The sequence below is a fragment of the Streptomyces sp. NBC_01077 genome (assembly GCF_045162855.1).
Taxonomy (GTDB): Bacteria; Actinomycetota; Actinomycetes; order Streptomycetales; family Streptomycetaceae; genus Streptomyces.
The window spans coordinates 979,405-1,094,747 of record NZ_CP108669.1; the positions used below are offsets into that span (position 1 = coordinate 979,405).

The following is a 115,343-nucleotide window of genomic DNA, read 5'->3' on the forward strand; positions in this document are numbered from 1 at the left end:
GGCGGCTCCGGACGTGAAGGCGGGCTTGAACATGCGCATCATTTCCTCGATGGATGTCGGGGCGGCAGCGAAAGCGACGGAGACGCCGAAGAATTGAACGGAGAAGACGGGGGAAATATTCGGGGCGCCGCAGCGGGCAAGTCAATACCAGCGGGCACCGATTTTTGACGGTACAGCGTGGGCGTTTTCGGGAATGCCGAATAGCCTCGCGACGCATACCTGCCAATTCACGACAGGACGAGGCGAGGCAGGAGCGAGCCGAAAAATGAAAATGAAAGAGCCTTACCGACGACCATCCGGCGGGGCACAGCGACTTTTCTATTCAAACGGATAATTCAGCGATCGCCCGCAGGAATTCACCACGGCGCATTGCCGATATCGTGGTTCCGGAAGCACTCAGGGTACGGGCGAGCACTCAGGCCAACCGGGCACGGACGCTCTCCCGGATGACAAGACACGCGGAACCCCGCGCCCACAAGGTCTCGCTGGCTTCGTCGACCTTGATCACACAGTCTTCCGCGGCAGTGGAGACGGCGTGGCGCTTCAGCGCCACGGCCATCGCGGGACCGAAGAACTCGTAGGCCACCACCCCCTCCCCCGCGATCACGACCAGTCCCGGATTGAGCAGATTGCACAGACACGCGAGGCCGCGCCCGAGCGCATCGCCCGCCACGGCGAAGGCGTCAAGAGCGGCACGCCGTTCGGCACCCTCCCCCGATCGGGCGAGCTCTACAACGGCGTCATAGTCGGCGTCGAACCGGCCTCCCGCCTCGCGGAACGTCCGCAGCACCCCGTCGGAGGAAGCAAGCGCCTCCACACAGCCGCGGTTGCCGCAGGCGCATTCCGGGCCGTTGACCTCGATCGGCAGATGCCCGAACTCGACGGCCAGCCCACTGGCCCCGGAGTGGAGAATCCCATGGAGCATCAAGGCGCCACCCACACCGCGGCCTACCGTGATCACGGCGAACGACTCGACATCCCTGCCCTCACCGAACCAGCGCTCCGCGATGACCAGGGCATTGACGTCGTTGTTCACCACCACCGGAAGCCCGGTGGCCGCGCTCAGCGGAGCAGCGACGGGGACATCGGTCCAGCCCAGCCGCACTGCCGAACGGCACACCCCACTCGCTTCGTCGATGTGGCCACCCACCCCCACCCCGATGCCCAGCACTTTCGCGTCGGCATTCGGCGCCTGGCCGATGAGTTGAGCGGTCAGGTCCGCTGCCACCGCCAGCACGTGCGCGGGCTCCAGCGAGTCGAGCGCCTTCTTCAGACGAAGCAGAGGCCGTGCACCGAGGTCGGTGAGCACGGCCGCGACGTGGGTGCGCGCGATCTGGACTCCGACCACCAGGTGCTGCTCGGTGTTGACCCGCAGAAGCCGCTGGGGGCGCCCCAGGCCGTTCGCGGTCTGCTTCCCGGTCTCACTCAGATAGCCGTCCTCGATCAGCGGTGAGAGCAAGCGGGTCACGGTCGAGGGCGACAGTCCGAGCCGCTGCGCGATCACCGTCCGGGAGATCGGACCGCCGGCGGTGAGCACCTGAGCGAAGATCTCGGCTCCCGTCTGATCGGGAACCAGAGCTGTCATCGCGGTCACGCCGTGTCTCCTCGTCGCCTGGCCGACTCTCCGCCACCAAGGGCGCGTTGGAGTTATTTTTGCGCATCAAGAAAAGAAAGACAAGGGCCCGTCGAGCCCCCGACGTACCGACTGGGACGGCTCGCGGTCGAGATCCTGCTCCAGCCTCTGGCCGGCGACGGTGCCGGACCGGTGCACGCCGCCAATGACGACGGTGCCGAAGTCCCTCGCGTCGGGAGGCGGAAGGACAACGAGGCCGTCAAGGCATGACCGAACGGACGGAGGCGCCACCGACCAAGTGGCGACCCCGAAGAGGCGCGTACGGACGGGATCGGACGAGCCGTAGGGAGGCTCCGGTCGAGCTGCGGAAGAAGCAGGTGTGGCCGCCGGTAGGAGCCTGGCGGGGGCGATCGGCCTGGCTGGTGTTCGAGGACGAGTCCGGCGTGATACGGCCTGTCGGCACAATGCGGGGTGTGTTGCGGCGGCGAGGTGCACCACTTTCGAGCGGGGGACGGGGACGCGAGCGTTGTCGTGCCTCCCCGCACGGATGGTACTGAGACAACGCGGTCCCGCCAGGTTTGCCGACCCGCCTCGTTCGGGCTCAACTCCCTATACAGGAAGTCCGGCATGATTCCCCACATGCATGTGGGAGCGACGAGAAACGGCTGGCGATCGGTTGCAGTCATCTGCACGCTCGCGGGAGCGGTCTGCCTGGTCTGGACGGTGAAGGCCGCGCGTTCGGACGGGCTCGATGCTGGTGACATGGCGGGAGTGCTCAGCTTCGGTGCCGGTGTACTGAGTCTGCTGGTAGGGCTGGCGGGAATGTTGATCACATGGATCTCCTACCGGGCGGACAACCGCACAACTTGCCGGGGCGGAAGCCGAGATCACGGATGTGTTCACCCACAGAGTCCCTACCAGGCGCCTTCTTGTCCTCGGCGATCCAGGCGCAGGCAAGACGATAGTTCTCGTCCGCCTCCTTCTCGGCCTTCTAGAGGAACGCACGTCCTCCAACACCAGACCGGTGCCTGTCCTGTTCTCCCTAGCCTCCTGGAACCCGCGCCGGCGCGAGCTGTACGACTGGATCGCCGATGAGCTGGCAGTCCACTACGCGGGGCTGGCCGAGTACCTCCCCGGCGCAGATGGCCCGGTGACCCGCGCTCGAGCCCTGTTGGACGACCAGCGGATCCTGCCCATCCTGGACGGGTTCGACGAACTCCCGGCGGCTCTACGCCCCTCAGCCTTGGACGGGATAAACCAAGCCCTGCCGCTCGGGCAAGGGGTCGTCGTGTCCAGCCGCACGGCCGAATTTCGCGAGGCTGCACATCCCTCATCGGGGATCCCGATCAAGCTGGCCGGAGCCGCTGGGATCCACCTGACCGGCGTGGATCCCGCTCATTCCGCCGACTATCTCCGCCGTGATGCCGGCGGGCCTGCCACGGCATCGGCAGCGCGCTGGGACTCCGTCGTCTCCCGTCTGGGAACGACGGACCCGTTCTCTCACGTTCTCGCCTCTCCGCTCATGCTGTTCCTGGCCAGGACGGTCTACAACCCACGCCCGGGTGAGAATCTCTCCGCGCTTCCTGACCCCGCAGAATTGTGTGACACAACTCGCCTGCCGGACGCGCCTGCTATCTCGGCCCACCTCTTCGACGCTTTCGTTCCCGCCGCCTACAGACCGCGCCCCGGACACCGTCCGCGCTGGGCGTCTGAACAGGCCGAGCGTGCCTTGGTGTTCCTGGCCCAGCACCTGCAGCACCGTTTACACGGAAGCGCAGATATGGCCTGGTGGCAGCTCTACCATTCACTCCCCTCCCAGACTCTCCGCTACCTTCCGTCGGCCACTCTTGCGGTCGTGGCGTGCGCCGTGATCACCGCACTCGCGGAATTCGGCCAGGTACACGGAGGTCTGCTCCTGGGAGTCTCGGCAGGGCTGCTGAGCATCCTCGCTGTCGGCCGGCCGGGCTGGACGTGGTCGGCGTCGCAGATCCCCACAGGAGCCACACACACGCTACGCACAGTCCTTCGAAAGCTCCGTTAGCGTGGCTCGCCACTCCATCCCGTTTGCGAACGTGACCGGATCGCGACCCCGGTGGGTCGGCGGCGTGCCAACTCATGGAGACCGGACATGGACTGCTGTTCCTCGTGCCGACGGCATCTCAATGGCGCCTGCGCTGTATCGGAGGCGTGGCCCTGCTCGCCAGGGGGCTGGGGCTGAAGCGCTGGGTGACCCTGCCGTCTCGGAGGCGGGGGCGTGGCTCCGCCGCGAGGGTGGAGCCACGGGGGAGGAGCCACGGGGGAGGAGAACCGTGAGCCAGGCTTCGGAGCTTTCCTCGTGGTCGGGTTCACAGTCGTTACGGGGGTGGAGGCGGGTGGCGCCGAGTTCGGCGAGGCGAGCGTCGACAGCATGACGCCGCCCCGGTACTTGTGCCACATCGGGAACAGGGCCTCCTCGCTGGGGAGGACGCCGTTGTAGGCGAGGGTCCCGCCGGCGAGCAGCCGGGCGTGGCGGCCGGGGCGGTAGGGAAGGTCCCAGCGGTGGACGGGCGCCCGCGCAGGTCGACGAGGCTCACCTGGCCGGCGCCGGTGAGCGGGGCGTAGAGCGTGTAGCCGGGGTACGCGCCCGCCTCGTCGAGGGCGATCAGGCCGGTGGGGCGTCGGTGCCGGGAGTTCTGGTCGACCACGGGCATGTCGAGGCTCTGGGCACCTGACGGGTGGGGCGATGTGACGGTGACTCATTTCCGTACGCCCTCTTGTGGGTTGATGTAGAGCTTCCAAGAATGCACATGACAACCGGAGGATCTTCGGTTGCACGTCATCAGAGGGGAACCCCCACATGAAGAAGCCTCTCGTCGGCGCCCTGCTCGCGCTGCTCCTGACCGGAGCGGCCGCGGCCCCGGCCATGGCGGCCGCGCCGCCGCAGGCTCCCGCGGCCAAGGACCGGGCCACGGCGGCCGTCGCCGTCGACTTCGCCGGCACGGTCGCGCTCAGCAACTGCTCCGGCTCGCTCGTCCGCATGCCGAACTCCCAGCCGAACGACCCCGCGCTCGTCCTCTCCAACGGGCACTGTCTGGAGACCGGCATGCCGGGGGCCGGCGAGGTCGTCAAGGACGTGCGCTCCACCCGCTCGTTCTCGCTGCTTAACTCGGCCGGCACCAAGGTCGCGACGCTGCGCGCCAGCAAGATCGCGTACGGCACGATGACCGACACGGACATCTCGATCTACCAGGTGACCAAGACCTACGCGCAGATCCAGAGCCTGTACGGCATAGGCGCCCTCACCCTCAACGACGTCCGTCCGACGCAGGGTTCGTCGATCACGGTGGTGTCCGGGTACTGGAAGCGGATCTACAGCTGCAATGTCGACGGCTTCGTGTACCGCATGAAGGAGGGCGACTGGACCTGGAAGGACTCGGTCCGCTACACCTCCTCCTGCAACACCATCGGCGGCACCTCCGGCTCGCCGGTCATCGACACGACCACCGGCAAGGTCGTCGCCGTCAACAACACGGGCAACGAGAACGGTGAGAGCTGCACCGTGAACAACCCGTGCGAGATCGACGAGAACGGCACCGTGACCGTCCGCCAGGGCATCAACTACGCCCAGGAGACGTACACGATCGTCCCGTGCGTCGGCGCGGGCAACGTGATCGACCTGAACCGACCGGGCTGCACCCTGCCGAAGCCGTAACGCGGTAACGCCGTACCGCGCGTCACGGCACCGCCCGCCCGGTCACTCGGAGACCGGGCGGGCGGACGCGTCACCGCTGCCCTTCCTCAACCGAACATCCACATGCGGGTGATCGTGCCCTGCAGCGACACTGGATCCCAACGACGCACACAGTCACAGCGTGCCGATCACGGACCAGGACCTCGAACTCGCGCCGGTGGTCCATCAGCCACGCCATGCAGAACATCCTGCGGGCCGCCTTGTACAGCCACCACGTCCGCTGCGCCGCCCGCTTCCGGGTGGGCCGGGTCTTCCTGGCCGGCGACGCCGCACACGCGATGCCCCCGTGGATCGGCCAGGGCACGGCCGCCGGAGTGCGGGACGTGGCCAACCTGTGCTGGAAGCTGGACGCCGTGCTGCGGGGACAGCTGCCCGAGACGATCCTGGACAGTTACGAGGCCGAGCGCAAGCCGCACGTCAAGGCAGCCGCGGGTGACCGCACCCGAAAGGTAGTCGCTGAGCCGGGAGTGGTAGCCCGGGTTCGCGGATTGGTCGGCCCCGGACACTCCAGCGGTCAGGAGCAGCCGCCAGATGCTGGAGGGCAGCACCACCAGCGGGACCGCGTGCGCGGCGAGCTGGGCCCAACGGGGGGTGCCAGGGACGTACTTAGGCTTCGCAGAGCCCCGCATCGTGCGCTCGGACGTGGGGGCGGTGGTCGGTCGGGCCGACTGGGACGCTGTCATGTCTCAAGCGTGGTCGGGCCACCACCCGTGCGGACATGTGCCGTTGGGCACCGAGATCGCGGACAGGCCGGTCGCGGACAGGCCGAAAGACACAGGCGCGCACGGTGCCCGCACGCGTACCGTCGGGGTTGTGTTGATCATCACGGTCCCGGCTGTCCTGTCCGGCACGGCGGCGCTGCTCGTCTTCGCGGGCCGGTCGCGGTCGCGTCCGTTGATCGCCTGGGCGACCGGAGCCGCCGCCGCGATGTCGCTCGTCGTGACGGTCGCCCATCCGTCCGGAGCGGCCGGGCCCGGGCCGGGCACGGTGGGCACGCTGGAAGCCGTCGCCCTGCTCGCCGTGCTGGTGCCGACCGCACGCCACGCCCCGCCGCCCCAGGCGATCGCGGCCGGAACGCTGGCCCACGTCGCGGTGACCCTGTGGGTGCTGCGCGCCTGGAGCACCGACTCGGTCCGTGGCATCGTCGGCGCCTGCATCTTCTGGTCGCTGCTGGCGACCGGCGCGGTGGCGGGCGGGGTGTACTTGCGGGTGCTGGACGCCCGGCGGGTCAGCTCGGTGGCCGAGGCCCGGCGACGGCAGCGCCAGGACCTGGCCCTGGACCTGCACGACTTCGTCGCCCACGACGTCAGCGAAATGGTCGCGCAAGCGCAGACCGGGCGGTTTTTCGGGGCGGACGATCCGGGTGTCGCGCTCGATGCGCTGCGGCGGGTCGAAGAGGCCGGGCTTCGGGCTCTGGCCGCGATGGACCGCACCGTGCACATGCTCCACGAACAGCGGGACGGCGATCCCCGACACTCGGTCAAGGGCCTGGACGAGGTGCCGGAACTGGTCCGGCGCTTCCGCGAGTCGAGCGCGGGCCGGATCGAACTCTCCATCGCCCCGGGCCTGCTCGACCAGGTCGCCCGCGAGGTCTCCGGCACGGGGTACCGGATCGTGGTGGAGGCGCTGACCAATGTGCGCCGCCACGCGCCCGACGCCGACGTGACCGTGACGCTGGAACGGTCGGCGTCCGGACTCACCGTCGCCGTCGGCAACGGCGCCCCGGTCGGCCGGTCGCGGCAGCAGGGCGACCGGGCCGGTGGCTGGGGCTGCCCGGCCTGGCCGAGCGGGTGACCTCGCTCGGCGGATCGCTGACCGCCGGGCCCCGCCCCGGCGGCGGCTGGCACCTGGCGGCCGAGCTGCCGCTCGCGGGCGGCCGAGGCACCCGCCGTCCCTCCCTCCCCGCCCCCTTCCGCCCCGGAAAGGCCCAGCCCCGATGAGCAACACCTCGACGACGACGGCACCGACCAGCACCGGTCCGATCCGCGTCCTGCTCGCCGACGACCAGGAGAGCATCCGCAGTGCCTTCCGGATGATCCTCGACGCCCAACCGGACATCCAGGTCGTCGGCGAGGCCGCGGACGGCGGCGCCGCGATCGAGCTGGCCCGGCAGTTGCGGCCGGACGTGGTCCTCGCCGACATCCGCATGCCGCGCGTCGACGGGCTCGAACTCACCCGCCTGCTGGCCCGCCCCGACGTGGCCGCCCCGCTCCGGGTGGTCGTGGTGACCACGTTCGACCTGGACGAGTACGTGCACGCCGCGCTCCGAAACGGCGCCGCGGGTTTCCTTCTCAAACGATCGGGTCCGACCCTGCTGATCGAGGCGGTCCGCGCGGCGGCGGTAGGGGACACCCTGATCAGTCCGCAGGTCACGGTCCGGCTGCTGCGCGAACTCACCGCCGGTCCGACCGCGACGGACCTGGACGAAGGAGCGGAGCCGCTGACCGACCGTGAGCGGGAGATCGTGACACTGCTGGCCGGCGGCGGCACCAACGCAGAGATCGCGGCGCAGCTCTTCATCGCCACGGGGACAGTGAAGAACCACGTCGCGAGCGTCCAGCGCAAGCTGGGAGTGCGCAACCGGGTCGGCATCGCCGCCTGGGCCCGGGAGCACGGGGTCTGCCGGCCCTGACCCGGCTTCACCTGTGATCGAGCCGCCCCGGCCATGATCACTCCGGGCGGCAGTGGGCCGAACGCGGAGACAAGAACAAGGACCCCGACCGTGAACCACGCCGGCGGCGCCGGGCGACCTACAATCGCTACGGCGGAGTGCGGCACCTGTTCGCCGCCCTGGACCTGGCCAAGGACAAGCTCTACGGCCACATCAAGCCGATCGAGCGGCGCACCCGGTTCCTGGCGTTCTGCCGCTACCTGCGCACGCCTCACTCGGCAGAGGTGCGGATCGCCATCATCTGTGACAACTTCTCCCCGCACCTGACCACGAACAAGTGCCAGCGATCGGCACCTGGGCCACGGCGAACAACGTCGAGATCGCCTGCACGCCGACCACAAGGGGCAGGGCAGCATGATCCGCCGCTACATCATCTGGCCATACCACCACGCCGACGACCGGCGCCTACGCGCCGTCGTCGACAGGGCCAACGCTGCCTGATCCGCGCTACACGCCGGTGGCGCCGTCGATGCGTTCCCGCACCAGATCGGCGTGACCGTTGCCTGATGCGACACTAGAACCCTAAGCAGGGCTCCTGCAGGGGGCATCGAGAGCGGCCGGCAGGTCCGGGCCGGCAAGGCCGACGAATAGGGCCGTGTAGTGGGCGGTGGCGCGGATTCCACCGCGCGCCGTCCGCCGAGAGCCATGCTCCTGGGAGGGGACGGACGGGCGCGGCAGGGAGTTGGTCCCCGGTTTCGCGCAGCAGTTCGCAGGCGTTGCCGTAGGTGCGGGTCCAGCCGACGGGGCCCGCTGACCCCAGGGCGCGCCGAGGGTGGGTCGCGGCAGTGCCGTGACCCACCCTCGGATCGCTCAGGAGGTCGGGCCGAGCTTCTTCCAGGGCCGCCCACCGTTGGCCTCGGCCGTTCCGGGCACGGCGGTCGTGTACCACTGCGCGTACCAGCGGAAACCCTGGTACGTCACGAACGCCGCCGTGGAAGCGGTCAAGTCCCCGCTGAGCAGCCGCGTGCCGCGGTCGGTGGAACCTCCCGAGACCTCGAGGTCGTGGCCGCCGGTGCGCGAGCGGAGCTTGAACAGCCCATTGTGCCGGGGGCTGCTGGGCGCCGCTTCGGAGCCGTCGTCGTTGACCGGGACGAGCTGCCATGTCTGCTCGGCGCGCCCGTCGCACCCTTGGGAGGCGACATCCTGACGCCCACTCGTGGCGGTCAGACACAGTTCGCCGCTGCTCACCCTGTACAGGCTCTCGCCCACCGAAGTGAAGCTCCAGTACTGGTTCGGGTTGTCCTCCATCAACTCGACGAGGTGGGCGCGGTTCTCCGCAGGGTAATGGTCGACCATCATGGGGCGGCCGGCGGGGCTGTCGCCGTATTCGAGCATCCAGCCCTTGCCTCCCTTGTCGTACATCCGCCACAGGCGGCCGCCGTCCGGGCGGTAGACCTGTCCCTGCTTCCATTCGGGTGCCTGGCAAGCGGACCCGGCGGTCGGGGCCGACGGGCTGACCGCGTCGATCTCCCGGCGCCGGTCACCGGTGGAGCCGTACTGCCTGCCCCCGATGGTGAACGTGACATTGGCGGGGCCGGTGATCGGCAGGTAGTAGGCGAGGTCGATGTCCTGGGATCTGCCGGATGGCAGGTCCTCGCAGTAGCCGAGCGTGAAGGTGAGTCGGTGGAAGTCGCCTTTCAGACCACCCTCGTTGGGGCCGGTGTGGCCGGGGGTGAGGGTGGTGATCGCCTTGTAGTTGCCGTCCTTGATGTTGGGCGGGGTGGATGTGGGCAGGTCGAGGGCGATCTCGGTGCCCTGGGCGAGGGTGACGCCGGAGTTGTTGGTGATGCGCAGCTTCGGGCGGACGGGGTAGAAGTCGTTCTCCCCTGTGGGGAAGTCCACGAGTTCGGCCGTCACGTCGATCACCTCCCGCGGCTGGGCCCTACCGCCGGCCTTCGCGTTCCCATAGGCCGCGGATCCTCTCAGAGCCTGGTCGAGACGGGCGGTCAGGTCGTACCCCATGCCCCACTCACCGCCCGCACGGAGCGTGTAGTCGCCCGCGAGTTCCCAGATCATGGCTCCACCGATGCCCCGGTCGGCGATGTAACTGGCCTTCGCGTCGACGGATCGCTCGTTCTCGGTGGACAGGAACACCTTCTTCGAACTGTTCCACAGCCATGATGCCTGCAGCGCGTCCCCGTACTGCTCGGCGTAGGTGCCGGTCAGCCGGCCCGTGGCGCTGCCGGGGTCCACTCCATAGGACCGCAGATATCCGGGCGAGACACCCGCCTGGAGGTTCTTCGTGTGCCACAGGGGGTTCGACCCGGACGCGACCTCGCGGCCGTCCTCCGTGTCGTGCCAGATGTTGTCGATGCCCACGGCGCCGCGCCCGCACGCCTGCGCGTTGGCGGGGCCTCTGCCTCCCGTGCCGCGCGGGCAGTTGGCCTGGTCGGGCATGGCGGCGGTGCCCCACAGCCCGTCCGTGCCGCCCTGGACGTCGCGCCAGCCCCGGGAATAGTACGGGATGCCGAGGTTGATACGGCCCGGGGGCAACGCCCCGCGGTAGTAGTGGTAGGCCCAGTCGACGTTGAAGTATCCGTGCTTCTGGAAGTCCTTCGTGTTCGCCCCTTGGTCGTCGTAGATCCCGGCGGCGGCGAGTTCGTTGTCCCGCCCGTCGTCGTACAGCGGCGCCTGCGGGCCGACATAGCTGTTCCACGCGCCGTGCAGGTCGTACGTCATGACGTTGACGAAGTCCTGGTACTGCAGGGCCTGTCCGGCGTCCAGGCCGCGGAGCAGGTAGCCGGAGCCCGAGCCCGCCGAGGTGAGGAGGTAGTACCGGCCCTTCTCCGCTCCTGCCCGGTCCAGCTTCTCCCGCAGTGTCTTCATCAGCGAGTTGTACCCCGCGGTGAGGCCCTTGCGGCGCGGGTCGGAGACGTCCCAGTCGGCGGGGTTGCCGGTGTTGGGCAGGGCAGTGGGGTACTCGTAGTCGATGTCGACGCCGTTGAATCCGTACCGGTCGAGGAAAGCGGTCACCGAGTCGGCAAACGTGTCGATCCCCGCGCGGTTCACGCTGCCGTCGGCGTTCGTGGCCATGGCGTAGAAGTTCCGCGTGTCCGCCCAGCCGCCGACCGAGATCAGTGTCTTCACGGCGGGATGCTTCTTCTTGTAGCCGTTCAGCAGATTGAAGTGCCCCTGGTAGGGCAGTGCAGGATCCATCCTGTTCTTCTCACCCGGCCAGGTCATGCCGGTGGCGGGGTTCTTGGGATCGGCCGGGTCCCCGATGCTGATCCGGTCGTCCTCGACCCGGGCGAACGCGTAGTTGATGTGGCTCACCTTCGACCACGGGATGTTCGACACCAGGTACTTCGGGTCGCCGCCGGCGCCCGTGCGCCACCCGGTGAAGTAGCCGACCACGCGCCGGGTCCGCCCGTTGCCCACCCATTCACGGCCGTCGGTGTCGTACACGTCGCAGTAACGGGTCGCCACGCCCTCGGTGGCCGCCATGCCCTCGGGCCGGCAGTCGCCCGAGACCGGCGGCTTGGTGCCCCGGTCTTCGGGAGACGCGTCGAAGGGGTCGCCCGCGTCCCCGTCCGGCCTGGGGTCCGCCCCTGTGGGAGGAGTCACGGTCCACTGCTGGGCGGGCGAGGCGTTGCAGCCCCACAGCTGGAGCTGCCGCCCGTCGCCCGACACGGAGTCCGGCACATCGAGGCAGAGACCGGCGTTGACGTTCCGCAGCCCCCGGTCGGCAGTGCGGACCCACTTCTGGGCCGGGCTGTCGTTACACACCCACAGCTGCACCTTCGTGCGGTACCCCGTGCCGGAGTGGTCGGCGTCCAGGCACTTGCCGAGCGCCTCGACCGTGCCCGACTCCGTGAGCTGCCAGGTCCTGGCGGCGCCCGCGGCGCAGCCGCCGAGCCGGACCGGGGTGCCGTCGGTGTCGGCGTCGCCCGCGACCTCCAGACACCGGTCGTCGAGCCCCTTCAGCCACCCGGTCGCCGGTTCCGGCGTCGACTCCGGGTCCGCCTGAAGACCCGGAGCGCGCCACTGCTGCGCGGCGCTGTCCGCCTCGCACGCGTCGAGACGCAAAGTGACATCGGCGCCCGCCGCGGTCAGGCACCGCCCGTCGCCGCGCACCGTCGCCCAGCCGTCCCCGGCGTCCTCGATCTGCCACCGCTGGTCGGGATCGGCGTCCGTGGCCTCGGCGAGCACCGCCTCGTGCCCCTCCGTCTCGTGCGCGAGCACCGGACCGCCGTCCAGTGCGCTCCGGATCCGCCAGCCGTGCGGGCTCGACTCCAGCGTCCAGGTCTGCGCCGGATGGTCCTTCCCCTCCTTCGCCTTGACCCGGGTGCCGGGCGTCGGGTCCGCCTGGTCGACGTCGGCGACCAGGCCGTCCACGGCGGACTCCAGATGTCCGCTCACCTCGCCGTCCCCGCCGGATTCGGGATCCCGCGGCGGAACGGTCGCCAGGGTGACGTACCAACGCTGTTTCGGGTCGGCGCCGTCGCACCGGTCGAAACTGACCCAGTGCTTCGCGCTGGTGCTGGACTGCGCCATGCAGAGGACGGCGTCACCGTCGCGTGCCTCGAACACCGCCGACCCGTCGGGCTCGCCGGAGTCGCGGACGCGCCACTCCCAACCCTCTTTGCCGTTGTCGATGGTGGCCCACTGCCAGTTCGTGCCGCCGTCCCCGTGCAGGACCTTGCGGTGAAAGGCGTTGATCAGCCGCGCCGGGGTGGTCGAGGTGTCCCACAGCCAGCGCTCCAGGCCGAGCCCGGACTCCTGCCGCCAGGTGTGCGCCCAGGCCGAGCCCCTGTTGACCGGCCGCAGCTTCTCGCCGTTCGCCACGTTCGTGATGAACAGCGGACGGCCCTCGGACTGCTGGAAGACGTCCGCGGAGCCGGGCGCCTGCAGGCTGACGCCCGGCGGCAGCGGATCCTCGTCGTCGCACCGCAGGGGGACGTACTCCCACAGAGCGCCCGGAGCATGGTCCTTCTTCTCCCAGACGCAGTGGCGCCAGGGAGAAGCGACCGGCTGGTCGCTGTCGTTGGCCGGCTCCGTCCCCGGCGGGCCCAGGTGCAGGGGACCCGTATGGTCCGTCACCACGGCCCGGTCGCTGATGTTGAAGAGGTTGCCGTTCACGTCGAAGCGCCACAGCTGCGCGTCGGACGGGGTACCGCTGTCGCAGCCCGTCACCGCGATCTCAGGGGAGTCCGCGGCCGATCCGGCCGCCTCGGTCGCACGTCCGCTGCCCAGGGCCGTCAGGCACCGCCGTCCGCCCGCTCCGCCTGCCTGCAACTGGCGGTAGAGCCGACCACTACGCCGTACCGTGGAATTTCCCGCCTGCCAGAAGGCGCCGAGGCGATCCAGCTGGCCCTCGTCGACGGTGCCGTCACGATCGCCCATGTACTGCCCGTCCCTGCGGTGCATGAGCGTGCTGACCGTCTGGGTGGCGTCGTCCTGCGTGGCCACCGGAACGATGTTGAAGGCCACAGGGCGATGGTCCAGGCGGTTCGGGTCGCCGATGACGCGGGCCCCTGGCTCGGTGGCGTCGGCGTCGATCCGACCGGCCACACCGAAGTCGTACTCCTGGTTCGCCCCGCCGTTGCGGGGGAAGTAGGTGGGCTGCCCCGCCGTGACGAGCCTCTCGTCGGCACCCAAATCGGTGTTGCCCAGGAACTGCTGGGGCGTGATGTTGAAGTCTCCGGCGACGAAGACTGGCTGGGTCGGGACCGCCGCGGTGATCGCCTGGATGAGTACGCTGGCGTCGTTTCGGCGCCTCCCGGCAGCGTCGGGGGACGTTGCGTTGTCCGCGTGGATGGTGTAGTACCAGACACCCTCCACCTGGATGCCGAATGCAGGACGGGGGGAGTTGGCGCTGCGCCAGAGGAGTTGCCCGTCCGGGTCGGTCGGGCCGCCGGGCGGGATCACGGCCGGGAGCACATCCACGGCCGTCGCCTCGGTGTCGGTGATGATGACACGTGCCCGGTGATCGTTCGCGGCATCGATCATGTACACGTAGTAAGTCGGCCCGCCACCTTGTGGCTGCCAGCGAAAGTTCACCTGCGCGACGGTCGTGGCCGTCGTGATGTCCCTGAACCGAGTGCCGTCCGGGACCATGCTGAGGGTGATCCCGTCCGCCGATCCCCGGCGGTTGCCCGCGGCGAAGAACTGCCGGACGTCGGCGACGGTGCTGCCCATGCCGTTGGGAACGCCGAGGTCGGTGTGCTCCTGCAGCATCAGGATGTTGGCTGGCCGGGGCTCTCCCCCGACCGGCTGACCTGTTTGCGTGCCGGCCAGCAGTCGGGGTATCTCGTCCCGCCACTTGTCCGACGCGCCCATGTTCATGTTCCACGAGACGACGCGCTTACCGCCGCCGTCGGCGGCCCGCGCGGGGCCGGCCGCAGGAACGAGGGCAAGCAGGCCCGCGAGAACAGACAGCGCGGCCAGCAGGGCGAGTTGGCGTAACCCGTGCAGGTCGGGGCGCGACGAGGCGCCCGGGATTCTTCTTCTCACAGCTCTCTCACTTCGGGTGACGTCGGACGCCGAACCGTTTCACCTGGTGCTCCACAACGAATAAACGTCCGTTCAACGCGTAGGAATGCGTCACGCCCCGCAGTCCACCGAGGCACTCGGGTCCCGGATACTCGAAGATCGAACTGCGTGCGCTGGCGGGGGGCCTGGACTCGCTGCCCCGCGGGATCGCGATGCACCCATGCGTCGGGATCCTCTCCCCCAGCCCCACTCCACGGACGAGGCCGAGTTGCCTGCCTGGCACCCTGGCTGCCCCATCGACGTGACGCTGCCTTCCGGCCGCACGCGCCCGTATTCGCTGTGCGGCGACCCCGCCGACGGCGTTCCGTATCGCGGTACGCCGCCCGATCGGCCAAAGCTGCACGGCCGCGAGCGCCGGACACCCGCCCCCGCTCGCCGTCGCATCCGACGGCGATCCGAACGCCTTCGACGTGCCGGTCGGCCCGGTGCTCGGCGCTGGCACCGGCTCGTACGCCGCCCGCTTCTGCCAACTGGGCGACGACGCCGTCTGCACACCCCCACCTACGTCACGCAGAGCCTCCGACGAGCCGAGACCAAGCCGCTTCCAGGAATGCCCCCGCGTCACATCGTCGGCTGTGGAGCCTCGTGGGTGGCGGCCCACGACGCGAGCAGTCGTAGGCCGTCGTGGCTGGGGGGTCCGGCTTCGGCGGCCCGCACCACGAACGGTGGGGCCTGTAGGTGCCGGAGCCGCGGCGTTCACGGTCGGGGTGGGACGCCGAATCGATGGAAGGAGACCGAAGGTACGTGATCGGCAGGCCGCGGCGCTCCGCTGCCTGACGCTGGGCGACAGCACTCCCGAAGCGGTCGGTGTCACGTCGGCTGCAACGCTGCCGGCAGACCGTTCAACCGCAGGCGGGTGGCGCCGCGCAGGTGGGGGAGGTCGTGCTCCGGCCGTGCGGAGGGGGTCAGAAAGGCCGCTTGCTCGGTCCAACGCAGGTGGGTGCCGCCGTCCACCGGTTGCAGTTCGACGGTCACCAGCGAGGCCCACCGCACGACGTCGTCCACGCGGGACGTGTACGTGTAGACGATTCTCGAGGCCGGCACGATGTCGAGGTACCGGGAAGCGTATGCGAGTCGTTCCGGCTCAGAGCCCGCGATCGTGAAGACACTCGACGCGGTCTCACCGCCGTTCACTGTGAAGTCGTGGTCGTAGGAGACCTGGCGGCCTGGCAACGCGAACCATCGGTGCCGCGCCGGAGTGTCGGCGAAAGCCCCGAAAACCGTACCGGGGGCTGCGGCCAGGTGCCGCTCCACGGTGAAGGTGTCGTGCCGTACCTTCGGGATCGCGCCATCGACGGTCCCGTCAACGGTCGAAGCCGGTGCAACGGGTTCAAGAGGCATGTTTCCCTCACAGACTTGGAGGCGGGACAGGGGAACGTCCTTGGTTACTATCCGTATGTAACGGGGGCGCGGACACTGCGATCAAGACCTCGCCCTCACGCACTTCGAAGTCAGCTACGCACTCGAAGGGAACCGACCCATGGGATCCACGCCAGGTGCGCAAGCGGAGGCCGCGGGCCTGAGCCCCGAGTGCGTGTCGACCATCGAGCTCGTACGTGATGTCCTTGCCCGTGTCGGGGACAAGTGGACCGTCCTGGTCATCACCAACCTCGCCGACGGGCCGCTGCGCTTCACGACGCTCCACGGTCGGATCGCCGGGGTGTCCCAGCGCATGCTGAGCCAGACGCTGCGACTGCTGACCCGTGACGGCCTGGTGCTGCGGACGGCCTACGTCGAAGTACCGCCTCGGGTCGAGTACGAGCTCACGCCCTTGGGCCGGTCACTGAGCGACGCCATCACACACGTCGTGCACTGGGTGCAGGACCACCAGGCCGAGATCGTCCGGAACCGCGACGTGTTCGACCCGGGCGATTCCGCGGCACGGTGAAGCGGCGGGCCGGAGGGCGCCCCGTTGCTCAGCCACCCACCAAGGCCCGGACCGCACAGGCCTCCGTCGAGATGAGGGGGTAAGGGGCCCTTCAGGATCCGGCGGCCGGCTTGCTCGTCACCACGCCAGGACCATGCTCCCCCCGTCGAGTGGTGCCCGCCCCACAGCAGAAGCGGCAAGCGTTCTACGGGGGCGGTCGGTACGGCTACGGGAACGCCGGGGTCGTAGGTCCGCCAAGCGCCCGCATCGGTGGCCTCCAGACGAAAGGCGGCCCGAGGCGGCCGTGCTCGGCCGCGAGCGATCTGCCTCGTAGCCATCGTGCCGAAGACTTCCGCGACCGCCTCGCCCGCGAGCACGGCGTCGAGCGACAGGGGGACGGCCGAGGCATGTCCGGCGTCGTCTCGTGGACGATGAGCGCTCGCTGAAGGGCCGCCGGAATCGCCGTCGGTATCTGAGGCCGCCGGGCGCGGCGACATGCCGACCGGAGGCGGCACCGGTCAGGCCCTTCGCGGAAGTCGGTGCGAGCTCCGGGCCGGGATGAGCGTGAGCGGCAGCCCAACGCGGCAGGACATGCGGCTTCCGTCAGGGCCGGCACTCCCTGCGCGACTGCATCAACTTCCTTTTCCCGTAGGGGCCTTGCGCCCGACGCGACGACAGTCCTACTGTCGCACCAGCCGGTCTGTTAGGAACCTTTCCTAATAGCTCAGCCAAGGAGCCGCCCGTGTACGGCATCACGCTGGGGCCCCGCCGCACCATTGCCCCCTCTGCACCCACCGCCAGGCCTGCTCCCTGAACAGAAAGGGCACAGTCATGCGAAGAAATACCTTGCTCTGGCAGGCGATCGCCGCGACCACCCTCGCCGGCGGTCTGGCTGCCGGCTTCATCGGGCTCACACCCGCGTCCGCCGCCGATACGAACCTCGCCCTCGGCAAGACCGTCACGGCCTCCTCCGTGGAGGGCACCGGTCTCGAGCCCGCCAAGGCCGTCGACGGCTCCACCTCCACGCGTTGGGCGAGCGTCGAGGGCGTCGACAACCAGTGGATCCGGATCGACCTGGGTTCGGTGACCGACGTCGGCCGAGTCACGCTCAAGTGGGAGGCGGCGTACGCGAAGTCCTACCGTGTCGAGCTGTCCGACGACGGCTCCACCTGGCGGCAGGTCTACAGCACCACCACCGGCGACGGCGCCACCGACGACTTCGCCGTCAGCGGCTCCGGACGCTACCTGCGCGTCTACGGCACACACCGCGGCACCGCGTACGGCTACTCCCTCTACGAGATCGGGGTCTATGGCGGTTCGACCACGAGCCCCAGCCCCACCACGCCCCCTCCGTCCACCACCGTGCCCCTGGACGACCCGTACAAGAAGGAGATCGCCATGAAACTGGTGTCCTCCTTCGAGAACTCCTCCCTGGACTGGCGTGCGCAGTTCGCTTATATCGAGGACATCGATGACGGCCGTGGCTACACCGCGGGCATCATCGGCTTCTGCTCCGGCACCGGCGACATGCTCGACCTCGTCGAGCGCTACACCCAGAAGAAGCCCAGCAACCCGCTGGCCCCCTATCTGCCGGCGCTGCGCAAGGTCAACGGCACTGATTCGCACAACGGGTTGGGCACGTCCTTCGAGAACGCATGGCGCACCGCTGCCCAGGACGCCGTCTTCCGCCAGACCCAGGAGGAGGAGCGCGACCGTGTCTACTTCAAGCCGGCCGTCGGCCAGGCCAAGACGGACGGCCTGAAGACACTCGGCCAGTTCGCCTACTACGACGCCGCTGTCATGCACGGCGAGGACGGCTTCCGCGCCATCCGCTCGCGAGCCGTCTCCCGGGCAAAGCTGCCGTCCCAGGGCGGCAACGAGGTCACGTTCCTGAACGCCTTCCTCGACGAGCGCGAGGCGGAGATGCGCAAGGAGGAGGCGCACAGCGACACCACACGGGTCAGCACCGCGCAGCGCAGGTTCCTCAACGAGGGCAACCTCTACCTCAACACCCCGCTGTACTGGAGCGTCTACGGGGAGTCCTTCTCCATCACCGCATGACGGCGACGCGCCACCTCTTGTCCGCCCGGGGCGCCCTCCGCCGCCCCGGGCGCTCACGGCCGCCCGGCGGCCCGGCCCGCACAACCCGGCACACCGGGGACCTGCGGCAGGCACGCCGCTGCGGCGGCCGCCGGGCGGCGCACCGCGCTCCAGGTACGGAACTTCCTTGCCCCTCAAGGGACGTTGCGCGCCACCGGCCGAACCCGCACCCTGCTCCGTCCCTCATCCCCGGAGCCGAGGTGACGAGACCGCCCCTGCCCGAGGAGGACAAGTGCGTCTCACGCCGCACCGCGTGGCCCCTTACCAGACGATCTCGCTGAAGGACGACACATGACACGCCGGCGTTCGATGGCCGCTCTTCTGGCCGCACTGGCCCTGGGGCTGCTCGGTCCGGGCCTCCCCTCCACCTCCACCGGCCGGCAGCGCCACGAGGCCACCGGAAACCGGATCTCGTCCTCCTCCCTCCAGTGGAAGCTCGGGGAGACCTGGCGGGTGACCTACTCGATGTACATCCCCGGTTCGCTGATGGCGACGACCAGCTTCACGCACCTCATCCAGACCAAACAGCCGGGCACGGGCTCCTCCCCGATCACCGTGACCTCGCTGCGCAGGGTCGACGGCGTGCAGACCATCGAGCACAAGGTCATCGCCGGGGACGTCCTGGTCGGCCGTACCAACCTCGAACCGCGATCCGCCTGAGCTTGACGAAGTTCCCTGTTGGAGTGGCGTGTTCCGCGCCAGAGATCTTCTCCAGGTGTCTGCTCCACTGTCACCATGTGCCGTATGACGCACATGATCAAGGGTGCGAACGCGCCCGTCCCCGCCGTCCCTCTGCGGGTTGCCGTGGGCCGACAGTCGGCGCCAGGTGCGCCGACCGTGTCAGCCGCGGCCCTTCTGCTCGACGCGGCCGGAGCGGTGCGCGGCGAGGCCGACATCGTCTTCCACGACCGGCCCGTCCACCCCTCGGGCGCCGTTCGGCACGTCGGCACGGGACAGGGCGCCGGTCAGCTCGCCGAATGGCTGGAGTTGGACCTGCTACGCGTCGAACCCGACCTCCAGCGGGTACTGATAGTCGGATCCTGCGCCGACGGGACCTTCGGACAGGTCCGCGGTCTCTACGCCCAGTTGAGCACGTTCGACGGAACCATCGTCGCGCAGTACGCGGTCACGGACGCCACCACCGAGACCGCCTTCGTGCTAGGTGAGCTGTACCGGCGCGATGGGGCATGGCGGTTCCGCGCGGTGGGGCAGGGCTACGAGGACGGGCTCGCGGGCCTGACGCAGGACGTAGGGGGCGCGGGGGCGGTGACGGCGGTGTCACCGCCGGCGCTGGTGGTCCCCTCGGCGTCGCCGGCTGTGCCCTCCGTGTCCGGCCCGGTGCCGCTCGCCGGGGTGGGCAAGACGGGCTCCGGCGTGGTGGCTCCCGGGGCGCCGTCGGTGCCCGGGCCTGATGTGTACGCGGCGGACCAGGTGTCGTCGGGGCCCGGCTCGGCGAGCGATTCCGCGACGTACCCCACCTCACCCATGTCGCCTGTTTCTGCGCCTGCCGGGTTCGTGCCCGCGTACGCCGCCGGGACGCCCGCCGCCGGCACATCCTTCGAGCCCCCGTCCTGGGCGGCCGGCTTCTTCGCGTTCGAGCCGCGCGTCTATCGCGGCAAGGGTGCCAAGACGGTCATTGTGGACCTTCCGTTTCCGCCCAACGGGGAGCCGGTGATCCTGGAGGCACGGACGGAGGAGTACGACTTCATCTCCGTCAAGATTCCCGGCCGCGAGGACGATGTCTTCCTGTCGGACCTGCCTGATCACTACGGCCGAACCCTGATGGTGCCCAACCGCAAGGGCGGGCCGCTCACTCTGAAGGTGCGCAACTCTGGGGCGTGGCAGCTCACGGTCCTGCCCCTGTCGGCGGCCCTGCCGCTGGACTTCGGCACCATCGCGGGCAGCGGCCGGGAAGTCTTCGTCCGCACCGGCCCCGCGGCCGAGTTGAAGGTGCGGGCGGAGGACCCGCACAAGGGCTGGTTCCAGATGCATTACCACTGGGGTGACTCCCCCAGTGACCTGAGGCGCCCTGCCAAGCGGCTCGTGTACGAGTGGAACGGTCGCCGGGTCCGGGAGAAGGTCGCCCTGCCCAGCGGGCCCATCGTGGTCACCATCGACAAGAGCAGGCACCAGTGGGAACTCACCCTCGATCCGGCTGACCCGAGCGAGCCGTCCCGAGGGGCGCGAAGGGCATGGCGTCGCTAGGTCTTGTCCGACAGAGGATCTTGGAGGGGTTCGCGGAGCCGGAGGGTGAGTGCGGCAAGGTGGGCTCCAGCCCTGTAGCGGGCGGCGAGTTCGTCGAAGCGGGTGGCGATCGCGCGGAACTGACCAGGACTCCGCGACCTCCCTCGTCGCGGTGACCGCCGGGCCGAAGAGATCGAAGGCCCACCAGAACCCGCGGGAATGGATGCCACCACTCCCCGACGTGCACTGCCGATACGTCTCCGGGCCGGCCGCGGGGAGCGATGTCGGTACTCATGTGATGCGGGATTTCCGGGGCAGGCGGCCGTGGGCCGGACGATGCGGAGTGGGAGCGGTCGGTCGCCCGGGACCCTTTGGTCGACAGTCGGCCCGGCCTCGCGCCCGACCCTGGTGCGGCGGCGCGGCCTCGCACCACCCTAACCAGCGGGTTCTCGGCTGGTCGGCCGGAGGCGTAGCCGGGCCTGCGGCGTAAAATGGGCCGAATGAGCCCACTCCGATACGAGCTGGTCTTCTCCGACGACACGGGTTCGGCCCAGGACGTCGTGAACGTCGAACGCACCTCTTCCAAGGGGCCCGGCGGCCATCCGGTCTACACCGCCCCCTCCGGCATCATCCGGGCGGAGATCAGCGACCGGGACGAGGTACGCATCCTCGCCTCAGGCGGACACCAGGCTCCAACCCAGCACGTCCTGGCCCGCCGCCTCACCGACGCCGATCCGAAAGATCCCGCCGGCCCCTCCACCTCCGCGGCCTGACCGGTACCCGACCCGACCGATCTACCCGGCGAGCGCGCTCACGTACGGATAGGGGCGCCTCACGATCCCCGCTGTCCAGCCTCCGCGCGAAGAGGGATGCCCAGCGTGGTCAGCCCGGATTCGCCGCCCTCGTGGGACGGGACCGTGTCTACTTGCGCTGGCCGGAGTTCGAGGAGGGAGAGGTCTTCACTTGGTCGCCTCAGCCTTGTCCGAAGGCTGGCATCCGAGGCGCAACGACCGTTCGGCGGTAGCCAGCGATACCTCAGTCTCATCGCTCCAAGAGCAGACCTCCAACCACGAGAGGTAGCCGCCCTGTGTGAAGACCAGGACTTCGCCGGGGCACTCTCCGTCTTCCATGAAGATCGGGACCTCGGCCGCCACCACAGTGCCTGGGCCAGATGGCGCCGGCTCCACCGCGTGTCTGTCGAGATCGAAGTACGCGGTGTCACAGCCACACGTGCAGCGGCCTCGCACGCGGATGTGCGGCACCTGCCGGCGAGGTGCGAGGTGGACCGGATCGTCCTCGCCGAGAACTGCGTCCAACACAAGGGCCACATCAGCGGGCAGCGTCTCCGCCACCTCGTCACCGTAATCCCTGCCCGGATACGTCCATGGGCGGCCCAAGTGACTGGTAGCGCCGGGTCGACCGGGGTTCGACAAGATGAACTGGCGGTCGACCGCGATCCAGTGAAAGTCTGGCAGCTCGGAGACGAGACCGAGTGAGAATCCGCCGGCTGCACTGCGACAGGACAGCGCGGACCCCGCAGCGGCCATCGCTCCTGGCCGCAGTGGCTACAGATGTCCTGCCCAGGTGACAGTTGTCGCTCTCCGACACATCCCGGCGTGTGACCGAGCGCGATGGATGGCCTCCTCACCAAGGCAGCCTCGGCCCCTGACCCGGTCTCACGGTCGCCGGGAGGTCACGGGTGCAGTCGCATGGCCGCTCGTAGGCGAACTACGCACTGCACGGCCGATGTCCGAGGCGCGTCGTACTCTTCCCCGAGTTTCGACTGCCTTGGGAGATTCGCGTGTCCGCTCGTGCTTGGCTCCGTGCCACCGTCCCCGCTCTCGTGCCCTCGTCACAGGCCGGTCCGCCGGAGATCACGGGGCTGCCCGGGCGCAGGATGCTCGTCCAGCGGAGTGACGACGAGATCGTGGCCCAGCCCCTGGACGACGCCTTCGTCGCACGCGCTGGGGCGGGCGTCCGCTTCCCCGCGCCTTGGCCCCGTCGTCACGGAACGTGGGAAGTGGCGCCGGACGCGAGTCTGGCCGTCTTCGCCGGGGTCCATGCCGTGCGCGCGGTGGAGCCGTCGGGTGCGACGCGCTGGGAGGTCCGCCACGGATGCTGGTACGGCGCATGCCGGGAGATGCACGAGTCGTACGACGAGTACGCGGACCGGCAGGACCACCGGTACCCCGAGAGCGGCTCAGTCGGATTCTCGGCAGACGGCAGGCTCGTCTGGGCGCACGTACGCGGCCCGTTGTCCGAGGGCGAGTTGAACCCGGACACGGCCGACGAGTGGCTGGTCATCGACGCCGAGGACGGTCGCGTGCTCGCGCGGGCCGACGCCGAAGCCGCAGCGGCCGGCAGCTTTCACCTTCCCCACCCGACCGATCCTGATCAGATGGGGCTGAGCATCGGCGAAGGACAGGACGGCGCACCCCTGCGATGGGGCCGGTGGGACGGGAAAGAACTGACCGTGGACTGCCTGGACGGCGACCTGTGCCTACTGGGCCTCAGCCCCTCGGGCGACCGGCTCATGACCGTCTCCCACGACCAGGACTCCCTCGCCGTACGAGACTCTCGCGGCACCGTCGTCGAGGCGCTGGACTGGAACGCCGAAGCAGCAATTCCCCGGCACCCTGGCGCTCCCACCGATCCCGACACCGATGAGGACAACCTGTACGTCTGTTGGGACTGGGCCGGCGGCTTTCTCGACGAGACGACCCTTGTCGCCTCGACTGCCGAGAGCGACGAGGAATGGGGGCAGGGCCGGCACTGGCTGGTCGACACCACGGGAACGCACGGTTTCACGCCGATCGACTACCCCTCGCCGGTCTCCTGCGAGCCGACCGCGCTGGGAAGCGGTGTCTGGTCGACACTCTCCGAGACCCATGACGTCCTCCACGTCTGGGGTCTCCACGGGCTGGAAGGCTGATCTCGGCAGGACTCTCACGTGACGGCTGCGGGCCGGCGATGCTGATCACCGATACCTCGGCACCGTCATTCGTGGCGGGCGAGCTTCACCGCCGAGACCGGCAGGATCAAAGCGGGAAACGTACGACATCGACGACGCCTGCGAGCACGAGCACGCCGCTGCGCGATAGTGCCCGTGCAGCCGAGGCGGCTGTGACCAGCGACAGCCGGTGCAAACCTTGTCCAGCACCCCGTCCAACGCCCGTCGCGGGTTGTGCCCCGCGAACCGCACGGGGATCAGCGGTGACACCGCACCATTAGCCTTGGCTCCAGCGGCAGTGAGCCGTCCCGGACCTGGTCGTCGCACCGGTCACGCAGGCCGGCGCCCGGGAACGCCCGGTCCACCTGCCCGGTGGCACCGCCTGGATCGACGCAGCCACCGGGAGCCTGCACGCCGGGGGACAGGAGCTGCCGGCCCCCGCCCCCCCTGTCCCGAATCCCCGTCTACGTGCGCCTCACTCCGGAGCCGGACCCGTGTCACATCGTCAGCGCTGCAGTGTCAGCAGGCCCGGCCGGTAGGGCCACTGGCCGTAGTCGCCACCGGAGTCGGGGTCGCGTCCCTGGTAGAGGAACTGCAGGCTGCAGGGATCGACGGTGAAGGTCTGATCGGCACTGGCGCGGATCAGTTCGCCATGGCTGATGTCGTTGGTCCAGGTGGCGCCGCTGTTGGCCTTGCCGGCGAACGGGTTGCTCTCGGTCGCGGCCTGGGGCGTCCATGATCCGTTCAGACTCGTGGCCGTGAACGAGCGGAAGTAACGGCCCTGCGAGCCGATCGCCTCGACGAGCATGAGGTAGCGGTTCTGGCCCTGGAGCTTGTAGACCTGCGGGGCTTCGAACAGGTTGTTCGTCGTGTCGCTCATGATCGTTGTGTAGGTCGAGCCGAAACTGCCCGGGAAGTTCCCGATCGGCATGCTGGCCCGGTAGATCTTGCCGTTGTCACCGGCGAAGAACAGGTACATGTTCGTGCCGTCGGCGATGAGCGTCTGGTCGATGGGTCCCGTCCCGGAGTCGGTGATGCTTCCGGAGAAGAGCTCCTGCTCCGCCGACCAGCCGTTCGGGTTGCTGGGGTCGCTCGACGTCCGGTAGGAGAAGGCGGTCCTGCCCCACTGGTAGGCGAGCACCCAGATGTTCTTCGGCGCGAAGTAGAAGAGCGTGGGCGCGACGACCGAACTCGACATCGTGTTCTGGCCGGCCGATGCCATCTCCGACCAGTTTCCGAACAGGCCGAAGTTCATCGAACCCCAGCCCGCTCCCGTTCCCGCGGCGCCGTGCGTCGTCGCATAGACGAGATGCCGGCCGTTGTAGGGGGCGACGGTGAAGTCCTTCAGCGAGGCCCAGCCCGACTTGGGCTGCGCCAGCGCGCCCGTCGACGACCATCGGTACGTCGACGGAAGAGCGCACTGGCCCGGGGTGCCGGCACCGAGCATGACGAGCTGCCACTGCTGGTTGCTGCCGCCCCAGTCGTCGTACTGGACGATGTTCGCGTTGTCGGCGGTGGAGGCGCCCTGCACTTCGAGGGCCTTGTTGCTGTGGCGCGCGATGAACCTCACGTGGCCGTCCGAGCTCTCGGCCAGCCGCCACTGCTGGTTGGTGCCGTTCGCGTCGGCCCACTGGACGATCGCGGCACCGTTGGCGGCGGACCCGCCCTGGACGTCCAGCACCTTGCCGGAGTGGCGGGACTTGATGCGGTAGTAGCCGCCGCCGGAGTCGACGAACTGCCACTGCTGCTGGCTCTGATCGTTCCTGGTCCACTGGGTGATGCGGGCGCCGTCGCTGGTCTCCAGGTTGTAGACGTCCAGGGCCTTGCCGCTGTTGCGGTTGACCAGCACGTACGAGGCGTTGGTGTCGATGGTCGTCGCCGCGCCGGCGGGCTGGGCACTGAAGAAGGTGGCCAGGAGCAGCAGGGGCGCGAGGACGGCGAGCAGGCGTTTCGGGTGGTACGGGGACGGATGGCGGGACCGCATCAGAAGAGCTCCTTCGGGGGGTGGGGGTGAGGTGACTCCGACGAACCGCACAGCGGCCGCGTCAGGTGCTCGGGGACGGGATAGGTGTGAAGGCGGCCGCACATGCCGAAGAGTCGGCCCTCCGGGCGCGCGAGTCGCGACACTGCGCCGTGGTCGAGGTGAGAGAGATCTCCGGCCTTCAGCCGTTCCAGCTGACGGCCGGTCTCGACGGCCGCGGCCAGTGGGCCGTCACGCCAGCGGATCCGCCAGTCGTCAAGGAGCTCACTTTTCAGGCGGTGGGCCGCGCTGTGGAACTCCGTGAGCCCGCCTTCGCGCAGGGCCAGGAAACCCTCGATTGCCAGGTCGCGGCGGTGGCGCGCCGCCGCGGCCCGGTCGCCGGTCAGGGCGGCCGCCGCCCGGTAGGCGTGGGGATCGGCCAGCACGGGAGCGGGGAAGGTGAAGACGGCGTCACCCGCCTCGGGGAGTCCGCTGTTCTGCATGAGCACCACGAGGCGCAGACCGCCGGCGTTGACGAGGCGGTGGATCGTGCCGGGAGTGAACCAGACGACGTCGCCGGGGTGCAGCGGGGTATCGGCGAAGCCTGAGGTGGTGAGGGTCTGGACGCTGCCCGCGCCGCCGATGACGACGTAGGCCTCGGAGCAGACGAGGTGCATGTGGGGTGTGCCGCCGCACAGTCCGTCGGCGGCCTCCCAGTCGTACACGGTCACCCCGGAGATCCCCACGCCGCCGGGGAGCGGGCTCACCACGGGTGTTCCGCGAGGTGGCGGGACAGGTGCCCGAAGGTCCACGCACCGTCGGCCACGACGATCCGGTAGCGGCGCGACAGGGTTTCGCCCGGGGCCAGCGGCAGTTCCTTGTCGAACGCCAGGGACGGGTTGACGGCGGGGATGGGCTCACTGCGGACGAACCAGTGGCAGGGGGCGTCCGGATCGTCCAGGAACAGGAGCGTGGAGGAGCGGTCGACTTCGTCGTGCGTGCCGACGAAGGCCAGCCAGTCGCCCTGTTCGCCCATCGCGGGGCCGATCACGTCGCCGCCGGTGAAGTCGCGCGGACCCCGCCAGAACAGCCCGGAGTATCCGGCGAGCTCCCTGCCCTGAGTGCCGGGGCTTCCGAACGTCAGCTCGGTGTCGTGGACGTTGGTCAGCGCGGTGGTGACCTCCAGGGTCCAGGAATCAGTCTCGACGTCACGGGCGGTCAGCGTGCGGCGCTCGTCGATCCAGTGCTCCCCCGCCATCGTGTGCCAGGCCAGGTCCTCGGTGATGACGGCCCGGCCGTGGCCCGTTTCGGCTGATACGGCGAGGCTGCGCATCGTGCCGAGGTTCGGCAGGTCCACATAGCCCCGGCCGCGCAGGTAGGTGCCGCCGCCCCAGAAGTTCTGCCCCGACACCCACGACGCCGTGATCTGGAGGCCCTTGTGCCAGCGGTGGTCGTGCGGCCGGTATCCGGTGACGACGTCCCCGGCGAGCGTGCGCACCGGATGCAGGTAGGGCTTCGGCGCCTCGAAGGGGTCCATGACCGGCCGGTGCACGTACCGGAAGAGGTCGACGCCGCGCGTTCGGACGCTCAACGAGTCCTTGTTCTCGAGGAGTTCGAAGTTCTCGAGCGGTTCGAAGGTCATCGGAACACCTCCGGGAGCCCTCCGTTGAGCGAGCCGTAGAACGGGTCGGCCGCGGTGATCTCCCCGCGCCGGACCGGCAGGCCGGTGATCGCGGCCTTGTACAAGGCGGTGACCAGTTCCATGGTGGGCCTGCCGAGGTCGGGCCGGGTCCCCGCCTCGTAGCCGTCCAGGAAGTCCGCGAGCTGAGCGGTGTGCGAGCTGGGCAGGTCGTCCGGCGGCTCCCACTTCGCGCTGGACGACCTGGCGGTGAACGTCCAGTCCGCGTTGGAGTAGCCGTACAGATGGCGCAGCTCGACCGTGGCCTCGGTGAGATCGAACCGCAGGTAGCTCTCCTCGCGTGGGGAGAGGACGCTGTTGACGACCGTCGCGATGGCTCCGCTCTCGAACCGGACCAGGGCCGTGGACACGTCCTCGGTCTGCACGTCGCGCTCCAGGCGGCCGGCCATCGCGCGTACCTCGGCCCATTCGCCGAGCACCGCGAGCATCAGGTCCATCTGGTGGATGCCGTGGCCCAGCGTCGGGCCACCGCCCTCGCTCTGCCAGGTGCCGCGCCACGGCACGTCGTAGTAGGCGTCGTCGCGGTACCACGCCGTGACGCACTGCGCGACCAGCGGACGGCCCAGCGTCCCGGCCGCGATCCGGTCGCGCAGATACCGGGCCCCCGTGCCGTACCTGTGCTGGAACACCGCGCCCGCGACGGCGGGCCCCTCGGCGGCATGGATCCGGTCGAGCTCGGCAAGCGACAGGGCCACCGGCTTCTCACACCACACCCACGACCCCGACTCCAGGCAGGCCACGGCCTGTTCGGCGTGCAGGAACGGCGGCGTGCACAGGTGCACGAGGTCCGGCCTTTGCTCGTCGAGCATGGTGTGCAGGTCGGTGTAGACCGCGGGAATGCCGTGTTCGGCCGCGAACGCCTCGGCGCGCGCGGCGTCCACGTCTACGGCGGCCACGATCACGGCCCGGTGTGCCTGGGCCCGGAGGGCGGGAACGTGGCAGATGCCCGCGATCCCGCCGGTTCCGACGATCGCCGTTCTGATCATCCGCCCAGCACCTCCTTGATCGAGTGGTAGGCGGGCTTGGGCCGCAGGTTCTCGTCGTAGGGCAGCGCGGCGCCCTCACCGGGGAAGACGGAGGGGATCCACGAGTACTTGTCCGTGTAGTCCCAGATGGTGATGCCGACGCACTTCTCCACCGTCAGGCAGGCCTTGACGTAGTCCGCGTACCAGGTGGCCTGGGTGGTGAGCTGCTCCGGGGTCGCGGGGAGGTTCATCCGGATGTCGAGCTCGGTGACCGCGACCTCGACCCCGAGGTCGGCGAAGCGCTGCATGTTCTGCTGGACGTCGGTGGGGAAGCCGTACTGGAGCGCCAGATGGCCCTGGATGCCGAAGCCCTCCACCGGGACGCCATCGGCCTTCAACTGCTTGATCAGGGTGTAATAGGCGTCGCTCTTGGGGCCGATCCCGTCGACGTTGTAGTCGTTGAGGTACAGCTTGGCGTGCCGGTCGGCCTCGTGGGCCCAGCGCAGGGCGTCGGCGATGTAGCCGGGGCCCAGCACCTTGTAGAAGAGCGACTCGCGGTAGGTGCCGTCCTCGTTGAAGGCCTCGTTGACGACGTCCCAGTGGATCACCTGGCCCTTGAAGTGCCGGACTTCCGTCTGGATGTGGTTCTTGAGGATGGCCCGCAGCTCGGCGGCGCTCCAGGTGCCCTCTGTGAGCCAGGCGGGGAGCTGGTTGTGCCAGACGAGGGTGTGGCCGCGGACCTTCTGGTGGTGGGCCTTGGCGAAGGCCACGACCTCGTCGGCGGCGGTGAAGTCGAAGACGCCGCGCTCGGGTTCGGTGGCGTACCACTTCATGGCGTTGCCGGGGGTGGTCTGCCCGAATTCGCTGCCGAGGAGCTTCAGATAGGCGGCGTCGGTGAACTCGGGGTTGTCGGTGGCGGAGCCGAAGTACTTGTGGTGCTTCTTGGCCAGTTCGCCGAGCGTCCTGGGGCGGGGCTCGGCCGCCGCCGGCGCGGCGGCGAGGCCGGCCGCGAGGCAGACGGCGGCGGACAGGGCGATGAGATTCCGGGACATGAACATGACGGACTCCTCGGTTCCTTGGCGGTTCAGTCGAGGACGATCGTGGTGAGCGCGCGCGGGGCGAGCTTCGCCGTGAGGGTCGTGCCGCGCATGGAGACGATGTCGGCCGGGGTGATCGAGCGGGTCTCGTCGGTGACGTAGCCGTCGGGGTGCCGGTCATGACCGCCGCGAAGGGAGAACTCGGCGGACTTTTCGGTGGTCGCGGTGTTGAGGATCTCGATCGCGCGGCTGCCGTCGGTGTTGCGGAAGGCCGTGACCTGCAATGCCGGGTCGGCGTTCGTGACCGGCACGCGGACGGCATCGGGGCGGATGAACCGGCTGAAGGCGGCCAGTGCCCAGTACCGCTTGGACACCCGGTAGTCGTCACCGGGGTTGGCGAGCTGAATGAGCCCTCGGGTCGCGCCGAGGGACGCGCCGGTCCAGTAGACATAGGCGTTGGCGTTGCCGACGGTCAGGGTGTTCTGGATGTCGGCCGCGACGGTGAGACCGTCGTAGCCGCTGCCGTCGTCCCAGCTCTCGTTCCAGGTGGTGCCGTCCGGCGACCATTCCGACATCCACACGTGCTTGTCGGTCGGCTGCGGGACCGTGGTCGGACCGCTGTAGCGGTGGCCGGTGATGGTCCCCGCGGCCTTGTCGGCCGCGGGGTCCGCCTCGATGGCCTCGGTGAAGGCGACCTGTCGGTCCCAGCCCGCGGCGTCGCAGCAGACCACCCCGGTCTTCAATCCGGACGCGTGTACGGTCGGCCCGAGCACCTTGAGGAAGTCGACGGCCTGCTGCGGGGTGAAGCGCATCGAGGCGTAAGTCGCCGTCCAGTCGGGTTCGTTGGTGAACCCCAGGTCGGTGATCCCGATGCCTTCCTGTTGGTAGAACTTCGCGTACTGGACGAGGTAGTTCGCGTAGGCCTGACGCCATTCGGGCAGGAGCTCGCCGCCGTCGTTCTCGCTGCCGTTGGTCTTCATGAAGGCCGGCGCGCTCCAGGCGTCGGCGAAGAACCGTTCGACGCCGTACGCCTTGGCCTCCTTGGCGAGCCAGACCTGGCCGCCGTCCCAGCCGTCCCAGACGTACTTCGGGAGGGCGTCCGGGCCGCCGGGATCGGCCGGCAGGATCGTCGGCATGTGGTCGTAGACCCTGTCGGTCGACGACCCGATGCCCAGGCGCAGGATCGACAGGCCCGCGCCCTTGTCCCTGCTGAGCAGCAGGTCGAGCACCTCGCGCTGCTTGGCAGGGCTGAGGCCGCGCGCGCCGTGCAGCAGGTCGGCCCGCTGGAAGGCCATCGAGAAGCCGAATCCGTCGATGGGCTGGAGTTCGGCATGGAAGTCGATGGCAGGTCGCGCGGGGTCGGCGGCGGGTCGCGCGGGATCGGCCGCGGCCTGCGATGTGAGCGCTAACAACAGAACGGCTGTCAGTGTGGTCAGGCGTTTCACGAGGTCTCCTCAGGGGGGAGGTCACGCGGGACGGGTCAGCCCTTGGTGGCGCCCGCGGTGAGGCCGCTGATCAGCTGGCGCTCGGCGACGGCGTAGAAGGCGAGGGCGGGGATCATGGCGAGCACGATGTAGGCGAGGACGAGCGCGTAGTCGGTCGAGTACTGGCCCTGGAACTGCTGGACGCCGACCGGGATCGTCTGCCATTTCGGGTCGTTGAACACCAGCAGCGGCAGGAAGAAGTTGTTCCAGCTCGCGACGATCGCCAGCACCGAGACCGTGCCGAGCGCCGGACGCGCCATCGGAAGCAGGATCTTCCAGAAGAAGCGGAACTTGCCGCAGCCGTCCATGATGGCCGCCTCCTCCACCTCCGCCGGGATGGTCCGGAAGAAGCCGCGCAGAATGATGATCGTCATGGGGAGCCCGAAGGCGGCCTGCGGGAGGATCACTCCGAGCGGGTTGTCGAGCAGGTCAAAGCTGCGCAGGAGCAGGAACAGCGGCAGGACGGCCACCGCGAACGGGAACATCAGCCCGATCGTGAAGAGCATGTAGAAAAGCTCCCTGCCCCGAAAGGCGTAGCGGGCCAGCGCGAACGCCGCCATGGCGGAGGCCGCCACCGTGCAGAATGTCGTGCCGATCGCGATGCCGGCGCTGTTGGCGATCTGCCGCCAGAACATTCCGTCGCCGAGAATGCCGGTGTAGTTGCCGGTCTTCCAGTGGTCCGGCAGCCCGAACGGATTGGTCGTCAGCTCGCCGGTGCTCTTGAACCCGGAGACCACCGCGTAGATCAGCGGTACGACGACGAACGCGCCGATCAGCCAGACCACGGCGTGCAGCGACAGGCCGCGTGCCGCCCTGCGGGCGTTCATCGGCCACCTCCCGTGGTGACGGCCCCGCTCAGGTCACGGCGGAGCACGTAACGCTGGTAGAAGAGGGAGAAGACCAGACTGATCATGAACAGCACCACGCTGATCGCGCTGGCGTAGCCGACCTGGTAGCGCTTGAACCCGAACTGGAACATCGAGATCGCCATCGTCTCGGAGGAGTGGTTGGGACCGCCCGCGGTCATGACCCAGACGAGGTCGAAGAGCTGGATGGCCCCGATGACCGAGAGGAAGACGCTGATCCGGATCGTCGGGCCGAGCAGCGGCAGCGTCACGTACCGGAAGCGCTGCCAGGCGCCGGCGCCGTCGATGGAGGCGGCGTCGAGGATCTCGCGCGGGATGCTCTGCAGCCCGGCGAGGAAGAGCATCATGTGGAAGCCGAAGTACTTCCAGGTCATGACCACGAACAGGGTCGGCATGACGGTCGAGGGATCGGCTAGCCACTTCCCCTGCAGCCCCTCCAGGCCGAGGGCCCCGGCGAGATGGTCGGCCATGCCGTCGCCGGGAAGGAAGATCATGGTGAAGAGGACCGCCGTGACCACCTCGGACAGGATGTACGGCGCGAAGAACAGCATGCGGTAGACGGCCCGGCCGCGCAGCTTCTGGTTGAGCAGGACCGCAGTGAACAGAGCGAACGGCAACTGCACCGTGATCGACAGGACGATCAGGCACAGCCCGCGCCCCATGTCTCCGAGGAAGACCTCATCGGCGAAGAGCCTGGTGTAGTTCTCGAAGCCGACGAAGTCGTCCATGGGGCCGATCCCGCCCCACTTGAAGAAGCTGGTGTGGACGGCGACGACGATCGGGGCGAGGACGAAGACGAGGAAGAGGACCATAGCCGGGACGAGGAACCAGGCGATCGACGCCCAACTGCCCAGCCCGCGCAGGAGCGACCGGGCCGGGGCGGACGGACGCACCGGTACGGCGTCCTCCGTCCGCTGATCGGCCGGGTCTCGGGTCGGGCCCTCGGCCGATCCCTCGGCCAGATCCTTGGCCGGGCCCTTGGCCGGGCCCTTGGCCGGGCCCTTGGCCGGGCCCTTGGTCGGGGTAGCCACGGAGTCAGGCACCCTTCGCAGCCTCGGTGATCGACCGGGTGACCTGCTCGGGCGTCTTCTTGCCCGCGATGAGGTCGGCGACGCTGTCGTTGACCTCCTGGCCGACCGCCGGCGGGTAGGCCTGGTCGAGGAAGAGCTGGAAGCCCGTCGCCTTGACCAGGCTTTCGGCCACCACCTTCTTGTTGGCGTCGGTGAGCTGGCGCTCCGCGCCCTTGACCACCGGCAGGTAGCCGTTGGAGGCCAGCAGCTTGGACTCGTTCTCCAGAACGAGGAACTTCAGGAAGTCCAGCGCCTCCTTCGGGGCGCCCTTGCGCAGCGCGAAGCCGCCGCCGCCGCCGAACACCTCGGTGGCCTTGCCGACTCCGCCGTCGACCGTCGGGAAGGGGAAGAAGCCCAGGTCCGCTCCGAGATCGGCGCCCGCGTCCTGCTGCACCGACGGTGCCCACTGCCCCATCAGCTCCATGGCGGCCTTGCCGTTGCCCATGGTTGCGGCCTGGCCGCCCGGGGTGGCGTACCCGGCGCCGAGGAAGGCCTCCTGGAACGGCTGGAGGTCGACCAGCTCCTTGAGGTGGGTACCGGCCTGGACGAAGCCGGCGCCGGTGAAGTCCTTGGTGCTCGCAGCCTGTTGCAGCGCGGGAAGGCCCGCGACGCGCATCGCGAGGTAGGCCCAGTAGTAGTGGCCCGGCCACTTCTCCTTGCCCGCGAGGGCGATCGGAGTGACGCCCGCCGTCTTGAGCTTCTTGACGACGTCGAGGAACTCGGCCCAGGTGGCCGGCGGCGCGGTGATCCCGGCCTTGGCGAAGAGCTTCTTGTTGTACCAGAAGCCGACCATGCCGATGTCGTAGGGCACCCCGTAGGTCCGGCCCCCGGTCCGATAGGCCTGCAGCGACACCGGGGTGAGGTCGGACGACCAGCCGAACGCGTCGGTGAGGTCCTCGACAAGACCCGCGTCGACCTGCTGCTGCAGCACGCCGCCGCCCCAGGTCTGGAAGACGTCGGGGAGCTTGCCGGACGAGGTGGTGGCGGTCAGCTTGGACTTGAACGCCTCGTTCTCCAACGAGGTCGTCTCGATCCTGATCTTCGGGTGAGCGGCCATGAACGCCGAGGCGATCTGCGGGAAGAGGGACTTGCCCGGTTCCGTCGTGGCGATGTTCCACCACGCGAAGGTCACCTTGCCGTCAGCCGCCGGCTTGCCGCCGGAGTCGTCACCGCCGCAGGCCGCGGTCAGCGAGACGGACAGTGCGGTCAGGCCCGAGAGCGCCAGGAAACTTCGTCGGCTCGGGGGGATGCTGGCCATGGGACCTCCGGGGTGGGAATGCTCGATTCGAGCCCGAAAACTTTTCGTAATACTCTCGAATTCTGTGCTGCCACAAACTAGGAACGCGAGGCTTCCCGGTCAAGGCCTCTCACCGATTTACCTAGAAACAGCGGTACTTCTGCTTGACAGGCAGGTCACGACGACCGGAAACTCTTCGAAAAGTTTGCGGTACTTGTCGCCGACCCCAGGCGCCCGCGCAGAGGAGAGAAGTTGAGCGAGCAGCGTCCGACCCTGGCCGTCATCGCCGCGGAGGCAGGGGTCTCCCAGGCCACCGTGTCCAAGGTGATCAACGGCCGATCCGATGTCGCACCGTCGACGCGCGAACGGATCGAGACCCTGCTGCGATCCCACAACTACCTCCAGCCCGGCCGGCAGGGCAGGGCCCGCAGATCGGGCCTGGTCGACTTGATCATCGGCGGTCTGGACAGCGCGTGGGCGGTGGAGATACTGCGCGGCGTCGAGGCCGAATGCGCCCAGCGGAGCGTCGGCACCGTCGTGTCGCTCGTCCCGCCGGGCGAGGCCACGCCGTCGAGCTGGGCCGCACTGCCGGTCCTGCACCACAGCGACGGCGTCATCCTCGTCACCTCCTCGGTCACCCAGGCCCAGCGCGCCCAGGTCGAACGGGCCGGGGTGGCGCTGGTCGTCATCGACCCGATCGACCTGCCGGGCAACGGTGTGCCGAGCATCGGCGCGACCAACTGGGCGGGCGGCCTCGCCGCCACCGAGCACCTGCTGGAGATGGGGCACCGCCGGATCGCCGCGATCGGCGGGCGCAAGGAGATGCTCTGCAGCCAGGCCCGCATCGACGGGTACCGGGCCGCGCTTGAGCGGGCCGGGATCGAGGTGGACCGCAACCTGATCCGGTTCGGCGACTTTCAGCACGAGGGCGGGTTCCGACGTGCCCGCGAACTGCTGGCCCTCCCCGAACCGCCGACCGCCATTTTCGCCGGTAGCGACCAGCAGGCGATGGGCGTCTACGAAGCCGCCCGGCAGGCCGGGCTGAGCATCCCGCAGGACCTCAGCGTGGTCGGCTTCGACGACCTGCCGATGTGCGAATGGCTGTCACCTCCGCTGACGACGGTGCGTCAGCCGCTGGAGGAGATGGGCCGACTCGCCGCCCGCACACTGTTCCAGCTTCTGGAGAACCAGCCCCTGGTCAGCCCGCGGATGGAGCTCTCGACCGAGCTCAAGGTCCGTGTCTCCACCGCCCCGCCTCGCCACTAGGAGAACCCCTTGACCGAGCCCTGGCGTGACCCCCTCCTGCCCGCGGCCGTGCGAGTCGCCGATCTGCTGGGACGGATGACGCTGGAGGAGAAGGCGGGGCAACTCGCCGGCTTCTGGGCGCTGCCCTCGAATCCGGGAGCGCCTGTCGCGCCGATGGAGGACGATTCCGGCGAGTCCGCGCCCGGCCTCGACGACATCGTCGCCCACGGGCTCGGCCAGCTCACCCGGGTGTACGGCACCGCGCCGATCACCACGGAAGCCGGGATGGAGCGACTCGCCTCGCTCCAGCGGCAGGTGACCGGATCCGGCCGGTTCGGAATCCCGGCGGTCGCTCACGAGGAGTGCCTGACCGGGTTCATGACGTTCGGGGCGACGGTCTTCCCCGGGCCGCTCGCCTGGGGTGCGTCCTTCGATCCCGGGCTCGTACGGCAGATGGCCGCCGCCATCGGCGCGGGGATGCGGCGGGTCGGCGTCCACCAAGGACTGGCTCCGGTGCTCGACGTGGTCCGCGACTACCGGTGGGGCAGGACCGAGGAGTGCATCGGCGAGGATCCCTATCTCGTCGGAGCGATCGGCACCGCCTATGTCCAGGGCTTGGAAGGCGCCGGGATCGTGGCGACGCTGAAGCACTTCGCCGGGTACTCGGCCTCGCGCGGCGGCCGGAACATGGCCCCCGTGGCCTCGGGGCCGCGCGAATTCGCCGACGTGCTGGTCGAGCCGTTCGTACGGGCACTGCGCGAGGGGGGCGCCCGGTCGGTGATGAACAGTTACACCGACGTGGACGGCGTCCCCGTGGCCGCCGACCCACGGCTGCTGACCGAACTGCTCAGAGGTGAGCTCGGTTTCACCGGTGTGGTCGTCGCCGACTACTACGCCGTCTCCTTCCTGGAGACCCGGCACGGCGTCACCGGATCGCGCGGCGCGGCCGGCGCACTGGCGCTGACCGCCGGAATCGACGTCGAGCTGCCCACGGCCCGCTGCTACGGCGAGCCGCTGACCGAGCTCGTACGGGCAGGAGCCGTACCGGAGGAGCTCGTCGACCGGGCCGCGGAGCGGGTCCTGCTGCAGAAGGCCGAGCTCGGCCTGCTCGACCCCGACTGGGAACCCGTCAAGCCCGAGCCGGTCGAACTCGACCCGCCGGAGAACCGGGCACTGGCCAGGCTCCTGGCCGAACGGTCCACCGTGCTGCTCGCCAACGACGGCACCCTGCCGCTGCGGCCGTGCCGGGTCGCGATCAGCGGGCCGTACGCCGACGACCCGCAGTCCTTCCTCGGCTGCTACTCCTTCCCCAACCACGTCGCGCTCCCCGGCGACCTCGGGCTTGAGATCCCGACGCTCGGCGAGGCGCTCACCGCCGCCGGGTTCACGGTCACCGCGGAGGATCCGGACGTGAACGTGCTGGTGCTCGGAGACCGGGCCGGCATGTTCGGCCGGGGCACCTCCGGAGAGGGCTGCGACGCCGAGACCCTCGACCTGCCCGGCGACCAGGCCGCGCTCGCCTCCGCCGTCCTGGACTCCGGGGTGCCGACCGTCCTGGTCCTCGTCTCCGGACGGCCGTACGCGCTCGGCACGTTGGCCGAGCGCGCGTCGGCCGTGGTGCAGGCCTTCTTCCCCGGCGAGGAGGGCGGGACGGCGCTCGCCCGGATCATCAGCGGGGCCGCGGAACCGTCCGGGCGGCTGCCCGTCTCCATCCCCCGCCGGGTCGGCGGCCAGCCCGGCACCTACCTGCACTCCCGGCTCGGCGGGCACACCGACTGGAGCTCGGTGGACCCGACTCCGCTGTTCCCCTTCGGACACGGGCTGAGCTGGACCAGCTTCACCTGCTCGGAGCTCTCGGTGGATCCCGTCGCCGCGACGGACGGAGCCGTCTCGGTCGCGGTCACCGTACGCAATGTCGGCGAGGCGGCCGGGACCGAGGTGGTCCAGCTGTATCTCTCGGACCCCGAGGCATCCGTCGTACGGCCGCAGCGGTGGCTCGCCGGATTCGGCAGGGTCGAGCTGCAGCCGGGCGCGGCCGCCCGGATCACCTTCTCCGTCCATGCCGACCGGACTTCTTTCACCGGGATCGATCTGCGGAGAAGAGTGGAGCCGGGGGAGATCGGCGTGGCGGTCGGACGGTCCAGCGGCGATCTTCCGCTCCAGGGCTCCTTCACTCTGACCGGCCCTGTACGTCACCCGGGGGCCGACCGGGTGCTGTCCGTGCCGGTCGAGATCGTCCCCGTTCCATGACCGCGTCGTTCGGCGATCCCGTGCTGCCGGGGTTCCGGCCCGACCCGTCCGTCTGCCGGGTCGGAGCGGACTACTACCTGGGACGACGGCCGGCCGGTCTTCACCCCCGTCGTCCACACCGGCCTTCGCCGCCCCCTCCACGACCGCTTCGCCACCCTCTCCCCCGACTGGAGCACCCTGCGGACCCCACCCGCGCGGTTCTGGACCACTGGCGACGGGCTACGCCTCCGGCTCCGCCCCGAACGCCTCGGTGAACGCACCACTCCGTCCCTCCTGGCCCGCCCCCAGGAACAGCCCGACTGCGACGTCTCCACCGAACTGCGCTTCACCCCCGCCGCACCGGGCGAACAGGCAGGCTTCGCCGTTGTCCTCGACGACGACACCCACCTCCTCCTCCTTCGCACCACGGAAGGACTCAGCCTCTGCCACGGGCCCGAGGTCCTGGCCCGCGTTCCCGTCCCCCCAGGCCCCATTCGCCTAGGGGGTCGGCATCCGCGGCTTCAGCCACACGTTCGCCCACGCGGCACCTGACGGTGCCTGGCAGGACCTGGCCACCGTGGAAGCCACCTTCCTCACGCCGCTGTTCACCGGCGTCCAGCTCGGCCTCTACGCCACCTCCAACGGCCGCCCCTCCACCAACCAGGCCCACTTCACGAGGTTCGACATCACGTACCCGGCTTCAACGGGGTGACCGCTCCGGGGCGACGGAATTCGACGTCCCGGAGATGCGAGCTGAATTAGGTACTCGTTTATGGCGGGTTCTCTCATCGGGAGCCGCCGTTCAAATCCAGCACCCCTTTGCCGACTCCGGCATCCCCGCCCGGCCCAGGCCCCCGCGATCACCCATCGAAAGACTTTCGGTGACCCCTTGTGCAGCCTCAAGCTGCCACCAGGCCACCCCTGAGGGGAAGATTCCTGAAAGGCTTTCGAAACTGTTGACATGTTTCTGTCGAGTTTCCACACTGAGTCCCGAGGCGGCGTCGCCCCTCTTTCCCGGTGCCATGTGCCGCTGACGCGGATTCATCCCGCCGCGCTCTCATCCTTCCCTGAATTCCTTCCTGGAGGCTCAGTCATGCGCTTAAATGCCATTCCTCCCACCACCGTCCGCCGGAAGATCGGCGGCCTGTGTACGGCCCTGGTCGTCGGCGCCCTCGGTTCGGCCGCCGTGCTGGCGGCGCCGCTGACCTCACACGCCGCCGAGAGCACGCTCGGCGGCGCGGCGGCGCAGAGCGGCCGATACTTCGGGACCGCCATCGCCTCGGGCCGGCTCAACGACTCGACGTACACCACGATCGCGGGCCGCGAGTTCAACTCGGTGACGGCCGAGAACGAGATGAAGATCGACGCCACCGAACCCCAGCAGGGTCGGTTCGACTTCACCGCCGGTGACCGCGTCTACAACTGGGCGGTGCAGAACGGCAAGCAGGTGCGCGGCCACACCCTGGCCTGGCACTCCCAGCAGCCCGGCTGGATGCAGAACCTCAGCGGCAGCGCGCTGCGCCAGGCGATGACCAACCACATCAACGGCGTGATGGGCCACTACAAGGGCAAGATCGCCCAGTGGGACGTCGTGAACGAGGCCTTCGCCGACGGCACCTCGGGAGCCCGGCGCGACTCCAACCTGCAGCGCTCCGGCAACGACTGGATCGAGGTCGCCTTCCGTGCCGCGCGCGCCGCCGACCCGGCCGCCAAGCTCTGCTACAACGACTACAACGTCGAGAACTGGACCTGGGCCAAGACCCAGGCCATGTACGCCATGGTCCGGGACTTCAAGCAGCGCGGCGTGCCGATCGACTGCGTCGGCTTCCAGTCGCACTTCAACAGCGACAGCCCCTACAACAGCAACTTCCGCACCACCCTGCAGAGTTTCGCAGCCCTCGGCGTCGACGTGGCCATCACCGAACTCGACATCCAGGGCGCCTCGGGCACGACCTACGCCAACGTGACCAACGACTGCCTGGCCGTCCCGCGCTGCCTCGGCATCACCGTCTGGGGTGTGCGCGACACCGACTCCTGGCGAGCAGAGCACACGCCACTGCTGTTCAACGGCGACGGGAGCAAGAAGCCCGCCTACACCTCCGTCCTCAACGCGCTCAACGCCGTCTCCCCCACCCCCACTCCGACCCCCTCGCCCGGTTCCGGACAGATCAAGGGCGTCGCTTCGGGCCGCTGCCTGGACGTGCCCGGTTCCAGCACCACCGACGGCACCCAGGTCAACCTGTGGGACTGCAACAACCGCACCAACCAACAGTGGACCTACACCGCCGGAGGTGAGCTCAGGGTCTACGGCGACAAGTGCCTGGACGCCGGCGGCACCGCCAACGGCACCAAGGTCCAGATCTACGGCTGCTGGGGTGGCGACAACCAGAAGTGGCGCCTCAACTCCGACGGATCCATCGTCGGCGTCCAGTCCGGCCTCTGCCTCGACGCCGCCGCCAACGGCACTGCCAACGGCACCCTGATCCAGCTCTACTCCTGCTCGAACGGCAGCAACCAGCGCTGGACCCGCACCTGACGACCTGCCACGGCGAAAGGGTGAACCGATGAAGACCTACGGTGCGGCTTCCCCCGCCCCACCACGAAGGCATCACTGGTGGTCCCGGTTGGCCGCCGTGGTGGCGGCGACGCTCGCGATCGGCATGCTCTCCGCGGTGAAGCCGGCGCCCGCCGAGGCGGCGACGGTGGACAGCAATGCCTGGTACGTCCTGGTCAATCGCCACAGCGGCAAGGCGCTGGACGTCCATGGCGCGTCCACCGCCGACGGCGCGCGGGTCGGTCAGTGGACGCGCAACGACGGAGCCAACCAGCAGTGGCAGTTCGTGGACTCCGGCAGCGGCTTCTACCGGCTCAAGGCCCGGCATTCGGGCAAGGTTCTCGACGTGGCCGGCGCCTCGGCCGCCGACGGTGCCGCGATCGCGCAGTGGGGCGACGGCAACGGGGCCAACCAACAGTTCCGCCTCGCCGACTCCGAGGCAGGCCACGTCCGTCTGATCAACCGCAACAGCGGCAAGGCCGTCGAGCTGCAGGGCGGCTCCACCGCCGACGGCGGCAACGTCGTCCAGTACACCGACTGGGGCGGCGCCAACCAGCAATGGCAGATGATCAAGCTGCCGTCCGGTGGCGGCGGATGCGGCAGCGCCCCGACCCTGGCGAGCGGTACGCACACGATTCAGAGCAGCGGTAAGAGCCGCAGCTTCACCCTCAGGGTTCCCGTCAACTACAACAACGGCCACCCCTACCGGCTGATCTTCGCGTTCCACTGGCGGGGTGGAACCGCCGGCGACGTCGCCTCGGGCGGAACGAGCGGGAACGCCTGGTCCTACTACGGCCAACAGGAGCAGTCGAACGACAGCGCAATCCTCGTCGCCCCCCAGGGCCTCGGCAACGGCTGGGCCAATTCGGGCGGTGAGGACGTCACCTTCGTCGACGACATGATCCGGCGAATCGAAGGCGGCCTCTGCGTCGACCCGGCACAGCGTTTCGCCACGGGTTTCAGCTGGGGCGGCGGTATGAGCTACGCACTCGCATGTGACCGGGCGAACGTGTTCAGGGCTGTCGCGGTCATATCCGGCGGCCAGATCAGCGGGTGCAGCGGCGGCACCCAGCCCATCGCCTACTTCGGAATCCACGGCATCAGCGACTCCGTCCTCACCATCGCGCAAGGACGGTCCCTGCGCGACAGATTCGTCAGCAACAACGGCTGCGCTCCCCAGAGCCCGCGCGAGCCCGCTCCGGGCAGCCGGACGCACATCACCACCACCTACTCGGGCTGCCGCGCCGGGTACCCGGTCCAATGGGCCGCATTCGACGGAGGCCACATACCCGGTCCGGTCGACGGCTCCCCCGACGAGAGCGGCGTCGAGACCTGGACCAAGAAAGAGATCTGGAGGTTCTTCGCACAGTTCCAGTGACACCCCCGCACCATGGAGTGGAGTCAGGATGATCCTGGCTCCACTCCGTCGTCGTCCAGGGCTCTGGCCCCCGCCTCCGCGCTGCCCTCTGCCGAGGCCACCACGGAGCCCGAGCGGAGCAGGAGCGGTGCCAAAGCCCATCCGCGCAGCACAGCCCGTCCCCCGAACAGCCCCGCGTGATCGCGGCGCTTCCCGCAACACACCGCGTTCGCCGTGCTACTCGCCTGCCGCCCGGGTGATGCCGTACGAGCAGCGGCTGCGAGGCACACCGGCCGTTGGAGGTGCGCCTGATTCTGCGGTGATCGAGGCATGTCCAGACCGTGAAACTCCCTGTGTGGGGAGACTGTTGACACCTTCGCGCCGCGCTTCGTACTGTCGCGGGCAGAATTTCGAACGGTATTCGATATATCGAACAACAAAGGCCCGATCACGTGCGTACCACTCGGATTGCCCCCTGCGGGGAACAGACATCATGGCGAAACCTGACGTGTGTCCCGGCCCCCACCGAGGCTGGGCCGGCCGTGGTCGGCAAGATTCGGATGACGAGCCTCCGGTCCGAAGGCCGGAAGCCTCGCACCCCTGGAGGTGTGCACCTGTGAGCCCTCGAAAGCAGGCCGTCGTCCTTCAGGCCCCTGGGGCCTTTCGCCTCGTCGACCACACCCCCAGACCGCCGGGTCCCGGCGAGGCCCAAATACAGGTTCACGCCGTGGGGCTCTGCGGCCGTGACCGTGCCGTCCACTTGGGCGATCACCCCCCGGAGAACGTTCGCTTTCCGATCACCCCGGGCCATGAGTGGTCGGGCACCGTCACCGCCGTAGGAGCGGGGACATCCGCGTCTCTGATCGGCCGCAAGGTGGTGGGCGAGGGACTGCGCAACTGTGAGACATGCGACCGCTGCCGCGAGGGCGAAACCCACCTGTGCAGGGGTGGCTACGAAGAAACGGGGTTCACCCATCCCGGCGCCATGGCCACCACGGTGACACTTCCCGCCCGCCTGTTGCACACCCTCCCGCCGGACGCCGACCTCACGGCCGCCGCACTCCTCGAGCCCGCCGCCTGCGCGGCCGCAGCGGTCCTGAAGGCGCGTCCGCTGCCGGGTTCACGAGTGGCCGTCATCGGAACCGGCGCCGTCGCCCTCCTCGCCGTCCAGCTCCTGGGCACCTCCTCCCCCAGGGAACTTCTGGTACTCGGTTCGAGCCCCGACCATGCGGGACTGTCCCACCGTTTTGGGGCCACCGCCTATGGGACATGGGACCGCGATGCCGGCCCTTCCGACTTCGACGTAGTGATCGATGCCGTGAGCGCGGTCTCGACCGCACGCACCGCCATGTCCCTGTTGCGGCCAGGAGGACGCCTGGTCCTCACCGGCATCCCGGCCCGCGGCGCGGAGAGTCTGGATCCCGTCCACATCATCCAGCGACAGCTGTCGATCGGAACCGTGCTCGGAGCCTCCGCCTCTGCCTGGACCTACGCCGTACGTGCCTTTTCCACCGGGCAACTGACTCCACTGGCGCTCCTCACACACGAGCTGGGCCTCGACGAATTCGCCCGCGCCATGGAAGTCATCGGCAGCAGCGGTCCCGGGGTCGGGAAAGTCCTCCTGCGACCCTAGGTCGTGTCCGGAAGGCCCCGCCTGGCCCGCAGGACAGGACCCACACCCTCTGATCCTCCGAGCGCCAGATGCCTCCATGCGCGCGGACGGAGATTGCCGTGTCGCCACGGCGACATGGGCTTTCCCGGAACCCTCGGCGTACGGTCGGTGTACACGCTCACCGAAGAAGGCGACTGGCGCATCGACTACCAAGCCGTCACGGACCGCCCCACCGTCGTCAACCTGACCAGCCACGTCTGCTGGAACCTTGCCGGCGAGTCCGCCGGATCCATCCACGGCCACGAACTGTCCCTTGCCGGCTCTTGGATGACCCCCGTCGACGCGGACCTGATTCCGACCGGCCGCCTGGCCCCGGTCACCGGCACACCGTTCGACTTCCGGACGGCCCGGCCGATCGGGTCGTACCCGCTGACCGCTGATCCCCAGATCCGACACGCGGGGGGCTACGACCACAACTGGGTGCTCGACAAAGGGGCCACCACGACACCGGAACCCGTCGCCTCGTTGCGCGAACCCGTCTCGGGCCGCGTTCTGCGCATCGCGACCACCGAACCCGGCATCCAGTTCTACTCCGGCAACTCCCTCGGCGGCACCGCCACGGGAAGCGGCGGCCATCCTTACCGCCCCGGGGACGGGCTGTGCCTGGAGACACAACATTTTCCCGATTCCCCCAACCACCCGGAATTCCCCAGTACGGTCCTGCGACCCGGCGAGACCTACCGGTCCTCGACCGTTCACTCCTTCACCACAGACTGCCTCGATCGAGGGGAGTGTTAACGCTCACAAGTTTGAGTCAGACCTGGCCAAACTGCCGCCACACGGGGGCCAGGGGAGGGCGGGAAAATCGACCGGCCGCAGCATGCAGGCGCGCTGCGAGGGGCGAATCCGTCACCGGTAACCACTCGCCCTGACCGGCTTCTGGGCCGTTTCGCCGCACGACTACCGGGCTCGCCCCCGTCTATCAAGAACGGGTAACGGTCGTATGAGCCCTTGAGTTACGTCTCTGTTAGCGCTCACAATGTGTCGCGTTCGCCCGCTCGCCCGTTGTCGGGGCCGACGCTCCATCCGCCTCGCCCGCCACATCCGTCCTGCGCGCAGCCACGCCTCCACCGGCCCGTCGCCTTCAGGACCTCGCCCGGTGTTACGCACGTCTCGAGAGGAAACACGACATGGCCCACAGAGCCCTCCGCGTCATCGCCGCCGCCGTTCTGGCCGGCGGGGTGCTGACCGCCTGCACCACCGAACCCGTGAACACCGGCAACACCGGCAAGGGCTCCTCCGACGGAAAGCTGGTGCTCGGCTTCGCACAGGTGGGAGCCGAGAGCGGCTGGCGTACGGCCAACACCAAGTCCGTCCGCGAGGCGGCCGAGAAGGCCGGTCTCACGCTGAAGTTCTCCGACGCGCAGCAGAAGCAGGAGAACCAGATCAAGGCGATCCGCACCTTCATCCAGCAGAAGGTGGACGTCATCGCCTTCTCCCCGGTGGTGGAGTCCGGCTGGGACACCGTCCTGAAGGAGGCCAGGAGTGCCGGCATCCCGGTGATCCTCACCGACCGCGCGGTCGACTCCGAGGACACCTCCCTCTACCAGACGTTCCTCGGCTCCGACTTCGTCAAAGAGGGGCAGGAGGCCGGCAAGTGGCTCGTGAAGGAGTACGAGGGAACCTCCGAGCCGGTCAACGTCGTGGAGCTCCAGGGCACCACCGGCTCCGCGCCCGCCAACGACCGCAAGGCCGGCTTCGCCGAGGTCATCAAGGGCGACCCCAAGTTCAAGGTCGTCGCCTCCCAGACCGGCGACTTCACCCGCGCCAAGGGCAAGGAGGTCATGCAGGCCTTCCTCAAGTCCCACCAGGACATCGACGTCCTGTACGCCCACAACGACGACATGGCCCTGGGCGCCATCCAGGCCATCGAGGAGGCGGGCAAGAAGCCGGGCGTCGACATCAAGGTGATCTCCGTCGACGGCATCAAGGACGCCTTCGTCGCCATGCAGGAGAAGAAGATCAACGTGGTGGTCGAGTGCAACCCGCTCCTCGGCGACCAGCTCATGGCACTCGTGAAGAAGGTGGCGGCGGGGGAGAGCGTGCCGCGGCGGGTCGAGGTCGAGGAGGGCGTCTTCACCCAGGCCCAGGCCGCGGCCGCCCTGCCCGGCCGGCAGTACTGACCTTTCCCGCCCGTACCGGACCTGGGGCGGCCCTCGTGCCGCCCCCGCCCCGCTCAGGAGAGGAGGGCGGATGGCAGCCCCACCCACCCCCCGCACGCACACCCGCACCGACCGGCCGGTCCTGGAAGCCCACGGCATCCGCAAGTCCTTCCCCGGAGTGCTCGCCCTCGACGGCGTGGACCTGCGCCTGTTCCCGGGTGAGGTCCACGCACTGATGGGCGAGAACGGAGCCGGCAAGTCGACCCTCATCAAGGTGCTCACCGGCGTCCACCCGCCCGACGCGGGAACCATCTCCGTCGACGACGGCCTCCAGCGGTTCGCCGAACCGCTGGAGGCCCAGCACGCCGGAATCAGCACGGTGTACCAGGAGGTGAACCTGTGTCCCAACCTCTCGGTGGCCGAGAACATCCTCATCGGCCGTGAGCCCCGGCGGCTCGGGCTGGTCCACTGGTCGGCCCTCCACGAACGCGCGGCACGGCTCATCACCGAACTGGAGCTCGACCTCGACGTCCGTCTGCCGCTGAGCGCGCACTCCATCGCCGTCCAGCAACTCGTCGCGATCGTACGGGCCGTGGACATCAAGGCGAAGGTCCTCATCCTCGACGAACCCACCTCCAGCCTCGACCGGGACGAAGTCGCCCAACTGTTCGCCCTGGTGCGCCGGCTGCGCGACCGAGGCGTCGCGATCCTCTTCGTCACCCACTTCCTGGACCAGGTCTTCGACCTGTGCGACCGGGTGACCGTCCTGCGGAACGGCCACCTCGAAGGCGAGTACCGGATCGACGAGCTGACACCCGTCACCCTGGTGCACCGCATGGTCGGCAGCGAACTGCGCACCCTCGACGAACTCGCGGAGACGTCCCACACGGGCACCGCCACCACCCCCGGCTCCGAGGGCGTCCCCTTCCTGAGCGCCCGAGGGCTCGCCCGTACCGGTTCCATCCAGCCCTACGACCTGGACATCCACCGCGGCGAGGTCATCGGTCTGGCCGGACTCCTCGGCTCCGGACGCACCGAGGCGGCCCGGCTGCTCTTCGGAGCCGACCACGCCGACGAAGGCGAACTCCGGATCGACGGCGAACGCACCGCACTGCGATCCCCGCGCGCCGCGATCGCCCGCAAGATCGCCTTCTGCTCGGAGAACCGCAAGACGGAGGGACTGATCGGCGAGCTCACGGTCCGCGAGAACATCGTGCTGGCCCTCCAGGCCGCACGCGGCTGGACCAAACCCCTCTCCCGCACCCGACAGGACGAGATCGCCGCCCGGTGGATCGAGGTGCTGGACATCCGCCCGGCCGACCCAGAGGCACAGGTCCGCAACCTCAGCGGAGGCAACCAGCAGAAGGTGCTGCTCGCCCGGTGGCTGCTCACCGACCCCAAGCTACTGATTCTGGACGAACCCACCCGCGGTATCGACATCGGTGCCAAGACGGAGATCCAGAAACTGGTCACCCGCCTGGCCGCGGAAGGCACCGCGGTCCTCTTCATCTCCGCCGAACTCGAGGAAGTGCTGCGGCTGAGCCACCGCGTGGGCGTGCTGCGTGACCACCGGCTCGTCGCCACCCTCGCCAACGACCCGTCCCTGACGCCCGACCGGATCCTGGGCGCCATCGCCACCGGAGCCACTTCATGACCCCACCTGACGACACGGGCGCCGGGACGCGTCCGGACCCGGCGCCCCGTGCCCGGCGGCTCACCCAGCACCGGCTGTTCTGGCCCGCCGCCGTCCTTGCCGCCCTGTTGCTGGGAAACGTCGCCCTCACCCACGACTTCTTCGCCGTCCGCGTCCAGAACGGACACCTGTACGGCAGCCTCATCGACATCCTCCAGTTCGGCGCCCCCCTGATCCTGGTGTCGCTCGGCATGACGCTGGTCATCGCCACTCGGGGCATCGACCTCTCGGTCGGCTCGACGGTGGCCATCGCCGGCGCACTCGCGTGCGAGCACATCGCCACGGCGAAGGACCCCGGAAGCCTGGGCACCGTCATGTCGGCGATCGTGACGGCGATCGCCGTCGCTGCCGCGATCGGACTGGTGAACGGCTTCCTCGTCGCCCGGCTGGGCGTCCAGCCCATCGTCGCCACGCTGGTCCTCATGGTCGCCGGGCGCGGCGTGGCCCAGCTGATCACCGACGGCCAGATCATCAGCGTGTCCAGCAGCGCCTACAAGATGATCGGCGGCGGTTACTGGCTCACACTCCCCTTCGCCGTCCTGCTGGCCGCCGCCCTCGTCGCCGTCGCCTCCCTCGTCACCCGGCGGACCGCGCTCGGCATGCTGATCGAATCGGTGGGCGGCAATCCCGTCGCGAGCCGGCTCGTCGGCATCAGGGCGGGCGGACTCCTGGTCATGGTCTACGTCGTCAGCGCCGTGTGCGCGGCAGTGGCCGGCCTGATGATCAGTTCCAACGTCTCCAGCGCCGACGGCAACAACGCCGGCCTGTGGATCGAGCTGGACGCGATCCTCGCCGTGGTCATCGGCGGCACCGCGCTGACCGGGGGCCGTTTCTCCCTCGGCGGTACGGTCCTGGGCGCGCTGATCATCCAGACTCTCTCGACCACGATCTACACCCTCGGCGTACCGCCGGAGACCACCCTCGTCTTCAAGGCCCTGGTCGTCATCGTCGTGTGTCTCGTCCAGTCGCCCGCGTTCCGCGCGCGACTCTCACGCCGTCGCCGACCGGCCGCCCCGGACCCGCCCCCCGCGGCCGGCGACATGGCGGCCCGCCGCCAGGAGGTCCACCCGTGAGCACCACCCTCAGCTCCCTCACCAAGCCGCTCCACCGGTTCTCGGTGCGGCATGCCTCCCGCCTACCGCTCATGGTGACGGCCACTCTGCTGATCGCGATGTTCTCGATCGGCTCCGTCCAGTACGAAGGCTTCTTCTCCGCGCAGGTCCTGCTCAACGTCCTGATCGACAACGGCTTCCTGCTCGTCGTGGCGACCGGCATGACGTTCGTCATCCTCACCGGCGGGATCGACCTGTCCGTCGGCTCCATGGTGGCCTTGTCGACCATGCTGACGGCCTGGCTCGTAGAACAGAACGGCGTGCCGCTCGCCCTGGCGGTGCCGGTGGTCCTGCTGGTGGGAGCAGGAGGCGGCGCCCTCATGGGCTGGGTGATCCACGCCTTCGAGATCCAGCCCTTCATCGTCACCCTCGCGGGCATGTTCCTCGCCCGCGGCCTCTGCTACATGATCAGCACCGAGTCCATCTCCCTCACCGACCCGACGACCACGCGGATCGCCCAGACCCGGGCACTCCTGCCCGGGGGCCTGTTCGTCTCACCCGCCGTGGTCATCGCCCTGGTCGTGCTGGCACTCGCCTTCGTCGTCCTGCACCACACCCGCTTCGGCCGTACCGTCTACGCCCTGGGCGGCAACGAGTCCTCGGCCCGTCTCATGGGCCTGCCCGTGGGACGCACCAAGGTCGCGGTGTACGCCGTGAGCGGCCTGTGCTCCGCCCTCGGCGGTCTGCTGCTGACGTTCTACATGCTGTCCGGCTACGCCCTGCACGCCGTCGGCATGGAACTCGACGCCATAGCGGCCGCCGTCATCGGAGGAACACTGCTGACCGGGGGCTCCGGTTTCGTCCTGGGGACCGCACTGGGCGTGATGGTCCTCGGTCTGATCCAGACCGTCGTCAACTTCCAGGGCACGCTCAGCTCGTGGTGGACGCGCATCGTCATCGGCGGCCTGTTGTTCGTCTTCATCCTCCTCCAACGGCTCTTCGGCGGATCCCGCCCGGCGCGCTAGGTCGTGTCCGGATTCCGAGCAGACCACTGACCCTCACGACCGCGGCCGGGAAAGCGGGGCCTTCAGCCCCCCCCTTTTTTTTCCGGCTGTGCCGCACTCCGAACAAGGAACTCCCATGACCCCGTCCTCCCGCCCTCATCTCACCGGAGGCCCACCGGTCTGCCACCCCGGCACGGACACCGGGCAACGATGGACCTTCGGCTTTCCCGACGGCCTCACGGCGGAGGTACACACCCGCGGCGCCCGCCTCCACGCGCTGTGGGTGCCGGACCGATACGGCACCCCGGCCGACGTCGTCCTCGCTCCTCACGATCCGGCCCAGACGGCCACCGCCGCCCGGTACTTCGGCGCCACGGTCGGTCGCTACGCCAACCGCATCGCACAAGGCCGGTTCTCCCTGGACGGGAAGCCGTACCAGCTGACCACGCAGGAGAACGGCCACTGCCTGCACGGCGGAACCGACGGTTTCGACACCCGGCTCTGGGAAGCCGAGAGTGTGCACACCCCGGAGTGGACCGGTGTGCTCCTGCACCTCCGCAGCCCCGACGGCGACCAGGGGTTCCCGGGGAACCTGGACGTCACCGTCAGCTGTCTCATCGGCCGCGGCAACGAACTCTCCTTCTCCTACGCGGCGGTCACCGACGTGACCACCCTGGTCAGCCTGACCAACCACGCCTACTTCAACCTGGAGGGCGAGGGTGCCGTCGACATCCTCGACCACGAGCTCGCCGTCGACGCCACCCACTACACGCCGGTCGACGGGGATCTCATCCCCTACGGGGACCACCGCTCCGTCTCCGGCACCGCGTTCGACCTCCGCAGGCCGCTCAGGATCGCCGAGGCCCTGGCCCGCCCCGAGGCGGGCGGCGGGTACGACCACAACTTCGTCCTGCGCCCGCACGGCGACGGGACCCTGCGCCGGGCCGCCGTCCTCCATGCGCCGGCCACGGGCCGCCGCATGGAGGTGCTGACCACGGAGCCCGGACTCCAGGTCTACACCGCGGGGCAGTTCGACGGAACGGTCCTCGGCAAGAGCGGTACGCCCTACCAGAGGTGCGCCGGTATCGCGCTGGAGACCCAGCACTTCCCCGACTCCCCGAACCGCCCCGGTGACCCGTCCCCCGTGCTGCGACCCGGCGACGAGCACCGGTCGAGGACGGTCCTGCGGTTCAGTACCAGCGACTGACCGCGTACGAGCACGCCGACATGGCTGCGCCCGCCGGTGGAGGAGCCGGCGGGCACAGCCATATCCGCAGTGGCGTCAGGCGCCTGCCCTGCGTTTGTTCCACACGTCGAAGCCGACCGCCGCGAGCAGCACGAGGCCCTTGATGACCTGCTGCCAGTCGGTGCCCACCCCGACCAGGTTCATGCCGTTGTTGAGCACGCCGAGGACCAGGCCGCCGATGATGGCTCCCAGTACGGTCCCGACGCCGCCGCTCATGGACGCCCCGCCGATGAACGCGGCAGCGATGGCCTCGAGTTCGAAGTTCACGCCCGCCTTCGGCGAGGCCGCGTTGAAGCGCGCAGCGAAGACGAGCCCGGCGAGCGCCGCGAGCATTCCCATGTTGAGGAACACCGCGAAGGTCACCTTCCTGTCCTTGACCCCGGACAGCTTCGCGGCGGGCAGGTTCCCCCCGATCGCATACACGTGGCGGCCGATCACCGCGTTGCGCATCACGTAGCCGAAGCCCACCAGCAGCGCGGCCAGGATCAGGAGGACCACGGGGGCGCCCTTGTAGCTGGCGAGCAGCAGGGTCGTGACCAGGACCGCGGCGACCAGCGCCGTCACCTTCAGCGCGAACAGGCCCGTGGGGAGCGCCTCCAGGGCGAACTCCCGCTGGCGGCGGCGGTCCCGAACTTCCTGGAAGACCACGTAGGCGATGAGTCCCACGCCGAGGAGCAGGGTCAGGTTGTGGTAGTTGGTCTGCGGCCCCGCCTCCGGCAGGAAGCCGTTGGCGATCTTCTGCAGTCCGTCCGGGAACGGGCCGAGCGTCTGCCCCTTGAGGAAGATCTCCGTGAGTCCGCGGAACAGCAGCATGCCGGCGAGGGTCACGATGAACGACGGTATGCCGACGTACGCGATGAAGAACCCCTGCAGCGCGCCGGCGACGGCCCCGAGGAGCAGGGTGAGGACCACCGCGACGGGCCAGGACACATGGTGCTCGACCATGAGCACCGCCCCGATCCCACCGACCAGGGCCATCAGGGAGCCCACCGACAGATCGATGTGCCCGGAGATGATGACGATCATCATGCCGATGGCCAGGATGAGGATGTAGCTGTTCTGCAGCACCAGGTTGGAGACGTTGCGCGGCAGCAGGAGGTCGCCGCCCGTCCAGATCTGGAAGAGGAGCACGATCAGGCCGAGTGCGAAGAGCATCCCGTACTGGCGCATGTTCCGCCGGACGCCGTCCAGGAGCACCCGGGCCAGCGGTGCCCCGGTGGACGGAGCCCCGCGGCCCGGGGGCGCCGGTGTGGTCGTTTTCGTACTGACGTCGGTGCTCATGCCTGGTGTCCTTCACTGGAGGCGGCGCCTGCGGTGACCGCCGGTGGTGCGGGGGTGTCCTGCGTCATGTGCCGCATCAGCACTTCCTGGGTGGCGTCCTCGCGGGCGACTTCGCCGGTCAGCCGTCCTGCGGTCATGGTGTAGATGCGGTCGCACATGCCGAGCAGTTCGGGCAGTTCGGAGGAGATGAAGAGGACCGCCTTGCCCTCGGCGGCGAGCCGGTCGATCACGGTGTAGATCTCGAACTTGGCTCCCACGTCGACCCCCCGCGTGGGCTCGTCGAGGATGAGGACGTCCGGTCCGGCGAGGATCCACTTGCTGAGGACGACCTTCTGCTGGTTGCCGCCGGAAAGGCGGCCGACCGGTTCGAGGACGTTCGGAGCCTTGATGTTCATGGTCCGCCGGTACCGTTCGGCCACCTTGCGCTCCTCATGCCCGTCGACGACGCCGCGGCGGGCGAGGGCGCCGAGGGACGCGAGCGAGATGTTCCGGCTCACGGAGTCCGCGAGGTTGAGACCGTAGTGCTTGCGGTCCTCTGTGACGTACGCGATGCCATGGGCGACCGCCTCGGGAACCGTACGTGTCCGCACCTCGCGGCCGTCCTTGAACACGACGCCCTGCGCGTAGTGGCCGTAGGAACGGCCGAAGACACTCATGGCGAGTTCGGTCCGGCCGGCCCCCATGAGCCCTGCGACGCCGACGATCTCCCCGCGGCGGACCTGGAGCGAGACCCCGTCGACGACCTTGCGGCCGCGGTCGAGCGGGTGACGCACGGTCCAGTCCCGGATCTCCAGGACAGGGCCGGCGTCGGCCGGGCCCTCGTACGGCGTGCGGTCGGGGAAACGGCTGTCGAGGTCCCGCCCCACCATGCCGCGGATGATGCGCTCTTCGGTGGTGGCCGGGTCCTTGACGTCCAGGGTCTCGATGGACCGCCCGTCGCGCAGGATGGTGACGGAGTCGGCGATCTGGGCGATCTCGTTCAGCTTGTGCGAGATGATGATCGAAGTGATGCCCTGGCTCTTCAGCTCTCGCATCAGCCGCAGCAGCTTCGCGCTGTCCTCGTCGTTGAGCGCCGCGGTGGGCTCGTCGAGGATCAGCAGGCGGACGTTCTTCGCCAGTGCCTTCGCGATCTCCACGAGCTGCTGCTTGCCGACACCGATGTCGGCGACCCGGGTCTCGGGGTGTTCGTCGAGACCGACCCGCCGGAGCAGTTCGGAAGCCCGGCGCAGCGCCTCGTGCCAGTCGATGATCCCCCGTCGGGACGGCTCGTTGCCGAGGAAGATGTTCTCGGCGATCGACAGGTAGGGGACGAGCGCGAGCTCCTGGTGGATGATGACGATGCCGCGCTGCTCGCTGGCCCTGATGTCCTTGAATCGGCACGGCTCGCCGTCGAAGAGGATTTCGCCCTCGTAGGTGCCGTGCGGGTGGACGCCGGACAGGACCTTCATGAGCGTCGACTTGCCGGCACCGTTCTCTCCGCACAGGGCGTGCACCTCGCCGCGCTCCACGGACAGGGTCACGTCGGACAGTGCTCTGACTCCGGGGAACGTCTTGACGATGGACCGCATCTCGAGGACGGGACCGGCCGGTGACGAGGCGGAGAGGGGAACCTCGGGGGAGCGGGCCGGGGCGGGGGTCACCGCAGTTCCTCGGCGTCGATGTAGCCGGAGTCGACCAGGACCTTCCGGTAGTTCGACTTGTCGACGCTCACCGGGTCGAGCAGGAAGGCAGGGACCACCTTCTTGCCGTTGTCGTAGGTGGTGTCGTCGTTGATCTCGGGCTTCTTGCCGGCGAGGACGGCGGTCACCATGTCCGCGGCGACCTGCGCGAGTGCGCGGGTGTCCTTGTAGACGGTCTGCGTCTGCTGGCCCGCGATGATCGACTTCACGGAGGCGACCTCCGCGTCCTGGCCGGTGACGACCGGCAGCGGCTTGGCGGCGCTGCCGTAGTCGTCGGACTTCAGGGCGGAGAGGATGCCGATGGAGATGCCGTCGTAGGGGGAAAGGACGGCGTCGACCCGGGCCGTGGAGTACGAGGAGGTCAGCAGGTCGTCCATGCGCTTCTGCGCCGTCCCACCGTCCCAGCGCAACGTGGTGACCTGGTTGAGCTGGGTCTGCTCGGAGCGCACGACCAGCTGCTTCTTGTCGAGGTAGGGCTTCAGCACCTTCATGGCGCCGTTGAAGAAGTACTTGGTGTTGTTGTCGTCGTTGGATCCGGCGAACAGCTCGATGTTGAAGGGGCCCTTCTTCGAGCCGGCCTTCAGTCCCAGCTTCTCGACGATGTACGTGGCCTGGAGCTCGCCGACCTTCTCGTTGTCGAAGGAGGCGTAGTAGTCGACGTGCGGGGAGCCCAGGATGAGCCGGTCGTAGGAGATCACCGGGATGTGGGCGTCCGCCGCCTGCTGCAGGACGTTGGACAGGGCCTCGCCGTTGATGGCGGCCACGACCAGGGCGTCGACGCCCTGGGTGATCATGTTCTCGATCTGGGCGACCTGCTGGTCGGGGTCGTCCTCTCCGTACTGCAGGGTCGTGGAGAAACCGGCCTTCTTCAGGCTCGCGGTCATGTTCCGGCCGTCTGCGATCCACCTCTCGGAGGACTTGGTGGGCATGGCGATGCCGATGGTGAGGTCCTTCTTGTCCTTCGACTCCTGGCTGCCGCCCTCGCCGTTCTGCCCGCAGGCGGTCAGGAGCAGGGCACAGCCGGTGGTCACGGCCAGGAGGGCGGATACAGATCGGAACTTCTTCATGGGCGTTACCTGGCAATCCCGTCGTCGAGGGCGGCTCCGACCGGGGACGGGCTCGACGGCAGCGCGTGTCCTCGCGCCACCGGGACGACACCGCTCCGGCTGGGTGGCCAGGGCGTCGGCGCCCCGGTCGAGCTAGATTGTTAGCGCTCACAACAGCGTGATACAAGAGGCGCTAAGGTTTTTCTCGCATCGATACACAGCCGTAAGCAGGGAGAAGGGAGGCGAACGTGGCGCATCCCGCGGAAGACGTCCGCCCGCCGACGATGGCCGACGTCGCACGAGAGGCGGGGGTCTCCCACCAGACCGTGTCCCGGGTGCTGAGCGATCACCCCAACGTGCGCGCGGCCACCCGGGAACAGGTCACCCTGGCCATCGAGCGGCTCGGCTACCGCCGCAACTCCGCCGCACGCGCCCTGGTGACGCGCCGTACGAGGACGCTGGGTGTCATCGCCGTCAACACCGCCCTGTACGGCCCTGCCAGCACCCTGACCGGCCTGGAGGAGGCGGCCCGCGAGCAGGGCTACCTCGTCTCGACCGTCAGTCTGCGCACCGGAGAGGGGCAGGGGCTCAAGGACGCCATCGACCACCTCGCGTCCTGGGGCGTGGAGGGTGTCGTCGCCATCACCCCGCAGCGCTCGCACGTGCAGGCGCTCGCCGAGCTGGACGCGCCGTTCCCCGTGGTCACCGTGGAGGGCGGTCATCAGCTCGACCTGCCCGGCGTCTCCCTGGACCAGGAGCTCGGCGCCCGCATGGTCACCGAGCACCTGCTCGCCGCCGGGCACGGCACCGTCTGGCACGTGGCGGGTCCCGACGACTGGCTGGAGAGCGAGGCCCGCACCGCGGGCTGGCGCGCCGTCCTGGAGGAGAGCGGCATCCGCCCTCCGCGCGTACTGACGGGGGACTGGAGCCCGCTGTCCGGGTACCGGGCGGGGCAGGAACTCGCCGGACTCGCCCTGGCCCGCCGCGGGGCGACACCAGTCACCGCCGTCTTCGTCGCCAACGACCAGATGGCGCTCGGTGTCCTGCGGGCCCTGCGCGAGGTCGGGATCCGCACCCCCGGACAGGTGGCCGTCGCCGGCTTCGACGACATCCCGGAGGCCGAGTACTTCCCTCCGCCGCTGACGACGGTCCGCCAGGACTTCGCCGCCATCGGACGCCGGAGCATCGGGCTCCTGGTGGACCACATCGAGGGTCGCGCCCGGAAGGCCGAGCACCTCCTGGTGGAACCGCAGCTCATCATGCGCGCGAGCACGCGCCCTTCGAACGAAGCCTGACGCGGCGGGCGGCTCTCGCCACCACCTCCTGGCCGCCGGTGACAGGCCTCCTGTCGGCCGTCCGGCGTCGGCCGTCTGGCGCCTGGCGCCTGGCGCCTGGCGTCGCATGCGCGTTGGTCCGCACACAGGCCCCCCGCCGACCGCCCCACCTCCTGCCGGGCTGGTCGCGACGCCGGGGGCTACCTCTGGCCTGTAGGTGAGCGCTCACTTCAGAGGCCCCATTTCTTGTCGAATGTTCGACATAACTACACGCAGGTCTTGTCCAACCCAATTGTGAGCGTTAACAATCAGGGTGCTCCTCTGGCCCTGCTCATGACGAGAGAGACCGCATCGTGACCACACACGCCCTTTCCGACCCCGCAGCCCGTCACCATCCCGAGGCCTGCACCATCGGAGTCGACTTCGGCACCCTCTCCGGGCGCGCCGTCGTGGTCAGGGTCCAGGACGGCGCCGAACTCGGTTCGTCGGTCCACGAGTACCGCCACGCAGTCATCGAGGACCGCCTTCCCCCCACCGGCACCCCCCTGCCCCCCGACTGGGCCCTGCAGCACCCCGAGGACTGGCGCGACGTCCTGCGTACCGCCGTTCCGGCGGCGCTCGCCGACGCAGGAGTCGACCCGGCCCGCGTCATCGGCATCGCCACCGACTTCACCGCCTGCACCGTCCTCCCGACCACCCCGGACGGCACTCCCCTCGCCCTTGCACCGGAGTGGGCAGACCGCCCGCACGCCTGGCCCAAGCTGTGGAAGCACCACGCGGCCCAGGGGCAGGCCGACCGCATCAACGCCCTCGCTCACGCCCACGGCGAGAAGTGGATCGCCCGGTACGGCGGCAAGATCTCCTCCGAGTGGCAGTACGCCAAGGCCCTGCAAGTCCTGGAAGAGGACCCGGCCGTCTACGCCGCCTGCGCCCGCTGGATCGAGGCGGCCGACTGGATCGTCTGGCAGCTGACCGGCACCGAGTCCCGCAACACCTGCACCGCCGGCTACAAGGGCATCCACCAGGACGGCGCCTACCCCTCGCCCGGCTTCCTCGCCCGACTCCACCCGGAATTCGCCGACTTCCCCGCCACGCGCCTGGAGCACCCGCTGTCACCCCTGGGCTCCCGTGCCGGCGGACTGAGCGGCCGGGCCGCGCACTGGACCGGCCTCCCCGAGGGCATCGCCGTCGCCGTCGGCAACGTCGACGCCCACGTGGCCGCGCCCGCGGCGGGCGCCGTCGAGAACGGCCGGATGCTCGCCATCATGGGCACCTCCACCTGCCACGTACTCAACGGCGCCACCCTCGCCGAGGTCCCCGGCATCTGCGGAGTCGTCGACGGCGGCATCGTCGAGGGCGCCTACGGCTACGAGGCCGGCCAGAGCGCGGTCGGCGACATCTTCGCCTGGTGGCTTCGCCAGGGCGTCCCGGACCACTACCGCACCGAGGCCGCGGCATCGGGTGAGGACCTGCACCGACTCCTGACCCGCAAGGCAACCGACCAGCCGGTCGGCGCGCACGGACTGGTCGCCCTGGACTGGATGAACGGCAATCGCTCCCCCCTGGTCGACCATCACCTGTCCGGAGTCATCGCCGGACTCACCCTCGACACCCGGCCCGAAGACGTCTACCGGGCCCTGCTCGAATCCACCGCCTACGGCACCCGGATGATCGTCGAGGCATTCGAGCAGGGCGGGGTTCCCGTCGAGGAGTTCATCGTGACCGGGGGCCTGAAGAAGAACGCCCTGCTCATGCAGATCTACGCCGATGTGCTCCGCCGCCCCGTCTCCCTCGGCACCTCCGAACAGGGGCCGGCGCTCGGCTCGGCCATCCACGCCGCCGTCGCCGCGGGCGCCTACCCCGACGTCCGCTCCGCCGCCTCCGTCATGGGAAGCGTCCAGCGACACGCATACGTGCCCGACCCCGTACGGGCGGACGCCTACGACGCGCTGTTCAGCGAGTACCACGCCCTGCACGAGCACTTCGGCACCGGTGCGGACCTCCTCCTGCACCGCCTGCGACGGATCCGCAACACCGCACGCGTCGCCACCACCGGCTGACCGGGCCGCCTCCCCGCCCCCGGCCTCCATCGGCCCGACCTCTCCGCCCCAGCACCTCCGAGGAGCACACCCGACATGACGCTCGCCCAGCCCGACCGCGAGATCTGGTTTCTCACCGGCAGCCAGGCCCTCTACGGCGACGACACCCTGGCCCAGGTCGCCGACCAGTCCCGCGCCATCTGCGAGACCCTCGCCGACCAGCCCCAGATGACCGTCCGCCTGGTGTGGAAGCCGGTCCTCACCGACGCGGCCGCCATCCGCGCGGTCTGCCTGGAGGCCAACGCCGACGACCGCTGCGTCGGCCTGATCGCCTGGATGCACACCTTCTCCCCGGCCAAGATGTGGATAGCCGGCCTCGACGCGCTGAGCAAGCCCCTGCTCCACCTTCACACCCAGGCCAACCGCCAACTCCCCTGGTCCACCATCGACATGGACTTCATGAACCTGAACCAGGCCGCCCACGGCGACCGTGAGTTCGGCTTCATCCAGACTCGCCTCGGTGTCCCCCGCAAGACCGTGGCGGGCCACGTCTCCACCCCTGACGTCGTCGACCGCATCGCCGGATGGGCCCGCGCCGCCCTCGGCCGGTCCGAGCTGTCCACCCTCAAGCTCGCCCGTTTCGGCGACAACATGCGCGACGTCGCCGTCACCGAGGGCGACAAGGTCGAGGCACAGCTGCGGTTCGGGGTCTCGGTCAACACCTACGGCGTCAACGACCTCGTCGCCGCGGTCGACGCCGCCGACCAGGACACCGTCACCGCGCTCGTCAAGGAGTACGAGGACCTCTACGCCCTCGCACCCGAGCTGCGGCCCGGCGGCGAGCGCCATGACTCCCTGCGCTACGCCGCCCGGATCGAAGCCGGCCTACGCGCCTTCCTCACCGACGGCGGCTTCCGCGCCTTCACCACCAACTTCGAGGATCTCGGCGGCCTGCGCCAGCTGCCCGGTCTCGCCGTGCAGCGTCTGATGGCGGACGGCTACGGCTTCGGCGGTGAGGGGGACTGGAAGACCTCCGTCCTGCTGCGCACGCTCAAGGCGATGGCGCACGGCCTGCCCGGGGGCACGTCCTTCATGGAGGACTACACCTACGACCTGACGCCCGGCCAGGAGCTCATCCTCGGCGCCCACATGCTCGAGGTCTGCCCCTCCCTCACGACGGCGACTCCCACCTGCGAGATCCACCCGCTCGGCATCGGCGGCCGCGAGGACCCGGTCCGGCTCGTCTTCGACGCGGCCCCCGGTCCGGCCGTCGTCGTCGGCATCGCCGACATGGGCGACCGGTTCCGCCTCGTCGCCAACCACATCGACGTCGTCGCCCCGCCCGAGCCGCTGCCGCAGCTCCCGGTCGCCCGGGCCGTCTGGCGCCCCCGTCCCGACCTGCGCACCTCCACCGAGGCGTGGCTGACGGCCGGAGCACCGCACCACACGGTCCTGACCACCGCGCTCGGCGGCGAGGAGCTCGAAGACCTCGCCGAGATGCTGCGGACCGAGCTCGTCGTCATCGACCAGGAGACCACCGTCCGGCGCTTCACGCGGGAACTGCGCTGGAACCAGGCCTACCACCGTCTGGCCCAGAGCCTGTGACCGCCCCCGCCCGCATCTCCTCCACCTCCACCAGGACGGAGCACCCCGTGAGCACGACGGTTTCCAAGGAGCTGCGCCGAGAGGTACTGGAGGCCAACCTCCGCATCCCCCGAGCCGGGCTCGCCACGCTGACCTGGGGAAACGTGAGCGGGGTGGACAGGCAGGCCGGGGTCTTCGTCATCAAGCCCTCGGGAGTGCCCTACGACGTCCTGAGCGAGGAGGACCTCGTCGTCGTCTCCCTCTCCGACGGGCGAGTCGTGGACGGCCACCTGCGCCCGTCCACCGACACGGAAACGCACCGCAGCCTCTATCTGGCCTTCCCCTCCATCGGAGGCGTGACCCACACCCACTCCACACACGCCGTCGCCTTCGCCCAGGCCCGACGTCCCATCCCGGTGCTCGGCACGACCCACGCCGACACCTTCAACGGCCCCGTCCCCGTCACCGAAGTCCTCACCCCGCAGCAGTGCGCCGAGGACTACGAATACAACACGGGCGAGGTCATAGTGGATCTGCTGGACCGTGACGACACCAGGGCCGGCAAGATACCCGGCGCTCTGGTCGCCCACCACGGCCCCTTCACCTGGGGCGCCGACGCCACCAAGTCCCTGGAACACGCCATCATCTGCGAAGCTGTGGCCGAAATGGCCCTCCACACCCTCGCGCTGGGCGCCGTCGAACCCCCGCAACACCTGCTGGACCGCCACTTCACACGCAAGCACGGACCGGATGCCTACTACGGCAACCCCTCGACCGGGTGACCACACCGGCACCGCCGCGGCACGACGCACCCACCCTCGCACCGCACCGCACCGCACCGAGAAGGCCCCGCTGTGCAGGTCGACCGCGAGGTGTCTCGTCAGGCGCTGGCGCGGGTGACCAGGCGCGTGGGCAGGATCAGCGGGGTGGGGTCCTGTCCGTTGATGAGCGCGACGAGCATGCGCGCCATCTCCCGCCCGAGGCCCTCTATGGGCTGGTGGACCGTGGTCAGCGGCGGATCGGCGATCCGGGCCACGGCCAAGTCGTCGAAGCCGACCACGGCGACGTCACCGGGGACCGGCCGACCGGCCCCGCGCAGCGTGCGCAGCGCGCCGACTCCCATGTTGTCGCTGGCGGCGAACACCCCGTCCAGGTCGGGATGGTCGGCCAGCAGGGCGGCCATGGCGTCGGCTCCGCTGGACTCGGTGAAGTCGCCGGCCTCCGGCGGGTACGGTTCGAGGCCCGCCGCCAGCATGGCATCCCGGTAGCCGCGGTACCGGGCGCGCCCGACCTCGGTGTCCAGACGTCCGCAGATCGTGGCCACGCGGGTCCGGCCGGCCGAGATCAGGTGCTCGGTCGCCGCGCGCGCTCCGCCGATGTTGTCGACGTCCACGTACCACCGGGGGTCCGAACCGACCGGGCGCCCGCCGAACACGACGGGCATCTCCGCCTCCTGGGCCATGTGGGCCAGCGGATCGTCCTCGCGCAGCGCCATCAGCATCACGCCGTCGGCGCCCTTGGAGCGTAGAAGTTGCTCCACTCGCCTGCGGCCCCGGTCGGAGGCGGCCAGGCACAGCATCAGGTGCAGATCGGCGTCTTCCAGGGCGGCCGAGGCCCCCACGATCACCTGGGCGAAGAACGGATCCGCGAAGATCGACGGATCCTCTCCCGAGACGACAAGGGCGGCCGCGCCGGTCTGACGGGTCGCCAGCGCACGGGCGGTCGGGTTCGGTACGTAGTCGAGTTGGTGGACGGCCCGTTCGACCGCGTCGCGCTTGTCGCGGCTGACGTGCGGGGCGTTGTTGAGCACACGGGAGGCCACCGACCGCGATACGCCGGCCAGTTCGGCCACCTCGTCGAGTGTCGACTGCCGGCGTGGCACACCTTCAGCCATGATCTGCCTTCCTGTCGTGCTCTGAACTGATGGAAGACTGGGAGCGCTTCCAGTTCCAGGACTGTAAAGCCTTCTTGCCGCCGCGTGAAGTGCGGGTTACATGAGGGCTCTTGACAGTGGATATCGGCGCGTCACACGATACGGCCACACCCCAGGCATGCAGAACGTGCACTGGAACCGCTTCCAGTGGGAGCGCTTCCACGAATGCTCGTACGCCTGAGGTGCCCTGTTGTCCCCGCCGGTCCGACACCGCCACAAGGGGACGCCGTACCACCGCACTTCCTCAGTGCGTCGCCGGCTCGGGACGAGACTGTGCGACGCGTCCGCCGTCAGGAATCCGAGGTACAGTCATGCGCCGCAGAATCCGCGCCCTCGTGGCAGCCCTTTCCGCGCTGCCGTTGGCGCTCGCCCTCGCGCCGTCCGCCCACGCGGCGGACCCGACCACCATGACCAGCGGGTTCTACGTGGACCCGAACTCCAGCGCGAGGCAGTGGGCCGCCGCCAACCCCGGTGACGGTCGAGCGCCCGCGATCAACGCGTCCCTCGCCAACACCCCCATGGCCCGCTGGTTCGGCTCATGGAGCGGCACCATCGGTACCGCCACCGGTGCGTACGTGGGGGCGGCGGACTCCTCGGACAAGCTGCCCGTCCTCGTCGCCTACAACATCTACAACCGCGACACTTGCGGCGGGCACTCCGGAGGCGGCGCCGCCTCCCCGTCCGCCTACGCGACCTGGATCGCGCAGTTCGCCGGCGGGATCGCCGGCCGCCCGGCCGCCGTCATCCTCGAACCGGACTCCATCGCGGACTACGGCTGCATGAACCAGACGCAGATCCGCGAACGCCAGGGCATGATCAGCGGAGCCCTCACCGAGTTCAACCGCCAGGCGCCCAACACCTGGGTCTATCTCGACGCCGGCAACCCCGGCTGGGTGAGCGCGGCGACGATGGCCCAGCGCCTCCACGAAGCCGGCCTCCGGCAGGCCCACGGCTTCTCCCTCAACATCTCCAACTACTACACCACCGTGCAGAACACCGCCTACGGCAACTCGGTCAACAGCGAACTGGCCGCCCGCTACGGCTACACCAAGCCGTTCGTCGTCGACACCAGCCGGAACGGCAACGGCTCCAACGGCGAGTGGTGCAACGCCGCGGGCCGCCGCATCGGTACCCCCACCCAGCTGGGAGGCGGCGCGGAGATGCTCCTGTGGATCAAGGCCCCGGGTGAGTCCGACGGCAACTGCGGCGTCGGAACGGGATCCTCGGCCGGACAGTTCCTCCCCGAGGCCGCCTACAAGATGATCTACGGCTACTGACCCCAGACTCCTGTGGCCCGGTTCCCGCCGCCCCGGGACCGGGTCACAGGAACCACCGGCCTGCCCCTCCCCCATCCTTCGACCAGGAGCCCTCCCGGCCGGGACTGCACGCAGTACTCCAGCGGCGGAGCCGCGTCCTCAGCCGCCTACCGGCAGTGGATCGACGCCTTCGCCGCCGGTATCGGCGACAGCAAGGCGGTCGTCGTGGTCGAGCCCGACGGCCTGGCCCTCCTCTCCAGGGACTGCGGGCCGACCGTGGACCCGACCGGCGAACTCACGGCGACCCGCATCGCCGATCTCGAATACGCGGTCAGGACCATCAAGTCCAAGGCCCGCACCGCGGTCTGCCTGGACGCGGGCAACGTCCTTTGGCGGTCCGTCGGCGACATGGCGCGGCGGTTGCTGGACGCCGGCGTCCGGTACAGCGACGGCTTCGCCCTCAACGTGTCCAACACCCACCCCACCGGCCACAACGCCAGGTACGGCACCTGGACAGCGAAGTGCATGTGGCTCGCCACCGAGGGACCCGAGGAGGCGCGCGGCCACACCGACTGGTGTGCCACGCAGCACTACTCGTCCGCCGCGCCCGACGACGGCGCCCCCGGCAACGCCGTCGACTCCGCCGACCCCGCCACCTGGCGCTGGACCGACGCGTGGTTCGACAAGAACGTGGGCACCCCGCCCACCGACGCGCTGCACCACTTCGTCATCGACACCAGCCGCAACGGTCTGGGCGCCTGGACCCCGGAGCGCGGAAAGTACAGCGGGGACCCTGAGATCCGGTGCAACGCGCCCGGCCGTGGCCTCGGCCCGCGTCCCACCGCCGACACCGGCGTCCCGCTCGTCGACGCCCACCTGTGGGTCAAGATCCCCGGTGAGTCCGACGGCAGCTGCACACGCAGCACCGGCGGCACGATCGACCCCGAGTACGGCATCGTCGACCCGCCCGCCGGCACCTGGTGGCCCGCCCAGGCACACACGCTCGCCCGCAACGGGGCCCCGCGCCTGACGTTCAACCGCTGAGCTCCGGCGCGAGCCCGCGCTCGCGCAGCCAGGACAGTTGGACCGGCGGGTTGGAGCCGCAGCCGCCGCCGTGGTCGCCGAAGGGCCAGACGGTCATGGTGCGGTCCTGCCCCCGTAGCCCATCACCGCGCCGTCGGAGGTACTGCCGTTGTCGTCGAGGGCCTTGCCGCTGCGGACGCAGAGCAGCTTGTAGTAGCCATGGCCCTGGTCGGTGACCGTCCGCTGCTGCGGGGAGCCTCCGTCGGGGGTCCACTGGACGACCTGGCCGCCCTCGGTGGTGGTGTTGACGTTGTCGAGGGGCCTTGCCGCTCTGCGCGCTGACCAGCCGGTAGACGCCGTTGGCGAGGACCGCCGACATGCCGCTGACCTCCACGCAGACCTCGGAGTCGTTCGCGTCGGGCGCTGTGGGCGGCACGCTGACATTGATCTGGCCGCCGCTGACCGTGCAGGAGAGCGAAACCGAGGGGTTGTTCATCACGTAGTCGACACGTTCGTTGACGACGAGTCCGGGCTTGCGGGCGGTCAGCCAGCTGTAGAGGTCCTCGCCGTCGCCGAGACGGTGTGGGCCTGGGCGGTGGCGGGCCACAGGACCTGCGGCAGACCGAACGCCACGGCGCCGCAGGCAAGGGCCGGCCGCCTTGATCAGGGAGCGTCGGCTGAGGGGGGAGGAGGACATCGTTCGACTCCTTGGGGGTGGGGGGCAAGGGAGGGCGGAACGTGCTCGGACATCGGATGTGCGTCTCGGTCTGTCCAGGGGGTGACGGGGCCCGGCACGGGGCGCTACGCGTCCATCACCAGGACGATGTCCAGGGTCCTGGGCCCGTGTACGCCCTCGACACGGTCCAGCTCGATGTCACTCGTGGCCGAGGGGCCGGAGATGAGCGTGAGCGGCCGGCAGGGGTCGAGCCGGCTCAGCGCCTCGGGCACGTCGGGGACGATCTGGTCCATCCGGACCACGCAGACGTGCTGGTCCGGCAACAGGGTGAGGGCCCTGCGCCCCTGGCCGGGTCCGTGGTCGAGGATCACGGTGCCGGTGACGGCGATCGCGATGGCGGCAGTGGTGACCACGGCATCCGTCCCGTCGAGTTGTCCCACCGTCAGCGGCGGAGTGTCTTCCAGCCGCGACCAAGGCCCCTGCGGGACCAGGTCCTCGGGAAGCCCGGGCGGCACCACCAGGGACCGTGCTCCGGTGCGGGCCAGCGCCCGCCCCACCGCTGCCGCCGCGTCGGCCGCCGGAACTCGGACGACCGAGGCGCGGTACTCGGCGACACGCTCGGCGAACAGTCCGACGACGTCCGGTCCCGCGTGGTCGGCGCGTCGAGCGGCCGGGAGCGGTATGTCGTCGGGGTTCTCCGAGCCGGGCACGCCGGCCAGGGCTCCCCGCACCGCGTCCAGGACGGTGTTGCGGCCGTTCATCGTCGTCCCTTCCTCTCTCCCGTCGCGGGGCTGTCTTCGTTCGCGGGTGTTCTCGTCCGGCGCCACCAGGCACGTAGCGTCTCCCGGGGCGGCAGGGGCGTGTCACGGCTGTCGGACCAGCGGCCGAGCGGACCCGGCAGGGCGCCGATCCGGCCGTTGCGGGCCACGAGCCGGGCCCCGAGGGCGGCGATCTTCTGGGCCGCGGCGAGTCGGCCCGGGGAGGACATGGCGGCACCGGCGGCCTTCATGGCGAGCGCTTCGACGGTGGGCAGGAGTCTGGTCCGCCGCCCTGCCTCCACGGCCTCCGCGCGCAGGTGGACCAGCACCTCGGGAATGTTGATCTTCACGGGGCAGGCGTCGTAGCAGGCGCCGCAGAGCGTCGAGGCGAAGGGCAGGGAGGCCGCGTTCTCGATGCCGACGAGCTGCGGGGTCAGTACGGCGCCGATCGGGCCGGGGTAGACGGATCCGTAGGCGTGGCCGCCTGTGCGCTCGTACACCGGGCAGACGTTCAGGCACGCCGAGCAGCGGATGCAGGCGAGGGCCTGGCGGCCCACCTCGTCGGCCAGCGTCGCGGTGCGGCCGTTGTCGAGGAGGACGAGGTGGAAGTTCTGCGGGCCGTCGCCCTCGGTGACGCCGGTCCACAGGGAGGTGTACGGGTTCATGCGTTCGCCCGTCGACGAGCGGGGCAGGAGCTGGAGGAAGACCTCCAGGTCGGCGAAGGACGGCAGGACCTTCTCGATGCCCATCACGGTGATCAGCGTCTCGGGCAGGGTCAGGCACATCCGCCCGTTGCCCTCCGACTCCACCACCACGATCGTTCCGGTGTCGGCGGCGGCGAAGTTGGCGCCCGAGACGGCCACCTTGGCCCGCAGGAACTTCTCCCGCAGGTGGAGCCGGGCCGCCTCGGCGAGATCGCGGGGATCGTCGGAGAGCCCTTCGGGAGCCGGCCTTCCCCACTCCCCCATCTCCCGCTGGAAGATCTCCCGGATCTCGGAGCGATTGCGGTGGATGGCCGGCACCAGGATGTGGGAGGGGCGATCGCGGCCCAACTGCACGATGAGTTCGGCGAGATCGGTCTCGTAGGCGCGTATGCCGGCGTCGGCGAGCGCCTCGTTGAGGCCGATCTCCTGGGTCGCCATCGACTTGACCTTGACGACCTCACGCGTTTCATCGTCACTGCCGCCGGTCGCCCGCACCAGGTCGGTGACGATGCGGTTGGCCTCGGCGGCGTCCGCCGCCCAGTGGACCACTCCGCCCGCGGCAGTCACGGTCTTCTCCAGGCGAAGGAGATGGTGGTCGAGGTGGCGCAGGGTGTGACGTTTGACGGCTGCGGCCGTCTCCCGCAGGTCCTCCCAGTCCTCCAGTTCGGCGGCGACCGCCAGCCGCTTGTCCCGGATGGTGCCGGTCGCCCGGCGCAGGTTCGCCCGCAGTTGGGTGTCCGCGAGCGCGGCACGCGCCGCCTGCGGAAAGGCCGGCGTGCCCAGCCATACGACGTTGTCCGCGCCGCTCACCGTACGTCCCCTTCCGTGGAGGCCAGGATCTCGGCCAGGTGCATCGTGCCGACGCCGGTACGGAGGCGGGACAGGCCGCCACCGATGTGCGTGAGACAGGAGTTGTCGCCCGCGCTCAGGAACTCGGCCCCGGTGCCGAGGACATGGCGCATCTTGTCGGCGAGCATGGCGTTGGACACGTCCGCGTTCTTCAGCGCGAAGGTGCCGCCGAAGCCGCAGCAGGACTCGGCGGCGGGCAGTTCGACGAGGTCGATGCCCTTCACGGCGCGCAGCAGCGTGAGCGGCCGGTCGCCGACGCGGAGCATGCGCAGCGAGTGGCAGGTCGGGTGGTAGGTGACGCGGTGCGGGAAGTAGGCGCCGACGTCGGTGACACCGAGGACGTCGACGAGGAGTTCCGACAGTTCGTACACCGTCGGCACCACTCGCTCGACCGCCTCGGTGAGGGCGGCGTCCCCGTACTGGTCGGCCACCACCCGGTGGTGGTCGCGCACCATGCCCGCGCAGGACCCGGAGGGGGCGACGACGGCGTCGTAGCCCGCGAACACCTCGGCGAAGCGGCGCACCATGGGCAGGGTCTCGGGCCGGTAGCCGGTGTTGAAGTGCATCTGGCCACAGCACGTCTGGCCCTGCGGGAACTCCACGGTGTGGCCGAGGCGTTCAAGGAGCGCGGTCACCGCCTGGCCGGTGCGGGGGAACATCGTGTCGTTGAAGCACGTGATGAAAAGGGCTATGCGCATGGGGTTTCCTGGGGCGGGACCGGGGGTGCGGTGACGGTCAGGCCGTAGGTCCGCACAGCCGTGCCGGTGAAGACGTCGCGGCGCTCGGCCGGGCTGAGCTCGGCCGTCACGTCGACGGCGGCGGCGAGGACGTCGGCGTAGGTGGCGGCGAGCCGGCAGACGGGCCAGTCGGAGCCGAACATCAGGCGCCCGGGTCCGAAGGCCTCCAGGACGGTGTCGGCGTACGGCTTCAGGTCATCGACCGTCCAGGAGTCCCAGTCGGCCTCGGTGACCATGCCCGAGAGTTTGCAGACGGTGTTGGGAACGGCGGCGAGGCGCCTGATCTGATCCGCCCAGGGGGCGAGTTCGCCGGACGCGATGGGCGGCTTGCCGAGGTGGTCGAGGACGAAGGTGAGGCCGGGCAGGCGCTGCGCGGCCTCGACGGCGGCCGCGAGTTGGGACTGCTTCACCACGAGGTCGTAGGCCAGTCCCGCCTCGGCCATCGCGGTCAGGCCGCGCAGTGCCTCCGGGCGCACGAGCCAGCGGGGGTCCGGCTCTCCCTGAACCTGGTGGCGCATCCCCACCAGGTGCTCGCCACCGAGGCCTGCGCGCAGCCCGGCGAGAGTGTCGGCGACGTCGGGTGCGGTCAGATCGGTCCAGCCGACGACCCCGGTGACCAGGTCGCTGCGCGCGGCCAGGGCCAGGAACTCGGGGGTCTCTTCCGGCACGGTGATCGTCTGCACCAGCACGGTGGCGGTGACGCCGGCCGCACGGGCCTCGGGTGCCAGGTCGGCGAGGGAGAAGTCTCTGCGCAGCGGAGCGAGTTCGGGCCCGGTGATCCAGTCCTGGTCCCGGACGGACAGGTCCCACACGTGGTGGTGGGCGTCCACGATTCCCGGCGCATGGTCCGCCCCGGTCACAGCTCCCACACCACCGGAAGCGAGGCGTCCGTGCCCTGCGCGGAGTAGTCGTGGACGACGTCGAGGAGTTCGGCCATCCGCGCCTGCCAGGCGATGTTGACCGGCAGCTTCTCGAGCTCGGCGATCATCGCCTGGTAGTCCTGGACCTCCAGTACGTGGAACAGGTCGGTGCCGCTGCGCCAGATCGCCCACTCGCTCACCCCCGCGGCTCGGATGGCGGCGGTCAGCTCCTCGGGCACCTGCCGGTGCGCGGCGTCGTACTCCTCGATGCGGTCGGCGCGGACCTTGGTGTGCAGGGCGACCTTCATGACGGCTCCTTCGGCGACGGGGTTTCCCCGATGCGTGCGGTGACGGGGACGGGGGTGTCCGGGTCCAGCAGGCCCTCGGCGCGCAGCTCGTCCCAGAGGGCGTCCGGGATCGGGCGCCGCAGCTGCTCCACCGTGTCGCGCACCTCCTCGGGGGAACGGGCACCGGTCAGGACGCTCGCCACGGACGGGTGGCCGAACGGGAAGCGCAGCGCGGCGGCACGCAACGGCACGCCGTGGCGCTCGGTGACCGCAAAGAGCCGCAGTGCCCGGTCGAGCACCGGCTGCGGGGCCGGCGCGTAGTCGTAGGTGGCGCCCGGCCGGGGGGCTGTCAACAGCCCGGAGTTGAACACTCCGCCGATGACGACGCTGCGGCCGCGGGCGGCCGCCTCCGGGAGCAGTTCGGTGAGCCCGTCCTGTTCCAGGAGGGTGTAGCGGCCGGCCAGGAGCACCACGTCGATGCCGGTCTCGCGCAGGAAGCGGGCGGGCAGGGCGGACTGGTTCATGCCGATGCCGATCGCCCCGACCACGCCTTCGCCGCGCAGCCGCTCCAGGGCCGGGTACGCCTCGCGCAGTGCCTGCTCGGAGTGGTCGTCCGGGTCGTGCAGCAGGGCGATGTCGATGCGGTCGAGGCCGAGGCGTTTCAGGCTCGCCTCGAGGGAGCGCAGCACTCCGTCGGCGCTGAAGTCCCAGACCCGGCGGTGGGTGGCCGGGACGGCGAAGCCGTGGGCGAGGTCGTCTCCGGGGCTGCCCGGCGGGCTCGGCACGAGGAGCCGGCCCACCTTCGTGGAGAGGGTGTAGGTGTCGCGGGGGCGGTCGCGCAGGGCGGCACCGAGCCGCCGTTCCGACAGGCCGAGTCCGTAGTGGGGTGCGGTGTCGAAGGTGCGGACGCCGGCGTCCCAGGCCGCGTCCACGGTGGCGTGGGCGGCCTCGTCGGTGACCGGGTGGTAGAGGTTGCCGAGGGCTGCGCAGCCCAGGGCGAGCTCCGAGACCGGTACCGCGCTGCCGCCCAGCCCTGTGGTCCTCACGACTGGGCCGCCGGGCGCAGCCGCAGTCCCTGCATGCCGCCGTCCACCGCGAGCGCGGTGCCGGTGACGGACGCCGCGGCCGGACCGGACAGGTAGACGATGGCGGCCGCCACCTCGTCGGCGGTCACCAGGCGCCCCATGGGCTGGCGGGCGTTGAGTGCGGCCCGTTCGGCCTCGGGGTCGTCGGCGGCGTCGAGCAGCCGGGCCACCCAGGGGGTGTCGGCGGTGCCGGGGTTGACGCAGTTGACGCGGATGCCGTCACTGACGTGGTCGGCGGCCATGGCCAGGGTGAGGGACAGCACGGCGCCCTTGCTGGCGGAGTACAGGGCGCGCTGCGGCAGTCCGGCGGTGGCCGCGATGGAGCAGGTGTTGACCACGGACGCAGTGCCCGGACGGGCAGTGGCAGCGCGGCGCAGGTGGGGCAGGGCGGCGCGGGTGGTGCGGACCATGCCGAGGACGTTGACGTCCAGGACGCGGTGCCACTGCTCGTCGGGGTTGTCCTCGACGGTGCCGGCGGCACCGATGCCCGCGTTGTTGACGAGGATGTCGATGCCGCCGAGCCGCGTGGCCGCCTCCTCCACGGCGGCGCGTACGGAGGCGTCGTCGCTGACGTCGGCCTTGAGGCCGAGCAGCGGTTCGCGTACGCCTTCCGGATCGAGGTCGAGTACGGCGACGGCCGCGCCCCGGGCCGCCAGCGCGCGGGCCGTGGCGAGCCCGATACCGGACGCGCCGCCCGTGACGAGGGCCCTGAGGCCGGTCAGTTCGGTCATGCCACTTCCTCCTGCGCGGCTCGGTCGGCCACCCAGAACGTGCCGTCCGGGTAGAGGTACTCGGCGATGGACTCCTCACCCATGGTGGCGGAGAAGCCGGGGGCGAGCGGCGCGGTGTAGTGGCCGTCCCGGATCATCACCGGCTCGATGAAGTGCTGGTGGAGGTGGTCGACGTACTCGATGACGCGGTTCTCGGTGGTTCCGGAGAGGGCCAGGTAGTCGAACATCGACAGGTGCTGTACCAGCTCGCACAGCCCCACTCCGCCGGCGTGCGGGCAGACCGGCACCCCGAATTTCGCGGCGAGCAGCAGGATCGCGAGATTCTCGTTGACCCCGCCGACCCGCGCCGCATCGATCTGGAGGACATCGATGGCGCCGGCCTGGAGGAGCTGCTTGAAGACGATCCGGTTCTGCACGTGCTCGCCGGTGGCCACCTTCACGGGAGCGACGCCCTGCCGTACGGCCGCGTGGCCGAGGACGTCGTCGGGGCTGGTCGGCTCCTCGATCCAGTACGGGTCGAACTCGGCGAGCGCGTTGGTCCAACTGATCGCCTCGGCCACGTTCCACCGCTGGTTGGCGTCGATGGCGATGCGGATGCCGTCGCCGACGGCGGCACGGGCGGTGCGCAGTCGCCGGATGTCGTCGCTCAGGTCGGCGCCGACCTTGAGCTTGATCTGCGTGAAGCCGTCGGCCACGGCCTGTTTGGCCAGCCGGGTGAGCTTTTCGTCGGTGTAGCCGAGCCAGCCCGGGGAGGTGGTGTAGCCGGGATATCCGCGCTCCAGCAGGGTCGCCTCACGCTCCGCGAGGCCCGTGCGGCCCTCGTGGAGGAGCGTGAGGGCGTCCTCGGGGGTGAGGGCGTCGGCGATGTAGCGGAAGTCGACCTGGGAGACCAGCCACTCCGGCGAGGCGTCGGCGAGCAGCCGCCACAGCGGCTTGCCCTCCCGCTTGGCCGCCAGGTCCCACACGGCGTTGACCACGGCGCCGATCGCCATGTGCATCACGCCCTTCTCGGGGCCGAGCCAGCGCAGCTGGCTGTCGCCGACCAGATCCCGGCTGAGCGATCCCGGGTCGGCGCACAGTTCCGATACGGAGCGGCCCATGACATGGGGCCGCAGTGCGTCGATCGCGGCGACCTGTACGTCGTTGCCGCGTCCGATGGTGAAGGTGAAGCCGTGTCCTTCATGGCCGTCGCCGGCGTCGGTACGCAGCACGACGTAGGCGGCGGAGTAGTCGGGATCCGGGTTCATCGCGTCGGAGCCGTCCAGTTCCCGCGAGGTGGGGAAGCGGACGTCGTACGTGTCGACGGCGGTGATCCGAGCGGAGATTGCAGTCAAGACAGTGCTGCCTTTCACGCTTGGGCGAAGGTCTGGCGCTGGCTGCCGAGGCCGTCGATGGAGAGCTCGACCGTGTCGCCAGGGCGCAGGAAGGGGGTACCGGGGAGGCCCAGGGCCACGCCCGCGGGCGTACCGGTGTTGATCACGTCGCCCGGCTCCAGGACCATGTACTGGCTCAGGTACCACACGATGTGGTCGACCGCGAAGATCATGTCGCTGGTGTGGCCGTCCTGCCGCTTGGCGCCGTTGACGCTCAGGTGCAGGCCGAGGTTCTGCGGGTCGCCGGCCTCGTCGGCGGTGACCAGCCACGGGCCGAGAGGGTTGAAGGTCTCGCAGGATTTGCCCAGGTCCCACTGCGACGAGTAGTCCAGCTGGAATTCCCGCTCCGATACGTCGTGGCTGATCGTGTACCCCGCGATCACGTCTCGCGCGGCATCCGGTCCGTCCAGGTAGCGCGCCCGGCTGCCGATGACGACCGCGAGTTCGACCTCCCAGTCGGTCTTCACCGATCCACGCGGGACCAGTACCTCGTCGTACGGGCCGACGACCGTGCCGGGGTCCTTCATGAACACCACCGGACGCGGGGGAATCGCCGCACCGGTCTCGGCGGCGTGATCGCGGTAGTTCAGGCCGATGCAGACGACCTTGCCGGGGCGGGTGACGGGCGCGGCGATGCGCAGCCCGTCCCGGTCCAGTTCGGGCAGCTCCCCCGCCGAGACCGCCGCGCGGGCCCGGTCGATCCCGCCGGAGGCGAGGAAGGCACCGTCGACGTCTCGGGTCACGGAGGACAGGTCGAGGAGACGGCCGTCGTCGGCGCGTACCGCGGGCCGCTCTTCACCTGGGGATCCGACTCGTAGCAGTTTCACCGGGCAGCTCCCTTGCCGAGTTTCGGTTTCGTCTTTGAGGTCGGCCGTACGGGCCGGGCGACCTGAGGTGCGCCGGTCCGGGCCGTTCGCCAGGGCTCCGGCCATCCGCCTGGTCAGTCATCGGATGTATCGCGGGCCACAGCGAACATAGACGCAGAGATCGCAGCTGACAATGGATTCCTCGGATGTATCTCCTCGCCGCTACCTGTCGACGCTCACGAAGAGCGACTCTTCCGGAGCCCGTCCGCGGCACCTTCCCCGAAGCGCCGTCACCCGCGAGCAGTCGGACATCTGGCGGGGTCAGATGGAGTCCGGCGATATCACGACACCCCCTGGCGCGATGGCCCGGCACAACAAGCCAGGCGCCCACTCTTGTCAACCTCGGCAACGTCGTCGTAACGTCCCGTCCGAGATACATCGGAGGAATGGCCGGATCATTCGATGCGCCGTCCGGCGCCCCCGCCGCCTTCCCCACGGCGCGTACGCCCCCTGACCATCGCCGCGCCCCCGGCTAAGGAGAGAACACGGCCATGAAGCTCACTCGCACCCGCTCCACCGCCGCAGCAGCCGCCGCCGTCCTCGCAGTGCTGGCCCTCACTACCGCGTGCAACCGCGAGAGCGCCGGCCCGGGCGGCGACAAGTCCGCCATCGGCATCGACCTGCCGCGCTCCGACTCCGACTTCTGGAACTCCTACGCGCAGTACCTGAAGACCGACATCAAGACCGACGGCATCAACGCGCTGCCGCTGAGCAACTCGCAGAACGACATCACCAAGCTGGTCGCCAACGTGCAGGTGTTCCAGAACACGGGCGCCAAGGCCGTCGTCATGGCACCCCAGGACACCGGTGCCATCGCCTCCACCCTGGAGACCCTCGCGTCGAAGAAGATCCCGGTGGTCAGCGTCGACACCCGACCCGACAAGGGCGCTGTCTACATGGTCGTCCGAGCCGACAACAGGGCGTACGGCACCAAGGCGTGCGAGTTTCTCGGCAAGCAGCTGGGCGGCCAGGGCAAGGTCGCCGAGTTCCAGGGCGCCCTCGACTCCATCAACGGTCGCGACCGCTCCGAGGCGTTCGCGGAGTGCATGAAGACGAAGTTCCCGAAGATCAAGGTCTTCGAGCTGCCCACCGACTGGAAGGGCGACGTGGCCTCCGCCAAGCTGCAGAGCCTGCTCGCGCAGCACCGGGACCTGAACGGCATCTACATGCAGGCGGGCGGTGTCTTCCTGCAGCCCACTCTCGCCCTGCTGGAGCAGAAGGGCCTGCTCAAGCCCGCCGGGCAGAAGGGCCACATCAGCATCGTCTCCAACGACGGCATCCCGCAGGAGTTCGACGCCATCCGCAAGGGCCAGATCGACGCCACCATCTCCCAGCCCGCCGACCTCTACGCCAAGTACGCACTGCACTACGCGAAGGCCGCCGCCGAGGGCAAGACCTTCCAGCCGGGTGCGACCGACCACGACTCCACCATCATCAAGCTTCCCAACGGCCTGGAGGACCAGCTCCCCGCTCCGCTGGTCACCAAGGACAACGTCGACGACAAGACCCTGTGGGGCAACAACATCGGCTGATGACCGGCCGGCCCCCGCCCCGCGCACGGTCGGGAACGGACACCCCCCGTCCCCGACCGCGGCCTCTCCCCGCAGCCCCGGGCGCACACCCGCGCACCTCGGCGCCCCAGCCTCCGTACCCGAAGGACGGTATCCACCATGGCGGACACCGCGACCGCCCCGGCGACCCGCCCCGGCACCCCGGCCCCCGTGGCCGAGGCGACCGGCATCAGCAAACGATTCGGCGCGACCGTCGCGCTGCGCGACGCCCGTATCACCATCGCCCCGGGCGAGTCGCACGCCCTGGTCGGACGCAACGGCGCCGGCAAGTCGACGCTCGTGTCCATCCTCACCGGCCTTCAGCAGCCCGACACCGGAGCGCTGCACTTCTCGGGCGAGCCGGCCCCCGCCTTCGGCGACATCGACGCCTGGCGCTCCCGCGTCGCCTGCGTCTACCAGCGCTCCACGATCATCGGTGACCTGACCGTCGCCGAGAACCTCTTCCTGAACCGGCAGAGCGGCGGCTCGCTGCGGCCCATCCGCTGGAAGCAGCTGCGCCACCGCGCCGAGGAGCTCCTCGGCGAGTACGGCGTCGACGTCGACCCTGCCGCCCGGGCGGGGGACCTCACCGTCGAGCACCGGCAGTTCGTGGAAATCGCCCGGGCCCTGTCGTTCGGCGCCCGCTTCATCATCCTCGACGAGCCGACCGCGAAACTCGACGGCCGCGGCATCGGCCGCCTCTTCGACAAGCTCCGCGACCTCCAGCGCCAGGGTGTCGCCTTCCTCTTCATCTCCCACCACCTGCAAGAGGTGTACGACCTCTGCACCACGGTCACGGTCTACCGCGACGCGGCCCACATCCTCACCGCGCCCGTCGCCGAGCTCGGCCGGCCGGGCCTGGTGGAGGCCATGACCGGCGAGTCCGCCTCCACGGTCACCGTCACCGCCGGCCGGACCCCGGGCACGCGGGCCGACTCGAAGGAACTGCTGGCCATCGACGGCCTGACGCTGCCCGGTGCCTGCGAGGGCGTCTCCCTCTCCGTACGCTCCGGCGAGGTCGTCGGGCTCGCCGGCGCAACCGCCAGCGGCAACGTACGGGTGGGTGAGGCGGTCGCCGGTCTGCACCGCGCCAAGGCCGGCCGGATCTCGGTCGGCGGCAGGACCCTGCGCACCGGCAGCGTGCCGGCCGCCCTCACCGCCGGCGTCGGTCTGGTCCCCGAGGACCGCCATCACCAGGGCCTGGTCGGCGACCGCAGCGTGGCAGAGAACGCGACGCTCACCGTCACCGACCAGCTCGGCCCGTTCGGCATCGTGTTGCCCGCCCGCACCAGGGCCTTCGCTCAGCGCATGATCCGGGACCTCGACATCAAGACTCCCGCGGTCGCCACCCCGGTCTCCGCCCTCTCCGGCGGCAACCAGCAGAAGGTCGTCGTCGCCCGTGCCCTGGCCACCGATCCGCACGTGCTCGTGGCCGTCCGCCCCACCAACGGTGTGGACGTCAAGTCCAAGGAGTTCCTGCTCGGCAGGATCCGGCAGCTCGCGGACGACGGCAAGGCCGCGCTGATCGTCTCCGACGAACTGGACGACCTCAAGGTCTGCGACCGGGTCGTCGTCATGTTCCACGGGCGGGTGGTGGCCGAGTTCGCCCACGGATGGAGGGACGAGGACGTCGTCGCCGCCATCGAGGGCGTCGCCGGGGACCCGGCTCCTGCCACCACGTCTCCCACATCCGCCCTGCCCGCCTCATCCGGCGCGGACGAGCACGGAAGGTAGTCATGCCCGCCACCACAGATCTCACCGAGCCCGCACCGAGGACGGCGACGCCGGCCGCGGCGGACACCTCCCCCCGCCGGGTCGGTCTCGGGCACTTCCGTGAATTGTCCCTGGTCCCGGCGATCCTCGTCCTGGGCCTGATCGGGTTCATCGTCTCGCCGGCCTTCCTCACCGCCGACAACCTGATCGGTGTGGCCCAGCAGTCCACCGAGCTGAGCCTGCTGGTGCTCGCCACGACCTTCATCCTGGTCGCCGGCCGGATGGACCTGTCCCTGGAGTCCACCATCGGCGTGGCTCCCGTCATCGCCGTGTGGCTGATCCTGCCCGCCAGTGGGGGCCGGTTCACCGGACTCGGCCTCTTCCCCGAGTGGATGGCCATCCCGCTCTGCCTGCTGGTCGGGGCGCTGATCGGTGCCGTCAACGGCTTCCTCATCCTCAAGCTGCGCCTCAACGGCTTCATCGTCACTCTCGGCGCCCTGACCATGCTCCGCGGACTGCAAGTCGCCCTCTCCGAAGGCCAGTCCATCGTCGAGCTGCCCTCGTCCTTCACCTACCTGGGCCGGGCGTCCTGGCTGGGCGTGCCCGCCGCGATCTGGGTGTGCGCGCTGCTCTTCGCGATCGGCGGCAGTGCGCTGGCCTGGCTCCGGCACGGCCGGGCACTGTACGCGATCGGCGGGAACGCCGAGGCCGCCCGTACCGCGGGCGTCCGTGTCGACCGCATCGTGTGGGGCGTCCTCGTCCTCGGCAGCGTGCTCGCCGCGTTCGCCGGGATCCTCTACAGCGGGCACTACGGATCCGTCTCCGCCACACAGGGCAGCGGCTGGATCTTCCAGGTGTTCGCCGCGACCGTCATCGGCGGAGTAAGCCTCAACGGCGGCAAGGGTTCCGTCTTCGGCGCCCTCACCGGCGTCCTCACCCTCCAGCTCGTCGTCAACGTCATGACGCTGGCGGGCGTACCGCCCCTGTGGAACCAGTTCCTCAACGGCGCCATCATCATCGTCGCCCTGATCATCTCCCGATTCGCGTCCGGCGAGAAGCAGGAATAGCCACGTCCCGCAAGCGGCTCCGCAGGACCCGATCCCGGTCCTGCGGGGCCACCACCCGCACATACCCCGGCATGGAGAGGCACGTTAGTGGCACTGACGGACGAGGCGATCGACAAGATCAAGGCGATGATCCTCGACGGCGAGCTCACGCCTGGCTCACGCCTGCCCAAGGAGGAGATCCTCGCGGGACAACTCGGCTTGTCCCGGAATTCGCTGCGCGAGGCCGTCCGGGCACTGACCGCCATGCGAATACTGATCACCCGTCAGGGCGACGGCACATACGTCTCCAGCCTGGAGCCTCATCTCCTGCTGGAGAGTCTTTCCTTCGCCGCCGATGTCTCCCAGGGCCGCACGGCACTACAACTGGTCCAGGTGCGTCGCCTCCTTGAACCGCAGGCGACCGGGCTGGCCGCTGCCCTGCTGACGCCGGAGGACCTCCGGGAACTGCGCGACATCCTCGACAGGTCCCGGGCCGCCACCACCGTGGAGGAGTTCGTCGCCCACGACATCGCCTTCCATCTCAGGATCGTCGAAGCCGTCGGCAACCCCGTGCTGTCGATGCTTCTGCGGGTACTCTCCACACGCACCCAGCGCGTCCGGATCGTCCGCGGCAGCCGGACCCGTCATGCTCTGGACGCCGCCCACCAGGACCACGAGCAGATCCTCGGCGCGCTCCAGTCACGCGACGCCCTGCTGGCCGCCTCCGCCGCGACCGTTCACATCACGGCCGTGGAGCAGTGGCTGGCCGCCAGTCTGAGCGACGACCCGCTACGAGCGATCGACGACTGACCGCCCGCACGCCGGCTGCCGGCCGCACGCCGTCCGCCAGCCGCTCCCAGCGCACGCGGCCGGCGCCGGGCTCGGCCTGCTGGGATTACCTCATGGCCTGTTCGGATTCCCTCACGATCGAACCTCCTCGGGGTCCTCCTGCCGCGGCTGCGCCCGCACGTCGACAGTCCGATCGAAGAAGAATTCGTGCTTGAGGAAGGAGACGTCGTACTCGTGACCCGGGTACGGCGGGATCAGCTGGGCGGCCTGGAACAGCCGCCAGCCGTCCTGAAGGGCGGCCACCCCCGACTCGTACGGCGGCTCGTCGCTGTCGCCCGTGGTGGGCGAGGTCCGGCCGGTGCCGTCGTAGCGCGACCAGCCGACGACACAGGAGTCCAGCGCCGAGTCCGCCAGGTACAGCACGAGCACCTGCTGCCGCAGCACCGAGGCGGTGGCATCTCCGGTGTCCGCCCGCGCGGGAAGAATCGCTTCGGTCGTCATGCCACGGCCCCCTTCGGGCGGTTGGAGGCCCTGGTCACCCAGTGGTCGAGGTCGAAACCGTCGTCGCCGGTCAGCTCCCGCCACAGCAGGATGCGGTTGTACCGCTCCAGCCGGCCGGTCGCTCCCTCGTACCACGGGAACATCGCGTCCAACTCCGCGGTCACCTGCGGGTCGTGGAGATCCGAGGTGTCCCACAGACGTCGTTGACGCACCCTGGGATTGAAGCGGATCTTGAACATGTAGCGCAGGGTGTCGCTGTCGTTGCGCCGGCCCCCGTGCCAGATGCCGTGGTGCAGAAACACCGCAGTGCCGGCCGGACAGACCAACCGGTTCTGACCGCGCAGGTTCTGGTAACGGCCCGTGTCCGATTCATTGGTCCGCCGCAGATGGCTGCCCGGCACGCTGAGCGTTCCGCCCATCTCCAGCGTCACGGCCTGCGGGTAGTACATCAGCTGAACGTCGAAGGCGTCCGGTCGGACGTCGATGATGGCGTCCCCGTGCAAGGCCTGCGCGGCGCCTCCGTGAGGCTCGCGGGTGTGCACGAAGTGGTGGTCCACCCACGGTTCCGGGCCGACCAGGCTGCGCAGGGCCCCTGCCACCTGCGGCAGTTCCAGCAGCCTGCGGACGAAGGAGCCGTTCGCGTACGCATCGGACAGCGGCGTCCCGTACGGCACCGGCGGCACTCCGTCCGCCAGTACCGCCATGCCCTCGGCGTTCATCTCCGCCGGGACCACCGCGTCCAGGCGCAGTGACCCGGACGCCACGAAGCGCGCCATCTGCACCGAGTTCAACAGTTCCAGCGTGTTCTCCATGAGCGCCACGCTAGGTCCCGCCGCCGGGCACCGCGTGGGCCGCGTTCACCCTCCACTGGTCGATTCTCACCACGCCGTCCGACACGTACATCGAGGACCGCGCCCCAGGAGTGGGCCGCGTACGCCGTGGTAGAACACGGAACCATGCAGACGGTCCTCGCCCCTCTCGACGAGCCTCCCACTCTCGCCGCTCTCGGCATCGGTGTGCACGGTCCGGCCGGCCAGGTCGACGTGTTCTCGCTGCCGGACCTGTGGCAGCTCCATCTGTACGGCTACCACGCCGACTTGACGGTCGACGGCACCGAGCACACGATCCACCCCGGGCGGGTCAGCCTCGTACCACCCGGAACCGAGGTGCATTACCGCTACCGGGGCCGCTCCGAACACCTCTACGCCCACTTCCGCCTGGGCTCGGCGGGAACACCCCACAGCATTCCGGTGATCCAGCCCACCGGACACGAGCTCGACCTGCTCACTGCACAGTTGCGGCAGGCACTGGCCGCCTGGCCGAACACCCCGGCGGAGGCCACCGCCGAGGTGTGGGCCGCCCTGTGGCGGATCGCCCGGCTCACCCCACTGCGGGAGCAGAGCGCCCCGGCCGTCCATCCGGCGGTGGCAGCCGCGACGGCCCTGATCGAGGCGCGGCTGACGGAGTCCCTGACGGTGCCGGAGATCGCGAAGGCGGCCGGCGTCTCCCACAACCACCTGACCCGGCTCTTCCGCGCCGCCACCGGGGAAACCGTCGTCGGCTACATCCGGGCCCGCCGGATGGAACGCGCACGCCATTTCCTGCGGGCCACCACGCTCTCCATCCCCGCCGTCGCCGCCTCGGTCGGCATCCCCGACCTCCAGGCGTTCAACAAGGCCTGCCGCCGCGAACTCGGGGCGTCACCACGCGGTATCCGTACCGCCGGTCCCGCCCCGCGCGACAGCTCGGCTCAGTAGATACAGACCATCGGCAGCCCGCCCCCTGCTCCCCGCCTCCCGCTTCCCGCTTCCCGCTTCCCGCTTCCCGCTTCCCGCTTCCCGCCTCGAAGATCTCCGGCAACCCTTTCGCCTCCGGCGGCAACCTACGCAGTGCACCATCGGCTCGATCTTCCGGACGGACGCACATGCGGACAGCAAGACAGGCAACGCGGCAGCCCAGGCACAGGCGCAAGCACAGACACAGGCTGATGTGGAGCACGATGACGGTGCTGACAGCCGCAGGCGCCCTCATCGGCCTGGTGGTGGCGCTGCGCCCCGGCCCCACGCCGGATGCAGGGGCGGCCACGACCGTAGTCCCCGTCGCCGGCACCGAGGCGACGCCCACGACGGCTCCTTCGACCAGTTCCGCAACCCCGACCAGCATCTCTCGCGCGCCGGCGACCCCGACCTCGACCCCGACCAGCGCCTCTCACGCGCCGGCGACCCCGCGCACGACCACCGCGGCGGCGAAGCCCTCGCCGAGGGTCAGCTCGCGGACGCCCGGGCGCGCGGCACCGCGGACCGGACGCATCCAGCCCCACACCCCCTACAAGGGGGTCGCGACCGCTTACAAGGCCGCGGACGGCGACGGCGCCTGCCTGTTCGGGCCGAGTGACGACCTCATGGTCGCGGCGATGAACACCACCGACTACGAGTCGTCCAGGGCATGCGGTGCGTACGTGCTCGTCCGCGCCTCCAACGGCGCCTCGATCACGGTCCGGATCACCAACGAATGCCCGCTGCCCTGCGCGCCCGGACAACTCGACCTCAGCGAGCAGGCATTCGCCAAGCTGGCGGACCTCAAGGTCGGTCGGCTCCCGATCACCTGGAGCCTGCTGAGTCCCGACACGCTCGGCCCGCTCTCCATCCGGTACAAGACCGGGTCCAGCCCCTACTGGTGCGGCATCCAAGTGATCAACCACCGCAATCCGGTCGATCGGCTGGAGGTCCGCACCGCCCAAGGCTGGCGACAGCTGCCCCGTACCGACTACAACTACTTCCTCTCCACCGACGGCAGCGGATGCGGCAGCTCGATCAGGGTCACCGACGTCTACGGAGAACGACTGACGGTCGACGGGATCGCGCTGAAGCCGGACGTCGCCCAGCCGACCCGCCTCCAGTTCGCCCCGCGCTGAACCCGCATCGCCCCTCGACGGAGTGGTCGCACACCGCAACCGGGCGCAACTCGCCTGGCTCGACGGCGTCCTGGACCGGCACCCGGGCCTGGTCCTGGAGAACTGCGCCTCCGGCGGTATGCGCTGGGACCACGCCTTGCTGTCCCGGGTCCAGCTCCAGTCCACCAGCGACCAGCAGAACCTCCAGCTGTACGCGCCCATCGCAGCGTCCGCGCCCACCGTCTCGGCTCCCGAGCAGAACGCCGTCTGGGCCTACCCCCAGCCGGAGGACTCCCTCGACGAGGTGGCCTTCACCATGGCCAACGCGCTCCTCGGCCGGATCCATCTCTCCGGCCGGATTCCCGAACTCGAGCCGGAGGCCCGCGCCCTGGTCCGCGAAGCGGTGGCGACGTACAAGGCCATCCGCGCCGATCTGCCGCAAGCCGTTCCGTCCTGGCCGCTGGGCCTTCCTGCCTGGGACGACCCGTGGATCGCCCTGGCCCTGCGCACTCCCGCCACCACCTACCTCACCGCCTGGCGCCGCCCCGGCACCGACGCCACGGCGACGCTTCACCTGCCCCACCTGCGGGACACCGCCACCCGTGTCGACCTGCTCTACCCCTCGGTCAGTCGGGCCGTCTCCGCCTGGATGCCCGACACGGCCGAGCTGAGCCTGACCCTGCCCACCGCGCCGTCCGCCGTCCTGCTCCGCATCACCCCGACGGACCCCGGCGCTCCCTGAGCCGCCCCGCCCCCGCATCACCAATCGACGAGAGGACCTGTCAGGTGCCCCCTGCGCGCCAGCCGGACGAACGCTTCGCCAACCCGGTGATCCCCGGCTTCCACCCCGACCCCAGCGTCTGCCGCGTCGGCGACGACTACTACCTGGTGTGCTCCAGCTTCGAGTACTTCCCCGGCATCCCCGTCTTCCACAGCCGTGACCTGGTGCACTGGACGCAGATCGGCAATGCCCTGGACCGGCCCGAGCAGTTGCGCCTGCCGGCGGACATGCCGTCCTCCGGCGGGATCTACGCCCCCACCCTGCGCCACCACGACGGCCGCTTCTGGTTGATCGTCACCAACTGCAGCGAAGGCGGCGGCAACTTCATCGTCACGGCCACCGACCCCTCCGGACCGTGGTCGGACCCCATCTGGGCGCCGGGTGTCCCCGGAATCGATCCCGACCTGGTCTGGGGCGAGGACGGCACCTGCTGGTGCACGGTCGCCGGGGTCTCGCAGGTCCGTATCGACCCGTCCACCGGGCAGACGTACGGAACGCCGCACAGGCTCTGGTCCGGCGGGCCCGGCGCCAAGGCCCCGGAGGCGCCGCACCTGTACCGGATCGGGGACTACTGGTACCTGCTCATCGCCGAGGGCGGCACCGAGCGCGGCCACGGTGTCTCGATCGCCCGCGGCCTCAGTCCTGCCGGCCCGTTCGAGCCGTGCCCGGCCAACCCGATCCTCACCCACCGCGGCACCGACCGCCCCGTCCAGAACACCGGGCACGCCGACCTGGTCCAGGGCCCCGACAGCTCCTGGTGGATGGTGCTGCTCGGCGTCCGGCCGGGCGGCGGCACGCCGGGCTGGCACGTGCTCGGCCGGGAGACCTTCCTGGCCCCCGTGACCTGGGTGGACGACTGGCCGGTCGTCGGCGAGGTCACCCTGGACCTGCCCGAGCTCCCGTGGCCGCTCTCCCCCGCCCCTGTCGAGGAGCAGCGGGACGACTTCGAGCTCGCCGAACTGCGACCGTCCTGGATCTCCCTGCGCGACCGGGCCGCCGAACACAGCACCACCAAGGAACGCCCCGGCTGGCTGACCCTCCGTGCGCGGGCCAGCTCCCTGGACCAACCCGACGTGGTGTTCACCGGCCGGCGCCAGCAGCACCTCGCGTGCCGGGCGCGCACGCTGGTCGACCCCTCCGAAGGGCGCGGCGGCCTCGCCGTCCGGCTGGACGAGCAGCACCACTACGCGATCGAGGCGTCCGGTACGAAGGTGCGCGTCGTCGCGCATGTCGGCTCCCTGCGCACGGTCGTGGCCGCGCAGTCCGTGCCGGCCGGGCCGGTGGTCCTCACCGTCACGATCACGGAACCGCCGTCTCCGCACGGACCGTGCACCGGACCCGACGTCGTCTCCCTCGGCTTCGAGCAGCCCGACGGCACGTACACCGTGCTCGCGACCCTCGACGGCCGCTACCTGTCGACCGAGGTCGCCGGCGGCTTCACGGGCCGGGTCATCGGCATGTACGCCGCGGCAGGCACCGTCCACTTCGACTGGTTCGACTACGAGCCCCTCGACGTCTGAGCCAGACCCCCCGAACGGCACGACACACATCACCCGACGAACCTGCGGCAGCAGGTGTGGCCGGCGGTGGCGCCTTGCCGCTGCCGGCCACGGACCGGATCACCCGTACGACCGACCGAAAGGCATGACACATGAAGGACATACGGCCACCCGCGCGTCACCGCAACCGCGGTCCCGGACGCCTGGCCGGCCTGCTGATGGCGCTGCTCGTCGTCCTGGGACTGGCCGGCAGCACCGCGATCGCCGCGCCCGGCGGCACGGCACAGCAGGCACGCGCCACGGTCAAGGTTCCGGCCCGCGCCATCGACGCCGTCGCGGCGATGCAGCCCAGCTGGAACCTGGGCAACACCCTGGACGCGATTCCGGACGAGACGTCCTGGGGCAACCCCAAGGCCACCAGGGAACTGTTCAAGACCATCCGGGCGGAGGGATTCCGCAGCGTCCGCGTCCCGGTGTCCTGGCATGACCACCAGTCCACCACCGCGCCGTACACCGTCGACGCCGCGTACATGAGCCGCGTCATGGAGGTGGTCGACTGGGCGCTGGCCGAGAACCTCTACGTCGTGCTCAACGTCCACCACGACTCATGGCAATGGATCGAGAAGATCGCCACCGACCACGACAACGTGGTCGCCCGCTTCAACGCCCTGTGGACCCAGATCTCCGCGACGTTCCGGAACGAGCCGCGCACCCTGCTCTTCGAAGGCGTCAACGAACCGAACTTCAGCAACGCCACGGCCGCGCAGAAGACCCAGTTCATGGACGAGCTGAACACCTCGTTCCAGAAGGTCGTCCGCGCTTCGGGCGGCGGGAACAAGAACCGCCTGCTCGTCCTCACCACGCAGGTCGGCACCCCGTCCCAGGACCTCATGGACGACCTTCACACCACGATCACGGCGCTGCGCGACAGCAATCTGGTCGCCACCGTGCACTACTACAGCTACTTCCCGTTCAGCGTGAACATCGCGGGCGGCACCCGGTACGACGACACCGCCCGCAACGACGCGGAGGACGTCTTCGCCCGCATTCACCACACCTTCGTCGCCAGGGGCATCCCCGTCTACCTCGGCGAGTACGGTCTGCTCGCGTACCCGGACGACAACCACCCCTCCCGCATCGAGCGGGGCGAGGCGCTGAAGTACTACGAACACGTCGGACACCTGGCACGCGCCGCGGGTGCCACCACCGCCCTGTGGGACCCCGGCTTCGCGTATCTGAACCGCGCGACCCTGAAGTGGCGCGACCCCGCCCTCTTCGCCTGGATCAAGTCGAGCTGGACCACCCGCTCGGGAACCGCCTCCTTCGACAGGGTCCACCTGGCGAAGTCGAGCCGGATCACGCCCCAGTCGCTCACCCTGAACCCGAACGGCACCAGGTTCCGGGGGCTGTGGCACGGCGACACCAAGCTGGCCGAGGGCCGGGACTACACCGTCTTCGAGAACCGGCTCACCCTCACGGCACCGGCCCTGACCCGGCTGACCGGGGATCGCGCCTACGGGGTCAACGCGACGCTCCAGGCCCGGTTCTCCGCGGGGCTGCCCTGGCAGATCGACGTGGTCACGTACGACACTCCGGTGCTGTCGGACGCCACGGGCACGGCCGAGGAGTTCACCGTCCCCACGCAGTACCAGGGGGACGACCTGGCGACGATGGAGTCCACGTACTCCGACGGCACCAACGCCGGCCAGACCAGCTGGACTCCGTACCAGGAGTTCAACCAGTCCTTCAGGCCGGACTACCGGAACGGCACGATCATCCTCACCACCGCGTACGTGAAGGCACTGCGTGACGGCGATCCGGCGACGCTGACCTTCCACTTCCACAGCGGCGCCAAGGTGAAGTACAAGGTCACGAAGTCCGGCGACTCGGTCACCGGTACGGCGGTCAAGGAATCCTGACCGATCGGCCCTCGCCCTGGTTGCCCACCTCCCCCGGCGACCAGGGCACTGCCGTATCCGCGCGCCACCTCAGAGGCCCAGAAGCGTATCGAAGCGCATCGACGTACGATGGACACGCGCTCAGGATGGGGCTAGGGTCGGCATGCATTTCCTGCATGTATGGTCCGCACGCATTGTCGAAGCGCTTCACAAGGCTGGGAGAGCTGGATGGTAACCCTCGCCGAGGTCGCCCGGCACGCCGGAGTGTCGGCAAGCACGGTCAGCTACGTCCTCAGCGGCAAGAGGTCCATCTCCGCGACCACCCGGCTGCGGGTCGAGCAGAGCATCCACGAGCTGGGATACCACCCGAACGCGGGCGCGCGGGCCCTGGCCAGCAACAGGTCGAACGTCATCGCGCTGATGATTCCGCTGCGCACCGACATGTACGTGCCGGTGATGATGGAGATCGCCGTCGCGGTCGCCACGACGGCCCGGACGCACGGGTACGACGTGCTGCTGCTGACCGGCGAAGAGGGCCCCGACGCCGTCCGCCGCGTCACCGGCAGTGGTCTCGCCGACGCGATGATCCTGATGGATGTCGAACTCGACGACGAGCGGATGCCGTTGCTGCGCAACACCGACCTGCCGGCCGTGCTGATCGGGCTGCCCGCCGACACCACGGGACTGACCTGCGTCGACCTCGACTTCAAGGCGACGGGCGCGCTGTGCGTCGAGCATCTGGCGACGCTCGGCCACCACGACATCGCCGTCATCGGCGAGGCCCCCGCGGTCTACGAACGGCACACCGGCTTCGCCGAGCGGACCCTCTACGGACTTCGGTCCCGGGCAGCGGAGTTGGGCATCAGAGTGTTGCACCGGCCGTGCGAGGGCGGCTACGACGCGACGGCCGGCACCTTCGCCCGCATCCTCGACGAGCGCCCGGGCACCACGGGGTTCGTCGTGCAGAACGAGCAGGCGGTCGAGCCGCTGCTCGCCCTGCTGCGCCAGCAGGGCCGCGCCGTGCCCGAGGACGTGTCGGTGGTCGCGGTCTGCCCGGACCAGGTGGCCGTCCAGGCCTCGGTGCGACTGACCTCGGTCTCCATCCCCGCACAGGAGATGGGCCGGCAGGCGGTGGAGCGACTGGTCACCAAGCTCGGCGGCCGCGGTACCGACGAAGTCATGCTCATCGCACCCGAGTTGACGGTGCGGGCGAGCACGGGGCCGGCGCCCTCGGCCGCCGTCTGAGCAACGCACCGCGGGCCGAGGTCGGCCGCGCCCGAGAGGGACGCGGACCGACCTCGGCCCTGGTGTCGGATCAGCCGCCGTTGACGGTCAGGTTGTTGGTGTTGAAGTTGAGTCCGCCGGCCGACGAGGTGATCTCATAGCCGAACTGGACGTCACCGATGGTCTCGCTGCCAGGCATCCAGCCCTTGGTGTACGCGATCCAGTTGAGGATCGGCTTGATGTCCACGGTGCCGGAGCTGGAGTCGGACGTCCGCAGGAACGAGAACACCTGGTTCGACCCGTTGGTGCCCTTGTAGACGTTCCAGCTGTGGCCGCCGAGCGTGACGTTGTCCTGCCAGGTGCCGATCGGACCGACGGCACCGTTGTCGTTGACCCAGAGCATGATCTCGTACTGGTGGTCGGTGTCCCAGATGTCGTACGACGTGTTGTACGCGCCGGACGACGGGACGCTGACGTTGTAGCTGCTGGTGAGCCGGCCGAGCGAGTCGATCGTCTTGTTGATCGGCTTCGTCGAGTTGGGGTACGACTTGATGCCTCCGGTGTTGGGGTGGTCGGCCCAGACGCCCCAGCCGGTACCGGAGTTGGCCCAGGTGCACTGGCTGCCCGCGCCGGAGCCCCAGATGTTGTTGTAGAGCGTGTAGCCGTCCAGGTTGGTGCTGCCCCACTGGTCGCAGGTGTTCCAGACTGCGGCCGAAGCGGGGGCGGCGGCGAGACCGACGGTGGCACCAAGAGCCATCGCCGGCGCCAGCAGCGCCATGGTGATCTTGCGAATCGAGCTTGTGGCCATGGTTGTCCCTTCCATGGGTGGGGAAATGTGGGGGGGCTACCACGCCTCCATGCTGAGGACGTGGTCCTCTCCGGCGACGAGATCGATCGGCTGCGCGTCACCGGAGGAAGTCCTGACTTCGATACGGACCGTGCGAGTCGGCTTCAGAACCGCCGTCGCCCGGCCGGGCGCCCAGGTCAGTTCGACCTCGGCTCCGAACCGCGTGCGTACGCCCGTGAGCCGGCCCGCCGGGAGAGCGGGCGGCAGCGCGGGCAGGAGGACCAGTCGGTGAGGAGTCGACTGGAGAACCATCTCGATCAGTACGCCGGGCAGGGTGTGCGCGGCGTCGGCGTTGTAGACGTGGCGGTTCGGGTAGTGGGCGCTCATCAGGGAGGCGTGGAAGAAGTCGCCGTCCAGGACCTGGCCGAGGGCGTGGGCGACGCGTTCGCCGTCCCGGAGCCGGGCTGCGATGAGCGCGTGGTGGAGATGGCCGTGGGCGGAGTCGTTCTCGGCGCCGCGCAGTTCGAGGGCGCGGTGGGCGGCCGCGGCGAGGCCGGGGGTGTCGTAGGGGGTGATCTCGTCGAGCGGCCAGGCGCCGTACAGATGGCTGAGGTGGCGGTGGTCGTAGGAGTCCCGCAGGCCCGGCCAGGCCCATTCGGCCAGGGCACCGTCGTCGTTGATCCGGTGCGGCGGGAGCCGGTCGGCGAGAGCGCGCCAGCGGTCGGCGTGCTCCGGGTGGTAGTCGGCGGCCGTGAGCAGCGCGTGCCGGGCCGCCGAGAGGTCCATGGCCGCGTTGATCGTGCCCCAGCTCGCATTCGCCGGGCGGTTCTCGGGTGAGTAGGAGGGGACGACGACCACGTGGCCGTCGCCGTCGGTCCGGGTGAGGAAGTCCTCGTAGAAGCAGGCGACTTCGGCGAGGGCGGTGGCGGTGCGCGGGTCGCGGCTGCCGTGGGTCTCGTCATGGTCGACGAGCGGTTTGAGCAGCCAGTCGGCGCCGGCGGTCCACAGGTGCAGGGGGTATTCGCGGTTGAAGTGGTACGAGTGGCCCGACTCGCCGTCGGTGTGACCGGGGGCGACCACGCCCCGGGTCCCGAAGATCACGCGGGCGTTGTCGCGCCAGTCGGGCAGCTGACGCTGGATCAGCGCGGCGTGGGCCTCGGTGACCTCGGGGAGGGCGGCAGCCGGGGCGGAGGCGGTCTGGAGGTTGAGGTTGGCGTCGTTGGTGAACGCACCCGACCAGGCCGTGTTCCAGTCACCGGTCCACAGGCCGGTCAGCCGGGGCGGGAAGAGACCGCTGGCGGACAGCAGGTGGTAGCGGCCGGCCGCGAACAGCCGCTCCAGCAGGGCGGGGTTGCGCGGGCGCTTGAGCAGCTCGGAGCCGGGCAGGGCCCGTTCGGCCGGGGCGGCGGCCAGGTCGAGGGTGACGCGCTCGTACGCGGTGCGGTGGAGGGCGACATGGCGTTCGAGGAGCTGGTCGTACTCCGTGGCCAGCTCGCGCAGGGCACGGCCCTCCGCGGTCACGTCGAGTACGCCGGTGTGTCGCCGGACCTTGGTGAGGAGCAGGACGGACCGGGCGCCCTCGATGTGCGCGCCCGGAGGGGCGAGGGCCGTCGTACCTCCGGTGACGGCGATCAGCGTGACTCCGGTGAAGGCACGGTCGCCCTCGGGGTAGCGGGCACGCAGGCTCAGCAGGGCGCCCTCGGGGGTGAGGACGGCTCCGTGGCCGACGGCCAGCCCGGCGGGAGCACCGGGGAGCCGGTGGTCGAGGGAGATGTCGAGGGTGAGGCCGGGCGCCGTCACGTGCTGGACGATCACGTCGTCGGCGCGGGAGACGAAGACCCGGCTGGTCCAGCCGGCGCACTCCGCCCGGACGACGCCCGTGGCGAAGTCGACGGACCGGCGGTAGCCGTGCCCCTTCCTGGACGGCCGGTGCAGCCGGATCTGGAAGGCGGGATGGAAGGGCCGCACCCACTGGAGCGGGCGGCCGTCGGTGAAGCTCTCCGCGGCGGTGCGGTCGCCGCCCAGGAGGCGGTCCTGGAGGGCGGGGAGTTCGTCGGCGAGGCGCGGGGGCCGGGTGTCGCTGGCGTTGGGGCGCACCAGGGTGTGATGCGTGACGATGACACGCTCGTCGTTCGGGTCGCCGAACGCGAGGGTGCCGTGGTGGCCGTTGCCGCTGAGGAAGGCGTCCTCCCAGCGGGCGGCCGGCTGGGGCTCCCAGGTTCCGTGGACCGGTATGCGGGTCATGGCCGCAGTACCGCCACGTCGTAGCGGCCGAGGGTCACCCGGTCGGTGACGGCCGTCCCCGTGAGCAGGTCCTGGTGGGTGCCGGGCACCTCGACGGTCACCGGCTCACGGCCGTGGTTGAGCACGAAGAGCGCCTCGCCCCGGCGGACGGCCTCGACCTGCTCGGGGAGGCCGTCGAGCACCGGCCGCACGCCCGCGTCGGAGGCGATCCGGGCCAGCAGGTCGCGCAGCGCCTCCGGCTCCGGGAGCGTGGAGACGTACCAGGCCCGGCCCTTGCGCAGGACGGCGGGCAGTCCGTCGAGTTCACCGGCTTTGTACGGCACGGACTCGTCGGCGGTGCCGTCGGCCTCCAGTTCCTCGGACCACAGGGTTCCCCGGAAGCCCTCGCAGGTGGCGGTCTCCCCCGCGTCCAGAGGCCACCACTCGTGCAGGGTGCGGATGCCGAACAGCTCGCGGAGCCGGGCGTCCATGCCACCGGGGCGCACCCGGTCGTCCTCGTCGGCGACGCCGGTCTGGAAGCCGCAGACGAGGGTGCCGCCGCGGCGGACATGGGCGAGGAGATTGTCGATCGCCGCGTCGGTGAGCGCGTACAGCTGCGGCACGACGACCACGGAGTACGGCGTCAGGTCGTGCTCGGGGTGGGCGAAGTCGGTGGTGAGGTGCGCCTGCCAGAGGGCTCGATGCCAGGCGCGCAGGACGTCCGGGTACTCCACCTGGTGGGACAGGCGGCCGTCCTGAGCGCCGGCCCACCAGGCGTGCCAGTCGTGCAGGACCGCGATGTCCGCGGTGATGTTCCGACCGGTCACCTCGGAGGCGATCCGCTCCAGGTCCGCGCCGAGCTGTTTGACCTCCTGGTAGGTCCGGCCCTCCTCCCCGGCGTGGCTGACCATGCCGGAGTGGAACTTCTCCGCGCCCTGCCGGGACTGCCGCCACTGGAAGTAGCAGACGGCGTCGGCACCCCGGGCCACGGCCTGGAGGGACCAGAGCCGGTTGAGGCCGCGGGGCTTGGGGTGGTTCACACCCCGCCAGTTGACGGGCCCGGCCGCCTGTTCCGTGAGCATCCACGGCCCGTGCGCCTGGGAGCGGGTCATGTCCTGGACGAGGGCGCCGCTCTGCGCGCCCAGCGGGTCGCGCGGGTCGGGGTAGATGTCGACGGACACGACGTCCTCCTCCTCCGCCCAGCGCCAGGCGTCCTGGCCGATCCACAGCGGCATGAAGTTGCTGGTGACCGGCAGGTGCGGGGTGTGGCGGCGGACGATGTCCCGCTCCGCGACGTAGCACTCCAGGAGCATGTCGGAGGTGAAGCGCCGGAAGTCCAGGACCTGGCCGGGGTTGCGCATGTAGTGCGGGAGGCGCGGCGGCAGGATGCCGTCCCAGGTGTCGTAGCCCTGGCTCCAGAAGGCGGTGCCCCAGGTCTCGTTGAGGGCGTCGAGGGTGCCGTACTTCTCTCGCAGCCAGCGGCGGAAGGCTGCCGCGGCCTCGTCGCCGTAGTCGAAGGTGCAGTACTCGTTGTTGATGTGCCACATCGTCAGCGCCGGGTGGCCGCCGTAGCGGGCGGCGAGGTCCTCGGTGATGGCAGCGGCGTAGCGCCGGTAGGTGGCGCTGGAGTGCGAGAAGTGCTGCCGGCCGCCCCACCACTCGGTGCGGCCGTCCTCGGTGACGGGCAGGGTGTCGGGGTGCAGCCGGCCCATCCAGGGCGGAGGCGAGGAGGTGGGGGTGGCGAGGACGACGCCGATGCCGTTCGCGTGCATCAGGTCCATCAGCGTGTCCAGCCAACCGAACTCCCGTGCGCCCGGCTCCGGTTCCAGCATCGACCAGGAGAAGACACCGAGGGTGACCGAGTTGACCCCGGCCGCCTTCATCAGGCGTACGTCCTCGTGCCAGGTCTCCTCGGGCCACTGCTCCGGGTTGTAGTCGCCGCCGAAGAGCAGACGGCCTCGTGTCGCGTCGCTCAGTCCGGGCATCAGACGGGCTCCCCGTACTGCACGCCGCGCCCGTTGGTGGCGAGGTAGACCCGACCGTGGACGCGCGGGTCGCCGGTGATGGCCGTGCCGGTCCAGCCCCACTGGTGCTGGTCGTCGTTGATCCGCGTCCAGGTCCTGGCCTCGTCGTCGGAGCGGTGGATGGCGTTGAAGTCCTCGATCCCGCCGGCCATGTAGATCGCCGGGTAGGAGGCGCCCTCGGCTGCCTTGCCGAAGCCCAGGGTGTGCGAGGCCCGGCAGCTGCCGACCTTGGTGAAACCGGCGCCGCCGTCGGTGGAGCGGTAGAGACCGTTCGCCTTGGCGCTGAGCCACAGGTCACCGGAGCGTCCCGGGGCCGCGGCCAGCTGGAACCCGGCGTCGCCCGAGCTCAGGCCGGTGGCCCGGGCGGAGAAGGTCAGGCCGCTGTCGGTGCTGGCGCAGAGCGTGCCGGCGGTCGTGTCGAAGGCGTAGAAGGACGTCGGGTCCACGGGGTCCGCGACCAGGACGGCGCCCTTCGGGAGGGAGGTGACCTCGGACCAGGTGGCGCCGTTGTCCGCGGAGCGGTGCGCCGGGTACAGGGTGCCGTCCCAGTGCGCGAGGGCCCACAGCAGCACACTGCCGTCGGCGTTGGTGACGATCAGGCCGGGTGCGTCCTTGGCGGCGGCGGGCTGTGCCTCGAAGGGTGCCCAGGTCTTTCCGCCGTCGTTCGACCAGGCGCCGTTGCCGTTGTCACCGGAGCCGGTGCGCACGACGTACGAGGGCTTGAGCGCGGCCTGGGCGAGTCCGGTGGCGGACCCGAACACGGGGTTCGTGGCCAAGCCGCGCGACGGCGAAGCGGTCAGCCGCTCGTGGTAGAGCACGCCGATGTCCCGCGACCCGCTGATCAGATGGGCCTCTCCCGTCGGAGGCGACACGAGCTGTACCACGGAGGCCTCCTCGAGGCCGCGGATCTGTGGGGCCCAGTGCTTGAGGTCGCGCGTGGCGTACAGGGTCGCGCCGGTGCCGTGGACGACGTGCTCGGAGTCGAACGGGTCGAGGCCGACGGCCTGGACCCACCAGCCGAACTTGGGCTTGTCCTTGCCCCACGTGAGGTAGGGGGTCTCGGAGACGTCGAGGAAGGCCTCGTCCCCCAAGGACTTCCAGGTGCCGCCGCCGTCGGTGGAACGAAAGACGGTGTCGGTCTCGGCCCAGCGGTTGTTGGTGGACACGACGAGCGTCCCGGGCCGGCCGGCGTCGACGGCGACACCGCCGTAGCCGAAGGTGTCGGTCCCGCCGTCGCTCGTCGCCCCGCCGGGCTTCACGGGGGTGACCTCGGTCCACTTCCCGTTCGCCGTATGCAGCTTGTGCACGCTGCCGTCCGACTGCCCGTTGGGACCGGGGGCGTTGGCGTACGTCACGTACAGCTCGCGGTCGAGGCGGTCGTAGGCGGCGCGGATCGGCACCGTCGCGGCGGTGCCGGTGGGCTGCCCGGGGACGGGCTCCCAGGCCTTTCCGTCGGACGTGCGGAACAGGTTGGGGTTGCCCGCGGTGCCGTCGGAGTCGCCCCAGCCGGCATAGACGCCGCGGCCCGCGGCGACGAGGAGGGTGATGCCCTGGCCGGTGGCGCTCGGGGTGGCCGGGAAGCTCACCGCCGTCCAGGTCGCGCCGCGGTCCGTCGACCTGAGCAGCCCGTCGTGCCGGGTGCCGAGCCACAGGGTGTCGCTGTTCCGTGGGTCGACAAGGAGCCGTTCACCGCATCCCCGCCCGTCCTCGTTGGCGCCGAGCTTCACGGTGAGGTCGGTGCGTTTCCAGGTGGCCCCCCGGTCCTCGGAGCGCAGCACGGCTCCGGTGCCGGCCCAGGACTGGGTGTAGGTACCGAGGGCGAGATAGACCCGGTCGGGGTGGGCGGGGTCGACGGCCATGGCCTCGACACCGAGCAGGTTCGAGTCGTCCCAGCCGAGGTGGTCGGTCAGCGGGGTCCACCGCTCGGTCCCGTCGTCCCAGCGGTACGCGCCCCCGATGTCGGTCCGGGCGTAGGCGAGCCCTCGTACCGACGGGTGGAACAGCACCCCGGTGATGAACCCGGTGCCGCCCATGACGGCGTTGCGCCACCGGTAGCCGCTCTTCGCGACGGCCGCGGGAGCGGCGGCCTGGGCCTGTCCCGAAACCGCCGGCAGGGAGACGACCGCGGCGACGGCGGCGGACCCGGCGAGAACGGAGCGTCGGCTGAGATGAAACGTGCTCATGACATACCTCGGTCAGTACGAAGGGGGAAGTCGAGCCGGAATCAGGGGCGTGGGGCCCTGCGCGACGAGCCGGGCGGAGCCGCGGACGGCGTACGGCGGGAGGCACGGCGGCGGGGGCACGGCGGCGGGACCCGGACCACAGGGCGTCAGCCCTTGACGGCTCCGGTGAGCATGCCCTTCTTGAAGTGCCGCTGGACGAAGGGGGAGGCGACCGCGACGGGGATCAGCGCGAGGACCATGACGGCCATCTGCAGTCCCAGGCCGGAGAGCTCTCCGGTGCGGACCGCCTGCTGGAGGCCGGTCGGCGCCTCGGTGTTCTTCTGGACGAGTTGGATGAGCACGTTCTGCAGCGGCATCATCTCCTGGTCGGTGAGGTAGATGGAGGCGTTGAACCAGGAGCTCCAGTAGCCGACCGCGTAGAACAGCGAGATGACGGCCAGCACCGCGCGCGACAGCGGCATGATGATGGTCAGCAGGATGCGCAGGTCACTGGCTCCGTCGATGCGGGCGGACTCGGTGAGTTCGGGGGAGATCCCCATGAAGAAGGCCCGCAGGACGAGGATGTTGAAGACACTGACCGCGCTCGGCAGGACCAGCGACAGATAGGAGTCGGTGAGCCCCATCGACTGCACCAGAAGGTACGTCGGAATGAGCCCGGCCCCGAAGAACATGGTCGCCATCATGGTCATCAGGAAGAACCGATGGCCCAGACTCCCCGGCCGGGACAACGCATAGGCCGCGAGCACCGACACCGTCATCGAGAACAGCGTGCCGAAGAGCGTGACACCGACCGAGACCATGATCGCCCGGCTGACCTGCCCACCGCCGAGCAGTTCGGTGTAGTTGACGAACGTGACGCCCTGGGGGATCACGACGAGGCCGCCGGCCCGGTCGATCACGGGCTTGGGAGAGAGGCTGGTGACGATCACGATCCACAGCGGTCCGAGCACCCCCAGACAGGAGAGCAGAAGGAAGCCGCTCTTGGCGGTGAGCCCCGCCTTGCTCGGGGGCTCCTCCCACACGGGGCGGGCGGGAGCCTTGAAGCTGCGGATGAGCTGCGTGTTGAGGCTCACTTCTTGTACACCCCCTGCTCGCCCAGCAGGTGCGCGAACTTGTTCGCACCCAGGACGAGACACACTCCGATGAGTCCCTTGGCCAGGCCGACCGCGGCCGCGTAACTGAAGTCGCCGTTCTGAATACCCATGTTCCACACGTACGTGTCCATGACCTCGCTGGCCCCCGCGCCGACCGCGTCCCGCTGGAGCAGGAACTGCTCGAATCCGACGCTCAGCGCGTCGCCCACCCTGAGCACCAGCAGCAGGGCGATCACCGGACGCAGCGCGGGCAGCGTCACATGCCACATGCGTCGCCAGCGCCCCGCGCCGTCCATGGCGGCGGCCTCGTACAGATCGGTGCTGACGGCGGACAGGGCCGCGAGGAAGACGATGATCCCCCAGCCTGCGTCCTTCCACACGGCCTGCGCGGTGACCAGGTACTTGAAGAGGTCCGCGTTGGTCATCAGGTCGAAGCCGCTCCACCCGTGCGTCTCCAGGGTCTGCGCGATGATGCCCGCGCCGCCGAAGATCTGCTGGAAGACGGTGACGACGAGGACCCAGGAGAAGAAGTGCGGCAGATACATGATCGCCTGCGCCACGGCCCGCACCCGGGGCCGGATCACGCTGTTGATGACCAGCGCGAGGGCGATGGGGACCGGGAAGAACAGCACCAGTTGGAGCACGAAGAGAACGAGGGTGTTCTTCGTGGCGCTCCAGAACAGCGGGTCGTCGAGCGTCCGCGAGAACTGCTCCAATCCGACCCAGGGGCTGTGGAAGATCGCTGTGATGCCGTTGCTGGAGACGTACGGGTCGTACTCCTGGAAGGCGATGACGTTGCCGAGCAGCGGGAGGTAGTTGAAGAGCAGGAGCAGGATGATGACGGGCAGGATCATCAGGATGAGGGCGCGGTCGCGGCGCAGCCGGATCCGCCAGGGGACCTTGCCGGCCTTGCTCGTCCCGCGCGACGCCCGCACCTTCGCCTCGGCGGCGGCGACCGCGGCCGTCGGCTCCTCGACGGCCGCGGGGGGACGGGTCCCGTCGGGCCGGCTCCCGGCCGTGATGGCCATCAGTTGCCGCTGCCGTTCTTGTCGAGGAGCTCCTGGTACCAGGCGCGCAGCTCGTCGCCGCCGGAGGACTTCCAGGTGGAGACGGCGGCCTGCACGTCGGACAGCTTCTTGTTGCCCCGCACGTAGTCGATCTCCAGTTGCTCGAACTGGCTTTCGAGGGAGGCATAGCGGGCCGGCTCGACGATGTTCATGCCGTAGAGGGACGTCCTCTTCATGAAGACCCCCATCCGCTGCTGCCACTCGACCTGCTTGCGGGCGACATCGGGGAGGTCGGGGTGGGCGAGGTAGGGAGCCGGGGCAGCCACCATGCCCCAGGCGTTGATCACCTCGGAGTTGCCCTGGTCGTTCTTGACCGGAACGCCGTCCTTGACCGTGTAGTGGGTGCCCTCGACGCCGTAGTCGACGAGCATCCGCTCCTTGGTGCCGTAGGGCGCTGCCGCGAAGTCGGCGGCGGCCAGCGCGTTCTCCACGGTCTCCTTCGAGGCTCCCTTGCGGATCATCGACCAGATGTTGGACGGCGAGGTCGCCCACAGCGTCGGGTTGCCGCCGTCGGCGCCGAAGATGTCCATGGCGTCGATCTGGAAGTCCGGGTTGGCCTCCGCCTGCTCGGCGGCCTTGACGTACCAGGCGGACAAGTCGCTGTTGAAGACCAGGATCTGTCCGGCGGTGAAGCGCTGGCCCGCGTCGCCGGAGCGCGCCTTGTCGTCGGGGTGGACCACGCCGGCGTCGAACAGCTTGCGGGTCCACTCCAGGCCTTCGAGATATTCGGGCCGCTCCTTGGTGTACCTCAGCTTGCCGTCCTCATCGATGTTCCAATCGGGAGCGTTGCCGAAGATGCTCCCCGCGACCCAGCTCATGTCACCGCAGGCCCACACCTTGGCCTTGGCGCTGGTGGCCTCCTTGGCCCAGCTGAGGAACTCCTCGGGCGACTTGGGTACGGTGTAGCCCTTCTTGTCGAAGATGTCCTTGCGGTAGTAGGGCACGATGAGGCTCGCGGGGGCGGCGGGCATCGGGATGCCGCGCAGCGCGCCACCGAAGATGCCCATGCGCCAGGCGTCGGACGGAATCGCGGCCAGGTTCGGGTACTTCTTGACCTTGTCGCCCGCCAGGTAGGGGCCGAGGTCCATGAACTTCGCGGTGACCGCGTTCGCGATCTTGCCGACCAGCTCCCAGCTCGGCACGACCACCATGTCGGGTACGGAGCTGGAGGCGAGGACGGCGCCGAGCTTCGGGCCGTAGGTGGTGCCGTCCTGGTTCTGCCAGGTGATCTTGGTGCCCGCCGCCGCGTCGACCGCCGCGTAGTACGCGCATCCGGCCTTCGGCGGGGTGCCCCAGAACGGGGACATGATCTTGATGGGAGCGCCCGTGCCGAGCTTCTTCGGGACCGACGTGGACAGGGCCGCGAGATCGACCTTGCCGGTATAACCGTCTGCCGAACCGTTCTTCGACGGAAGGTCCGGCTTGGCGACCGTGCTGGCGACGTATGTGGGGAGCAGCTTGTCGGCGGCCTTGCCCGTCGTGGCGCCCTCTCGCGACTCGCCGCCCGAACCGCTGCAGGCGGTGAGCAGCGGTATCCCCCCGGCCACCGCTGCGGTGGCGACTGCCGTGGAAACGAGGAAGCTTCTCCGGCTCGGTCCGGAGGAGGCGACATTCGGCGTCATTGCGTCAACCCTTCATGGCGCAGCTGGACACCCGGCAGTGGGCCGTCGGCTGCGGTGTCGTGACTGGAACTGGCTGAGCTGAAAGCGGACATCCGACCATTGCGGCGCGTTTTACAGTCGAAGCGCTTCGATGTTGCTGCGAGGTTAAGTGAACGCCCAGGGGCGCACAAGAGTCGCTTCCAAGATTCCTCCGATGTCCGTGCAGGAGGGGACTCTTCACGCCCCCTGCCCGATGGAACGATGTTGATCCCTTGACACTCACCCTGGTGTCTAACGAGCATCGAAGCGCTTCGAAAATACTCGGCGCGCCATTCCAGGGAGATCCCACGTGTCCGCACACACTCCGCACACACCACCACCCTTCCGCGATCCGCAACTGCCCTTCGCGAAGCGCGTCGACGACCTTCTGTCGCAGCTCACCCTCGACGAGAAGATCGGATTCCTGCACCAGTTCGCGCCCGCCGTGGAGCGGCTCGGCGTCGCCCCCTTCCGCACCGGCCAGGAGGCCCTGCACGGCGTGGCCTGGATGGGTCCGGCCACGGTCTTCCCGCAGGCAGTGGGCCTGGGCACGACCTGGAACACGGAACTCGTACGGCGGGTCGGCGAGGCGGTGTCCAAGGAGGTCCGGGCGATGCGCGCCCGAGACGACCGCGTGGGGCTGAACGTCTGGGCCCCGACCGTGAACCTGCTGCGCCACCCTCTGTGGGGCCGCAACGAGGAGGGCTACTCGGAGGACCCGAAGCTCACCTCGGCCATCGCCACCGCCTACACACTCGGCCTGCGCGGCGAGCACCCTACGTACTGGCGCACCGCGCCCGTCCTCAAGCACTGGCTGGCCCACAACAACGAGACGGGCCGCGACGTCGTGTCCTCCTCGGTCCGCCCGCGCGTCCTGCACGAATACGACCTGCGCGCCTTCCGCGAGACGGTCGAGGCGGGTGCCGTGGCCGGTGTGATGCCGGCGTACAACCTGGTCAACGGCCGCCCGAACCATGTCTCGCCGTATCTGCGCAAGCATCTGCGCACCTGGACCGACGAGGAGCTGCTTGTCTGCTCGGACGCGGGCGCGCCCTCCAACCTGGTCGACTCCGAGCACTACTTCGACACCCACGAGGAGGCGACGGCCGCCGCGCTGCTGGCCGGCGTCGACAGCTTCACCGACCACGGCACCGACAGCTCGAAGATCACCGCACGGGTCCGCGGCGCCCTGGAACAGGGCCTGCTGACCGAGTCGGACATCGACGCGGCGGTCCGCCGCCAGCTCTCGGTCCGATTCCGCCTCGGCGAGTTCGACCCGGAGTACGACCCGCACGAGCTCACCACGGACTTCGACACCCCGACCCACCGGGCCCTCGCCCAGGAGGCGGCCGAGCAGGCCGTCGTGCTGCTCAAGAACAGCGGTGGCCTGCTGCCGCTCGCGCCCGGCACCCGGCTCGCGGTGGTCGGCCTGCTCGCCGACGAATGCAAGGGCGACTGGTACAGCGGCACGTTCCTGCACCGCAGCACGCCGCTGGCGGGCCTGTCCGAGCGGTTCGGCTCGGAGCGCGTGCAGTTCGCGGAGGGCGTGGACCGGATCCTGCTGAAGACCTCGGCCGGAACGTTCCTCCACGTCCCTGAGGCGGACGCCGACGACGAGGTGCGCGGCGCCGAAGGCGCCCTCGACCCGGCCCTGCTCGCGGGCCGGACGGACCTGCCCCCGCTCACCACCGACGCGACCGGCACCGAGCTCTCCCTCATCGACTGGGGCGAGGGAGTGCTGACCCTGCGTGCCCCCGACGGCCGCTATCTCTCCGTCGCCGAGGACGGCCTTGTCCGAGCCTCCGCCGACCAGCCCGGAGGCTGGGTCGTCCAGGAGACGTTCCGCCTGGAACCACATGAGAACGGGCACCTTCTTCGGCACATCGGTACGGGTCACCCCCTCTCTGTCGCCGCCGACGGCCTGAAGGTTGCCGCCGGCAACGGGGAGATCTTCGAGGTCGTCGTCGTCGAAAGCGGCGAGGACGCGGTGGGCAAGGTCGCCTCGCAGGCGGACGTGGTCCTGGTGGTCGCAGGCAACGATCCGCACATCAACGGACGCGAGACCGAGGACCGTACGACCCTGGCCCTCCCCGCCCACCAGGAGCGCCTCCTGCGCGCGGCCCGCGCGGCCAACCCGAACACGGTGCTGGCACTGGTGTCGGCGTACCCGTACGCGGTCGGTCACGCGGAGGTGCCGGCGCTGCTGTGGACGGCACACGGCGGCCAGGCGGCCGGCAGCGCCCTGGCCCGGATCCTGGCCGGCGACGTCTCCCCCGCCGGACGCCTCCCGCAGACCTGGTACGCCGACGACTCCGACCTGCCCGACCTCCTCGACTACGACGTGATCGGCGGCCGCCAGACGTACCTCTACTTCGAGGGCACGCCTCTCTTCCCGTTCGGCCACGGCCTGTCGTACGCGTCCTTCTCCTACGAAGGCCTCACGACGCGCGTCGAGGACGGGACACTGCACGTGTCCTTCACCGTCGGCAACACCGGTGACGTCACCGCGGACGAGGTCGCCCAGCTCTACACCCGGACCATGGAGCCGTCGGTGCCACGCCCCCGCAGGGAACTGGCCGCGCACCGGCGCGTGACGCTCGCGCCCGGCGAGGTCACGGAGATCGCCTTCCGGGTGCCGATGTCGGCCTTCGCGTTCTGGGACGTGGCGCAGGGACGTCAGCGGGTGGCACCGGGCCTCCACGAGATCCTCGTCGGAGGGTCCAGCGAGGACATCCGCCTGACCCGGACCGTCGATCTCGACGGCGAGCCGTCCGTCCCCCGGCCGGTCATGGTGGACGGCCTGGACGCGGTGGACTTCGACGACCAGAGCAACACGGAGATCGTGGACCGCACGAAGACGTCGGGTGACTCCGTCGCCCCTGTGGCCGGTCTGAGGGGCGAGCTGGTGTTCCGTGACTGTGACTTCGGAAAGGGGGCCACCGGGATCACGGTGGAGGCCTCGGGTGAGGGCACGGTCGAACTCTCGCTGGATGACGGTCCGGTACTGGCAGTGCTCACGCTCTCCCCGGGTACGGCCGGGCCCTACGACTACGCCACGGTGAACGCCCCCGTCGTCGCGGCTGCCGGTGCGCACGACGTCCGTCTCGGGCTGCAGGGCCCGGTGCGGCTCGCGCGCGTCGCCTTCTCCGGCTGAGGTCCGCATCGACCCCCGTGCACGCGAGTCGCCACGCAGTAGTCCGGCACCGGAAGGCTTCGGTGCCGGACTCGGCTTCTTCAGGGCTGCGTTCGAGCTGCTCTTCGGGCGGACGTCACCGGTCCTCCAGGTGTCACCGGTCCTCCGCGGCAGACCCCGGTGCGGCGGCGAGGACGCGGACGTCCCAGGCACCGAGCCGCACGGGCGTACCGGCCGGGACCACGCTGCCGTCCAGGGCGTCGGTCAGGTCCGCCGGGGCCTGGGCCGTGGCCGGCTGCCAGCTCCAGTTGTGGACGACATGGACGCGCCGGCCGTCCGGGGCGGTGCCGGTGGCCACGGTGACCGAGTCCGGCAGGTCCTGCCAGCCACTGCCCGGGGTGGGCGCGAGCCACGTGGCGAGCGCGCGAGCCAGGTCACGGCCGGGCACGGTGCCCACGCATGTGACACGGCCCGCGCCGTGGCGGCGGGTGGTGACGGCCGGCCAGCGCCCGAAGTGCGGGTGGTCGTACTCGGCCAGGACGTCCGCGTCCTCGACGGCCAGGCCCTCCACCCAACGGGTGGCCACCGCGCCGGCGGGCAGCCGGAGCGGACTGTCCGGCGCGGTGCGCAGCGGCAGGTCGGCGTGCAGGTTGCTGAACTCGTCGTACCGGACGCCCGCGGCCCGGACCAGTCGCGCCGGGGTCACCTCGTGGCGTGCCCGCGCCTCGTGGTCGCCGTAGCCGGTGCGGGGACCGAGGACGAGGTGGCCGCCCGCCTCCGCGTAGGCGCCGAGCCAGTCGAGCATCCCGTCGTCCGCCACGTACAGCGCGGGAGCGATGAGCACGGGGTGCAGCTCGGCCGCCGACTCCGGTGTCATCCCCGGGCGTTCGCCGCGCGGGTCGTGCAACTGACGGGCGTGCAGGATCCGTACCTGGCGCCCCGCCTCGAACGCGCCCCGGTAGAACGGCTCGAAGATGCCCTCGTACGCGCCCCCGTCCGGACCGCCGTCGGGGCCCGCGAGCGGCGGATACCTCTGCATCAGCCACCGGCCCGGCGCCGAGTACACCATCGCGATGTCCGCGTCCGGTGTGATCCCGGCGACCAGGTCTCCGGCCCGCTCGAACTCGGCGCCCAGTCGGGCGATTTCGCGGAACGCGCGCCCCGGTTGCCCGCTGTGCGGGAGGACCCCGCCCCAGTACGTCTCGGCGCCGAAGTGCAGCGTGTGCCAGTGCCAGTACTCGATCATGCGGGCCCCGCGTGCGACCAGCGCCCACGCGGCCTGCCGCCACTGCCCGTCGAAGGCGGGCCGGTTGTCGGACGTGCCGCCGATGGCCTGGGCGTTGGTCTCCGTGATCAGGAACGGTTCCTGGCGCGAGGAGTAGATCCGGTCGGCGCTGTGGTGCAGCGCCCACGCCCCGTACGCCGTCCACTGCTGCGGCAGCTTCTCGCGCGGCGGCTCGGGCATCGTGAGGCTGTCCTGCATGTCGTAGTACGGGTTGCCCGCGGTGATGTCCAGGCTGTCGGTGAGCTCGTCGTCCTCCAAGCCGGGAGAGCCGTAGGCGAGGCATGTGGTGACGAACTGGCCGGGCCGTGCGTACTCGCGCACGATGCCGGCCTGCCAGGCGATGAACTCGGTGGTCTGGCGCGCCTGGAACGCCCGCCAGGCCAGGTCGTACTGCGGCTGCGCGTTGCCCTCCGGGGTCCACAGGTCGGCCCAGGTGGACAGCCGGTGCGACCAGTACACCAGCCCCCACTCTCGGTTGAGGGTCTCCACATCGCCGTACCGCTGCCGCAGGTCGTCCACGAAGCGCTGGAAGACGCCGTGGTTGTGCGGCAGCCGCGGGCCGGGTTCGTTGTCGACCTGGAAGCCGATGACCGCGGGATGGGCGGCGTAGCGGGCCGCGATCGTGCGGATCACCCGCTCCGCGTGGAAACGGAAGGCCGGGTGCGTGATGTCGACCTCCTGCCTGGCGCCCCACGCGGCGCGGCGCCCGGTGGCGTCCTCGGCGGCGATCTCCGGGCACTGCCGGGCCAGCCACGGCGGCACCGTGTAGGTGGGAGTTCCGAGGACGACGGCGATGCCGCGCTCGTGGGCGCCGTCGAGGACGGGTTGCAGCCAGTCGAGTTCGAACCTGCCGTTCTCCGGTTCCCAGGTGGACCAGACCGACTCGCCGACGCGGATGACGGTGAACTTCGCCTCCGCCATGAGGTCGAGGTCGGTCTTGAGCCGCTCGTACGGCTGATACTCGTGGTAGTAGGCGGCGCCGAACAGGACGCGCGCGGGCAGATCAGTCATGCGAAGCCTTCGAGAGACGTATGGGTTCCGGTCGCCGGGAATCCGGTCGTGGATCCCGACGGGCGGGACGGGGAGGTGGTGGGTGTTCGCCCTGCGGCTCGTGTCGGGAGGCGAGGAACGGCTGACGCCTCACGCGGTCAGCAGCTCGTAGCCGAACCAGTCGAAGCGTTTTGACGCCCTGGGCGGTACGCAGCGCGATCACCCGGCCGATGACATGGCCGGCATCTGGTGATTCATGGCAGCAGCCCCCAAGGGGTCGTCGAAGCGCTTCACCTGATGACGCAAGGTATTGAGGAATTTTCGGCGAAACAAGAGACTGAAGGCGATGGAGCCTTCTTTTCTGCCAGGCATTGACATCACCTCTCAGGCGATGGGAGCGTCGAAGCGCTTCACCAACCGATGTCTCTCCCTCTCGTTGAGGTGGCCCTCCCGTGGGTTCTGCTTTCCTACCCGTCGTCGGCCGGCGGCCGCTCCGCGCGCTCCCGCGGGCCCAGCGCGTCGACGACCCGCTGCAACGGCGCACGCTCGAAGAGCGGATCGCCCTGCCTCACCGGGACGCGCCGCCCGCCGCCGAGCGCCCGGGCGCCGCCTCTTTCCGCACCTGGGCGTTGCCACTGCACGGCGGGGCCCGGCTCGGCGGGGCCACTGGCTTCCGGCCCGTGATCATGGGGCCGTTCGCCGACCACGGCCACAACAGCAGCTGCGGCTGCGGCTGCGTCTCCAACTCGCCCACCCGACTGGCCAGGCCGCACCGGCGCGGCCTGGCTCCGGAGCTCTGAAACACCGTGTCCGACGCATCCGGGCCCACCGTGCGCCCGTTCCCCGAACTGCCCGCCGGGTTCCGCTTCGGAGCCGCGACAGCCGCCTACCAGATCGAGGGTGCCCATGACGAGGACGGCCGCGGCCCGTCCATCTGGGACACCTTCAGTCACACCCCTGGCCGCACCCTCGGCGGCGCCACAGGCGACACCACCTGCGACCACTATCACCGCTACCGCGAGGACATCGCCCTGCTGCGCGGACTGGGCGTCGACGGCTACCGCTTCTCGATCGCCTGGTCCCGCCTGCTGCCCCAGGGCGCCGGGCCGGTCAACGCCAAGGGCCTCGACTTCTACGACCGGCTGATCGACGAGCTGCTGGCCGCCGGGATCGCGCCCGCCGTCACCCTCTACCACTGGGACCTGCCCCAGGCCCTGGAGGACCGCGGCGGTTGGCGCGTCAGGGAGACCGCCGAGGCGTTCGCGCAGTACGCGGCCCTCGCGGCCGAGCGCTACGGAGACCGGGTCGAGCGCTGGATCACCCTCAACGAGCCGTACTGCTCCGCCTTCGTGGGCTACGCCGAGGGCCGGCACGCGCCCGGCGCCCAGGAGGGCCGCGGAGCCCTGGCGGCCGCCCACCATCTGCTGGTCGCCCACGGACTCGCGGTACGGGAGCTGCGCGCGGCGGGCGCCAGGGAGGTCGGCGTCACGCTCAACCTCGACCGCCTTCACAGCGCCTCCGACCGCCCCGAGGACCTCGACGCGCTGCGCCGCGCCGAGGTCCTCCACAACGAGGTCTGGACCGAGCCGCTCCTCGCCGGGCGCTACCCCGAGCACGAGGCCGAGACCTGGGGCGGCCTCGCCGACGGCCCCTGGCGGCGGCCCGGCGACCTGGAGGTGATCGGCGAGCCGTTGGACTTCCTCGGCATCAACTACTACCGCCCCGTGACCATCGCCGCCGCACCCCACCGTACGGACGACCCCGAACTCCGCACCGCCGTCGACATCGGCGTCGCCGAGCCGGACCCGTACGGGACCCGGCACACCACCATGGGATGGCCCGTCGTCCCGGCCGCGCTCACGGAGCTCCTCCTGGACCTCCACGCCCGCTACCCGCGGCTTCCGCCGGTCTGGATCACCGAGAACGGCTCCGCCGAGGACGACACCGTCGGCCCCGACGGCCGCGTCCACGACCCGGACCGGATTGCCTACCTGGCCGACCACCTCGCCGCCGTCGCCGACGCCATCGCGGCCGGGGTGGACGTACGCGGCTACTACGCGTGGTCGCTGCTGGACAACTTCGAGTGGGCACGCGGCTATGGCCAGCGCTTCGGCCTCGTCCACGTCGACTACACCAGCCTGACCCGAACGCCCAAGGACAGCTACCACTGGTACCGGGGCCTGATCACCGCGCACCGCGCGCGGACGGAGGAATCCACCCCATGAAGTTCACCGACGGCTACTGGCTGATGCGTCCGGGCGTCACCGCCAGCTACGCCACCGAGGTCGCCGACGTCCGGGCCGACGAGCACCGGATGACCCTCTACGCGCCGGTGAAGCATGTGCACGGCCGCGGCGGCACGCTCAACAGTCCGCTGCTGACAATCGAGTGCTGGTCGCCGGCCGAGGGCGTGATCGGGGTACGTGCCACCCACCACGCCGGCTCGGTGCACCGGGGGCCGGAGTTCGCGCTGCCCGGCGGGCAACCGGATGCCGGAAAGGTGCACCGGGACGGCACGGTGGTCGAGCTCAGTGCGGGTGAACTGTCGCTGCGGGTGGACACCTCCGAGCCGTGGCGCCTGGAGTTCACCGCCGGTGGTCGGGTGCTGACCTCCGTGGGTGAGCGCGGGACCGGCTTCGCCACCGACGCCGACGGCCGGCACTTCATGTTCGGGCAACTCGCCCTGGGAGTCGGCGAGCTGGTCTACGGACTGGGCGAGCGGTTCACTCCGTTCGTCAGGAACGGCCAGGTCGTGGACATCTGGCAGGCGGACGGCGGCACCAGCAGCGAGCAGGCGTACAAGAACGTCCCCTTCCACCTGACGAACCGCGGCTACGGCGTCTTCGTCAACCACCCCGGCAAGGTCAGCTACGAGGTCGGCTCCGAGTCGGTCGGCCAGGTCCAGTTCAGTGTCGAGGACCAGTCGCTGGAGTTCTTCGTCGTCCACGGCCCGACCCCGAAGCAGATCCTTCAGCGCTACACCGCGCTCACCGGCCGCCCCGCCCTGCCCCCGGCCTGGGCGCTCGGCCTGTGGCTCACCACCTCCTTCACCACCGACTACGACGAGGCCACCGTCAACCGCTTCGTCGACGGCATGGCCGAACGCGGCATCCCGTTGAGCGTCTTCCACTTCGACTGCTTCTGGATGCGCGGCTACCAGTGGAGCGACTTCGTCTGGGACTCCGACACCTTCCCCGACCCGGCCGGCATGCTGGCGCGCCTCAAGGAGCGTGGGCTGCGGGTCTCCGCCTGGATCAACCCCTACATCGCGCAGAAGTCGGAGCTGTTCGAGGAGGGCATGAGAGACGGCTACCTGGTGCGCCGCCCGGACGGCAGCGTCTGGCAGTGGGACCTCTGGCAGCCCGGCATGGCCCTGGTGGACTTCACCAACCCCGCCGCCCGCGACTGGTACACCGGCAAACTGAAGACACTGCTCGACCAGGGCGTGGACTGCTTCAAGACCGACTTCGGCGAGCGCATCCCCACCGACGTCGTCTGGCACGACGGCTCCGACCCGGAGCGGATGCACAACTACTACACCCACCTCTACAACCAGGCCGTCTTCGACCTCCTGCGCGCCGAGCGCGGCGAGGGCGAGGCACTGCTCTTCGCCCGCTCCGCCACCGCCGGAGGCCAGCAGTACCCGGTCCACTGGGGCGGCGACTGCGAGTCCCACTTCAACGCCATGGCCGAGTCGCTGCGCGGCGGACTCTCCCTCGGCCTGTCCGGCTTCGGCTTCTGGAGCCATGACATCGGCGGTTTCGAGGGCACCCCGACCCCCACCGTCTTCAAGCGCTGGGTGCAGTTCGGGCTGCTGTCCTCGCACAGCCGCCTGCACGGCAGCAAGTCGTACCGCGTGCCATGGGACTACGGCGAGGAGGCCGTCGAGGTCACCCGCGAGTTCACCCTGCTCAAGCACCGCCTCGCCCCCTACCTCCAGCGCGCCGCCCAGCAGGCGCACGCCACCGGCGTCCCGGTGATGCGCGCCATGGTGCTCGAGTTCCCCGACGACCCGGCCGCCGCCACGGTCGACCGGCAGTACATGCTCGGCGACGACCTGCTCGTCGCTCCGGTCTTCACCGACGACGGCACAGTCGAGTACTACGTGCCGGACGGCACATGGACCAATGTGCTGACGGGTGTTCAGGTCACCGGTCCGCGCTGGATCCGTGAGCAGCACGACTTCCACACCCTGCCGCTGCTGGCCCGCCCTGACTCGGTCATCGCGCTGGCCGCCGACGACCAGCACCCGGTCTCGGCCTGGGCGGACGGTGTCGAACTGCGGGTTCACGCCTTCACGGACGGCGCGGAGCGCACCCTCGTGATCCCGCGCACCGACGGCCCGGGCGAGACCGCCCGGTTCCACCTGCACCGTACGGGCGACCGCCTCCGGGTGACCACCGACAGTCCGTTCGCCTGGCAGTTGCGGATCGGCAGCCCGAACGCAACCGTGCACACCCGGCCGGCCGGCACCTCGGAGGCCGACCTGCCGTACCCTGCCTGAACCCGGCAGTCAGGGCGGGGCCCTGCGGGCCCCGCCCTCGGCGCGGTTCCTCGCCGAGCCGTCGACGCCCACCACCCGAAAGCATGCCGCCATGCGTAGCCAGACCAAGCGACATCTGGCCCCCGGCCAACTGGACGCCCTGCCGCGCGCCGGCGTCGGCGTCGGATGCCGGGTGGAGAGCGAACTGTCCGACGGCTGGTTCAGCGCCGTCTACCGGGTCCGGCTCGACGACGGCCGACCCGCCGTCGTCAAACTCGCCCCACCGGACGGGGCCGCCGTACTGCGGTACGAGCGAGGCATCCTCGGGACGGAGGCCATGGTCTACCGGCGGATCGCAGGTCTTCCCGGCAGCGGGGTGCCGATACCTGAACTGCTCTACGCGCACGAGGAGTTCCTCGTCCTCTCGGTCGTCGAGGGCACGGCATGGCACAAGGCATCCGACCGCCTGACCGACCCGGCCGAGGCGGCGGCACGCCGCGAACTGAGCGCGATCACCGCACGCCTGCACACCCTGGCACCCGAGGACGGCCGTTGTGTGAACGAGCGTCACCGCTCACCGGATGCCCTGGAACTCGATCCCGCGGCCCCGCCGCCGGGGACGAGTTCGACGCACAGCACGCGCGCCTGACACCGGCCCGGCGATCAGCGTGAGCCCGACTCCACGGCATGGCTGCTGCTGCACACCGGCTGCCGTTTCCAATGAAAACGGCAGCTCCGGACCGGGCACCGGGCTCGGGCAGAATCAGCCGGCGCCGGGGCGCTGATCCCTCATGGGGTGAGGTCCAGGATCCGGACCGGCTGGCCTTCCCAGCGTTTCGGCCGCGAGCTCCTCCTTGGTCGCCAGGCTGATGCCCAGGCAGAGCAGGAACACAAGCGGAACAGGGCTTACTAATCTCCCAAACATCTCAATTTCGCCTCCACCACACCTTGGGAACCATCCCCCACGTCTGCTAGCTTCCCCGTTCGATTCCGAACTGCCGTGACACAAGGGCAGCTTCGAGACAACAGGCATGTCTTGAGACATGGCTTCAGACATGGGAGGCCCCATGAACAGAAGCGCCGCCGTGCCCCTCGGCGCGGCCTTACTCCTTCTCCTCGGCACGGCCGTGCCCGTCGCCGCGGGAACCCCCGGCGACGGCGCGGCCACCGACGGGGCGACGCTCTACCGCGACAACACGGTCGACGTCTCCTACCGCCAGGTCGCCCCCGGCGACGCGGCGTGGAGCCAGGTCCCGGCCGCCCTCCGCGGCAGAGCGACGGAGGGCTCGTACGTCGCCCGGCTCCAGCTCGAGAACGTCTCCGATCACCCCGTCTCCAAATGGTCGCTGACCTTCGAGCTCTCTGACCGCATCACGGACACCTCCGCCGCGAAGCTCGCCGCCCCCCAGGACGCGCGCACGACGCTCCAGGGCGTCGGCCCCACGAACACCCTCCAGCCGGGCAGGACCGAGACCGTCTGGTACCGCGCCGAGCCCGGCGCCAAGGCCGATACCCCGACCTGGGCGTCCTTCGCCAAGCACGGCATCTCGCCGACGGAGGACACCGACGGCGACCGCCTCCCCGACGACCTGGAGGTGCGCGCCAAGCTCGACCCCAAGTCCGAGGACACCGACGGCGACGGCCTCTCCGACTTCGCCGAGCTCGGCTACCGCTTCAGCAGCCCGCTCAAGGCCGACACCGACGGCGACGGCACCAAGGACGGCGCCGAGGACACCGACCAGGACGGCCTCACGGACGCCCGCGAGCTCAAGCTCCGCACCACGCCCACGCGCGCCGACACCGACCAGGACGGCCTCACGGACGCCCGCGAGCTGAAGCTCCGCACGGAGCCTACCAAGGCCGACACCGACGGCGACGGCGTCCAGGACGGCGAGGAGACGAGGCTCAACGCCTCCCCCCGCGCTAAGAACTCCGCCTTCGACGTGACCCGCCGCGCAGACGGCGGCGCCACCGCCGCCGAGGCCACGCTCAAGGGCCTGCGCGCCAAGCAGGTCGGCGGCTTCCAGGTCACCAGGCTCCCTGCCAAGCAGCGGGAGTTCCCGGAGTCCACTCCGGGCTACCTCGGGAACGGCTTCCAGGTCTCCGCCCCCGCGGACGGCGCCGCAAGGCTCACCTTCCGCCTCGACCCCGACCGTACGGAGGGCACCGCACCGGCCCTCTACCGCTACGACGAGAAGGCCCGCCACCTCGTCAAGCAGTCGGGCCAGCAGCGCAGCGGCAGCACGATCACGGCCACGGCCGACGGCTCCGCCAAGTACGTCGTCCTCGACAGCCACGCCTTCGACAAGGCAGGCCCCAAGGCCCCTGGCAAGCGAATCCTCTCCGACGGCCCCGGCGACGGCGGAGACCCGGGTGACCCGGGCGACCCGCCCCCGACCGACATGCTGATCCACCAGTCGTCCTTCCGCGAGGGCCGCCGCAAGGCCCCCGACCCCCAGCACCCGCCCGTCCCGGCCGACCCGCGCGTCGCCGACGACCTCACCTTCAACGACTACAACTTCGACGAACTCACCGACCTCGGCTGGGAGTTCTGGGTCGCCCGCATCACGCCCGAGTCCTGGATGTGGGCCGAGTTCAACGACATCATGAACTTCGGCAAGCTCGGCGCCGACGCCGACTACGCCCAGTCCGTCGACGACCTCCGCAACGCCTTCCGCTACGGCCGCGGCGGCCAGAGCGCGGGCACGGTCACCGTCGACGACAACTTCGACCCCGGCCGCTACCTCTACCGCGGCTCCGGCACGGCCCTCTCCCGCGCCGTCGGCGCCTCACCGCAGGAGAAGACGTACACCGACAAGGCCGGCCAGATCATCAAGCAGTCCCTCATCGACAACAAGGGCCGCACCGATCAGCTCAAGGTCCAGGAGGACCTCTCCAAGAACTTCCTCTTCCAGGAGTTCCTCCGCCAGGACGTGAAGTACCCGGTGTACGACTTCTCGCTCTGGGACGCCAACCAGCGCGCCCTCTCCATCGCGATCCACCAGTTCCACGGCCACACGATCGCGCTGAAGGACTACAAGGTCGAGGGCAACTCCTTCTCCGGCAAGCTCGTCTTCCACTCCTACGACCACTTCGGTCTCGACCCGGACGACGAGATCACGGAGTACGGCTTCATCGACTGGTTTACGCTCCAGCACTATGACCGGTTCGACGGGAAGTACCCCCCGCCGATTGCGCAGGCGGACATCGAGATCCCCATCAGCGGCACGTTCTGACCTCGCCGACCTGATGCCCCACAGGCGCTCGCCGGGCCGGGTCCTGGTCGTCACGCTGCTCGTCGTGACGGCCGGGTACCTGGCCTGGCGGGTCGCCGTCCTCGCGGGCCTGGATGCCCACTTCGGCAGCGGCTTCGACGAGCAGCGCTTCAACCGGCTGCAGCAGGAGTACGACCGCCGCGAGGACGCCTTCGCCCAGGCCGACGCCCGGATGCGGAAGCTGATCGCGGAACACCCCCGCGCCGAACGCATCGACTGGAGCCGGTACCGGACCTGCGTCCGCGAGCCCGGCCGCCCCTCCGACACGTGCACGACGACGCCCCCGCGCGACCAGAAGGTGTACGACGCCCTCTGGGGCGTCAGTGTGATCCTCTACCAGCCCAAGGACGAGGGCCGCACGTTCTACCGCTTCTACCACGAGGACCCCCCGCGCTACACGATCATGCGCGCCCCCGAGGACACCGCGGAGGAGGCCGAGGAGTACGCGGACGCCCACGGCTTCCGCTCCACCCGCCCCCTCGGGCCCGGCTGGACGATCCTCGGCCCGATCGACGACATCGGCCGCGAGGAGAAGCAGTTCCCGTAGGAGGGCTCGCGGAACGCTTCGCCGGGAAGCAGCAGGGAAGCAGCAGGCACGAGAGGAGACCCCCACCCCCGTGAACACGTTACTGATCACCGCCGACCGTGTCATCGCAGGCCCCGCGGACCGGGTGACTGCCGACGGCGCCGTGCTCGTCGACGAGAGCACCGGCGCCGTATCCGCCGTCGGCCCCGCCGCCGAGCTGGACGGACCGCTACCTGCGGCCCCGGCTGCTCAGTGAGGACGACGACACGGGCATGGCCGTCAAGGACCTGGTCGGTCCCCTGCTGACGCTGACCGTCCTGCTCCTCGCGTTTGTCCTGGTCACGGCCAACGGGTCCTACGGCAAGGCCGAGGTCGCTGCGCGCGGCGAGGCCAGGGCGCTGGACCAGCTCGTGGAGACCGCCGAGTACGCGCCCGAGCTGCAGCGTGCCCGCATCCAGGCCGACGCCGTCTGCTACGCACGCGCTGTCCGCACCCAGGAATGGCCGGCCATGGCCGACGGCAAGGGCTCCGCCGCACCGAGTGTGTGGTCGACGGATTTCCGGCAGACCTTCAAGACCCTGGAGGGCAAGCCGGCCTTCGGCATGCTGATCACCGCCGACAACAAGCGCTCCGACGAACGGGAGGAGCGCCTCACCCAGGCCACCGCCAGCATCCCCAGTGCCATCCTCTGGTTCCTGCTCGCCACCCTGGCCATCACCGTGGTGGCCCTCGGCATCTGCCTGCCCCGCAAGAACAACCGCGGCCAACTGATCACGCTCGTCGTGATCACCGCGCTGCTGACGACGGCGCTGTGCATCATCCGGGACGTCGACCGCCCCTTCGGCGGCATCATCAACGTCGAACCGACGGCGATCACCGAGGCCGAACGCCAGGCGACCCGCGACTTCACGACGAACCACCCGGCCTCCGAACTCCCCTGCGACGACCAGGGCAACCGCCGGGCCGCCTGACCGCGGCGGTGGAGCAGCGCCGTTCCCATGGGGGTAGGTCAAGCACGTCAGTTGGCAGCGCGACGACATCGCGAATCCTGTGCCAGAACCGGTTCTCGTGAACATGGCCACGGGGAGGGTCGCAGACGGCGGCGCTGCCACCCCCTGCCCGGGACACCACACCCCAGACCGCTGATCTCCGGATGAAGAGGTGTGGATGGTGATCCGGTTCGGGGGCAAGCGGGTGTGGAGCAGGTGGGACTGCTCACCGGGCCCCGGCCTCCCCTTCCGCAGGCGCAGGTGACCGTCCAGGGCGTGCGGCTGCACGTCGGGCCTACAGGCGAAGTCCTGGACCGGGCGGCGGTGGTCGAGCTGCAGGCGGCGCTGAGCGCGTGGCTGCACTTCACGAAGGACACCGGACAGCCCGCCCCGCAAGGCGATGGCCCCACCTCACACCGCCGCTCCCGTCCCGGGCCCGGGACGGCGGCCGGCTGTCGGACACGTCCGTACACGAGACCCGCGACCGAGACCGCCGCGGCCGCAAGAGCCGTCACGGCCGTGGCGGACCTGCTGTTCCTGGTCTTGGACGTCCTCGAGGAGCTGACCGTCCGCACCTCGCGGCCGGTCAGCGGATGCCTTGAAGCCCCGGGCCCAGACCACGCCTTCGAGGCCGTCCTCCGGCGCGCGGTCCAGGTACCCCGGGCACCGTCGCGGTCGTCGACGCCTCGGGGTCGACCGCCGGGCCCAGGCGCCGGCGGGCCGTGGCCGTCGCGGCCTTCACCGCGGCCAGGACCTCGCGAACCTCCAGGGCGATTCTGCCGAGCGCCTCGGTCAGAGTCTCGACCGTGGTGAGGGCGTCTTCGGCGACCGCCTTGCTCCAGCCATCCGCCTCAACCTCGTCCGCGAGGTTGCAGGCACTCACCGCCGCCTGATCGGCGTACTCCTCGACTTTGGACAGCGCCCGCTCCACCTGTCGGCGTACTCGTCGAAGTGCTCAATCCCGTACGGATGAACGGGCTCTGACGCTGATCTTGTGATGGCCTGGATGCGCGATCACACTGGGTACGTTGTCGCCATGTCCCTCGAACCTCGCAGCCGTGAAGAGCTGGTCACCTTCCTGAGTGACCTGCACAAAGAGTTCCGTGCCCACGGCCACGAGTGGGAGAACAACACCCTCGGCGGATTCCTTGAAGCGCTCACCGCATGGGTGCACGACTCCCCGGGTGCATACCGCTACACGGGAGAACAAATCCCGCCTGATGGAGACTGGACCTTCATGGCCCGAGCCCTCCGCGCAGCCACCATCTACGAGTAGAGCGGCGCTCTACGCCCACTCCAGTGCGTCACAAGATCAGCGACAGACCCGAGGAACGTGCTCAGCATTCTGGCTGTGGGGCTTTCCACGCGAGAGCCGGGAACGGCTCGTCGTGCGAGCCGAGCCAGGGATGATCGATTCATGCGAGGTAGCTTCGACGACGCCCCCTTGACCGCGCTCTTCCCTCTCTCGACGACGGCTGATGCGGACTCTCTGAATCAAGCGGTACGCACGGTCGACGCGGCCTGTGTTGGCAGAGACACGGCGGACTGGGAGTGGTTCCCGGAGCACGCCGCCTTCCCAGGGGCGTGGCTAGGGACACCCGTTGTCCTCGGCGCGGATGTCATCCAGCACGCCGACGGGGTCGATCAGCTGGAGTTCCTGCTTCAGGTGGTGTGGACAGAAGCGGGACAGCTCGCGGTCGACGCGGCCGTGAACGTGGCCTGCTGGTGCGACACCGATCACGCCACCCATGACGTTGACGCCATCAGGCTCGAGATCGGCAATGACACCTCGCTGCCCGAAGCCTTCCGCGCCGGCGTTGAACGTCTGACCAGCTGGCTGGCTGCCCCTCACAACGCGGACTACTGGCGCGCCCGAGCAGGGCTGCCTCCCCGGTAACCCACTGAGGGGCCGGGCACGTTCATCCGTACGCGGCTGGGCACGTTCACGGTTCTGGCAAGATTTTCGTAGCCGGAGAACGGTATCGCCATAGCCCTCAGCGAGGCGCCTACGCCGACTGACGCCGCGCCACAAAGTCGTACTGATCGCGCACCAACGCCGGCACTACGCGGCCCGGCCCACCGCCACACGAAGATGATCTCCGGCTACGAATCTGCTCCGGACGTGGCGGAGGGTCATTGAGTGGGCCTATTGGCGAGGAGGACGGTCGGCGGTGGCGATGGCGTCGATCTCCGTGAGGGTGTCCCGCCATGCTTCGCGCCATTCCCTCCGGCGGAAATCATCGACCATGACCGAGTCGACGCCTTCATCCGTGTCCAAGGGCCACAACGGGGTATCGCCGGTAGCGAGGCAGACTCGGGCGAGCAGGCTGCGCCGGACGAGGTCGCGCAACCGTTCCACGGCGTGCGCGACCGCTTCTCCGGCAAGCAGGCCATCGGGAACGGTCGAGATCTTCCGGACGTCCTTGAGGAGATCCTTTTTTTCATGGCGCCGCCATGGACGAGCTTGGACCGGAGCGCGTAGATCACGCCCACGTCTTTGAAGATCTTGTCGGCTGGGTCAAGGTCGGTGGACAGCAGCGTCGCAGCGCGGGTTTTCAATCGCAGCGTGACGTCGTCCTTCTCCTTTCCGGACAGCACAGCCTCGAAGGCGGTCGCCAGGTCAACGATCTGTTCGTACCAGACGTGCGCGTGGAAGGACAAAAGGAACTTCTGCATCGCCATGGCAAACGATGTGAATACCATTTCCGGTCGCGCCTGCTGTGCAGCGTCGAGGAGCCGCCCGAGGCCGTCAACACGGCCGACATCCTCCGAGCCGAGGGTGATCACTCGTGCAGCCAGCTGCGTCGGAGATGCGAACCCAGGCCCCGCGCCCCGGAAGCGGACCACGATGGGCTTGAACTCTCGGACCGGGTGGGTTTCCCCTTGAATCTCCAACATCGACTCGCTGGTGCCCGGCTTCAACAGCCGCACCAGCAGCAGGAACCGCTCGATCCGCTGCGACAGCGGCTCGCGCAGGTCGAACGGCTTCGATCCGCTGTCGCGCGCGATGACGACGCTCTCCGGAGGTGCGAAAGCGTCCGGCCAGACTCGACCACCGGCGCTCGCCGCCCCAGGGATCACCGTCGAAATGACTCGGTGCAGCTCGCTACTGTGTCCACTTGCTTCCGAGATCACCGGCTCCACCCGGACGTCGGTGAACTCGACTGACTGGCCGTCCGCGGTGGTCATGTGGGAAACCACCCGGCAGCACGCGACCTCGAACGTGTCCGCCTGGACTGCCGGGACCAGGTCGTGTAGCGATTGCTCGGCGGCGGCCCGTCAGGGGAGAACTCCTCGTGCGCACTAGTCAGCCGGGCGATGAACGTCTCGAGAAAGCTGAAGATCAATCCACTAGGGGACTCGCGCTCGCCCAATGGGAGGTCGGCGCCGAACCGAGGGTGAGCAGCGGCAATCGCGTCCTCAAGCGCCTGGTACTCGGCCAGCACCATGACGGAGTCGCCGAAGTAATCTCGCCCGACCTCCATGTACGGGTGAAATGCTGGTGGCGGAACCACCCGCTCCTGCCGAAGCCGAAGCCATGCCGCAGCTAGGAATGCCCGCCCCGCGGCTTGCAGGCGGCCCTCGATGTCGTTCACTCACCCAGCATGGTCGACCGCTCAGCTACCTGCACGTGGGTTGCCACTGATCCAATTCCGTGTCGCCTCGATCA

Annotated in this window: 90 protein-coding genes and 7 pseudogenes (1 of these 97 running past the window's edge); 55 read left to right on the forward strand and 42 right to left on the reverse strand. The window is 69.8% G+C overall.

The window, feature by feature from the left end; translation table 11 throughout:
• A protein-coding gene (locus OG462_RS04425; protein ID WP_406054624.1) for an ABC transporter substrate-binding protein crosses the window boundary here: on the reverse strand, positions 1–33 show its 5' end (the start). The gene continues 1,269 nt to the left of window position 1, outside the view; only the first 33 of its 1,302 coding nucleotides appear in the window; it begins with the start codon at positions 31–33; the stop codon falls past the left edge of the window.
• A 382-nt stretch (positions 34–415) separates the two neighbouring features.
• The gene (locus tag OG462_RS04430) at positions 416–1,585 is read right to left on the reverse strand and encodes an ROK family protein (RefSeq protein WP_406066362.1); all 1,170 of its coding nucleotides are present in this window, start codon (positions 1,583–1,585) and stop codon (positions 416–418) included.
• An 883-nt stretch (positions 1,586–2,468) separates the two neighbouring features.
• On the opposite strand from OG462_RS04430, the gene OG462_RS04435 reads away from it, so the two are divergent.
• The 6 genes and pseudogenes from OG462_RS04435 to OG462_RS04460 form a co-directional block, all read left to right on the forward strand.
• The gene (locus OG462_RS04435) at positions 2,469–3,614 is read left to right on the forward strand and encodes an NACHT domain-containing protein (RefSeq protein WP_406054626.1); all 1,146 of its coding nucleotides are present in this window, start codon (positions 2,469–2,471) and stop codon (positions 3,612–3,614) included.
• A gap of 795 nt (positions 3,615–4,409) precedes the next feature.
• A complete protein-coding gene (locus OG462_RS04440) occupies positions 4,410–5,264 on the forward strand; it encodes a serine protease (protein WP_406054628.1) in 855 nt (284 codons plus the stop codon).
• Between the two features lie 194 nt (positions 5,265–5,458).
• A pseudogene (locus OG462_RS04445) lies at positions 5,459–5,725 on the forward strand (FAD-dependent monooxygenase); the annotation flags it as partial.
• Between the two features lie 391 nt (positions 5,726–6,116).
• The gene (locus OG462_RS04450; RefSeq protein WP_406054630.1) at positions 6,117–7,097 is read left to right on the forward strand and encodes a sensor histidine kinase; all 981 of its coding nucleotides are present in this window, start codon (positions 6,117–6,119) and stop codon (positions 7,095–7,097) included.
• Between the two features lie 142 nt (positions 7,098–7,239).
• Positions 7,240–7,935 (forward strand): response regulator, encoded by a 696-nt coding sequence (locus tag OG462_RS04455; protein WP_406054632.1) that lies wholly within the window; start codon positions 7,240–7,242, stop codon positions 7,933–7,935.
• A 38-nt stretch (positions 7,936–7,973) separates the two neighbouring features.
• Positions 7,974–8,415: pseudogene (locus OG462_RS04460) on the forward strand (IS630 family transposase); the annotation flags it as partial.
• A gap of 369 nt (positions 8,416–8,784) precedes the next feature.
• Here OG462_RS04460 and OG462_RS04465 read toward each other — a convergent pair.
• Positions 8,785–14,427 (reverse strand): glycosyl hydrolase family 18 protein, encoded by a 5,643-nt coding sequence (locus OG462_RS04465; RefSeq protein ID WP_406054634.1) that lies wholly within the window; start codon positions 14,425–14,427, stop codon positions 8,785–8,787.
• Positions 14,428–14,671: 244 nt separating this feature from the next.
• Between OG462_RS04465 and OG462_RS44990 the strand changes: the two are divergent.
• A pseudogene (locus OG462_RS44990) lies at positions 14,672–14,776 on the forward strand (oxidoreductase); the annotation flags it as partial.
• A 500-nt stretch (positions 14,777–15,276) separates the two neighbouring features.
• On the opposite strand, the gene OG462_RS04470 reads toward OG462_RS44990, so the two are convergent.
• Entirely contained in the window at positions 15,277–15,807 is a 531-nt protein-coding gene (locus OG462_RS04470) for an SRPBCC domain-containing protein (protein WP_406054636.1), read from the reverse strand.
• A 139-nt stretch (positions 15,808–15,946) separates the two neighbouring features.
• On the opposite strand from OG462_RS04470, the gene OG462_RS04475 reads away from it, so the two are divergent.
• From OG462_RS04475 to OG462_RS04490, 4 genes and pseudogenes are all read left to right on the forward strand, one after another.
• Positions 15,947–16,354 (forward strand): winged helix-turn-helix transcriptional regulator, encoded by a 408-nt coding sequence (locus OG462_RS04475; protein ID WP_406054638.1) that lies wholly within the window; start codon positions 15,947–15,949, stop codon positions 16,352–16,354.
• An 810-nt stretch (positions 16,355–17,164) separates the two neighbouring features.
• Complete coding sequence (locus OG462_RS04480; RefSeq protein WP_406054640.1) at positions 17,165–18,394, forward strand: chitosanase; 1,230 nt, start codon at positions 17,165–17,167, stop codon at positions 18,392–18,394.
• A gap of 405 nt (positions 18,395–18,799) precedes the next feature.
• A pseudogene (locus tag OG462_RS04485) lies at positions 18,800–19,081 on the forward strand (Tat pathway signal sequence domain protein); the annotation flags it as partial.
• Between the two features lie 189 nt (positions 19,082–19,270).
• Positions 19,271–20,638, forward strand: a complete 1,368-nt coding sequence (locus OG462_RS04490; RefSeq protein WP_406054642.1) for a TerD family protein — start codon at positions 19,271–19,273, stop codon at positions 20,636–20,638.
• Here OG462_RS04490 and OG462_RS04495 read toward each other — a convergent pair.
• Positions 20,635–20,760 (reverse strand): annotated as a pseudogene (locus OG462_RS04495) (IS5/IS1182 family transposase); the annotation flags it as partial. The gene OG462_RS04490 and the pseudogene OG462_RS04495 sit on opposite strands and share 4 nt — an antisense overlap.
• A gap of 357 nt (positions 20,761–21,117) precedes the next feature.
• On the opposite strand from OG462_RS04495, the gene OG462_RS04500 reads away from it, so the two are divergent.
• Positions 21,118–21,390 carry a DUF6296 family protein gene (locus tag OG462_RS04500; protein WP_406054643.1) on the forward strand — a complete coding sequence of 91 codons (273 nt, stop codon included), beginning with the start codon at positions 21,118–21,120 and terminating at the stop codon, positions 21,388–21,390.
• 186 nt (positions 21,391–21,576) lie between these two features.
• On the opposite strand, the gene OG462_RS04505 is transcribed toward OG462_RS04500, so the two are convergent.
• The gene (locus tag OG462_RS04505; RefSeq protein WP_406054645.1) at positions 21,577–21,969 is read right to left on the reverse strand and encodes a hypothetical protein; all 393 of its coding nucleotides are present in this window, start codon (positions 21,967–21,969) and stop codon (positions 21,577–21,579) included.
• 449 nt (positions 21,970–22,418) lie between these two features.
• Here OG462_RS04505 and OG462_RS04510 point away from each other — a divergent pair, with 449 nt between their 5' ends.
• Complete coding sequence (locus OG462_RS04510) at positions 22,419–23,549, forward strand: hypothetical protein (protein ID WP_406054647.1); 1,131 nt, start codon at positions 22,419–22,421, stop codon at positions 23,547–23,549.
• A 383-nt stretch (positions 23,550–23,932) separates the two neighbouring features.
• The gene (locus OG462_RS04515) at positions 23,933–24,106 is read left to right on the forward strand and encodes a hypothetical protein (protein ID WP_406066364.1); all 174 of its coding nucleotides are present in this window, start codon (positions 23,933–23,935) and stop codon (positions 24,104–24,106) included.
• On the opposite strand, the gene OG462_RS04520 is transcribed toward OG462_RS04515, so the two are convergent.
• Genes OG462_RS04520 through OG462_RS04560 form a run of 9 tightly spaced genes read right to left on the reverse strand, consistent with a single transcriptional unit; the run spans position 24,073 to position 33,906 of the window.
• On the reverse strand, positions 24,073–25,551 hold the full coding sequence (locus tag OG462_RS04520; protein ID WP_406054649.1) for a non-reducing end alpha-L-arabinofuranosidase family hydrolase: 1,479 nt from the start codon (positions 25,549–25,551) through the stop codon (positions 24,073–24,075). The genes OG462_RS04515 and OG462_RS04520 overlap by 34 nt on opposite strands.
• On the reverse strand, positions 25,551–26,294 hold the full coding sequence (locus OG462_RS04525; protein WP_406066365.1) for a cupin domain-containing protein: 744 nt from the start codon (positions 26,292–26,294) through the stop codon (positions 25,551–25,553). Before OG462_RS04525 ends, OG462_RS04520 begins: the two co-directional genes overlap by 1 nt.
• Complete coding sequence (locus OG462_RS04530) at positions 26,291–27,169, reverse strand: PmoA family protein (protein WP_406054651.1); 879 nt, start codon at positions 27,167–27,169, stop codon at positions 26,291–26,293. Before OG462_RS04530 ends, OG462_RS04525 begins: the two co-directional genes overlap by 4 nt.
• Positions 27,166–28,212, reverse strand: a complete 1,047-nt coding sequence (locus OG462_RS04535) for a Gfo/Idh/MocA family protein (RefSeq protein ID WP_406054653.1) — start codon at positions 28,210–28,212, stop codon at positions 27,166–27,168. The genes OG462_RS04530 and OG462_RS04535 overlap by 4 nt, the downstream gene beginning before the upstream one ends.
• Positions 28,209–29,243, reverse strand: coding sequence for an endo-1,4-beta-xylanase (locus OG462_RS04540; RefSeq protein ID WP_406054655.1), 1,035 nt, complete (start codon positions 29,241–29,243; stop codon positions 28,209–28,211). Before OG462_RS04540 ends, OG462_RS04535 begins: the two co-directional genes overlap by 4 nt.
• A 32-nt stretch (positions 29,244–29,275) precedes the next feature.
• A complete protein-coding gene (locus OG462_RS04545; RefSeq protein WP_406054657.1) occupies positions 29,276–30,673 on the reverse strand; it encodes a glycoside hydrolase family 30 protein in 1,398 nt (465 codons plus the stop codon).
• A gap of 35 nt (positions 30,674–30,708) precedes the next feature.
• Positions 30,709–31,539 (reverse strand): carbohydrate ABC transporter permease, encoded by an 831-nt coding sequence (locus tag OG462_RS04550; protein WP_406054659.1) that lies wholly within the window; start codon positions 31,537–31,539, stop codon positions 30,709–30,711.
• The gene (locus OG462_RS04555; RefSeq protein ID WP_406054661.1) at positions 31,536–32,609 is read right to left on the reverse strand and encodes a carbohydrate ABC transporter permease; all 1,074 of its coding nucleotides are present in this window, start codon (positions 32,607–32,609) and stop codon (positions 31,536–31,538) included. Before OG462_RS04555 ends, OG462_RS04550 begins: the two co-directional genes overlap by 4 nt.
• Before the next feature lie 4 nt (positions 32,610–32,613).
• Positions 32,614–33,906 (reverse strand): extracellular solute-binding protein, encoded by a 1,293-nt coding sequence (locus OG462_RS04560; RefSeq protein WP_406054663.1) that lies wholly within the window; start codon positions 33,904–33,906, stop codon positions 32,614–32,616.
• Positions 33,907–34,137: 231 nt separating this feature from the next.
• On the opposite strand from OG462_RS04560, the gene OG462_RS04565 reads away from it, so the two are divergent.
• The 13 genes and pseudogenes from OG462_RS04565 to OG462_RS04625 all read left to right on the forward strand — a co-directional run bounded on the left by OG462_RS04565 (position 34,138) and on the right by OG462_RS04625 (position 50,000).
• Positions 34,138–35,151 (forward strand): LacI family DNA-binding transcriptional regulator, encoded by a 1,014-nt coding sequence (locus tag OG462_RS04565; protein ID WP_406054665.1) that lies wholly within the window; start codon positions 34,138–34,140, stop codon positions 35,149–35,151.
• A 9-nt stretch (positions 35,152–35,160) separates the two neighbouring features.
• Positions 35,161–37,380 carry a glycoside hydrolase family 3 N-terminal domain-containing protein gene (locus tag OG462_RS04570; RefSeq protein ID WP_406054667.1) on the forward strand — a complete coding sequence of 740 codons (2,220 nt, stop codon included), beginning with the start codon at positions 35,161–35,163 and terminating at the stop codon, positions 37,378–37,380.
• A 177-nt stretch (positions 37,381–37,557) separates the two neighbouring features.
• A complete protein-coding gene (locus OG462_RS04575) occupies positions 37,558–37,911 on the forward strand; it encodes a hypothetical protein (RefSeq protein ID WP_406066367.1) in 354 nt (117 codons plus the stop codon).
• Between the two features lie 25 nt (positions 37,912–37,936).
• Positions 37,937–38,071: a hypothetical protein gene (locus tag OG462_RS04580; protein ID WP_406054669.1), complete on the forward strand. Its 135-nt coding sequence runs from the start codon at positions 37,937–37,939 to the stop codon at positions 38,069–38,071.
• A gap of 381 nt (positions 38,072–38,452) precedes the next feature.
• Positions 38,453–39,895 (forward strand): endo-1,4-beta-xylanase, encoded by a 1,443-nt coding sequence (locus OG462_RS04585; protein WP_406054671.1) that lies wholly within the window; start codon positions 38,453–38,455, stop codon positions 39,893–39,895.
• 28 nt (positions 39,896–39,923) lie between these two features.
• A complete protein-coding gene (locus OG462_RS04590) occupies positions 39,924–41,291 on the forward strand; it encodes an RICIN domain-containing protein (RefSeq protein WP_406054673.1) in 1,368 nt (455 codons plus the stop codon).
• A 595-nt stretch (positions 41,292–41,886) separates the two neighbouring features.
• Positions 41,887–42,903: a zinc-binding dehydrogenase gene (locus tag OG462_RS04595; RefSeq protein WP_406054675.1), complete on the forward strand. Its 1,017-nt coding sequence runs from the start codon at positions 41,887–41,889 to the stop codon at positions 42,901–42,903.
• Positions 42,904–43,011: 108 nt separating this feature from the next.
• Positions 43,012–43,680 (forward strand): annotated as a pseudogene (locus tag OG462_RS04600) (aldose epimerase family protein); the annotation flags it as partial.
• Positions 43,681–44,072: 392 nt separating this feature from the next.
• Positions 44,073–45,065, forward strand: coding sequence for an ABC transporter substrate-binding protein (locus tag OG462_RS04605; RefSeq protein WP_406054677.1), 993 nt, complete (start codon positions 44,073–44,075; stop codon positions 45,063–45,065).
• Between the two features lie 70 nt (positions 45,066–45,135).
• On the forward strand, positions 45,136–46,698 hold the full coding sequence (locus OG462_RS04610) for a sugar ABC transporter ATP-binding protein (protein ID WP_406054679.1): 1,563 nt from the start codon (positions 45,136–45,138) through the stop codon (positions 46,696–46,698).
• Positions 46,695–47,810: an ABC transporter permease gene (locus OG462_RS04615; protein ID WP_406054681.1), complete on the forward strand. Its 1,116-nt coding sequence runs from the start codon at positions 46,695–46,697 to the stop codon at positions 47,808–47,810. The genes OG462_RS04610 and OG462_RS04615 overlap by 4 nt, the downstream gene beginning before the upstream one ends.
• Positions 47,807–48,814 carry a galactofuranose ABC transporter, permease protein YjfF gene (gene yjfF, locus OG462_RS04620; RefSeq protein WP_406054683.1) on the forward strand — a complete coding sequence of 336 codons (1,008 nt, stop codon included), beginning with the start codon at positions 47,807–47,809 and terminating at the stop codon, positions 48,812–48,814. Before OG462_RS04615 ends, yjfF begins: the two co-directional genes overlap by 4 nt.
• A gap of 115 nt (positions 48,815–48,929) precedes the next feature.
• Positions 48,930–50,000: an aldose epimerase family protein gene (locus OG462_RS04625; RefSeq protein WP_406054685.1), complete on the forward strand. Its 1,071-nt coding sequence runs from the start codon at positions 48,930–48,932 to the stop codon at positions 49,998–50,000.
• 75 nt (positions 50,001–50,075) lie between these two features.
• Here the strand turns inward: OG462_RS04625 and mmsB are convergent, their stop codons facing one another.
• Genes mmsB through chvE form a run of 3 tightly spaced genes read right to left on the reverse strand, consistent with a single transcriptional unit; the run spans position 50,076 to position 54,066 of the window.
• The gene (gene mmsB / locus OG462_RS04630) at positions 50,076–51,320 is read right to left on the reverse strand and encodes a multiple monosaccharide ABC transporter permease (RefSeq protein ID WP_406054687.1); all 1,245 of its coding nucleotides are present in this window, start codon (positions 51,318–51,320) and stop codon (positions 50,076–50,078) included.
• Positions 51,317–52,960, reverse strand: coding sequence for a multiple monosaccharide ABC transporter ATP-binding protein (gene mmsA / locus OG462_RS04635; protein ID WP_406054689.1), 1,644 nt, complete (start codon positions 52,958–52,960; stop codon positions 51,317–51,319). Before mmsA ends, mmsB begins: the two co-directional genes overlap by 4 nt.
• Positions 52,957–54,066: a multiple monosaccharide ABC transporter substrate-binding protein gene (gene chvE / locus OG462_RS04640; RefSeq protein ID WP_406054691.1), complete on the reverse strand. Its 1,110-nt coding sequence runs from the start codon at positions 54,064–54,066 to the stop codon at positions 52,957–52,959. Before chvE ends, mmsA begins: the two co-directional genes overlap by 4 nt.
• 227 nt (positions 54,067–54,293) lie before the next feature.
• Here chvE and OG462_RS04645 point away from each other — a divergent pair, with 227 nt between their 5' ends.
• The 4 genes from OG462_RS04645 to araD all read left to right on the forward strand — a co-directional run bounded on the left by OG462_RS04645 (position 54,294) and on the right by araD (position 59,724).
• Positions 54,294–55,340, forward strand: coding sequence for a LacI family DNA-binding transcriptional regulator (locus OG462_RS04645; protein WP_406054693.1), 1,047 nt, complete (start codon positions 54,294–54,296; stop codon positions 55,338–55,340).
• 332 nt (positions 55,341–55,672) lie between these two features.
• A complete protein-coding gene (gene araB, locus OG462_RS04650) occupies positions 55,673–57,379 on the forward strand; it encodes a ribulokinase (RefSeq protein ID WP_406054695.1) in 1,707 nt (568 codons plus the stop codon).
• 75 nt (positions 57,380–57,454) lie between these two features.
• A complete protein-coding gene (gene araA / locus OG462_RS04655; protein ID WP_406054697.1) occupies positions 57,455–58,963 on the forward strand; it encodes an L-arabinose isomerase in 1,509 nt (502 codons plus the stop codon).
• Between the two features lie 47 nt (positions 58,964–59,010).
• A complete protein-coding gene (gene araD, locus OG462_RS04660; protein ID WP_406054699.1) occupies positions 59,011–59,724 on the forward strand; it encodes an L-ribulose-5-phosphate 4-epimerase AraD in 714 nt (237 codons plus the stop codon).
• Positions 59,725–59,822: 98 nt separating this feature from the next.
• Here araD and OG462_RS04665 read toward each other — a convergent pair whose 3' ends face one another.
• The gene (locus OG462_RS04665) at positions 59,823–60,836 is read right to left on the reverse strand and encodes a LacI family DNA-binding transcriptional regulator (RefSeq protein ID WP_406054701.1); all 1,014 of its coding nucleotides are present in this window, start codon (positions 60,834–60,836) and stop codon (positions 59,823–59,825) included.
• Positions 60,837–61,186: 350 nt separating this feature from the next.
• On the opposite strand from OG462_RS04665, the gene OG462_RS04670 reads away from it, so the two are divergent.
• Positions 61,187–62,152 (forward strand): glycoside hydrolase family 6 protein, encoded by a 966-nt coding sequence (locus OG462_RS04670; RefSeq protein ID WP_406054703.1) that lies wholly within the window; start codon positions 61,187–61,189, stop codon positions 62,150–62,152.
• Between the two features lie 12 nt (positions 62,153–62,164).
• A complete protein-coding gene (locus OG462_RS04675) occupies positions 62,165–63,175 on the forward strand; it encodes a glycoside hydrolase family 6 protein (protein WP_406054705.1) in 1,011 nt (336 codons plus the stop codon).
• Between the two features lie 93 nt (positions 63,176–63,268).
• Here the strand turns inward: OG462_RS04675 and OG462_RS04680 are convergent.
• Positions 63,269–63,412 (reverse strand): annotated as a pseudogene (locus OG462_RS04680) (hypothetical protein); the annotation flags it as partial.
• A gap of 119 nt (positions 63,413–63,531) precedes the next feature.
• Between OG462_RS04680 and OG462_RS04685 the strand changes: the two are divergent.
• Positions 63,532–63,657 carry a hypothetical protein gene (locus tag OG462_RS04685; RefSeq protein ID WP_406066924.1) on the forward strand — a complete coding sequence of 42 codons (126 nt, stop codon included), beginning with the start codon at positions 63,532–63,534 and terminating at the stop codon, positions 63,655–63,657.
• Between the two features lie 298 nt (positions 63,658–63,955).
• Here the strand turns inward: OG462_RS04685 and OG462_RS04690 are convergent, their stop codons facing one another.
• Genes OG462_RS04690 through OG462_RS04730 form a run of 9 tightly spaced genes read right to left on the reverse strand, consistent with a single transcriptional unit; the run spans position 63,956 to position 72,041 of the window.
• Positions 63,956–64,591: a lactate utilization protein C gene (locus OG462_RS04690; protein WP_406054707.1), complete on the reverse strand. Its 636-nt coding sequence runs from the start codon at positions 64,589–64,591 to the stop codon at positions 63,956–63,958.
• Positions 64,588–66,102: a LutB/LldF family L-lactate oxidation iron-sulfur protein gene (locus OG462_RS04695; protein WP_406054709.1), complete on the reverse strand. Its 1,515-nt coding sequence runs from the start codon at positions 66,100–66,102 to the stop codon at positions 64,588–64,590. The genes OG462_RS04690 and OG462_RS04695 overlap by 4 nt, the downstream gene beginning before the upstream one ends.
• A complete protein-coding gene (locus OG462_RS04700; protein ID WP_406054711.1) occupies positions 66,099–66,839 on the reverse strand; it encodes a (Fe-S)-binding protein in 741 nt (246 codons plus the stop codon). The genes OG462_RS04695 and OG462_RS04700 overlap by 4 nt, the downstream gene beginning before the upstream one ends.
• Positions 66,830–67,708, reverse strand: a complete 879-nt coding sequence (locus OG462_RS04705) for an amidohydrolase family protein (protein ID WP_406054713.1) — start codon at positions 67,706–67,708, stop codon at positions 66,830–66,832. Before OG462_RS04705 ends, OG462_RS04700 begins: the two co-directional genes overlap by 10 nt.
• Positions 67,709–67,734: 26 nt before the next feature.
• Positions 67,735–68,046, reverse strand: coding sequence for an L-rhamnose mutarotase (locus OG462_RS04710; RefSeq protein WP_406054715.1), 312 nt, complete (start codon positions 68,044–68,046; stop codon positions 67,735–67,737).
• Positions 68,043–69,071, reverse strand: a complete 1,029-nt coding sequence (locus tag OG462_RS04715; RefSeq protein WP_406054716.1) for an aldo/keto reductase — start codon at positions 69,069–69,071, stop codon at positions 68,043–68,045. The genes OG462_RS04710 and OG462_RS04715 overlap by 4 nt, the downstream gene beginning before the upstream one ends.
• Entirely contained in the window at positions 69,068–69,841 is a 774-nt protein-coding gene (locus tag OG462_RS04720; protein WP_406054718.1) for an SDR family NAD(P)-dependent oxidoreductase, read from the reverse strand. The genes OG462_RS04715 and OG462_RS04720 overlap by 4 nt, the downstream gene beginning before the upstream one ends.
• Positions 69,838–71,175, reverse strand: coding sequence for an L-fuconate dehydratase (locus OG462_RS04725; RefSeq protein WP_406054720.1), 1,338 nt, complete (start codon positions 71,173–71,175; stop codon positions 69,838–69,840). The genes OG462_RS04720 and OG462_RS04725 overlap by 4 nt, the downstream gene beginning before the upstream one ends.
• 14 nt (positions 71,176–71,189) lie before the next feature.
• Positions 71,190–72,041: a fumarylacetoacetate hydrolase family protein gene (locus OG462_RS04730; protein WP_406054722.1), complete on the reverse strand. Its 852-nt coding sequence runs from the start codon at positions 72,039–72,041 to the stop codon at positions 71,190–71,192.
• 530 nt (positions 72,042–72,571) lie between these two features.
• On the opposite strand from OG462_RS04730, the gene OG462_RS04735 reads away from it, so the two are divergent.
• From OG462_RS04735 to OG462_RS04750, 4 genes are all read left to right on the forward strand, one after another.
• On the forward strand, positions 72,572–73,612 hold the full coding sequence (locus OG462_RS04735) for a sugar ABC transporter substrate-binding protein (protein WP_406054724.1): 1,041 nt from the start codon (positions 72,572–72,574) through the stop codon (positions 73,610–73,612).
• Between the two features lie 138 nt (positions 73,613–73,750).
• Positions 73,751–75,364 (forward strand): sugar ABC transporter ATP-binding protein, encoded by a 1,614-nt coding sequence (locus OG462_RS04740; RefSeq protein ID WP_406054726.1) that lies wholly within the window; start codon positions 73,751–73,753, stop codon positions 75,362–75,364.
• 2 nt (positions 75,365–75,366) lie between these two features.
• A complete protein-coding gene (locus OG462_RS04745) occupies positions 75,367–76,410 on the forward strand; it encodes an ABC transporter permease (RefSeq protein WP_406054728.1) in 1,044 nt (347 codons plus the stop codon).
• Positions 76,411–76,497: 87 nt separating this feature from the next.
• Positions 76,498–77,199 (forward strand): FadR/GntR family transcriptional regulator, encoded by a 702-nt coding sequence (locus OG462_RS04750; protein WP_406054730.1) that lies wholly within the window; start codon positions 76,498–76,500, stop codon positions 77,197–77,199.
• Positions 77,200–77,310: 111 nt separating this feature from the next.
• Here the strand turns inward: OG462_RS04750 and OG462_RS04755 are convergent, their stop codons facing one another.
• Together OG462_RS04755 and OG462_RS04760 are read right to left on the reverse strand one after the other, a co-directional pair.
• Positions 77,311–77,679 carry a hypothetical protein gene (locus OG462_RS04755; protein ID WP_406054732.1) on the reverse strand — a complete coding sequence of 123 codons (369 nt, stop codon included), beginning with the start codon at positions 77,677–77,679 and terminating at the stop codon, positions 77,311–77,313.
• Positions 77,676–78,491, reverse strand: a complete 816-nt coding sequence (locus OG462_RS04760) for a phytanoyl-CoA dioxygenase family protein (protein WP_406054734.1) — start codon at positions 78,489–78,491, stop codon at positions 77,676–77,678. Before OG462_RS04760 ends, OG462_RS04755 begins: the two co-directional genes overlap by 4 nt.
• 144 nt (positions 78,492–78,635) lie before the next feature.
• Between OG462_RS04760 and OG462_RS04765 the strand changes: the two genes are divergently transcribed.
• From OG462_RS04765 to OG462_RS04790, 6 genes are all read left to right on the forward strand, one after another.
• The gene (locus tag OG462_RS04765) at positions 78,636–79,436 is read left to right on the forward strand and encodes a helix-turn-helix transcriptional regulator (RefSeq protein WP_406054736.1); all 801 of its coding nucleotides are present in this window, start codon (positions 78,636–78,638) and stop codon (positions 79,434–79,436) included.
• Positions 79,437–79,678: 242 nt separating this feature from the next.
• Entirely contained in the window at positions 79,679–80,593 is a 915-nt protein-coding gene (locus OG462_RS04770; RefSeq protein ID WP_406054738.1) for an expansin EXLX1 family cellulose-binding protein, read from the forward strand.
• Between the two features lie 22 nt (positions 80,594–80,615).
• Positions 80,616–81,314 (forward strand): hypothetical protein, encoded by a 699-nt coding sequence (locus OG462_RS04775; protein WP_406054741.1) that lies wholly within the window; start codon positions 80,616–80,618, stop codon positions 81,312–81,314.
• A 44-nt stretch (positions 81,315–81,358) separates the two neighbouring features.
• Positions 81,359–82,873 carry a glycoside hydrolase family 43 protein gene (locus OG462_RS04780; protein ID WP_406054743.1) on the forward strand — a complete coding sequence of 505 codons (1,515 nt, stop codon included), beginning with the start codon at positions 81,359–81,361 and terminating at the stop codon, positions 82,871–82,873.
• A 131-nt stretch (positions 82,874–83,004) separates the two neighbouring features.
• Positions 83,005–84,771 carry a cellulase family glycosylhydrolase gene (locus tag OG462_RS04785; protein ID WP_406054745.1) on the forward strand — a complete coding sequence of 589 codons (1,767 nt, stop codon included), beginning with the start codon at positions 83,005–83,007 and terminating at the stop codon, positions 84,769–84,771.
• Positions 84,772–84,978: 207 nt separating this feature from the next.
• Entirely contained in the window at positions 84,979–85,995 is a 1,017-nt protein-coding gene (locus tag OG462_RS04790) for a LacI family DNA-binding transcriptional regulator (RefSeq protein ID WP_406054747.1), read from the forward strand.
• A 70-nt stretch (positions 85,996–86,065) separates the two neighbouring features.
• Here OG462_RS04790 and OG462_RS04795 read toward each other — a convergent pair whose 3' ends face one another.
• The 7 genes from OG462_RS04795 to OG462_RS04825 all read right to left on the reverse strand — a co-directional run bounded on the left by OG462_RS04795 (position 86,066) and on the right by OG462_RS04825 (position 96,974).
• Complete coding sequence (locus tag OG462_RS04795; RefSeq protein WP_406054749.1) at positions 86,066–86,782, reverse strand: glycoside hydrolase family 12 protein; 717 nt, start codon at positions 86,780–86,782, stop codon at positions 86,066–86,068.
• A gap of 36 nt (positions 86,783–86,818) precedes the next feature.
• Positions 86,819–89,005 (reverse strand): glycosyl hydrolase family 95 catalytic domain-containing protein, encoded by a 2,187-nt coding sequence (locus OG462_RS04800; protein ID WP_406054751.1) that lies wholly within the window; start codon positions 89,003–89,005, stop codon positions 86,819–86,821.
• Positions 89,002–90,969, reverse strand: coding sequence for a beta-galactosidase (locus OG462_RS04805; protein ID WP_406054753.1), 1,968 nt, complete (start codon positions 90,967–90,969; stop codon positions 89,002–89,004). The genes OG462_RS04800 and OG462_RS04805 overlap by 4 nt, the downstream gene beginning before the upstream one ends.
• The gene (locus OG462_RS04810; RefSeq protein WP_406054755.1) at positions 90,969–93,191 is read right to left on the reverse strand and encodes a 1,4-beta-glucanase; all 2,223 of its coding nucleotides are present in this window, start codon (positions 93,189–93,191) and stop codon (positions 90,969–90,971) included. The genes OG462_RS04805 and OG462_RS04810 overlap by 1 nt, the downstream gene beginning before the upstream one ends.
• 146 nt (positions 93,192–93,337) lie before the next feature.
• Positions 93,338–94,264, reverse strand: coding sequence for a carbohydrate ABC transporter permease (locus OG462_RS04815; RefSeq protein WP_406054757.1), 927 nt, complete (start codon positions 94,262–94,264; stop codon positions 93,338–93,340).
• Complete coding sequence (locus tag OG462_RS04820; protein WP_406054759.1) at positions 94,261–95,313, reverse strand: ABC transporter permease; 1,053 nt, start codon at positions 95,311–95,313, stop codon at positions 94,261–94,263. Before OG462_RS04820 ends, OG462_RS04815 begins: the two co-directional genes overlap by 4 nt.
• On the reverse strand, positions 95,313–96,974 hold the full coding sequence (locus OG462_RS04825; protein ID WP_406054760.1) for an extracellular solute-binding protein: 1,662 nt from the start codon (positions 96,972–96,974) through the stop codon (positions 95,313–95,315). The genes OG462_RS04820 and OG462_RS04825 overlap by 1 nt, the downstream gene beginning before the upstream one ends.
• Before the next feature lie 328 nt (positions 96,975–97,302).
• Between OG462_RS04825 and OG462_RS04830 the strand changes: the two genes are divergently transcribed.
• Complete coding sequence (locus OG462_RS04830; RefSeq protein WP_406054762.1) at positions 97,303–100,146, forward strand: glycoside hydrolase family 3 C-terminal domain-containing protein; 2,844 nt, start codon at positions 97,303–97,305, stop codon at positions 100,144–100,146.
• A gap of 133 nt (positions 100,147–100,279) precedes the next feature.
• On the opposite strand, the gene OG462_RS04835 is transcribed toward OG462_RS04830, so the two are convergent.
• Positions 100,280–102,421, reverse strand: a complete 2,142-nt coding sequence (locus OG462_RS04835; RefSeq protein WP_406054764.1) for a beta-galactosidase — start codon at positions 102,419–102,421, stop codon at positions 100,280–100,282.
• 431 nt (positions 102,422–102,852) lie between these two features.
• On the opposite strand from OG462_RS04835, the gene OG462_RS04840 reads away from it, so the two are divergent.
• The 8 genes from OG462_RS04840 to OG462_RS04875 all read left to right on the forward strand — a co-directional run bounded on the left by OG462_RS04840 (position 102,853) and on the right by OG462_RS04875 (position 111,655).
• Complete coding sequence (locus tag OG462_RS04840; RefSeq protein ID WP_406054766.1) at positions 102,853–103,200, forward strand: hypothetical protein; 348 nt, start codon at positions 102,853–102,855, stop codon at positions 103,198–103,200.
• Between the two features lie 6 nt (positions 103,201–103,206).
• On the forward strand, positions 103,207–104,625 hold the full coding sequence (locus OG462_RS04845; RefSeq protein WP_406054768.1) for a GH1 family beta-glucosidase: 1,419 nt from the start codon (positions 103,207–103,209) through the stop codon (positions 104,623–104,625).
• On the forward strand, positions 104,622–106,904 hold the full coding sequence (gene yicI / locus OG462_RS04850) for an alpha-xylosidase (protein ID WP_406054770.1): 2,283 nt from the start codon (positions 104,622–104,624) through the stop codon (positions 106,902–106,904). The genes OG462_RS04845 and yicI overlap by 4 nt, the downstream gene beginning before the upstream one ends.
• 91 nt (positions 106,905–106,995) lie before the next feature.
• Positions 106,996–107,532, forward strand: coding sequence for a phosphotransferase family protein (locus OG462_RS04855; protein ID WP_406054772.1), 537 nt, complete (start codon positions 106,996–106,998; stop codon positions 107,530–107,532).
• A gap of 418 nt (positions 107,533–107,950) precedes the next feature.
• Positions 107,951–110,119, forward strand: coding sequence for a DUF3289 family protein (locus OG462_RS04860; protein ID WP_406054773.1), 2,169 nt, complete (start codon positions 107,951–107,953; stop codon positions 110,117–110,119).
• A 13-nt stretch (positions 110,120–110,132) separates the two neighbouring features.
• Complete coding sequence (locus tag OG462_RS04865; protein ID WP_406054775.1) at positions 110,133–110,705, forward strand: hypothetical protein; 573 nt, start codon at positions 110,133–110,135, stop codon at positions 110,703–110,705.
• Positions 110,706–110,775: 70 nt separating this feature from the next.
• Positions 110,776–110,940 (forward strand): hypothetical protein, encoded by a 165-nt coding sequence (locus OG462_RS04870; protein WP_406054777.1) that lies wholly within the window; start codon positions 110,776–110,778, stop codon positions 110,938–110,940.
• 16 nt (positions 110,941–110,956) lie between these two features.
• Complete coding sequence (locus tag OG462_RS04875) at positions 110,957–111,655, forward strand: hypothetical protein (RefSeq protein ID WP_406054778.1); 699 nt, start codon at positions 110,957–110,959, stop codon at positions 111,653–111,655.
• A gap of 604 nt (positions 111,656–112,259) precedes the next feature.
• On the opposite strand, the gene OG462_RS04880 is transcribed toward OG462_RS04875, so the two are convergent.
• Positions 112,260–112,604 carry a hypothetical protein gene (locus OG462_RS04880; protein ID WP_406054780.1) on the reverse strand — a complete coding sequence of 115 codons (345 nt, stop codon included), beginning with the start codon at positions 112,602–112,604 and terminating at the stop codon, positions 112,260–112,262.
• A gap of 105 nt (positions 112,605–112,709) precedes the next feature.
• Between OG462_RS04880 and OG462_RS04885 the strand changes: the two genes are divergently transcribed.
• Positions 112,710–112,949, forward strand: a complete 240-nt coding sequence (locus OG462_RS04885; RefSeq protein WP_406054782.1) for a hypothetical protein — start codon at positions 112,710–112,712, stop codon at positions 112,947–112,949.
• A gap of 141 nt (positions 112,950–113,090) precedes the next feature.
• Positions 113,091–113,570 (forward strand): hypothetical protein, encoded by a 480-nt coding sequence (locus tag OG462_RS04890; RefSeq protein WP_406054784.1) that lies wholly within the window; start codon positions 113,091–113,093, stop codon positions 113,568–113,570.
• Between the two features lie 236 nt (positions 113,571–113,806).
• Here the strand turns inward: OG462_RS04890 and OG462_RS04895 are convergent, their stop codons facing one another.
• Positions 113,807–114,862, reverse strand: a complete 1,056-nt coding sequence (locus OG462_RS04895; protein ID WP_406054786.1) for a hypothetical protein — start codon at positions 114,860–114,862, stop codon at positions 113,807–113,809.
• Positions 114,859–115,269, reverse strand: a complete 411-nt coding sequence (locus OG462_RS04900) for a hypothetical protein (RefSeq protein ID WP_406054788.1) — start codon at positions 115,267–115,269, stop codon at positions 114,859–114,861. Before OG462_RS04900 ends, OG462_RS04895 begins: the two co-directional genes overlap by 4 nt.
• Positions 115,270–115,343: the final 74 nt, after the last annotated feature.

Bases quoted from the DNA above. Each gene is read 5' to 3' on its own strand.
- OG462_RS04585 (WP_406054671.1), top strand. From the start codon at position 38,453: ATGCGCTTAAATGCCATTCCTCCCACCACCGTCCGCCGGAAGATCGGC.
- OG462_RS04700 (WP_406054711.1), bottom strand. From the start codon at position 66,839: ATGCGCATAGCCCTTTTCATCACGTGCTTCAACGACACGATGTTCCCC.
- OG462_RS04810 (WP_406054755.1), bottom strand. From the start codon at position 93,191: ATGAGCACGTTTCATCTCAGCCGACGCTCCGTTCTCGCCGGGTCCGCC.
- yicI (WP_406054770.1), top strand. From the start codon at position 104,622: ATGAAGTTCACCGACGGCTACTGGCTGATGCGTCCGGGCGTCACCGCC.
- OG462_RS04475 (WP_406054638.1), top strand. From the start codon at position 15,947: ATGGGATCCACGCCAGGTGCGCAAGCGGAGGCCGCGGGCCTGAGCCCC.
- OG462_RS04865 (WP_406054775.1), top strand. From the start codon at position 110,133: ATGCCCCACAGGCGCTCGCCGGGCCGGGTCCTGGTCGTCACGCTGCTC.
- OG462_RS04590 (WP_406054673.1), top strand. From the start codon at position 39,924: ATGAAGACCTACGGTGCGGCTTCCCCCGCCCCACCACGAAGGCATCAC.
- OG462_RS04895 (WP_406054786.1), bottom strand. From the start codon at position 114,862: ATGACCACCGCGGACGGCCAGTCAGTCGAGTTCACCGACGTCCGGGTG.
- OG462_RS04530 (WP_406054651.1), bottom strand. From the start codon at position 27,169: ATGACCTTCGAACCGCTCGAGAACTTCGAACTCCTCGAGAACAAGGAC.
- OG462_RS04740 (WP_406054726.1), top strand. From the start codon at position 73,751: ATGGCGGACACCGCGACCGCCCCGGCGACCCGCCCCGGCACCCCGGCC.
- OG462_RS04855 (WP_406054772.1), top strand. From the start codon at position 106,996: ATGCGTAGCCAGACCAAGCGACATCTGGCCCCCGGCCAACTGGACGCC.
- OG462_RS04710 (WP_406054715.1), bottom strand. From the start codon at position 68,046: ATGAAGGTCGCCCTGCACACCAAGGTCCGCGCCGACCGCATCGAGGAG.
- OG462_RS04665 (WP_406054701.1), bottom strand. From the start codon at position 60,836: ATGGCTGAAGGTGTGCCACGCCGGCAGTCGACACTCGACGAGGTGGCC.
- OG462_RS04785 (WP_406054745.1), top strand. From the start codon at position 83,005: ATGAAGGACATACGGCCACCCGCGCGTCACCGCAACCGCGGTCCCGGA.
- chvE (WP_406054691.1), bottom strand. From the start codon at position 54,066: ATGAAGAAGTTCCGATCTGTATCCGCCCTCCTGGCCGTGACCACCGGC.
- OG462_RS04795 (WP_406054749.1), bottom strand. From the start codon at position 86,782: ATGGCCACAAGCTCGATTCGCAAGATCACCATGGCGCTGCTGGCGCCG.
- OG462_RS04430 (WP_406066362.1), bottom strand. From the start codon at position 1,585: ATGACAGCTCTGGTTCCCGATCAGACGGGAGCCGAGATCTTCGCTCAG.
- OG462_RS04440 (WP_406054628.1), top strand. From the start codon at position 4,410: ATGAAGAAGCCTCTCGTCGGCGCCCTGCTCGCGCTGCTCCTGACCGGA.
- OG462_RS04800 (WP_406054751.1), bottom strand. From the start codon at position 89,005: ATGACCCGCATACCGGTCCACGGAACCTGGGAGCCCCAGCCGGCCGCC.
- OG462_RS04735 (WP_406054724.1), top strand. From the start codon at position 72,572: ATGAAGCTCACTCGCACCCGCTCCACCGCCGCAGCAGCCGCCGCCGTC.
- OG462_RS04670 (WP_406054703.1), top strand. From the start codon at position 61,187: ATGCGCCGCAGAATCCGCGCCCTCGTGGCAGCCCTTTCCGCGCTGCCG.
- OG462_RS04825 (WP_406054760.1), bottom strand. From the start codon at position 96,974: ATGACGCCGAATGTCGCCTCCTCCGGACCGAGCCGGAGAAGCTTCCTC.
- OG462_RS04790 (WP_406054747.1), top strand. From the start codon at position 84,979: ATGGTAACCCTCGCCGAGGTCGCCCGGCACGCCGGAGTGTCGGCAAGC.
- OG462_RS04835 (WP_406054764.1), bottom strand. From the start codon at position 102,421: ATGACTGATCTGCCCGCGCGCGTCCTGTTCGGCGCCGCCTACTACCAC.
- OG462_RS04755 (WP_406054732.1), bottom strand. From the start codon at position 77,679: ATGACGACCGAAGCGATTCTTCCCGCGCGGGCGGACACCGGAGATGCC.
- OG462_RS04500 (WP_406054643.1), top strand. From the start codon at position 21,118: ATGAGCCCACTCCGATACGAGCTGGTCTTCTCCGACGACACGGGTTCG.
- OG462_RS04470 (WP_406054636.1), bottom strand. From the start codon at position 15,807: ATGCCTCTTGAACCCGTTGCACCGGCTTCGACCGTTGACGGGACCGTC.
- OG462_RS04605 (WP_406054677.1), top strand. From the start codon at position 44,073: ATGGCCCACAGAGCCCTCCGCGTCATCGCCGCCGCCGTTCTGGCCGGC.
- OG462_RS04770 (WP_406054738.1), top strand. From the start codon at position 79,679: ATGACGGTGCTGACAGCCGCAGGCGCCCTCATCGGCCTGGTGGTGGCG.
- OG462_RS04720 (WP_406054718.1), bottom strand. From the start codon at position 69,841: ATGACCGAACTGACCGGCCTCAGGGCCCTCGTCACGGGCGGCGCGTCC.
- OG462_RS04455 (WP_406054632.1), top strand. From the start codon at position 7,240: ATGAGCAACACCTCGACGACGACGGCACCGACCAGCACCGGTCCGATC.
- OG462_RS04820 (WP_406054759.1), bottom strand. From the start codon at position 95,313: ATGGCCATCACGGCCGGGAGCCGGCCCGACGGGACCCGTCCCCCCGCG.
- OG462_RS04860 (WP_406054773.1), top strand. From the start codon at position 107,951: ATGAACAGAAGCGCCGCCGTGCCCCTCGGCGCGGCCTTACTCCTTCTC.
- OG462_RS04540 (WP_406054655.1), bottom strand. From the start codon at position 29,243: ATGTCCCGGAATCTCATCGCCCTGTCCGCCGCCGTCTGCCTCGCGGCC.
- mmsB (WP_406054687.1), bottom strand. From the start codon at position 51,320: ATGAGCACCGACGTCAGTACGAAAACGACCACACCGGCGCCCCCGGGC.
- araA (WP_406054697.1), top strand. From the start codon at position 57,455: ATGACGCTCGCCCAGCCCGACCGCGAGATCTGGTTTCTCACCGGCAGC.
- OG462_RS04480 (WP_406054640.1), top strand. From the start codon at position 17,165: ATGCGAAGAAATACCTTGCTCTGGCAGGCGATCGCCGCGACCACCCTC.
- OG462_RS04885 (WP_406054782.1), top strand. From the start codon at position 112,710: ATGTCCCTCGAACCTCGCAGCCGTGAAGAGCTGGTCACCTTCCTGAGT.
- OG462_RS04615 (WP_406054681.1), top strand. From the start codon at position 46,695: ATGACCCCACCTGACGACACGGGCGCCGGGACGCGTCCGGACCCGGCG.
- OG462_RS04625 (WP_406054685.1), top strand. From the start codon at position 48,930: ATGACCCCGTCCTCCCGCCCTCATCTCACCGGAGGCCCACCGGTCTGC.
- OG462_RS04560 (WP_406054663.1), bottom strand. From the start codon at position 33,906: ATGGCCAGCATCCCCCCGAGCCGACGAAGTTTCCTGGCGCTCTCGGGC.
- OG462_RS04890 (WP_406054784.1), top strand. From the start codon at position 113,091: ATGCGAGGTAGCTTCGACGACGCCCCCTTGACCGCGCTCTTCCCTCTC.
- OG462_RS04805 (WP_406054753.1), bottom strand. From the start codon at position 90,969: ATGCCCGGACTGAGCGACGCGACACGAGGCCGTCTGCTCTTCGGCGGC.
- OG462_RS04520 (WP_406054649.1), bottom strand. From the start codon at position 25,551: ATGCGGTCCCGCCATCCGTCCCCGTACCACCCGAAACGCCTGCTCGCC.
- OG462_RS04550 (WP_406054659.1), bottom strand. From the start codon at position 31,539: ATGAACGCCCGCAGGGCGGCACGCGGCCTGTCGCTGCACGCCGTGGTC.
- OG462_RS04745 (WP_406054728.1), top strand. From the start codon at position 75,367: ATGCCCGCCACCACAGATCTCACCGAGCCCGCACCGAGGACGGCGACG.
- OG462_RS04875 (WP_406054778.1), top strand. From the start codon at position 110,957: ATGGCCGTCAAGGACCTGGTCGGTCCCCTGCTGACGCTGACCGTCCTG.
- OG462_RS04535 (WP_406054653.1), bottom strand. From the start codon at position 28,212: ATGATCAGAACGGCGATCGTCGGAACCGGCGGGATCGCGGGCATCTGC.
- OG462_RS04765 (WP_406054736.1), top strand. From the start codon at position 78,636: ATGCAGACGGTCCTCGCCCCTCTCGACGAGCCTCCCACTCTCGCCGCT.
- OG462_RS04690 (WP_406054707.1), bottom strand. From the start codon at position 64,591: ATGAACGGCCGCAACACCGTCCTGGACGCGGTGCGGGGAGCCCTGGCC.
- OG462_RS04685 (WP_406066924.1), top strand. From the start codon at position 63,532: ATGCCGCTGACCTCCACGCAGACCTCGGAGTCGTTCGCGTCGGGCGCT.
- OG462_RS04610 (WP_406054679.1), top strand. From the start codon at position 45,136: ATGGCAGCCCCACCCACCCCCCGCACGCACACCCGCACCGACCGGCCG.
- OG462_RS04760 (WP_406054734.1), bottom strand. From the start codon at position 78,491: ATGGAGAACACGCTGGAACTGTTGAACTCGGTGCAGATGGCGCGCTTC.